General features: G+C 66.1%; 103 protein-coding genes, 1 tRNA gene and 1 pseudogene. 35 read left to right on the top strand and 70 right to left on the bottom strand.

The annotated features are described in order from the left end of the window. Positions 1-18 precede the first annotated feature (18 nt). The 6 genes from HF885_RS00510 to HF885_RS00485 all read right to left on the bottom strand — a co-directional run bounded on the left by HF885_RS00510 (position 19) and on the right by HF885_RS00485 (position 6,520). Complete coding sequence (locus tag HF885_RS00510; RefSeq protein WP_170103030.1) at positions 19-1,032, bottom strand: carbohydrate kinase family protein; 1,014 nt, start codon at positions 1,030-1,032, stop codon at positions 19-21. A gap of 6 nt (positions 1,033-1,038) precedes the next feature. After that, complete coding sequence (locus HF885_RS00505) at positions 1,039-1,881, bottom strand: class II fructose-bisphosphate aldolase (RefSeq protein ID WP_170103029.1); 843 nt, start codon at positions 1,879-1,881, stop codon at positions 1,039-1,041. 69 nt (positions 1,882-1,950) lie between these two features. After that, positions 1,951-3,021 (bottom strand): NAD(P)-dependent alcohol dehydrogenase, encoded by a 1,071-nt coding sequence (locus HF885_RS00500; protein ID WP_170103028.1) that lies wholly within the window; start codon positions 3,019-3,021, stop codon positions 1,951-1,953. 146 nt (positions 3,022-3,167) lie between these two features. Then, positions 3,168-4,550, bottom strand: a complete 1,383-nt coding sequence (locus tag HF885_RS00495; RefSeq protein WP_170103027.1) for an MFS transporter — start codon at positions 4,548-4,550, stop codon at positions 3,168-3,170. Between the two features lie 42 nt (positions 4,551-4,592). Next, positions 4,593-5,288 carry a ribulose phosphate epimerase gene (locus HF885_RS00490; protein WP_170103026.1) on the bottom strand — a complete coding sequence of 232 codons (696 nt, stop codon included), beginning with the start codon at positions 5,286-5,288 and terminating at the stop codon, positions 4,593-4,595. A gap of 71 nt (positions 5,289-5,359) precedes the next feature. After that, on the bottom strand, positions 5,360-6,520 hold the full coding sequence (locus tag HF885_RS00485) for a zinc-binding dehydrogenase (RefSeq protein ID WP_170103025.1): 1,161 nt from the start codon (positions 6,518-6,520) through the stop codon (positions 5,360-5,362). A gap of 673 nt (positions 6,521-7,193) precedes the next feature. Between HF885_RS00485 and HF885_RS00480 the strand changes: the two genes are divergently transcribed. Both HF885_RS00480 and HF885_RS10680 read left to right on the top strand, forming a co-directional pair. After that, the gene (locus HF885_RS00480; protein WP_170103024.1) at positions 7,194-7,556 is read left to right on the top strand and encodes an ATP-binding protein; all 363 of its coding nucleotides are present in this window, start codon (positions 7,194-7,196) and stop codon (positions 7,554-7,556) included. A 54-nt stretch (positions 7,557-7,610) separates the two neighbouring features. Next, positions 7,611-7,754 (top strand): Fic family protein, encoded by a 144-nt coding sequence (locus HF885_RS10680; RefSeq protein WP_419197815.1) that lies wholly within the window; start codon positions 7,611-7,613, stop codon positions 7,752-7,754. A gap of 153 nt (positions 7,755-7,907) precedes the next feature. On the opposite strand, the gene HF885_RS00475 is transcribed toward HF885_RS10680, so the two are convergent. The 20 genes from HF885_RS00475 to HF885_RS00380 all read right to left on the bottom strand — a co-directional run bounded on the left by HF885_RS00475 (position 7,908) and on the right by HF885_RS00380 (position 25,899). Then, complete coding sequence (locus tag HF885_RS00475; protein WP_170103270.1) at positions 7,908-9,029, bottom strand: molybdopterin-binding protein; 1,122 nt, start codon at positions 9,027-9,029, stop codon at positions 7,908-7,910. 11 nt (positions 9,030-9,040) lie between these two features. Continuing rightward, a complete protein-coding gene (locus HF885_RS00470) occupies positions 9,041-9,535 on the bottom strand; it encodes an MOSC domain-containing protein (RefSeq protein WP_170103023.1) in 495 nt (164 codons plus the stop codon). Next, entirely contained in the window at positions 9,535-10,008 is a 474-nt protein-coding gene (gene moaC / locus HF885_RS00465; RefSeq protein WP_170103022.1) for a cyclic pyranopterin monophosphate synthase MoaC, read from the bottom strand. Before moaC ends, HF885_RS00470 begins: the two co-directional genes overlap by 1 nt. Positions 10,009-10,010: 2 nt before the next feature. Further along, positions 10,011-10,964 (bottom strand): GTP 3',8-cyclase MoaA, encoded by a 954-nt coding sequence (gene moaA, locus HF885_RS00460; RefSeq protein WP_170103021.1) that lies wholly within the window; start codon positions 10,962-10,964, stop codon positions 10,011-10,013. Next, entirely contained in the window at positions 10,957-12,096 is a 1,140-nt protein-coding gene (locus HF885_RS00455; protein ID WP_170103020.1) for a sulfate/molybdate ABC transporter ATP-binding protein, read from the bottom strand. Before HF885_RS00455 ends, moaA begins: the two co-directional genes overlap by 8 nt. Then, complete coding sequence (gene modB / locus HF885_RS00450) at positions 12,093-12,839, bottom strand: molybdate ABC transporter permease subunit (RefSeq protein ID WP_170103019.1); 747 nt, start codon at positions 12,837-12,839, stop codon at positions 12,093-12,095. The genes HF885_RS00455 and modB overlap by 4 nt, the downstream gene beginning before the upstream one ends. Positions 12,840-12,850: 11 nt before the next feature. Next, positions 12,851-13,759 carry a molybdate ABC transporter substrate-binding protein gene (gene modA, locus HF885_RS00445; RefSeq protein WP_235927221.1) on the bottom strand — a complete coding sequence of 303 codons (909 nt, stop codon included), beginning with the start codon at positions 13,757-13,759 and terminating at the stop codon, positions 12,851-12,853. A 123-nt stretch (positions 13,760-13,882) separates the two neighbouring features. Further along, the gene (locus HF885_RS00440; protein WP_170103018.1) at positions 13,883-14,944 is read right to left on the bottom strand and encodes an XdhC family protein; all 1,062 of its coding nucleotides are present in this window, start codon (positions 14,942-14,944) and stop codon (positions 13,883-13,885) included. A 75-nt stretch (positions 14,945-15,019) separates the two neighbouring features. Further along, positions 15,020-16,126 carry a selenide, water dikinase SelD gene (gene selD, locus HF885_RS00435; RefSeq protein ID WP_170103017.1) on the bottom strand — a complete coding sequence of 369 codons (1,107 nt, stop codon included), beginning with the start codon at positions 16,124-16,126 and terminating at the stop codon, positions 15,020-15,022. Between the two features lie 2 nt (positions 16,127-16,128). Further along, positions 16,129-16,935: a selenium-dependent molybdenum cofactor biosynthesis protein YqeB gene (gene yqeB, locus HF885_RS00430; RefSeq protein WP_170103016.1), complete on the bottom strand. Its 807-nt coding sequence runs from the start codon at positions 16,933-16,935 to the stop codon at positions 16,129-16,131. 86 nt (positions 16,936-17,021) lie between these two features. After that, a complete protein-coding gene (locus HF885_RS00425) occupies positions 17,022-17,279 on the bottom strand; it encodes a DUF3343 domain-containing protein (protein ID WP_170103015.1) in 258 nt (85 codons plus the stop codon). Continuing rightward, entirely contained in the window at positions 17,276-18,454 is a 1,179-nt protein-coding gene (locus tag HF885_RS00420; RefSeq protein WP_170103014.1) for an aminotransferase class V-fold PLP-dependent enzyme, read from the bottom strand. The genes HF885_RS00425 and HF885_RS00420 overlap by 4 nt, the downstream gene beginning before the upstream one ends. Positions 18,455-18,460: 6 nt before the next feature. Then, positions 18,461-19,072 carry a sulfurtransferase-like selenium metabolism protein YedF gene (yedF, locus tag HF885_RS00415; protein WP_170103013.1) on the bottom strand — a complete coding sequence of 204 codons (612 nt, stop codon included), beginning with the start codon at positions 19,070-19,072 and terminating at the stop codon, positions 18,461-18,463. Positions 19,073-19,303: 231 nt separating this feature from the next. Continuing rightward, a complete protein-coding gene (locus tag HF885_RS00410) occupies positions 19,304-20,023 on the bottom strand; it encodes a GntR family transcriptional regulator (protein ID WP_170103012.1) in 720 nt (239 codons plus the stop codon). 84 nt (positions 20,024-20,107) lie between these two features. After that, positions 20,108-20,761 (bottom strand): HAD family hydrolase, encoded by a 654-nt coding sequence (locus HF885_RS00405; RefSeq protein WP_170103011.1) that lies wholly within the window; start codon positions 20,759-20,761, stop codon positions 20,108-20,110. Positions 20,762-20,875: 114 nt separating this feature from the next. After that, the gene (locus HF885_RS00400) at positions 20,876-21,859 is read right to left on the bottom strand and encodes an SIS domain-containing protein (protein ID WP_170103010.1); all 984 of its coding nucleotides are present in this window, start codon (positions 21,857-21,859) and stop codon (positions 20,876-20,878) included. 112 nt (positions 21,860-21,971) lie between these two features. After that, positions 21,972-22,802 (bottom strand): PTS system mannose/fructose/sorbose family transporter subunit IID, encoded by an 831-nt coding sequence (locus HF885_RS00395; RefSeq protein WP_154541373.1) that lies wholly within the window; start codon positions 22,800-22,802, stop codon positions 21,972-21,974. Between the two features lie 10 nt (positions 22,803-22,812). Beyond that, positions 22,813-23,628, bottom strand: coding sequence for a PTS mannose/fructose/sorbose/N-acetylgalactosamine transporter subunit IIC (locus HF885_RS00390; RefSeq protein ID WP_170103009.1), 816 nt, complete (start codon positions 23,626-23,628; stop codon positions 22,813-22,815). A gap of 30 nt (positions 23,629-23,658) precedes the next feature. Then, positions 23,659-24,585, bottom strand: coding sequence for a PTS mannose/fructose/sorbose transporter subunit IIAB (locus HF885_RS00385; protein ID WP_170103008.1), 927 nt, complete (start codon positions 24,583-24,585; stop codon positions 23,659-23,661). A gap of 270 nt (positions 24,586-24,855) precedes the next feature. Continuing rightward, positions 24,856-25,899: an SIS domain-containing protein gene (locus HF885_RS00380; protein ID WP_206109705.1), complete on the bottom strand. Its 1,044-nt coding sequence runs from the start codon at positions 25,897-25,899 to the stop codon at positions 24,856-24,858. A gap of 231 nt (positions 25,900-26,130) precedes the next feature. Here HF885_RS00380 and yqeC point away from each other — a divergent pair, with 231 nt between their 5' ends. Then, positions 26,131-26,802 (top strand): selenium cofactor biosynthesis protein YqeC, encoded by a 672-nt coding sequence (gene yqeC / locus HF885_RS00375; protein WP_170103007.1) that lies wholly within the window; start codon positions 26,131-26,133, stop codon positions 26,800-26,802. A 46-nt stretch (positions 26,803-26,848) separates the two neighbouring features. Here the strand turns inward: yqeC and HF885_RS00370 are convergent, their stop codons facing one another. From HF885_RS00370 to HF885_RS10270, 4 genes are all read right to left on the bottom strand, one after another. Further along, positions 26,849-27,694 (bottom strand): HAD family hydrolase, encoded by an 846-nt coding sequence (locus tag HF885_RS00370; RefSeq protein ID WP_170103006.1) that lies wholly within the window; start codon positions 27,692-27,694, stop codon positions 26,849-26,851. Positions 27,695-27,775: 81 nt separating this feature from the next. Next, positions 27,776-28,393 carry a GNAT family N-acetyltransferase gene (locus HF885_RS00365; RefSeq protein WP_170103005.1) on the bottom strand — a complete coding sequence of 206 codons (618 nt, stop codon included), beginning with the start codon at positions 28,391-28,393 and terminating at the stop codon, positions 27,776-27,778. Between the two features lie 132 nt (positions 28,394-28,525). After that, positions 28,526-28,933, bottom strand: a complete 408-nt coding sequence (locus HF885_RS10275; protein ID WP_235927232.1) for a DUF4268 domain-containing protein — start codon at positions 28,931-28,933, stop codon at positions 28,526-28,528. Between the two features lie 213 nt (positions 28,934-29,146). Continuing rightward, positions 29,147-29,455, bottom strand: a complete 309-nt coding sequence (locus HF885_RS10270) for a hypothetical protein (protein ID WP_206109704.1) — start codon at positions 29,453-29,455, stop codon at positions 29,147-29,149. Positions 29,456-29,710: 255 nt separating this feature from the next. On the opposite strand from HF885_RS10270, the gene HF885_RS00355 reads away from it, so the two are divergent. Then, positions 29,711-30,457 carry an ATP-grasp domain-containing protein gene (locus tag HF885_RS00355; protein ID WP_170103004.1) on the top strand — a complete coding sequence of 249 codons (747 nt, stop codon included), beginning with the start codon at positions 29,711-29,713 and terminating at the stop codon, positions 30,455-30,457. Positions 30,458-30,966: 509 nt separating this feature from the next. On the opposite strand, the gene HF885_RS00350 is transcribed toward HF885_RS00355, so the two are convergent. From HF885_RS00350 to HF885_RS00340, 3 genes are all read right to left on the bottom strand, one after another. Further along, positions 30,967-32,415, bottom strand: coding sequence for an ATP-binding protein (locus HF885_RS00350; RefSeq protein ID WP_170103003.1), 1,449 nt, complete (start codon positions 32,413-32,415; stop codon positions 30,967-30,969). Between the two features lie 96 nt (positions 32,416-32,511). Next, the gene (locus HF885_RS00345) at positions 32,512-33,309 is read right to left on the bottom strand and encodes an ADP-ribosylglycohydrolase family protein (protein WP_170103002.1); all 798 of its coding nucleotides are present in this window, start codon (positions 33,307-33,309) and stop codon (positions 32,512-32,514) included. Positions 33,310-33,350: 41 nt separating this feature from the next. Further along, on the bottom strand, positions 33,351-35,087 hold the full coding sequence (locus HF885_RS00340; RefSeq protein ID WP_170103001.1) for a DUF262 domain-containing protein: 1,737 nt from the start codon (positions 35,085-35,087) through the stop codon (positions 33,351-33,353). A gap of 594 nt (positions 35,088-35,681) precedes the next feature. Here HF885_RS00340 and HF885_RS10675 point away from each other — a divergent pair. Next, a complete protein-coding gene (locus HF885_RS10675; protein WP_419197816.1) occupies positions 35,682-35,810 on the top strand; it encodes a Fic family protein in 129 nt (42 codons plus the stop codon). Between the two features lie 287 nt (positions 35,811-36,097). On the opposite strand, the gene HF885_RS00335 is transcribed toward HF885_RS10675, so the two are convergent. The 6 genes from HF885_RS00335 to HF885_RS00310 form a co-directional block, all read right to left on the bottom strand. Beyond that, the gene (locus tag HF885_RS00335) at positions 36,098-36,268 is read right to left on the bottom strand and encodes a hypothetical protein (RefSeq protein WP_170102940.1); all 171 of its coding nucleotides are present in this window, start codon (positions 36,266-36,268) and stop codon (positions 36,098-36,100) included. Between the two features lie 67 nt (positions 36,269-36,335). Continuing rightward, positions 36,336-36,836: a hypothetical protein gene (locus HF885_RS00330; RefSeq protein WP_170103000.1), complete on the bottom strand. Its 501-nt coding sequence runs from the start codon at positions 36,834-36,836 to the stop codon at positions 36,336-36,338. A 118-nt stretch (positions 36,837-36,954) separates the two neighbouring features. Then, entirely contained in the window at positions 36,955-37,521 is a 567-nt protein-coding gene (locus tag HF885_RS00325) for an SLATT domain-containing protein (protein ID WP_170102999.1), read from the bottom strand. Between the two features lie 10 nt (positions 37,522-37,531). After that, positions 37,532-38,347 (bottom strand): SMODS domain-containing nucleotidyltransferase, encoded by an 816-nt coding sequence (locus tag HF885_RS00320; protein WP_170102998.1) that lies wholly within the window; start codon positions 38,345-38,347, stop codon positions 37,532-37,534. Between the two features lie 20 nt (positions 38,348-38,367). After that, on the bottom strand, positions 38,368-38,592 hold the full coding sequence (locus HF885_RS00315; protein ID WP_170102997.1) for a hypothetical protein: 225 nt from the start codon (positions 38,590-38,592) through the stop codon (positions 38,368-38,370). A 114-nt stretch (positions 38,593-38,706) separates the two neighbouring features. Then, positions 38,707-40,143 (bottom strand): hypothetical protein, encoded by a 1,437-nt coding sequence (locus tag HF885_RS00310; protein WP_206109703.1) that lies wholly within the window; start codon positions 40,141-40,143, stop codon positions 38,707-38,709. A gap of 932 nt (positions 40,144-41,075) precedes the next feature. On the opposite strand from HF885_RS00310, the gene HF885_RS00305 reads away from it, so the two are divergent. Further along, on the top strand, positions 41,076-41,651 hold the full coding sequence (locus HF885_RS00305; RefSeq protein WP_170102995.1) for a hypothetical protein: 576 nt from the start codon (positions 41,076-41,078) through the stop codon (positions 41,649-41,651). Positions 41,652-41,722: 71 nt separating this feature from the next. On the opposite strand, the gene HF885_RS00300 is transcribed toward HF885_RS00305, so the two are convergent. From HF885_RS00300 to HF885_RS00275, 6 genes are all read right to left on the bottom strand, one after another. Then, positions 41,723-42,295, bottom strand: a complete 573-nt coding sequence (locus tag HF885_RS00300) for a hypothetical protein (protein ID WP_170102994.1) — start codon at positions 42,293-42,295, stop codon at positions 41,723-41,725. A gap of 240 nt (positions 42,296-42,535) precedes the next feature. Beyond that, positions 42,536-42,913 carry a Rid family detoxifying hydrolase gene (locus HF885_RS00295; protein ID WP_170102993.1) on the bottom strand — a complete coding sequence of 126 codons (378 nt, stop codon included), beginning with the start codon at positions 42,911-42,913 and terminating at the stop codon, positions 42,536-42,538. Between the two features lie 153 nt (positions 42,914-43,066). Further along, complete coding sequence (gene hydA / locus HF885_RS00290) at positions 43,067-44,452, bottom strand: dihydropyrimidinase (protein WP_328804294.1); 1,386 nt, start codon at positions 44,450-44,452, stop codon at positions 43,067-43,069. Between the two features lie 14 nt (positions 44,453-44,466). Beyond that, the gene (locus tag HF885_RS00285; protein WP_170102992.1) at positions 44,467-45,114 is read right to left on the bottom strand and encodes a nucleotidyltransferase family protein; all 648 of its coding nucleotides are present in this window, start codon (positions 45,112-45,114) and stop codon (positions 44,467-44,469) included. Between the two features lie 152 nt (positions 45,115-45,266). Continuing rightward, positions 45,267-46,472, bottom strand: coding sequence for a knotted carbamoyltransferase YgeW (gene ygeW, locus HF885_RS00280; protein WP_170102991.1), 1,206 nt, complete (start codon positions 46,470-46,472; stop codon positions 45,267-45,269). Positions 46,473-46,502: 30 nt separating this feature from the next. Next, positions 46,503-47,885 (bottom strand): YgeY family selenium metabolism-linked hydrolase, encoded by a 1,383-nt coding sequence (locus tag HF885_RS00275; protein WP_206109702.1) that lies wholly within the window; start codon positions 47,883-47,885, stop codon positions 46,503-46,505. A 472-nt stretch (positions 47,886-48,357) separates the two neighbouring features. Here HF885_RS00275 and HF885_RS00270 point away from each other — a divergent pair, with 472 nt between their 5' ends. The 3 genes from HF885_RS00270 (at position 48,358) to HF885_RS00260 (ending at position 52,329) form a co-directional block, all read left to right on the top strand. Further along, the gene (locus HF885_RS00270) at positions 48,358-49,833 is read left to right on the top strand and encodes an APC family permease (protein WP_170102990.1); all 1,476 of its coding nucleotides are present in this window, start codon (positions 48,358-48,360) and stop codon (positions 49,831-49,833) included. A gap of 86 nt (positions 49,834-49,919) precedes the next feature. After that, positions 49,920-51,167, top strand: coding sequence for a metal-dependent hydrolase family protein (locus HF885_RS00265; RefSeq protein ID WP_170102989.1), 1,248 nt, complete (start codon positions 49,920-49,922; stop codon positions 51,165-51,167). A gap of 319 nt (positions 51,168-51,486) precedes the next feature. Beyond that, positions 51,487-52,329: a LysR family transcriptional regulator gene (locus HF885_RS00260; protein ID WP_170102988.1), complete on the top strand. Its 843-nt coding sequence runs from the start codon at positions 51,487-51,489 to the stop codon at positions 52,327-52,329. 95 nt (positions 52,330-52,424) lie between these two features. Here the strand turns inward: HF885_RS00260 and xdhC are convergent, their stop codons facing one another. From xdhC to xdhA, 3 genes are read right to left on the bottom strand one after another with little or no spacing between them, the layout of a single operon-like run. Continuing rightward, the gene (gene xdhC, locus HF885_RS00255) at positions 52,425-52,985 is read right to left on the bottom strand and encodes a xanthine dehydrogenase subunit XdhC (RefSeq protein ID WP_170102987.1); all 561 of its coding nucleotides are present in this window, start codon (positions 52,983-52,985) and stop codon (positions 52,425-52,427) included. Then, complete coding sequence (gene xdhB, locus HF885_RS00250) at positions 52,985-53,866, bottom strand: xanthine dehydrogenase subunit XdhB (RefSeq protein WP_170102986.1); 882 nt, start codon at positions 53,864-53,866, stop codon at positions 52,985-52,987. The genes xdhC and xdhB overlap by 1 nt, the downstream gene beginning before the upstream one ends. Next, complete coding sequence (xdhA, locus tag HF885_RS00245) at positions 53,866-56,208, bottom strand: xanthine dehydrogenase subunit XdhA (protein ID WP_170102985.1); 2,343 nt, start codon at positions 56,206-56,208, stop codon at positions 53,866-53,868. The genes xdhB and xdhA overlap by 1 nt, the downstream gene beginning before the upstream one ends. A gap of 233 nt (positions 56,209-56,441) precedes the next feature. Here xdhA and HF885_RS00240 point away from each other — a divergent pair, with 233 nt between their 5' ends. Beyond that, positions 56,442-56,696, top strand: coding sequence for a hypothetical protein (locus tag HF885_RS00240; RefSeq protein ID WP_170102984.1), 255 nt, complete (start codon positions 56,442-56,444; stop codon positions 56,694-56,696). A 16-nt stretch (positions 56,697-56,712) separates the two neighbouring features. Continuing rightward, positions 56,713-56,991: a hypothetical protein gene (locus HF885_RS00235; RefSeq protein ID WP_170102983.1), complete on the top strand. Its 279-nt coding sequence runs from the start codon at positions 56,713-56,715 to the stop codon at positions 56,989-56,991. Positions 56,992-57,171: 180 nt separating this feature from the next. Here the strand turns inward: HF885_RS00235 and dpaL are convergent, their stop codons facing one another. The 3 genes from dpaL to HF885_RS00220 form a co-directional block, all read right to left on the bottom strand. Continuing rightward, positions 57,172-58,395 carry a diaminopropionate ammonia-lyase gene (gene dpaL / locus HF885_RS00230; RefSeq protein ID WP_170103265.1) on the bottom strand — a complete coding sequence of 408 codons (1,224 nt, stop codon included), beginning with the start codon at positions 58,393-58,395 and terminating at the stop codon, positions 57,172-57,174. Positions 58,396-58,615: 220 nt separating this feature from the next. Continuing rightward, positions 58,616-59,899 (bottom strand): double-cubane-cluster-containing anaerobic reductase, encoded by a 1,284-nt coding sequence (locus HF885_RS00225; protein WP_170102982.1) that lies wholly within the window; start codon positions 59,897-59,899, stop codon positions 58,616-58,618. A gap of 160 nt (positions 59,900-60,059) precedes the next feature. Beyond that, positions 60,060-60,662, bottom strand: coding sequence for a TetR/AcrR family transcriptional regulator (locus tag HF885_RS00220; protein WP_170102981.1), 603 nt, complete (start codon positions 60,660-60,662; stop codon positions 60,060-60,062). 194 nt (positions 60,663-60,856) lie between these two features. Between HF885_RS00220 and HF885_RS00215 the strand changes: the two genes are divergently transcribed. Both HF885_RS00215 and HF885_RS00210 read left to right on the top strand, forming a co-directional pair. After that, positions 60,857-61,321: an HD domain-containing protein gene (locus HF885_RS00215; protein WP_328804293.1), complete on the top strand. Its 465-nt coding sequence runs from the start codon at positions 60,857-60,859 to the stop codon at positions 61,319-61,321. 19 nt (positions 61,322-61,340) lie between these two features. Continuing rightward, on the top strand, positions 61,341-61,919 hold the full coding sequence (locus HF885_RS00210; RefSeq protein WP_170102979.1) for a putative ABC transporter permease: 579 nt from the start codon (positions 61,341-61,343) through the stop codon (positions 61,917-61,919). 809 nt (positions 61,920-62,728) lie between these two features. Here the strand turns inward: HF885_RS00210 and xdh are convergent. The 4 genes from xdh to ssnA form a co-directional block, all read right to left on the bottom strand. Beyond that, positions 62,729-65,566: a selenium-dependent xanthine dehydrogenase gene (gene xdh, locus HF885_RS00205; protein WP_170102978.1), complete on the bottom strand. Its 2,838-nt coding sequence runs from the start codon at positions 65,564-65,566 to the stop codon at positions 62,729-62,731. 7 nt (positions 65,567-65,573) lie between these two features. Next, the gene (locus HF885_RS00200) at positions 65,574-66,116 is read right to left on the bottom strand and encodes a 4Fe-4S binding protein (RefSeq protein ID WP_170102977.1); all 543 of its coding nucleotides are present in this window, start codon (positions 66,114-66,116) and stop codon (positions 65,574-65,576) included. Positions 66,117-66,128: 12 nt separating this feature from the next. After that, positions 66,129-69,128, bottom strand: a complete 3,000-nt coding sequence (gene ygfK / locus HF885_RS00195) for a putative selenate reductase subunit YgfK (protein WP_170102976.1) — start codon at positions 69,126-69,128, stop codon at positions 66,129-66,131. A gap of 136 nt (positions 69,129-69,264) precedes the next feature. After that, the gene (gene ssnA / locus HF885_RS00190; protein ID WP_170102975.1) at positions 69,265-70,617 is read right to left on the bottom strand and encodes a putative aminohydrolase SsnA; all 1,353 of its coding nucleotides are present in this window, start codon (positions 70,615-70,617) and stop codon (positions 69,265-69,267) included. 385 nt (positions 70,618-71,002) lie between these two features. On the opposite strand from ssnA, the gene HF885_RS00185 reads away from it, so the two are divergent. Further along, a complete protein-coding gene (locus tag HF885_RS00185) occupies positions 71,003-71,668 on the top strand; it encodes a helix-turn-helix transcriptional regulator (RefSeq protein ID WP_235927218.1) in 666 nt (221 codons plus the stop codon). A 211-nt stretch (positions 71,669-71,879) separates the two neighbouring features. Here the strand turns inward: HF885_RS00185 and HF885_RS00180 are convergent, their stop codons facing one another. After that, positions 71,880-73,379 (bottom strand): uracil-xanthine permease family protein, encoded by a 1,500-nt coding sequence (locus tag HF885_RS00180; protein ID WP_170102973.1) that lies wholly within the window; start codon positions 73,377-73,379, stop codon positions 71,880-71,882. Between the two features lie 152 nt (positions 73,380-73,531). Between HF885_RS00180 and HF885_RS00175 the strand changes: the two genes are divergently transcribed. Then, on the top strand, positions 73,532-74,785 hold the full coding sequence (locus tag HF885_RS00175) for a M20 family metallopeptidase (RefSeq protein WP_170102972.1): 1,254 nt from the start codon (positions 73,532-73,534) through the stop codon (positions 74,783-74,785). Between the two features lie 310 nt (positions 74,786-75,095). On the opposite strand, the gene HF885_RS00170 is transcribed toward HF885_RS00175, so the two are convergent. Genes HF885_RS00170 through HF885_RS00160 form a run of 3 tightly spaced genes read right to left on the bottom strand, consistent with a single transcriptional unit; the run spans position 75,096 to position 79,445 of the window. Continuing rightward, positions 75,096-76,994: an ABC transporter ATP-binding protein gene (locus HF885_RS00170; RefSeq protein ID WP_170102971.1), complete on the bottom strand. Its 1,899-nt coding sequence runs from the start codon at positions 76,992-76,994 to the stop codon at positions 75,096-75,098. A gap of 2 nt (positions 76,995-76,996) precedes the next feature. Then, positions 76,997-78,793: an ABC transporter ATP-binding protein gene (locus HF885_RS00165; RefSeq protein WP_170102970.1), complete on the bottom strand. Its 1,797-nt coding sequence runs from the start codon at positions 78,791-78,793 to the stop codon at positions 76,997-76,999. Then, positions 78,780-79,445, bottom strand: a complete 666-nt coding sequence (locus tag HF885_RS00160; RefSeq protein ID WP_170102969.1) for a MarR family winged helix-turn-helix transcriptional regulator — start codon at positions 79,443-79,445, stop codon at positions 78,780-78,782. The genes HF885_RS00165 and HF885_RS00160 overlap by 14 nt, the downstream gene beginning before the upstream one ends. Before the next feature lie 279 nt (positions 79,446-79,724). Between HF885_RS00160 and HF885_RS00155 the strand changes: the two genes are divergently transcribed. From HF885_RS00155 to HF885_RS00140, 4 genes are all read left to right on the top strand, one after another. Then, positions 79,725-79,892 (top strand): hypothetical protein, encoded by a 168-nt coding sequence (locus HF885_RS00155; RefSeq protein ID WP_170102968.1) that lies wholly within the window; start codon positions 79,725-79,727, stop codon positions 79,890-79,892. A 222-nt stretch (positions 79,893-80,114) separates the two neighbouring features. Continuing rightward, on the top strand, positions 80,115-81,077 hold the full coding sequence (locus tag HF885_RS00150; protein WP_170102967.1) for an ABC transporter substrate-binding protein: 963 nt from the start codon (positions 80,115-80,117) through the stop codon (positions 81,075-81,077). Between the two features lie 117 nt (positions 81,078-81,194). Beyond that, a complete protein-coding gene (locus tag HF885_RS00145; protein ID WP_170102966.1) occupies positions 81,195-82,112 on the top strand; it encodes an ABC transporter permease in 918 nt (305 codons plus the stop codon). Further along, on the top strand, positions 82,112-82,906 hold the full coding sequence (locus HF885_RS00140) for an ABC transporter ATP-binding protein (RefSeq protein ID WP_170102965.1): 795 nt from the start codon (positions 82,112-82,114) through the stop codon (positions 82,904-82,906). The genes HF885_RS00145 and HF885_RS00140 overlap by 1 nt, the downstream gene beginning before the upstream one ends. 568 nt (positions 82,907-83,474) lie before the next feature. Here the strand turns inward: HF885_RS00140 and HF885_RS00135 are convergent. From HF885_RS00135 to HF885_RS00110, 6 genes are all read right to left on the bottom strand, one after another. Beyond that, positions 83,475-84,335, bottom strand: coding sequence for an HAD family hydrolase (locus HF885_RS00135; RefSeq protein ID WP_170102964.1), 861 nt, complete (start codon positions 84,333-84,335; stop codon positions 83,475-83,477). 213 nt (positions 84,336-84,548) lie between these two features. Next, positions 84,549-85,208, bottom strand: a complete 660-nt coding sequence (locus tag HF885_RS00130) for a potassium channel family protein (RefSeq protein WP_170102963.1) — start codon at positions 85,206-85,208, stop codon at positions 84,549-84,551. Between the two features lie 9 nt (positions 85,209-85,217). Beyond that, positions 85,218-85,871 carry a potassium channel family protein gene (locus HF885_RS00125; protein ID WP_170102962.1) on the bottom strand — a complete coding sequence of 218 codons (654 nt, stop codon included), beginning with the start codon at positions 85,869-85,871 and terminating at the stop codon, positions 85,218-85,220. A 6-nt stretch (positions 85,872-85,877) separates the two neighbouring features. Next, complete coding sequence (locus tag HF885_RS00120; protein WP_206109701.1) at positions 85,878-88,745, bottom strand: cation-translocating P-type ATPase; 2,868 nt, start codon at positions 88,743-88,745, stop codon at positions 85,878-85,880. 437 nt (positions 88,746-89,182) lie between these two features. Continuing rightward, positions 89,183-90,085: a response regulator gene (locus HF885_RS00115; protein WP_170102961.1), complete on the bottom strand. Its 903-nt coding sequence runs from the start codon at positions 90,083-90,085 to the stop codon at positions 89,183-89,185. Further along, positions 90,075-91,874 (bottom strand): sensor histidine kinase, encoded by a 1,800-nt coding sequence (locus HF885_RS00110; protein WP_170102960.1) that lies wholly within the window; start codon positions 91,872-91,874, stop codon positions 90,075-90,077. The genes HF885_RS00115 and HF885_RS00110 overlap by 11 nt, the downstream gene beginning before the upstream one ends. 797 nt (positions 91,875-92,671) lie before the next feature. Here HF885_RS00110 and galE point away from each other — a divergent pair. From galE to HF885_RS00090, 4 genes are all read left to right on the top strand, one after another. After that, positions 92,672-93,727 carry a UDP-glucose 4-epimerase GalE gene (gene galE, locus HF885_RS00105; RefSeq protein ID WP_170102959.1) on the top strand — a complete coding sequence of 352 codons (1,056 nt, stop codon included), beginning with the start codon at positions 92,672-92,674 and terminating at the stop codon, positions 93,725-93,727. An 8-nt stretch (positions 93,728-93,735) separates the two neighbouring features. Next, positions 93,736-94,800, top strand: coding sequence for a polyprenyl synthetase family protein (locus HF885_RS00100; protein WP_170102958.1), 1,065 nt, complete (start codon positions 93,736-93,738; stop codon positions 94,798-94,800). Between the two features lie 33 nt (positions 94,801-94,833). Beyond that, positions 94,834-95,751, top strand: a complete 918-nt coding sequence (locus tag HF885_RS00095; protein WP_170102957.1) for a peptidoglycan-binding domain-containing protein — start codon at positions 94,834-94,836, stop codon at positions 95,749-95,751. Positions 95,752-95,836: 85 nt separating this feature from the next. Beyond that, positions 95,837-95,911 (top strand) — tRNA-Gln (locus HF885_RS00090). A 64-nt stretch (positions 95,912-95,975) separates the two neighbouring features. Here HF885_RS00090 and HF885_RS00085 read toward each other — a convergent pair. The 5 genes from HF885_RS00085 to HF885_RS00065 are packed head-to-tail and all read right to left on the bottom strand — an operon-like array spanning position 95,976 to position 99,859. Further along, positions 95,976-96,785, bottom strand: coding sequence for an ABC transporter ATP-binding protein (locus tag HF885_RS00085; protein ID WP_170102956.1), 810 nt, complete (start codon positions 96,783-96,785; stop codon positions 95,976-95,978). Further along, the gene (locus HF885_RS00080; RefSeq protein ID WP_170102955.1) at positions 96,778-97,821 is read right to left on the bottom strand and encodes a FecCD family ABC transporter permease; all 1,044 of its coding nucleotides are present in this window, start codon (positions 97,819-97,821) and stop codon (positions 96,778-96,780) included. Before HF885_RS00080 ends, HF885_RS00085 begins: the two co-directional genes overlap by 8 nt. Before the next feature lie 26 nt (positions 97,822-97,847). Beyond that, entirely contained in the window at positions 97,848-98,879 is a 1,032-nt protein-coding gene (locus HF885_RS00075; protein WP_170102954.1) for an ABC transporter substrate-binding protein, read from the bottom strand. 58 nt (positions 98,880-98,937) lie between these two features. After that, positions 98,938-99,720: a sirohydrochlorin cobaltochelatase gene (locus HF885_RS00070; protein WP_170102953.1), complete on the bottom strand. Its 783-nt coding sequence runs from the start codon at positions 99,718-99,720 to the stop codon at positions 98,938-98,940. Continuing rightward, positions 99,710-99,859: a Mov34/MPN/PAD-1 family protein gene (locus tag HF885_RS00065; RefSeq protein ID WP_170102952.1), complete on the bottom strand. Its 150-nt coding sequence runs from the start codon at positions 99,857-99,859 to the stop codon at positions 99,710-99,712. Before HF885_RS00065 ends, HF885_RS00070 begins: the two co-directional genes overlap by 11 nt. A gap of 79 nt (positions 99,860-99,938) precedes the next feature. Between HF885_RS00065 and HF885_RS00060 the strand changes: the two genes are divergently transcribed. The 12 genes and pseudogenes from HF885_RS00060 (at position 99,939) to HF885_RS00005 (ending at position 114,108) form a co-directional block, all read left to right on the top strand. Further along, positions 99,939-100,454 (top strand): hypothetical protein, encoded by a 516-nt coding sequence (locus HF885_RS00060; protein ID WP_170102951.1) that lies wholly within the window; start codon positions 99,939-99,941, stop codon positions 100,452-100,454. Positions 100,455-101,420: 966 nt separating this feature from the next. Beyond that, on the top strand, positions 101,421-102,812 hold the full coding sequence (gene glmU / locus HF885_RS00055) for a bifunctional UDP-N-acetylglucosamine diphosphorylase/glucosamine-1-phosphate N-acetyltransferase GlmU (RefSeq protein ID WP_170102950.1): 1,392 nt from the start codon (positions 101,421-101,423) through the stop codon (positions 102,810-102,812). Between the two features lie 6 nt (positions 102,813-102,818). Beyond that, positions 102,819-103,814, top strand: coding sequence for a ribose-phosphate diphosphokinase (locus HF885_RS00050; protein ID WP_170102949.1), 996 nt, complete (start codon positions 102,819-102,821; stop codon positions 103,812-103,814). A gap of 145 nt (positions 103,815-103,959) precedes the next feature. Further along, the gene (locus HF885_RS00045) at positions 103,960-104,475 is read left to right on the top strand and encodes a DUF5684 domain-containing protein (RefSeq protein WP_170102948.1); all 516 of its coding nucleotides are present in this window, start codon (positions 103,960-103,962) and stop codon (positions 104,473-104,475) included. Between the two features lie 169 nt (positions 104,476-104,644). Beyond that, complete coding sequence (gene pth / locus HF885_RS00040) at positions 104,645-105,235, top strand: aminoacyl-tRNA hydrolase (RefSeq protein WP_170102947.1); 591 nt, start codon at positions 104,645-104,647, stop codon at positions 105,233-105,235. Positions 105,236-105,436: 201 nt separating this feature from the next. Beyond that, positions 105,437-106,282, top strand: coding sequence for a sulfide/dihydroorotate dehydrogenase-like FAD/NAD-binding protein (locus HF885_RS00035; RefSeq protein WP_170102946.1), 846 nt, complete (start codon positions 105,437-105,439; stop codon positions 106,280-106,282). Then, positions 106,270-107,688 carry an NADPH-dependent glutamate synthase gene (gene gltA, locus HF885_RS00030; protein WP_170102945.1) on the top strand — a complete coding sequence of 473 codons (1,419 nt, stop codon included), beginning with the start codon at positions 106,270-106,272 and terminating at the stop codon, positions 107,686-107,688. The genes HF885_RS00035 and gltA overlap by 13 nt, the downstream gene beginning before the upstream one ends. Positions 107,689-107,913: 225 nt before the next feature. Next, the gene (locus tag HF885_RS00025; RefSeq protein WP_170102944.1) at positions 107,914-108,195 is read left to right on the top strand and encodes a nucleotidyltransferase family protein; all 282 of its coding nucleotides are present in this window, start codon (positions 107,914-107,916) and stop codon (positions 108,193-108,195) included. A gap of 31 nt (positions 108,196-108,226) precedes the next feature. Continuing rightward, a pseudogene (locus HF885_RS00020) lies at positions 108,227-108,589 on the top strand (HI0074 family nucleotidyltransferase substrate-binding subunit); the annotation flags it as partial. Between the two features lie 274 nt (positions 108,590-108,863). After that, positions 108,864-111,968, top strand: a complete 3,105-nt coding sequence (locus HF885_RS00015; protein WP_206109700.1) for a type I restriction endonuclease subunit R — start codon at positions 108,864-108,866, stop codon at positions 111,966-111,968. A gap of 15 nt (positions 111,969-111,983) precedes the next feature. Next, on the top strand, positions 111,984-113,531 hold the full coding sequence (locus HF885_RS00010) for a type I restriction-modification system subunit M (RefSeq protein ID WP_170102942.1): 1,548 nt from the start codon (positions 111,984-111,986) through the stop codon (positions 113,529-113,531). After that, entirely contained in the window at positions 113,521-114,108 is a 588-nt protein-coding gene (locus HF885_RS00005; protein WP_170102941.1) for a restriction endonuclease subunit S, read from the top strand. The genes HF885_RS00010 and HF885_RS00005 overlap by 11 nt, the downstream gene beginning before the upstream one ends. Positions 114,109-114,163: the final 55 nt, after the last annotated feature.

Genomic DNA, 114,163 nt, shown 5'->3' with positions numbered 1-114,163 from the left:
CCCAGGGGGCTAGAGAAGTTAGGCGTACTGCTGCTTGTAGTGTGCAAGCTGGCGGTCAAACAAATCCCTGCTCTTCACGCCCGTAGTCGCGCCGATACTTGTGATGGCCAGCGAGGCGGCGACGTTTCCGTACTCGCCGCACTCGACCAAAGACTTGCCTTCCAGAAGTCCCGTGATGAAGCCGGAGGCGAAGTTGTCGCCCGCGCCGATGGTGTCCACGGCGATGATGCCCTTCATGGCGGGGACGATGACCTTCTGGCCGTCCTGCCCCTTGATGAACACTCCCTGCTTGCCGATCTTTATCACGACATGCTTCACGCCGTACGACAGGATTTTGTCGGCAACGCACTCGATATCGTCCTCCCCCGTCATAAGGCGAGCCTCATCGCAGTTGGGGAAGAAGTAGTCCACGTACGATAGGGCCTCGGCAATGTCGTCGAAGGTCTCGCCAAGGCGGGGCTTGATCATGTCGGCCGTTATTACCATGCCGGCCGACTTTGCCACCTTGAAGATCCTCACGAGGGCATCGTTGTTCAGGCGAGGGTTGTTGAAGAAGCTCGCCAGCGAAAGAAGTCTTCCACGGGCAATGAGCCCCAGATCAACGTCCTCAATACCCATCTTCCAAAGACTGCCGTTGCGGTTCGTGACGAAGGTCCTCTCGCCATCGGCCGTAACGAGGCCCACGTTGATGGAGGTATTGACTCCCTCGCGCAGTTTCATGCCCTGGGTGTCGATTCCTTCCTTGCGGCAGTGATCAAGAATGAAATCTCCTACGACGTCCTTGCCGACCATGCTCATGAGACCGACCTTGTGCCCAAGCCGGCTGATGATGGTCGACTCGTTGATGGCATCGCCGCCTATGGTCATGCTTATTTGCTCAAGGGGGTAGGACTCGTTGTCGAAGATGTCCTTGCTCACGGGCTGCAGGGGAACGTCCACGATTGCTGCGCCTACGCACACCACGTCCAAGGGTTTATTGGCGCTTTGCGCAGCGGACGCGTCGGGACAACCCTGGGTTGCGTTGGTAGACATGGCGACCTACCTAAGGTCTGCCTTGTCGGCGTCGCCGAACAGCTCGATCTTGTACAGGGCGCGCTCCTTGACCGCCTGGCGAACCGCACGCTCGAGCTCCAGGAACGACTTGTCGGTGTTCTTCTGGATTGCGCCCATGGCGGCGTCGCACAGCTCGGTGTGGATGTTGATCTTCGCGATGCCCAGGGAAATGGCGGTCTTGATGTCCTCGTCGCCAATGCCGGAGGCACCGTGCAGAACCAGGGGAACGCTTACGGCGTCACGGCACTTCTCAACAACCTCGAAGTTGAGCTTGGGGGTGGCGGAGTAGTGGCCGTGGACGTTACCAATTGCGACGGCAAGCGAGTCGCAGCCGGTGCGCTCAACGAACTCTGCAGCCTTGGAGGGGTCGGTGTAGGCATAGGCGGCAAGGGCCTCCTCGTACACCGTCTCGTTACCCACGTGACCAAGCTCGGCCTCCACGGGCACTCCCAGAGGATGGAAGTAATCGACGGCGGTCTTGATTTCCTTCACGTTGTCCTCGAAGGGCAGGGCCGAGGCGTCGCGCATGACGGAGTTCATGCCGTGGGTGTAGGCGTTCTTGATGATGTCCATGCTGCGGCCGTGGTCCCAGTGGGTAATAACGGGCACCTTGGCGTTCTTTGCCATGGAGACCATCATCCAGCAGAAGTCCTCGAACGAAGTGTTGCCCACGAAGCCCGTACCGAACGAGATGATAACGGGGGCGTTGTCCTCCTCCGCCGCGTCGATAACGCCCATGAGCATCTCGGCGTTCCAAACGTTGAAGTGCGGAATTGCAAACTGACCGTCCTTGGCCTTGTTCTCCCAGTACTTGATGTTGGCAAGCATGACTACTCCCTTCACTTCGAGGCGCCAGTAGGGCTCCTCAACGATTAATAGATAAGAGTTTTATGCGAACTACTCGCAGCCCGGAGTTCCGGCGACCTTCACGACGCCCTTTACCATGTCGACCTTCTTCTGTGGATCGATGGCATCGGTGAACGCCTGCTGCACGTCCTTATAGTCGTAAACGTTGGTGACCATGTCCTTCACGTTGAACTTGCCCGTGGCGATTGCCTCGATGGTGCGGGGGTAGTCGTTGCAGTAACGGAAGGAGGTTTGAATGGTGACCTCGCGATTGATCTTGAGGAAGTCGATGGGCACGGGCTTGCTCTGCGTTCCGACCATCATGATCTTTCCGCCGCGGGCAACTATTTGCACCGCCTGCTGTGCGAGGAAGCCGGAACCACCGCACTCGAATACGAGGTCAACGCCGTGGTCGCCGAACTTCTCGTCGGAACGCAGGTACTTTACGGTATCCACTTCCTTGCCGTTGATGGCCTCCTTGGCTCCGAGCTTCTTTGCCAGCTCGAGCTTCGAGGGAATGACGTCCACGACGGTAATGTCAGTGGCGCCAAGGCTGCGGCAGGCCTGGAGGGTCATGAGGCCGATGGTGCCACAGCCAAGAATTACGATGTGGCTTCCCAAGGAAGCGCCGCCCAGGATGGCCGCGTGCATGCCGACGGCAGCGGGCTCAACGAGTGCGGCCTCCACCATGCTCATACCCTCGGGCACGGGGTACACCCAGTCCTCGGGGTGCGTCATGTACTGGCACAGGGCGCCGCGGTAGTTGGGCTGGGTAGCCATGAAGTCCACGTCGGGGCAAATGTTGTACCTGCCGGTGCGGCAGTACTCGCATGAGCTGTCGGGCACGCCGGGCTCTACCAGCACCTTGTCGCCGGGCTTGAACTTGGTTACATCCTTGCCCACCTTAACGACCTCGCCGGAAACCTCGTGGCCGAGGCCAATCTCCTGGTTGGGGTCTTTGGGAGGGATGAAGGGGCCGAACTCGAACCCGTGGATGTCGGAGCCGCACATTCCAACATAGCTGACCTTGATCAGCACCTCTTTGGGACCGGGCTCGGGAACGGGCGCTTCTTTTATCTCAAAGTGCTTGGGGGTAACCAGAATGGCTTTGGAGTTCTTCATTTCTCTACTCCTTTGTGAACGTGTGAGTTGTGATGCAGAGCAGGTGTTTCATAAGTGACGGGGAGCCGCCGACGCCGGTTCCAAGACGCCGGCGACCCAGGGAGGAGGAACGCAAAGTTGCGTGGTGGTGTGGTGCGAAGGGACTGTTACACGTTGCCGATTGCCTCGACGGACTCGCCGCGAGTCTCCACGCCGAAGGCACCAACGCAAACCGCGATGATAATTGCCACGGCGGCCAGAAGCATGAACACGTAGCTCGAGCTTTGGGCGGCAAGTGCGGTAACAAGGAACGGGAAGAACACGTTGCTCACACGGCCCATTGCGTTGCAGAAGCCAGAGCCAGAGAGCTTTGCGGAAGTGGGCCACATCTCGGGCACATACACCGCCGACGCGTAGCAAACGTACATGTAAATGATCGTGTTCATGATGAACGTGAGGACGATGAGGCCGACCATATTCACAAGGCCCATCGAGGTGAGGAAGCCAATAAGGACTCCGAACACCGCCATGCCAACGAGGAGGAACATGCCCATCTTCTTGCGCGGCACCTTGTCCATGATGAGAGAAGCGATGAAGATGCCGAAGGGTGCGCCAAACAGGCCAAACACGGTCATGAACTGGGACTGCGAGGTGTCGTAGCCAAGGCCGTTCATAAGGGTGGGCATCCATGTCATGAGCGTGTACTGAATCGTGTTCATGCCAATGAGGACGAGCGAACCGACGATGGTACGACGCAGCAGCTTGCCGTGGAACAGAGCCGAATAAGGAAGACGCTTAACCTCCGCAGGGGGCTCGGTAACGGGAGGCAGGGGCTTGCCGGTGGACGCCTCGATCTCCTTCTCAATCTTCGTAACGATGGCGTCGGCCTCTTCCACGCGACCCTGCGACTCAAGCCAACGCGGGGACTCGGGGAACTTCTTCCAAACCATGATGGTGGCAACGATGGAAAGGACCGAAGGAATCATGAACTCAACGCGCCAGTTCATGCTCATGGCCATGCCCGAGCCCATCAGCAGAAGGGCGATGAGGTTGCAAATGGGGTGAGCCCAGTTGCCGATGAACGACGTGCGGCTGGACCAGGTTCCGCGGTTGCGGCTTGGCACGTACTCGGTGAAGCCGGCAAACAGAACCACCAGCAGAGCACCGAGGCCAAATCCCTGGGCAAGCCTAAAGAAGTACAGCACGTACACGTTGGGAGCAAGTGCGGCGCCAATCATTACCGCGATGTGGATGCACTCGTACAGGATGATCGACTTCTTACGGCCAATCTTGTCGCCGATGGGGCCGCCGACCAAAGCGCCGAACAGCTGGCCAATGGTGTAGGTGGTTCCCCACAACGCCAGGAGGGTGCTACCCTTCTCGAGCCAGTGGACCTCGTTCAGCAGGATGTTTTGGACGGCGCCGCTAATGCCGTTCGACCAGCACACCAGCAACGCGAAAGCGGTGATGAGCCACATCTTCACGTGCCACTTCGAATCGGGCAGCCGGTCAAGCCTGGCACCAATGTTGGCGCCCTTGGTATTGTCCATGTTCGCTTCCTCTCGGTGTTTCTTCTCGCACTCGTTATTTCGTTAGGACCGCGTTGCGTCGGCCAGCTCAGAATCGACCTCCGACTGCATTACGTCCCAAGCCTTTTCGATGTTTGGATTCTTGTTCCAAAGGGCAGGCGGGCCCAGGACCACCACGTCAGCACCCGCCTCGTACAGCGGACGATAAACGTCCTTGTTCATAGAGCCGTCTGCCTCGATGAGAAAGTCCAGATGCATGCTCTTGCGCCACTCCACGAGGGTGCGAATCTTGTCGTATACCTGCGGAATTACCTTTTGGCCGGCATACCCGGCGTCCACGATCATCAAGGTGACCTTCGATAAGAGCGGCAGGTAGTAACGAATCGTCTCCAGCGAGGTGGCCGGGTTAAGCGCGACGCCCGCCTTGCATCCCAGGGAAAGGATCTTGTTGAAGGTAACGAACGCATCGCTCTCGATGCAGTCGGCGTGAGGGGTTATGTATGTCGCACCAGCCTTGGCGCAGTCCTCGATAATCCACTGCGGATGCTTAACCATGAGGTGCGCGTCCATAGGAGTCTTCACGTGCGGCTTGAGCGCAGCCATGAAGTCGGGACCGATGCTGTAGGTCTTTACGTAGTTGCCATCTTTGATATCGATGTGCAAAAAGTCGGCTCGTTCGTCGATGTAGGACACCTGATGGGCGAAATCGAACAGGTCGCAGCAGCCCATCGACGGTGCAAGCAGGAGCTTGTGATCCATAGGGGCCATCTTCCCTTCTTCCAAAGAGGCTGGCTCCTCGCGCGGGAGCCAGCCGGTACCGATGCTCCTGCTTACTCGAAGTCGTAGTCGTCGGGGTAGTCCGCCTCGCCGTAGGCCTTCTCGTCCTTGTCGGGCTCGTCGTAGTGGAAGATGCACTTAACCGCGGACTTGTTGGCCATCGCGGTGAAGCCCTCCTTCCACTGGGAGAGACCGAGACGGTGGGTAATCATGGGCTGGACGTTTATCGCACCGGAGGCGAGCAAACGGATGCACTCGCGCCAAGAGGTGGAGTCGTAGGCCTGGTGGCCAATGATGCTCTTGTTCCACTCGGTGATGTTGTTGATCGAGAACTCAAGCGGCTTGAAGCCCATGCCCACGCGCACGACCTCGCCGTTCGGGCGCAGCATCTCGAGGGACTGCTTAAGGGCGATGTTGGCGCCGGAGCACTCCACTACCAGTCCAAGGTTGTCACGGCCGCAAATCTCGGTGCAACGCTTAACGACGTCCTCGGTGGAGCCGTTGACGCAGTGAGTTGCACCGACCTCGCGGGCAATCGGGAACCTGGTTTCAACGTCGTCCTGAAGACCAACCATCACGATGTTGACGGCGCCCATGATGCGAGCTACCTGCACGGCAAACAGACCCAGTGGGCCAGTGCCAAACACGACGACGTCCTGGCCAGGCAGGAAGCTGGACTGCTGCGCGATTGCCTTGTAGGAGTTGGCAATCGGGTCAAGCACGGCGGCCTCTTCGTACTTCACGCCATCGGGAATCTCCCAAATGGCATGGGGGTGCAGCTTGAGGATGCCGCCGGGGATCTTCGCATACTTGGTGAAGCCACCGGTACCACCGAAGGCCTGGTAGTTGTTGTCCAGGCCAAGGCCGGTCTTGTGCTCGCACAGCATGAAGTCGCCGCGCTCGCAAGCGGGGCACTTTCCGCAGGCCTTGCCGGCGTTGTCGGACACCACGCGCTGGCCGACCTTCCAATCGGTCACGTTCTCGCCAACCTTAACGATTACGCCGGCGAACTCGTGCCCACGAATGGAGTTGAGCGTCTTCGAGGTGTTCTTTCCCTCCAAATCCGCATACCAGTGCTTCATGTCGGCTCCGCAAATAGCAGCAGCCTTCAGGCGAATGATCACGTCGTCGGGGCCACACTCGGGAACCGGCATGTCTATGTAGTGATAACCGCCGAACTCGCCATTGTCGCAGTACCTAGTAAGTGCCTTCATGACTTCCCCTCCAATAACACCGTTGACCTTTCCCCGGACACCCAATCATCACTGCGAATCGACGCAGTATCTTGGAGAGCGGCCGAATTTGTGCGTTTATCTAAACTGCCATTCGGCCTCTCTTGCCCGAGCCTTCCTTGCACACCCTTTTTATACAAGAGTATTTCTGTGTTTCAAAGATTTCTTCTGTGTTTACGTCATTTATATCTGCGAACGGCAGATTTTCCTACCGAAACGGTCAAAGTTGGCATTCGGAACCCACTGTTGTAACCGACACGCTGCCGCCAGAAAAATCAACGTCCTCCAACAAACCCCATAACCTGTTGTTGAATTTCGGTGCCGCCATCAATTGAACTGAAAAAGTCGGACAGCAGCGAGCGCGACAACACCGGTCGTTCCGGCCGGTCGTTCCGGCAGTCGGGTATCGAATCTTCCGATGGTCACTCGAATATTGCTACTTATCCTGGAAACGGTGCGCGCCTGTCAGACTATTTGAACTAGAGAGGAACGCCGCAAGTGCGGGATACAAACGTTCAGTGGAAAAGGCGAGGGGTCGCCAAGATAGTTGCAAATTCCGAAAAGATATGGTCTCTAGACCACCTTTTACCAGCTCGCGTTACTCTGCCGGCCCGCACAGACGTAAGTTCACGCCGACTACTTTGGGCGAACCGGCGTGGTGCTCGTGCGGAAGCCGGACCGCATCATCGCATCCAATCCAGGCACGCTCAGAATCGCGGTGGACGAGGTTGAGGCGGGCGGAGCTTCTGACCCCCGCAACGAGACGCTGCTCTCGATGTTCAGTCTGCCCAACATTGGCGAGCGGGCTGGCAGCGGGTACGACACGCTGCGCGAGGGCACGTACAGCGCCGGTAAGCCCGACCCTCTGCTCGAGGAGCTCTGGGAGCCGGACCGGGAGCGCCTGACTCTTGAGCTCGAGACGAGCGGTCTTGCCGACTTCCGCCTACCGGGCATAGGCGGTGAGTCCTCCCCGCTCGTGACGAAGGTCGAGCCGCCAAGGAGTGACCGAGTCCAGTGATCAAGTCGACAAGCTCCTAGCCGTCATGGATGGGAAAGAGATGTCTGTGTCGAGATGATGCAGAGGCTTGGACTAGAGCACCGCACATACTTCAGGCGAAATTACCTCGACCCCGCCCTCGAAAAGGGGCTCATCGAGAGGACCATACCCAACAAGCCAACCAGCAGCAAGCAGAAGTACCGAAAGGTGAAGCAATAGCGGGAATGGATGGTATGGGCAGGAAGCCCACCGACCCCCTCCATAACCCAATGCTGTACGGACGCGCTTTGAAGCAGCTGAAGAAGCCCTTCTCGCCCGTCGATGCGCTGGGCGAGAAGGGCCATGGCCTACGGTCGCCACGCAGGCGGGACGCTACGCAAACGGGCAGTGCGGGAACGTGCACGGGTCGCAGCCCAGGCAGAGCCCGCCCTCGCCCATGGCCACGAAGTCGCGCTTCGCGAGCGGCACGCCCGCCACCAGGCGCGGCAGCGCGAGGTCGAACACTGTCGCCTTGTTGTACATGACGCACCCCGGCAGCCCCACCACGGGCACGGGGCGCGCGTCCCTCTTGCCCGCGGCGTCCTGCGGCGCGGCTGCGGCTTTTCCCGCGGCGCCGTCCGGGTCGAAGTAGCCCACCAGCAGCATGGCCCCCGGCAGCACCGGAGCGCCGTACGTGACGATGCGCGCGCCGGCGCGCCTGATGGCGCCGGGAGTGTTGTCGTCCGGGTCCACGCTCATGCCGCCCGTGCACAACACCATGTCCACCCCGGCGGCGCGGGCCTCGCCAATGGCGGCCACCACGTCTTCCATCGCGTCGCCCGGCGTGGCGCGCCACGTGACGGCGACGCCGTAGCGCGCGAGCTTGCGCTCCACCACGGGGGTGAAGCGGTCCTGGATCAGCCCGCTCTTGACCTCCGAGCCCGTGGCGATCACGGCAGCGGTGCGCATGACGTACGGCGCCACGCGCATGAGCGGCCCGTGCGCGGCGACGTCCGCCGCGGCCTCGGCCCGGGCCACGACCCGCCCGTCTATCACGAGCGGGATCACGCGGGTTCCGGCGAGGGCGACGCCGGCGCGCACGCCAAAGTTGCCGCGGCGCGTGGCCACCATCACCTGGTCCACGGAGTTCACGGCCGCAAGGCGCTCGGAATCCACCAGGAACACGCCGTCGTGGGCGGCGCTTATGCCGATCTTCCCCTCGCGCGGCTCGCCCGAGGCAACGCAGCCCTCGCCCAGGCACAGCGCGGCCATGCGGCGCGCGGCCTCGTCCTCGTGCAGCCAGCCCGGACGCCTCTGCCACACGTACAGGTGCGCCTTGCCCATGCTCAAAAGCACCGGCACGTCCTCGGCCGTCACCACGTGGCCCTTGCGAAAGCGCGCGCCCTTGTAGCGCGGCAGCTCGTTGCCGTTGGCGTCCGTGCCGCCGGGCAGGATCTGCGTCATGTCGTGGCACAGCACGTGCCCCACGGCATCCTGGGTCGCAACCAGTTTCATTCCGGACTCGCTCACGCAAGCTCACCCTCTTCCATCACGCGCACCGCGTCGCCGGCGCGCACGCTGCCGCCGCGCGCCACCACGCAGAATATGCCGTCCGTGGGCATGACGCACATGCCCGTGAGGCGGCGTATCTCGCAGTCGTTGTGGCACGTCTTGCCAATCTGCGTCACCACCAGGCGGCACTCCCCCACCGCAAGCACGCTCCCCACGGGAAGCTCGCGCAGGACGAGGCCCTCCGTCAGGATGTTCTCCGCAAAGTCGCCGGCCGCAAGGTCGAGCCCGCGCTCGCGCATGCGGTCCACGCTCTCGTTGGGAAGCAGGCTCACCTGCCGGTGCCACGCGCCGGCGTGGGCGTCGCCCACGATCCCCACGCCCACGCGCAGCTCAAGCGCGTCCACCGGGTGCTTGCGCGTGCCCTTGCGCTCGCTCACGCTCGTGGCGAGCACGCGTCCGGCGCCTCCCCGCGGCCCCACGCCGCCCTGCAGCTCCTCGCTACCCCGCATCAGCCTTCCTCCCGAACGAAGTGCCCCGACTTGCCGCCGTCCTTCTCCATTAGGCGCACGCGGTCTATCACCATGTCGCGCTGGTGCGCCTTGCACATGTCGTAGATGGTGAGGCCCGCGACGCTGGCCGCCGTGAGCGCCTCCATCTCTACCCCAGTCTCGCCGCAGCAGCGGCACGTGGCCGTGATCGCTATGCCGTCCTCCTCTAGCGAGAAGGACACGTCCACGCCCGTGAGCTGCACGGGGTGGCACATGGGCACCAGCTCCCACGTGCGCTTTGCCGCCATGATGCCGGCGACCTGCGCCACGGCGAGCACGCCGCCCTTGCGCACGCCGCCCGTGCGCACGAGCTCCAGGGTGTCCGGCCTCATGAGGACCTTGCCGGCCGCCGTCGCGGTGCGCTGGGTGCGGGGCTTCTGGGAAACATCCACCATGCGGGCGCGGCCCTGCTCGTTGAAGTGCGTGAGCGCCATGCTCAGCCTCCTATCTGACTCATGGCACGCGGCGTCTGGCTCGCGTGCCCCATGTCCATGTGGTGCCTGCCGGGCTTTTCCGCGATGCCGCGCGCCACGGCCCGCACCAGCTCCTCCCCGGAAAGCCCGCGGAGGTCCACCTCCTGCGCGGAGTGCAGGCACGGCTTGAGCCTGCCGTCCGCCGTGACGCGTATGCGGTTGCACTGCCCGCAGAACCTGTGCGTCATGGGCCGGATCAGCCCCACCGTGCCGCGCCAGCCCGGCGCGCGGTAGAGCTGCGCCACGCCGGGGGCGGTCGCGTCCGCGGGCACGAGCTCCGGCACGGCCGCGAGCACGGCGTCCGCCGGAAGGAAGCGCTCGCGCGGCCACGCGGCGCACGCACCCATGGGCATGAGCTCTATGAAGCGGACGCAGAGGTCGCTTCCGCGCGCGAGCTCCGCAAGCGGGCGCAGCTCGTCCTGGTTGATGCCGCCCAGCAGCACGCAGTTGACCTTCGTGCCGGAAAAGCCCGCCTCGCGCGCGGCCGCAAGCCCGGCAAGCGCGTCCTCCAGCGTGCCCGTGCGCGTGATCTTGCGGTAGCGCGCGCCGTCCAGCGTGTCCAGGCTCACGTTCAGCCGCGTGAGGCCCGCCGCCCGCAGGTCTGCCGCCACGGGCGCCAGCAGCGTGGCATTGGTGGTCATGTCCACCTCCTCCACGCCGGGGACGTCCGCCACCATGCGCACCAGGTCCACGATTCCGCGGCGCACCAGGGGCTCGCCGCCCGTCAGGCGCACCTTGCGCACGCCCAGGCTCGCCGCGGCGGCCACGATCTCTTGCATCTGCTCGAACGTGAGCACGTCCTCGTGGCGCAGGCGCGGCACGCCGCACGCCGGCATGCAGTACACGCAGCGGCAGTTGCAGAGGTCCGTCACGCTCAGCCGCAGGTAGGTGACGTCTCGTCCAAACGCGTCATGCATGGCCTCCCCCTCCTTTCGCACATCCTTCGCACAGCGGCATCACGCACTCCGGCGCGATGCCAAACGTCACGCGCGTGGCGCCCCCAAGCGCGGCCCACGCGTCCTTCTCGCACTCGTAGCGCAGCAGCGCGCCGCCGGGCGTCCGCGCCATCACGATGGTGCTGAACGTGCCGTCGATCACGCGCTCCACCACGCACGGGATGCGGTTGGCGCCGGGAGCGGGGCGCGGGGCCGCGTCCCCCTTGCCCGCGAGTGCCGGGCGCCCGTCAGCCGCATCCGTGGGCGCGGCCGTCAGGTAGTGCGCGCGGATGCCGACGTGCGTCATGCGCGCATCCGGCGCGTCCGCGCACGCAAGCGTCACGCCCCAGTCGTCGCAGGCCAGCAGGCGATCGCCCACCACGCGTGCGCGGCTCACGTTCTTGCAGCCGCTTATGAGCGCCGCCGCCACGGTGCGCGGGCGGGCAAACAGCTCGTGCACGCTCACGAGCGGCTCGGTCTGGCCACGGTCGATCACGCACACGTCCTGCGCCAGGCGGTGCACCTCGTCACGGTCGTGCGTCACCAGCACGGCTCCGCCCGAAAACGCGCGGAGCTCGTCCACAAGCTCAAGCTCCAGCTGCCAGCGCAGGTAGCCGTCGAGCGCGCTGAACGGCTCGTCCAGAAGGATGAGCTCCGGATCGCTCGCCAGGATGCGCGCCATCGCGACGCGCTGCCGCTGCCCGCCGGAAAGCTGCGCCGGCCGCAGGCGCTCCACGCCGTCCAGGCGCATGGCGCAAAGCTCGCGGCGCGCACGCTCGCGGCGCTCGGCGCGGCCGCCCTCGCGCACGCCGGCCATCACGTTGTGCAGCACGTCCATGGTGGGAAACAGCGCGCTGTCCTGAAACAGGTAGCCCACGTGCCGACGCTGCGGCGGCAGGTCTACGCCGGCGTCGCTGTCAAACAGCGTGCGGCCGTTAAGCACGATGCGCCCCTCGTCCGGGCGCATGACGCCGGCGATGCACTTGAGCGTGACGGACTTGCCGCAGCCGGACGGCCCCAGAAGCGCCATCACGCGGTCCGCGCGCTCCACGTCGAAGCTCGCGTCCAGCGTGAACGCGGCCAGGCGCTTGCGTATGCGCACGCAGAGGCTCATAGCGCGCCGCCTTCCGCAACGACGGCCTCTGCGGCAACGGCCTCCGCCGCGCTGCCCGCGGGCGAGAAGGATGCGGCCCCGCGCCCGCCGGCCGCACGCCCCTGCACCACGTTGAGCGCCACGAGCACGACGCAGCTGATCGCGAGGTTCACGAGCACCCACGCGAGTGCTCCCGCGTTGTCGCCCGTGCGCCACAGCTGGTACACCGTGGTCGACACCGTCGCCGTGGAGCCGGGCATGTAGCCGCACACCATGGACGTGGCGCCGTACTCGCCCAGCGCCCGAGCGAACGCGAGCACCGCGCCCGCCACGATGCCCTGCCGGCAGCACGGCATCTTCACGTGCCAGAGCACCCACGCGTTGGAGCGGCCCAGCGTGCGGGCCGCGTCTGCCAGCGTCTGGTCGAACGACTCGAACGCGCCGCGCGCGGTGCGGTACATCAGCGGGAAGCTCACCACCACCGTCGCGAACACTGCCGCGTACCACACCATGGTCAGGCGCGCGCCCAGCGCGGAAAGCGCCCACGCGCCCAGGGGCCGCCGCGGGCCCAGAAGCATCAGCAGCAGGAAGCCCACCACGGTGGGTGGCAGCACCAGGGGAAGCGTCAGCACCACGTCCGCAAGGCCGCGCACCACGCGCGGCGCGCGCGACACCACATTCGCGAGGGCGATGCCCAGGAGGAACACCACCACGGTCGAGATGGCGGCCACCCTGAGCGAGTTTGCCAGGGGAAAGAGGTCCATGTCCTTCTCCCCTAGGCCTTGGCGAGCGCGGTGAAGCCCGCGTCCGTAAAGCATTTTACGGCGGCCTTTGTGCGCAGGAAGTCCACGAACTCGACGGCGAGGGCGTGCTCCGGCGCCGCCTTGACCGCGGCCACGGGGTAGGCCACGCGGCCGCACATCGCGTCCGTCGCGGCGTCCACCTGTGCAAGCGACTCCGCCTTCGCGTCCGTCGCGTACACCACGCCGCAGTCCACGCTCGCCTCGCGCACCTGCGCCGCGACCTCCTTCACGTTGCTGCCGTAGCTTATGCAGCCCGCCTGCGCGAGGGCAGCCTCGTCCAGGCCGTAGTGGGCCAGGATCCTCTGCGTGTACTGGCCCACCGGCACGTCCGCGTTGCCCATGGCCAGAAGCACCTGGTGCGCGGCAAGCGCCTTTGCCAGGCCGTCGAAGCTCTTGACGTCCTTGGGGTTGCCCTTGGGCACGCAGAGCACCACCTTGTTCTGCAGCAGGTCCACGCGGGTGGCGTGGTCCACCATGCCGGCGCCCTCCTGGCCGTCGAGCCCGCCGTCCAGCTGGTCCATCTGCTTTTCTGCGGCGGAGAAGAACACGTCCGCCCTTGCCCCCTCCGCGATCTGGGTGCAGAGGGTGCCGGAGGAGTCGAAGTTGAACTTTACCGTGACGCCCTTGTGCTTGCGCTCGAAGAGGCGCCCGATCTGCTGCAGCGACTCCGTGAGCGACGCCGCGGCAAACACGGTGAGCGTGCGCGCCTTGCCGCTGGCCGCCGCCTTGCTGGGTCCGCTTGCGGACGAGTCCGCGCCGTCGCGGCCGGCGCTGCCCGCGCTCCCGCACGCGGCGAGCGCCGCCGTTGCCGCCAGGGCGGCCGCGCCGCCCAAGAGCTGGCGCCGCGTAAGGGCGCCGCCCTTCTCGACCATGTGGTGCATGTTCCCTCCTTGGTGTGGTGCCTGCCAATGCGCGCCGTGGCGCAAAAAGGTGCCCATGTGGTGCCTGTGGGCGTTCGCCCCGACCGCGGCCGGGGACGTTCTCAAACAAATTATACGTTTGCCTTACAAACTTTTATCTGACGCGCGTGACGAATCGGCGTGCGGCCTCTGCTCCGGCGGGCGCAGCTCCGCGCGGCAGCGGATCATCTGCGCCGCGATGGATATCGCGATCTCCGCCGGCGTCACGGCCAGGATGTCCTCGCCTATGGGCAGGTGAACGGACTCAAGCCACGCCTCGTCCACGCCGCGCTCGCGCAGGGTCTTGCGCGCAAACGCCGCCTTGCCGCGACTACCGATGCAGCCCACGTACGCGGGGCGCGCGGCCGCCACCTGCTGCAGCACGTCTATGTCCCACGCGTGGCCGTGCGTCGTCACCACTACGTAGTCCGCGCCGCCCACGCGTATGCCCATGCCCGCGATGTCGCGCAGGTCGCCGCAGAGCACGCGCTCCGCCGCGGGAAAGTCCGCCGGCACGGCCACGCCGGGGCGGTCGTCCGCCACCACCACGCGAAACCCCACGTTCGCAAGGACGCCCGTGAGCGCGCGGCCCACGTGGCCGCCGCCAAACACGTAGCACACCGGGTCCGGTCCGGCCGGCTCAACGTACGTGTGGGAGCCCTCCTCCCACACGGCCGCCTGGCCGGCAAGCGCCCGCGCCTCCGCGGAGCCCGCCGCAAGCTCGTCCGCGCCCAGAAGCTCCACAGTCACGTCCGAAGGGTCGCACCACGCCTCGCGCAGCACGAAGCGCTCGCCCGCGCGAAGCCTACGCAGCAGCTCTGTCAGAAGTGCCGCCCTCCCGGGCTGCCACGCCGTCACGCCCACCAGGGCGTCGCCGCCGCACGCCATGCCGGTCTTCGCGTGCGTCATCCACTCCAGGCTCGCCGGCGCCGCGCCGGAAAGCACGTCGCGGCAGCGCCGCTGCATCTGCTGCTCAAGGCGGCCGCCGCCCACGGTGCCCAGCCACGTGCCGTCCTGCAGAAGCGCCATGCGCGCCGTGGCGTGGCGCGGCATGGAGCCGCGGGTGGCAAGCACCGTGGCCAGGGCAAACGGACGCCCGGCAGAGAGCTCCGCCAGAAGCCGGTCCACAAGCGCCTGGTCGCGCAGGGTGTCATGAGAGTCTTGCATGTCCTTCTCCTTGTTCATGCCGTCGCGTCGTCTTGCCGCGCGGGCGCCAACCGGGCGCCATGGCCGCGCGGGCCCCTAGCGCAGCGCGATGCGGGCGCCGCCCGCCGCGCCGGCCTCGCCCACGCACCCCACCACGCGGGCGTCGGGCACGCGGCCGTCTGCCAGAAGGTCCGCCAGAAGCGCGTCCGCGTCCGCCGCGGCGACGCTTATGAGCAGCCCGCCAGAGGTCTCGGGGCAGAACAGCAGGTCCTGCACGTCGCGCGGGACATCGCCCACGTCCACCGAAGACTCAGCAAAGTGGCGGTTGCGGTACATCCCCGCAGGCAGGATGCCCAGGCGCGCAAGCTCGCGCACGCGGGGCGAAAGCAGCGCCGGCGCGGCGGCGTCAAGCTCCAGCGAAACGTTCGCGCCCTGCGCCATCTCGAGCGCGTGGCCCAAGAGGCCAAAGCCTGTCACGTCCGTGGCAGCGTGCACGTCGTGCGCCACCATCACGTCGCGCGCGTAGCGGTTAAGGCGCATCATCTGGGCCTCCGCCGCGGCGACGTCTGCCGGCGCGGCGAGCCCGGCCTTCGCGGCCGTCGTGATCACGCCCACGCCCAGCGCCTTCGTCAGCACCAGCGCGTCGCCGGGGCGCGCGCCGCTGTTGGTGAGCATGCGCGCCGGGTTCACGAAGCCCGTCACGGCAAGGCCGTACTTGGGCTCGCGGTCGTATATGCTGTGGCCGCCCACGATGGAGGCACCGGCCTCGTACACCTTCTCGTAGCCGCCGCGCAGGATCTGGTGCACCACGTCCGCCGGCATGTCCTCTGGCACGGCCATCACGTTCAGGGCGACCTTGGGCTCGCCGCCCATGGCGTACACGTCCGAAAGCGCGTTCGCCGCGGCGATGGCCCCGTACGTGTACGGGTCGTCCGCGATAGGCGGGAAGAAGTCCACGGTCTGCACCAGGGCGATATCGTCCGTCACGCGGTACACGGCCGCGTCGTCCGACTTGTCAAACCCCACCAGCAGGTTGGGGTCGCGCCGCACCCGGATGTCGCTCAGCAGGCGCGCCAGCTCGCCGGCGCCCACCTTCGCCCCGCAGCCCGCGCACTCCGCAAGCTTCGTGAGCTTCACGTCCTCGCCCGCGGGCGCGGGGGCCGCGCCCTTCTCGCCCTGCCGGGCCTTTGCGTCGTCTGCCATCGCTATCCCTCCAGCCTGTGCGAGAGGTGCAGAAGCGCCTCCAGCACGCCGCCGCCTATCGCGCGCGCCTTGTCGGAGCACGTGTTGCAGTGGCCCGGCACGCAGCGCGGGTCGATGTCGCCGGACTTCATGCCGCGCGTGACGGGGCAGCCCTCCTGCAGCAGGCCGCGCAGCACCCCCGGGATCGTGGCCACAAGCGGCTTTCCGGCAACCGTCGCCACCAGGTCGCCCTTGCGCACCACGTCGCCGATCTTCAGCACGGGCTCGAACGCGCCGTCCGCCGGCGCGCGCAGCACGCGCTCGCGCGAATAGCCGCCTATGTTTCCCGGCACGCCCGTGTTGGGTATGGGCGAGCCGTCGTATATGACGCGGCCCAGGTAGTGGCCGCGCTTTGTCTCTATGGCGGCGTGGCAGTCGCAGCCGGCCGCCGTGCCGGCCCTAAAGCCCGGGCCCACGCCTATCACCACGGGCGCCATGTCGCGCGTGGTGCCCAGGTTGCGCTTCGCGATGATCGCGTCCACCACGCACTCCGGGCGCAGCCGCGCGATGGAGGCGCCGTCAGGGTCCACGAGCACGGCGACTGTGCCCGCGCGCGCCACGCGGGCCGCCTCTTCCGCGTCCGCGCACAGCACGCCGCGCACGTCCTCCACCGTGGCCTCGCCCAGGCGGATGGCCTCGCTAAAGCACACGGTGCGCCGCACCGCGGTGGGCACGGCCACGTCCAGCATCACCACGTCCGCGCCGCTGCGGCGCAACCTCACGGCGATCCCGGAGGCAAGGTCCCCCGCGCCGCGTATCACTACCAGCATCTTTCCTCCTCCGTTCGCCCCCGCTCGCAGCGCGCGGCCATGCGGCGCGCAGGCCGGGCGGCACGTTCCCGCTCGCGGCGCGCCCGCTACAGCTCCAGCTCGTACGTGCCCGCGCACGTTACGCCCGGCGCCACCAGCCGCTCGAACTCGCCGCGCGACGCGGGCGGCATCGCCCACGCCAGGCCGCAGTCCGCGCGTATGCTCACCGGCGTGGGTATCAGGCGCCCGGCCACGCCGGCATCGCGGCACAGCCGCTCGCACTCCAGCGCCTCGTGCGTGGAGTCAAACGCCACCACCACGCGCGGACGGCGCCTGCGCCCGCCGCCCGCGGCCGCGGCGCTCACGGCCGCGCCTCCGCAGAAAGCCGGCCCAGCGCCTCGAGCGCAAGGTCCACGTCCTTCTCGCCCGTAAAGTAGCCAAACGAGAAGCGCACGGCCCCGGCGTCCTGCGTGCCCAGGGCCCGGTGCATCCTGGGCGCGCAGTGGCCCCCGGCGCGCGTGGCTATGCCAAAGTCCTCGTCCAGCGCGTCCGCAAGCTCGGAGGACTCCCAGCCGTCCATGTTTAGCGTCACGACGGGCGCGTGGTCGCGCGCGGGCGTGCTGCCGTCGAGCAGTGCAAGGTCTTCCGGCCAGTCGCCGTACACGTGGGCGCCGGGCACCTTTCGCGCACCCGCCACGAAGCGCCGCGTGAGCGCAAGGTCGTGCGCGTGGATGGCGTCCACGCCCGCGCGCGCCACGAAGTCCGCCGCGGCGGAAAGCCCCGCGATGCCGTGGCCGTTGAGCGTGCCGGCCTCCAGGTGCTCCGGGTACGCGTCCGGCATGCCCTCCGCAAACGAGAGCACTCCCGTGCCGCCCGAAATCACGGGCCGCACGTCCACGCCCGGCGCAACCAGCAGGCCGCCCGTGCCCTGCGGCCCCATGAGGGCCTTGTGCCCCGTGAACGCCAGCAGGTCCGCGCCCATGGCCTCCATGTCCACGGGGGCGGCACCCGCCGTCTGCGACGCGTCCACCAGAAGCAGCGCGCCGGCCGCGTGCGCCACGCGGGCAAAGCGGCGCACGTCCGCCACGTTGCCCGTAAGGTTGGACGCGTGCGTGCATACCACCAGCCGCGTGCCCGGCGCCACAAGGCGCCCAAGCGCGTCGTAGTCCAGCCTGCCCAGCGCGTCCGCCGGCACGAAGTCCACGTGCGCGCCGCGGCCGGCAAGCAGGTGCAGCGGCCGCAACACGGAGTTGTGGTCCCAGTCCGTGGCGACCACGCGGTCGCCCGGGCGCACCGTGCCCAGGATCGCCATGTTCAGCGCCTGCGTGGCGTTGGCGGCAAACACCACGCGCTCCGAGTGGCCAAAGCCCAGAAGCGACGCCACCCGCTCGCGCGCCACCATCACCGTGCGCGCCGCGCCAAGCTCGCCCTCCGCGGCGCCGCGGCCAGAGCTTCCCAGCTCGCGCATGGCGCGCACCACGGCGTCTATCACGCAGTCCGGGCGCTCGTGCGCCGTGGCGGCGCAGTTGAGGTACACCATGGCCGGCTACAGCACCGTGACGCCGGGACGCGCCGCCACGATCTGCGCTATGGCGTACAGGTTGGTGACGCCGCCCACGGCAAGCTTGTCGCGGATGCCATAGAAGTCCAGGCAGGTGCCGCAGGTAAGGACCTTCGTCCCGCGGGACTCCAGCTCGCGGATGTCCTCCAGCGACTCCGAGCCCTCGCACGTAAGGCGCGCGCCGCCGTTGTAGAACAGCATGGTGTCCGGAACCTGGTCCTGGTGGGCCAGCGCGTAGATGAGGCCCTTCATCAGGATGTGACCCAGCTCCTCGCTGCCGCGGCCCATGGAGTCCGTGTCCACGGCCACCACGGCCGACGTGCGGTCGGGCACGTTGCAGAACGCGGCGGCCTCCGTCGCGGCGGCCTCGCTCGCGGCCACCTCGCCGCGCGGGCTGAAGGTAAGGGTAACGTCCTTCCCAGAGCGCTCCACGCCAAGCTCGCAGTCCTTCTCGTCCGCAAGGCGCGTGAGGTTGCCCTCTGCCACGGAATCGTTCACCAGCACCTGCAGCGACTCGCCGGGCGCAAGCTTTGGCAGCGCCTCCAGCGTCAGTACCACGGGCTTTGGGCAGGTGAGGTTGCGCGCATCGATCTTCATGCTTCGCTCCAAACGCTACGAGCGGGCGCGTGGCCCGCGGGTTTCCACAGGGCCGTGACTTTTTGGGCGGTCGAGCCGCCGGGGTGCCGTGCCAGTCACCCTTGCCTGCCCAGTATAGCGAAGCGCCACGGGCAGATAAATGTTTGTTTGGATTGCAGAACTTCTTTTTTGCCAGCGGTTCCCTGGCGCCGCGGACGGCGCCGCGCAGGGCGAGAGGGACGTACCACCGCGCTAGAGGTCTATCTCGTAGCGTCCGCCCACGAAGTAGTCGCGACCTATGCATACGGGCTTGCCGTCCGCGTCGACGTAGTCGGCAACGCTATAGATCAGAGGGTCCCCCGCGGAGACCTCAAGCAGCTGCCCCTGCTCCGTCGTTGACTTCACGGCATTGATGGTCCATGCGGTGTGGTGGTCCGGCCGACGCCCGATCGCGCGCTCGATGGCGCCGAACATCGACGTGTCCTCCAACGGCTCCGTCAGGAGGTCTGGCGCCCAGTCGTACGGAAGGATTACGCGCTCGTCGCACACGGGCAGGCCATCGGCAGACCTCACGCGTCGCACAAGCAGCATGAGCGTGCCGTCACCCATCCCAAAGAATTCGAGCTCGTCGGGTCTGCCAGGCGTTATCTGACGGTCTATCACGCGCGCACCCGGACGCGCCCCTATTTCCTGGCACATGCGCGTGAACGTGCTGATGTCGCGCGTGCGCGAGAGCTGGCGGCTTATGTGACGCGTTCCCACGAACGTCCCGCGGCCCTGCATCTTCACCAGAAAGCCGTCCGAGCACAGGTCCTCGATTGCACGACGCACGGTGATGCGGCTCACCCCGTAGCTCTGGCTCAACTCCGCCTCAGAGGGGATCCTGTCGCCGTTCTTGTATGTGCCGCCCTTGATCTCGCCTTTCAGATCATCGTATATCTGCTGATAGAGCGGCGTCGTCGTGGTGCCCATGTCTTGCCTTTCGCACGGCGCCACGTCGGTGCGCCGCCTCATACCTCACGTGTCATATGTATGATACCGTTTCGTCACGCGACGTCATTCCTGCGCCGCGCCCGACGGCCCCAGCGCCAGGGGCACGACCTCCCAAAGCGAGTCCACCACCACGTCCGCCTCTCCCTGGTCGAGGCTCACGCCAGGCTTGGGCCTCAGCGCAGCCACAAAGGAGCCGGACGCCTTGCCCGCACGGATGCCAATCGGCGAGTCCTCCACAACCACGCAATCCCCCGCAGGCACGCCCAGGCGACTCATCGCCGTCAGGTAGATCTCTGGGTCTGGCTTGAACGCGCTGCACTCCTGTCCGCTGATTGCAAGGCTCACGTAGGGCTCCGCGCCCGTCGCCCGCATGAACTCGCGTATGAGCTCCGGGTATGAAGAAGAGCAGATCGCGCACCTCACGCCCCGCTCTCGCAGGGTACGCATCACGGGCACCGCATCCGGGTTCGCAACCCTGCGCCATGGGGTTGGATGGTCGTCAGAGTACGCGCGGTAGCCCTCATGCAGCGCGCGACGCAGCTCGGCATTGCCCGGTACCAACTCCTCCCAGATCGCCCGGTCGTTACTCCCACTGAAGTCCGGGACCGCATCGAAGCAAAAGCCCTTTCCCATCAGGTAGTCCACGCGACGCTGGTTGTAGAACTGCTCCGTGAACGCCAGCACCCCGTCCATGTCAAACAGCACGGCCCTCGCCATGCCACCACCCCCAAAGGCCCGCAATGCGGGCGAGAAAAACATGCGCACGCGCCCGTGCGCGCTACAAAAAAGCGGACCGCCCGCAACGGACGGTCCGCAACACGCACCAGAAGCCTAGTACTGCAGCTTCCACATGTAGCGGCGCATGGTGAGCGGGTGCTGCCTCGCCTCGGAGATCTTCTCCGCGTACACGCGCATGACGGCGGTGTGCACGAAGGGGTTGAAGTACGTGGCAACCTTCGAGCCCACCACGCCGGACAGGCCGTAGTCCTTCGCGTCGATGACGGCGACCTTGGCGTCGAAGCGCTGCAGGAACGTGAGGGCGCGGGCGTCCATCGCACGGGTCGCGCCGTCGTTCATGAACAGCAGGTACGGCTTGTCCTTCTCGGTAAGCTCGAACGGGCCGTGGAAGTACTCGCCGGTGTGGTAGGCAGCGGAGTCGATCCACTGCATCTCGGAGAACAGGAACATGGAGGTGGAGTACGCAACCTTCGCGCTCGCGCCGGAGCCCATGAGGTAGATGAGCTGGTCGTCCTTGAAGTCTGCCGCAAACTGCGCCGCAAGCTTGCCGGCGTGCTCGGCCGCGTCCTCGGCGAGGTCGTACACCTTTGTGAGGCCGGCGATCATGTCGTCGTATAGGTCCGTGCCCTCGACCTGCTGCAGCAGCTCGACCGCAAGCGCCAGGGCATAGCCCATCTTCTCCACCTTGGCAGCGTAGTTCTTCTCGAACCCGTGAACGATCACGTGGTCGACGCCCTCGGTCAGCGGGGAGGTGCCGTTGTGCGTGATGGCGGTCACGGGCGCGCCGAGCGCCTTCGCGGTGCCGTTGGCCTTCACGGTCTCGGGCGTGGTGCCGCCCAGGGAGCACGTCACGACGAAGGTGTTGGGGCCAACCCATGCCGGCGTGTCATAGTTGAACTCGTTGGCGGTGAAGATCTGCACGTTCAGCGTGCGGGTGTTGTTGGCCAGGAAGTACTTCGCGGGGTAGAGCTCGCTCATCGAGGCGCCGCATCCCACGAACGCGACGGAGTCGATCTGGTGGTCCTTCAGGACGTCCGCCACGATCTGCTTGGGCTTGCTGAGGTCGATCTCGTACATGTTCTGTCTCCTTCTTCTGTCGAGAAGCGCCACACTGGCGCGTTGTCTGCTTTTCTCTTCCGTACGCCTTGCGCAGTCCCGGGCCTTGCGCGGCCCTGTGCTTTGCGCGGTCCTAGGCCAGGATGCCGAGCACTGAGAGCAGGATGCCGCCGAAGATGCAGATGGCGAGGATCCAGCCCGACTTGACGTTCTTCTTGATGAGCCAGTACATCGCACCCGTGAGGGCGAGCGGGATCATTTGCGGCATGATGGAGTCCAGGAGCTTCTGGATCTTGACCGATCCGCTTGCGAACGTCGCCGGGGCCGTCGCGCCGATGAGCGTTGCGACCATGCCGCCGATTGCCATGAGGCCCACGATGCCGCACACGTACATGACGCGGTCCATGAGGTCGCCGCTCTGCATCTTCTGCAGGAATCCGCGGCCGCCCTCGTAGCCGAGCTTCGCCGCGAACCACGTGACGAGGACCGACGGGATGATCGAGATGACCATCGCGAGGATGGGGCCGAGGAACGAGCCCTGCTTCGCGAGGCTCACGCCCAGGCCAAAGGCAATGACGCGGATGGTGCCCTGGAAGAACGAGTCACCGATGCCGGAGAGCGGGCCCATGAGCGACGTCTTCACGGCGTTGACGGTGTCGGGGTCGAAAGCGTTCGGGTCCTCGGCCAGCTCCTCCTCCATCGAGGCGGAAAGGCCCAGCACGAAGGCGCTCGTCTGTGGCGTGCAGTTGTAGAACGCCATGTGGCGACGGTATGCTTCCTTCTTTCGCTCCATCTGCTTGGGGTCGGTGTCCGCATTCGGGTAGCAGCGGTCAAGGGTCGGCGCGATGCCGTACATGAAGCCCATGTTCATCTGGCGCTCGTAGTTCCAGGAGTCCTGGATGGCCCAGCTGCGCCAGAAGAACTGGCTGATCTTCTTGCGAGTAGAGACTTCCTTGGTAGCCATGTCCTTCTCCTTACTCGTCGTCGTCTTCAAGGGGGTCGTAGTCATCGGATGCGGCAAGTGCTGCGGTGCCGCCGCCATTACCGTTGGCGCGACGGCCGAACTTGAGGTCTGTCAGCACGACCGCCGCGGCGACGCCGAGGGCGGACACGGCGATGACGGAGAGCTTGAGGTAGGCAGCGAGCAGGAAGCCGATGAAGAGGAAGGCGCCCATGCCCTTCTTGAGCGAGAGCGAGAGGAGCAGCGCGAGGCCGTAGGCGGTGAGAAGCTTGGTGGAGACGTTCAGTCCGGTGGTGAGCCAGCCGGGGATGAGACTGACGACGCCCTTGACAAGGTCGGTGCCCAGCAGGATCGCGAAGAACGTGGGGATGAAGTACATGAGAGAGTACAGGATGGTGCCCACGACGATGTGCAGGTGCTGGGCCTTGACGAACTTGCCCTCCTCGATCGCGGCGTCCGCGACGTGCGTGAGCACGGCGATGACGGAGCGGAACACGATGCCGAGGAGCTGGCCCAGGACCGCGACGGGGACAGCGATGGTCATGGCGGTCTCGGCGCTGGCGCCGGTGAGGCACGCGAACGCGGACGCGATGATGCTGCCGAGCACCATGTCGGCCGGCACCGCGGCGCCGACGCTCACGAGGCCCATGCTCACGAGCTCCGCGGCCGCACCGACGGCGAGGCCCGTCATCGGGTCGCCGAGGACGACGCCTACGAGCGTGGCGCCCACGAGCGGCTGCTCGAAGTTCAGGCGGCCGAGCAGGCGCGAGTCGAGCATGCAGAACACGCTGACGAGACCCACGAGCAGGGCGCTAACGAATGTGTTCATGTCTTTCTCCTTTCGGGGACTGCACCGGGGCTACAGCCTCTTCGTGACGTCTGTGCGCGGAAGCGTGGGAGTCTGCTGAACGTAGACCTTCACGCCCATGTCGAGGAGGGCGTTGACGTCTGCCTTCTGGGCCGCGTCCAGGAAGACGGACGACCCCTTGCCGCCGATCATCTCGGCGCCGTCGTGGTTGGCGGTCGCGCCGAGGTCCACGTCGCCCAGCTTGTAGGACTCGTAGAAGCGACGCAGCTCCGAGGTGGTGCCGAACACGAACATGACCTTCTCGCCCAGCGTGTTGAGCTTTGCCATCTTCTTGAGTGCACGGTCGACGGTGAAGACGTTCAGTCGGACGCCCGCGGGCTTCGCCAGGCGCAGGGCGCCCTTCTTGACATCGTCAGTCGCGGCGTCGTCGTCCACGACGATGATGCGCTCGGCACCGACGCTCGAGACCCACGAGAAGACGACCTGGCCATGGAGCAGACGGTAGTCGAGCCTGGTGAGGACGATCTTCGCGGGGCCGTGATTTGCCTGCGGACGCTTTGCCGCGGCGGCCGGAGCCGCGCTTTCGGGAGCGTCGGGGTGCGCGCAGTCAACGATGCCGCGGCGGCCCTCCGACACGAGGTCGCGCACGGCCGCGGCGTCCAGCGGGCCGTCCGAAAGCGCCAGCGTGAGGACCATGGGCATGTTCATGCCTGCGATTACGGTGACGTCCGGGTGCGCCGCTTGGTACTCGACCATGGAGTTGTTGACGCTGGAGCCCAGCATGTCCGTGAGGACGTACACGGCATCGTCCGGCGAGAAACCCTTGACGAGCGCCTCGACCTTGGCGGTGATGGGCTCCTTGTCGTCGCGCTCGAGCGTGACCGCGTGCACGTTTGGCGCCTCGCCCACGATCATGCGGACGGTGTCAAGCGCGCCGGTCGCGAGTCCGCCGTGAGACGCAAGGATGACTTGGTTCATGTGGTCCCGACCTCCCCTTGTTGGCTTGATGTTGCAGACATCATATACGTCTTATTATCGTGGTGATAGTGGTCTATAACGTCTAGAAACAAACGGTTCACTTTTGCCGGCGAACGGTACATGCGGTGGCAACCGTATGGCAACAAAACGGCCAGCCGCTGGAGGAAGCGACTGGCCTTTCCTCGGAGGCCAAGGGGAGTGCCTCCGCAGGAACCGAATGTTGAGCGCAAGCGCAGACGCAGCCCAAATGGCGCCCGCGCGTCAGGGCCCCTAGTACTCCACCTTCCACATGTAGCGCCGCGTCATGTAGTCCTTGCCGGTCGCGGCGGACAGCGCGCGCATGTACACGTTATTGAGGATGGGCGAGAAAAGGATGTGGTTGAAGTACTCGCGCACGTCCTGGGGCAGCTCGCCCAGGCCGAGGTCCATACCGTCCAGCACGTAGACGTTCGGGCCGCCGTAGCGCCTGAGGAAGCGTAGGGCGCGCTCGTCCGCCGGGCGACAGCGTCCCACGGAGAGCAGCAGGAACACGGGCTTTGTGGCGTCCAGCACCTCGAACGGGCCGTGGAAGAACTCGCAGCTGTTGATGGTGGGCGAGTCTATCTGCAGCATCTCCTCGATGTTGCAAATCGAGAATATGTACGCAGACCCATACGCGGGGCCGGAGCCCATCACGTAGATGGTGCGCTCGCCGGCCATGCGGGCCGCCCATTCGCGCGCAGGCTCCTGCATGCGCGCAAACGCCTTGCGGTAGATGCCGTCCACCACGTCGAACGCATACATGGCCTCGTCGTAATGGTCATAGCTGTCCACCTGGCTCGCAAGGCTCATCGCAATCATGAGGGCGACGCTGGAGTTCACGCGCTCCGTGCGGCTCTGATCCAGCGCGATGGACTCGTACGCAATCTTCTGGTCGCAGATCCGCGTGAGGTCGGACTCGTTCACATACAGCGCCACCGTCGCGGCACCCAGCTCCTTCGCAACCCGCGCCGCCTCGCAGGTCTCCTTCGTACCGCGCATGGAGCAGATAACGCAAAGCGTGTGCTCGTCCACGTACGCCGGCGGCGCCAGCACAAACTCGTTGCTGGTATACATGTGCGAGGAAACGGTCGCGCACTCGCGCTCCATGAAGTAGTGTGCCGCGTAGAACCCGCCGTTCGACCCGCCGGCGGCCACCCACGCCACATGCGTCACGTCGCGCCCGCGAAGCGCGTTGGCCACGACCTCCGCAACCTCGTCCTGAATCCGGACCTCCGCGCCTGCCCCGACGGCCTGGCCCTTCTCGACCCGACCCTTCTCGTCCTTCTCGCCCATGCGCTCCCCTTCCTCCGCGCGCCCTCACCGCTCACTCGTGGCACCGTCGCATCCCCGCGGCGCCTCCTTTTGGGCACACTATATCATATACGTTATATACGTTTGCAATCTTTTGAGAAGAACCGCGCGCCATGGTTGACGCCGCAGACGGCACGCCGCACCCGCCGCGGAGCGCTAGAATTCTGCCACGGGCGGCCGCGGGGGCCGCCACGCCTGGGAGGGAGCGTGCACATGGGCCTTGCGGACAAGCTGGCAATCGGGCGCGGCATCACGGCGGTCATCGGCAGCGGCGGCAAGACGAGCCTGCTCGACGCGCTGGCGCGCGAGCTTTCAGGCACCGTCGTGCTCACAACCACCACGCACGTGATGCCGTTTGCGTGCCCGGTGCTTGAGGACGCGGACGAGCGCGCCGTGGAGCAGGCGCTGTGGTACAGCCGCGTGGTGTGCGTGGGCACGCCCGTCGGCGACGGCACCGGCAAGCTCGCGGCGCCGCGCCTGAAGATGCGCACGCTCTCCGTGCTGGCAGACTACGTGCTGGTAGAGGCGGACGGCGCCGCGCGGCACCCGCTGAAGGCGCACGCGGACTACGAGCCCGTGATCCCCGCCGAGGCGGACCGCGTGGTGCAGGTGGTGGGCGCCTCCGGCTTTGGGCTGCCCGTGGCGCAGGCCGTGCACCGGCCGGAAGTCTTCTGCAAGCTCGCGGGCTGCGACGCCGCGGACGTCGCCACGCCCGCCCTCGTGGCGCGGGCCATCGCCCACGAGCACGCCGGCGGCCTTAAGGCGGACGTCCTTCTTGTGAGCCAGGTGACGCCCCAGGGCGAGAAGGACGTGCAGTCCTTTGAGCAGGCGCTTCGGGAAGAGGGAGACCAGACGCCCGTGGTCACGTGGCCCGCGCTGGCGTGACGCCACCGAGCCACGGGCGCGACGAGGCCGTGCCGCGGTTTGACGCCTAGCGCATGAACGCCGGCATGGCGCCGTTGGGCGCTGCTGCGGCGATCTGCTCCAGCGCGACGGCAACGCTGTCCTCGCGCACAGACCCAATGTGCCAGCGCGCGGCCTTGGCCACGTCCTCGCTCGCGTTCGCGACGGCAACGGAGTTTGGCACCGCGGATATCATGGGCAGGTCGTTTTCCGAGTCGCCGAACGTCGCGACCTCGTCGAGCGTCACGCCGAGCTCGCGGGCGAGCTCGCGCACGCCGGCCGCCTTGTCCCAGCCGTGCGGCGTGATGTCGATGAGCGGGGCCGTGGGGCTGGGGAACACGAAGTCGAGGCCCGGGCACTCCGCGCGCAGCAGGTCGCGCACGCGCACCAGGCGCTCGCGCGGGCCAGACACGTGCACGTTCGCCTTAATCCACGGCGTGGGGCCAAGCTCGGCGCGCGTGGGGTGGCCCACCTCGCTCATGACCTCCGGGTGGCCCTCCAGGCTCTTGACGTTGCGCTTTACCAGGATGGCCTGGCCGTCGCCAAACACGTCGTACACGGCGAGCGCCGCACCCTCCACATCTTCCAGCACTTCCTGCGCGCGGGCGAGCGACGCGGGGTCTAACGCCTCCTGGTGGGCGAGCTCACCGTCGATGTAGACCATCTGGCCGTTGCAGAACGCGCCCGTGGCAAAGCAGGTGGCGTCGCCCGCGAACATCCAGCCCATGGCCGAGGGAACGCGGCCCGTGACGGGGCCAACGTGCAGGCCCGCGTCGACCATGGCGTGGATGGCCGCGATGGCGCGGTCCGTGGCACGCGGTGCGCCAACGGGGATGAGCGTATCGTCCAGATCGGTCAGGGCAAGTTTGATCATGTTCTTCTCCAAAGTCTTGCGGATGTCTGCGCGCTGCGGCGGCGCGGCGGGCCGACTCAGCGGTCCGCTCGGGCCGGGGGCCTACTCCCCCAGCAGGGCCGCCACCTGCGACACGGGCCTCAGCGGGAGGGCGTCTGCGGGGTGGTCGCCCACGATCTTCTCCATCCACACCATGTCGTACCAGCGGCCAAACTTGTAGCCGCAGCCGTGGAAGCGGCCGACCCACTCGAAGCCCAGGTGGGTGTGGAACTCCACACTCGCGCGCGTGAGGTAGGGGTCGTCCGGCGCGGCGGGGTAGCCTATGCACGCGTTGAGGTTAGTGACGCCCATGGCCGAAAGCAGGCGCTCGAGCGTGGCGTACAGCGCGCCGCCGACGCCGCGGCCGTGCGCGTCCTGCGCCACGTAGATGGAGAGCTCGCAGGCCCAGTCGTACGCCTTGCGCTCCTTGAGGGGGCCGGCGTACGCGTAGCCCAGCGCTCGGCCGTCCGCGGACTCAGCCACAAGGTAGGGATAGCGCTCCAGCGTACGCGCGATACGCTGGCGGAAGTCTTCCACGCTGGGGACGTCCCACTCGAAGGTTATGGCCGTGTCGCGCACGTAGGGCGCATATATCTGCAGCAGGCGCTCCGCATCGTCCGGCGTCGCCATCCTGATGCGCGTGCCCTCCCCCGTCACCGCGCCGGCATTTTCCTGCACCATTGCCCTCCCGTCGCTCGTGCTCACGAGCACAAGACTACTACGGGCGGGCGCACGGCGGGCATGCGTGCGGCACCTTTCACAAACGGAACGGCAGCGCCTTGGAGAAGCGCGGGGTCGAATTCGAACGCCAGCTTAGAGCTGAAGCTCTTCGATCAGCTTCCTCATCTTGAGCGCCCAGTCCAGCTGTTCTGCAATAAACCCAGGCCGTTCGCCCTCGTTGTTCTTAATCTTGCAGCCGTCCTTGTAGAAGCGCAGACCCGACGCCTTTTTCGCGTCGAAAGGCTTCGCCTTCAGTCCCAGCGCCTTCTCGAAAAGCTGCGCGTTCTCGATTGACTTGTGACCAATGTCTTTATCGTCTGGCACATAAAACTCGATACCGGTTCGGCCGTGCTGCGTGTCAATCAGGAGCGCTATGTGATAGGCACTTGTGCCGCATCGGAGAGTAGACCAGTGGTCCTTCGTCGGCTTCTGCGGACTAAACACCTTAAGAAAATTGGGAGTCGAACGTACAATCTCGCGATACTTCGTCCAATACGACAGCTTGACACGCTCGGTCTCTGACAGGTTCTCACTCAGCCTCAGGGCCTTTGTCCACTCGTTCGGCTGCTCTACAACGTTGAAGCGGGGAGCCGGCTTAAAGTCTCCAATAGTCCAAAGCTCAATCTCAACAAGGAAGAAGCCAAAGTCGTTATCGGTGTGCTCGTTAAGCCATTCAATCGCCTGACGGTGCTCGTCAAGTGCATGGGAGACAACCTAGATAATGACTTGGGCGCCTTTACCGGCAGCATAGGTAATCACCTTGCCCAGGTGGTCGTGATTTGTTTCCTCGAGCTGGTTCTCGATGATGACCTTGCGTCCGGTGCCGGCTTCCTGCGCGTAGATGTCCACGTTAAATGATCCCACAGAGGATTCAGTCTCAATGAGCTCGAGCTCAACGCCAACCGCTTCGCCCAGCATATTCAAGTTGGCTGGGCTCGAAAGCCACTTGGTGAAATCAAGCGCCTCATGCGGCCAGACCTTACGCAGCTCAACCTTCTTCAGATGAACAAGGCCATAGCCCATCTCTCGCGCCTCCATTGCCCTACGTCCACGTCACCGACAAGCGAATCATGCTCTTGGAAACCTTTGTCCCAGGAGTCTGGATCATCCACTTTCCCGAAGGAAAATCGAGCTCTCGCTCACAAGGGACGCGCTGTTGCGAGGTGGACATGCAGACTTCTTGTCAAAGGCAGCGCCGCAGTGGCGAAGAGTGCAGGACTATTTCGGCCGACAGGCTGATACCCTGTTGTCATCCATCAAACCAAGAGGAGCCAGGCGATGAGGGCGTTCATCCAGAGCAGAAACGGGATGCCGCGAGGCATGAGCCAGTACACCGCGTGGCTCGGGTTCAAGAACATGGGGTTCGAGACAGTTCCATTCGAAACCGTTGACGGCCTAGATGCCTGCGACCGCGAGGACGTGGTCGTGGGTGGCCTCGGCGTCGTCCGTGCCAGGCTCCGCGCTCTTGGCGCAGACACGAGCGAGATCAACTATCCCGAGGAGCTGCGTTCGTTTCTGGGTAGGAGGCTCTGGAAGACGACGATTGACCACGTGAGCACCGAGGTGAGCTCCTGGCCACTGTTCGTGAAGCCCGTCGAGGGCAAGCGTTTCACCGGGTGCGTGGTTGCCAGCACGAAGGACCTCGTCGGCAAGGGCTGCTGCGGGGAGGACTTCCCCGTCATCTGCAGCGAGGTGGTCGACTTCGTCTCGGAGTATCGGTGCTTCGTAAGGTACGGGGAGATCCTCGACGTTCGCCGCTACCGCGGAGACTGGTCGAAAGCGCCGAGCAGGGAGGTCGTCGAGCAGGCGATTGCCGCGTATGCCAGCGCGCCGGCCGGGTACGCCGCCGACTTCGGCGTCACCTCGGACGGCAGGACGCTGCTCGTAGAGGTGAATGACGGCTACTCGCTCGGTCCGTACGGCCTGTGGCCCGAGCTGTATGCGCAGCTGCTTTCCGCCCGCTGGGCCCAGATGGTCGGGATAGATGACCCCTGTGACTATGGCGTGCCCGTGCCGAGGATGTAGAGAAGCGCATAAAGCAGCAGGTCAAGGAGTCAGCGTACAGACATCACGCATCTCTCGCGGCTTGAGAAGTTTGCGGCTGTAGCGACTCATATATATCGCATTTCAGTAAGCGAGGAGTTCATTTTCGCCAGGTGCTTTCTCGGACAGCCCTTCTCACGTTACGCGTTTAGTCGCCGAGGCCAGATGCTGCGATCGATGCCCGCGGAGCCACCCCGCCGGCGCCCGCCTGCACGAAGCAGTCCAGGACGCCCACGGGCCTGCGCGCCCAAGGAAGCGTCACGAACCTGCGGGGAGTGGCCCGGGGCGTGGGGCTTCGCATGCGAGCGTGCCAGAGCCCTCGTCCGGCGGCGGGCGGTGGGATGGCAAACGGCGTCGCAGCCATCGCTGTCCCGACGCCCCTATACTCGAACCTTACTCGCACTTACTCTTACCTGCTATGCCCTCATGGGAAGGGCTCGACGGCCCCTGCTGCCCGTAAAGCCCCTTCCAAGCTATGCCCGAGCCCTTACCTACTCTGCCCTGTGAAGGTCATAGTACTGGGAGGGGTCGGTCGCGCTGGTGCCGTGCCAGTCGAGGATGCGCTTGTCAGCGAGCGATCTGAGCGTCGCACGGGCCACCTTGCTGCTGCGCCCCAGATGTTCTGCGAGCCCCCTCACCGTCACCCGCCCCTTCCCATACGTGTATTGCACGGCGGCGAGCTCGTACTCGCTGAGGTCCCCGTACACGCCCTCGCCCAAGCTTTCCGCCACGGCGTCGGCCTGCCTCAGCACGCGCGAGGTGATGCTGTTCTGCAGCACCAAGCGCACCGACATGCCGTTGGGCTCCGAATACGTTGGCTCGTTCAGGAAGAAGGACGCCATCTCGTCGTAGATGCGCTGTACGCCCTCGTTGAGCTCGCGCACCCAGCCGAACTCGACGAGCGTCCGCGCTATGATCGGGTTGCGCGACCACCTGGTGTACCTCATGTTCTCCAAGGTCACCATGTTGGGCAGGCCGCCCGGGCTAGTGATCTCCAGGCGGTCGCCGTACATCATCACGCGTATGTGGTCGCCGCTCATGGCGTAGTCGCGGTGCGTAACGGCGTTCACCAAGCCCTCGAACCAAGCGAACTCGGGGTACTCGGGGATAATCTTGAACCTGCCGTCGTCCCCCAGGTACTGGAACTCCCTCAGCTGGCTCGATATGAACCCCTTCGCGCCCTCAATCTGCTTGGGCAGCGGCCCATCGAAGGTCCTGTCCTTCACGATGTTGAGCCGCCTGCCCGTCTCCATCTTGTTCCCGTCGAAGCGGATTACGCGCACCCGTGCCCAAGGTATGAACCGCGTCGGGTTCTCGGAGAAGAGCAGGACGCCCGCGTTGGTGAGGTGGCCGTCCTGGAGGAACCCGCGGCTGCGCAGCACCTGCTCGTCGCTCGCCTCGGTGCCAAGCTCCGCCTTGTAGCGCGCCACCACCTCGGGGTCCACGTCCGCGACGGAGGAGCGCTCCTGCACCTCGTCCTCGTAGCGCCGCTGGTTCTTGTCGTACTCGAGCGCCAGCACCTGCTCGCGGTCCAGCTCCACGCTGCTGTCGCGCTGGCGGAGGAACACGGCCTTGTCGCTTCTCCTGGCGATGACGCGCCCGGTCGAGCTGGCGACCTCCAGCACGAGAATCTGGTCGTCCTGACCCTTGGCATTCTTCACGGGCACCCTCATCGCGTGCACCACGGGCGAGGGGTCGCAGCCTACGATCGGCGCCTGCTCGAACTCCTCGATGTCCCGCGCGCCGTCGCGCTTGAAGCCTGTTATCTCGCCGTTGTCCTCGATGCCGATGACCAGCTTGCCGCCCGAGGCGTTGGCGAAGGCGCAGATGTGCCGTGCCGTCTCCTTGGCGTTGAGGCGCGCGCTCTTGCGGTCGAAGTAGAGATTCTCTTTCTCTTTGGAGAAGAGATCGGGGTCGTTCCGGGTGATGGGCTGCTGCATGGGCGTCTCCTAAATATGTTTAATGGGAGACATTTTACCGCATGGCCTAAGGGCGGCCGATCCCCGGACGTCTTGCCAACTAAAGACCCCCGCACCCTAGAACAGGCACGCGTCGATGGTCGCCTTGCCGAGAAGTGCGTCGAGCCACTCGGCCGGAATGCAGTCCATACCGTACGCGATGCCGGCGAGCCCTCCCGCCACCGCGGCGGTGGTGTCCGCGTCGTCCCCCAGGTTCACCGCCGCGAGCACGCACTCGGCGTAGCTCGAGGTGTTGGCAAGGCACCACAGGGCGGCGCGTTCGGTGTCCAGTACAAAGCCGCCGGAGCGGATCTGGCTCGCGGGCACACCCACAAAGTCGCCCGCGACGTCGCGCAGTCCCTCGCCGGCGGTGAGCCTACGGGCCACGTGCACCATGCGAACGCACGCCTCGCAGGAGATTGCGTGCGCGTGCGTGATGGCGGAGACGGCGCGAACCTCGTCGTCCGTCGCGTCCGCGAACGCGAGTGGGAGGATGCGCATGAGAGACCCGTTGCCGTTGTCGCGCTCGCCCGCGCGACCGCGCCCGGAGGAGAGCGCGTCGGCGGTGGTGCCGCCGATGTCGAAGAGGCCGCTCACGGTGTACGCGCCCTCGCGATACCAGCGGACGAAGCGCTCCCGCATGTCGCGCACGTCGATGCGGCCCGTAGCGCGGATGCTGTCGCAGGTCGCGAGTGCCATGGAGGTGTCGTCGCTCCAGGTGCCGGCGGGCTGGTCGTGGCTGCCGTGCCCTACCATGTCTGTGCATTCGAACGTCCCGCGCGACAGGAACTCGTACGGCACGCCGAGCGCGTCGCCCACGGCCTGCCCGTACATGCAGTCGCGCAGGGTGGGGGAGGGATGCTGCGAGGTGGGCATGGGGGACTCCTTGGGGGGAACTGGATTGGGCTGTGACGTGGTTATCCGATAAGTCCGTTCGAGTCCATGAAGTCGACGAACGAATCGATGATGTCGTTGGTGCGGTCTACTATGTCGGCCTCGGTGAAGTCCGTTTTCGACCTCACGATTCCAAGAAGCTCCACGTTCTTGGTGCCCTCTCGCGTCCTCCCGTTTCCGTCAACGAAGCCCTCGTAGTACTTCTTCTTGTCGGAGAGACGATAGTCAGCGGCGCGGATGTTCACACGCTTCTCCAGAAGCGCCTTGTTGCCGAGAGCCTCAAGGTCAGAACGGTCTTGCAGGGGCTCGACCTCTGCGCGTTTGCGGGCGTAGATGTGCTCCACCTCGAGGACCGTGTCGTTGTCCCACAGCCCCTGCGCCGGATCGTGGTACGCCCACCAGGCGAGCATGGAGCGAGTGATCGCACGCTGGTTGGTGAACTGGAAGGCGCGGATGCGGGCTATTACGTCCTCCCTGCCAAACCGGTAGTTCGAGAAGCTCACGTCCGTGCCGTTCACGATGTTGACCATCTCGGGGAACATGGGGGTGCGAAGGGAGTTCACACCCGGACGCTCGATGGCGTAGTACCAGACGAAGGCGATGGTGAGGTCGAGCAGCCGCACGAGGCCCTCGTCGTCCAGGTTGTCGCTGCCGTCGCGGCGCGCGAGGAACCAGACGCTCAGCAGGTAGTACCACATGCCGTTGGGCGCAAAACGCAAAATCGCAAAGCGCCTGTTGGCCGCGTCGGAGAAGCCATCCCCGGTCTCGACGCGCTGCCAGAAGCCAAGGAGCGACTCGAGGTCGTCCAGGGTTCTGTCCTCGTGCAGGATGGAGTACTTGTTCCTAGCGTAGAACCCGCGCAGGGACTCGGTGGTCGTGCCCGTCGTGCCCCTGAGCGCTCTGCGGTAGTACATGTAGCGTGTAAAGAGCTCATCCATGGGTGTGCCACGAAGCGGGTGGAGAAGATCATTGGCGCTTTCCTCCATCGCCTTCCAGCGCGTGACGAAGTCATCCTTCCTGCCCTCGCTGGAGAAGTGCTTGTAGAGCTGGCTCTTGAAGATGTCGGCGTCGGAGAGCGGGAGTCCGCGGTCGTTCAGCGTCGAGAAGATGCGCAGCGCTGTGTCCTGCGACCCAGCCTCGATGGGGAGCAGTATCACGTGGCGCATGATGCGGGAGGCGAAGAGGGTCGAGTAGCCGTCATAGTTCTCGGCGAGCTCCGCAATCTTGCCCTGGAAGTACCGGAAGTTCTTCGCGTAGCTGCTCTTCCATGCGGGGTTGGCCTTGCCGTCCCGCAGAATATGCAGGAATTCGCCCTTATCGTTGTCGGAGGCGACCTCGGACTTGATTTTGAGGCCGTCCTCAGTCATGTCGAGGTTGCTGTAGTCGTCGGACTTCCAGATGCATGCGGCGATGTCGTCGTGGAGGCTGACGGAGTTCCTGTCCTTCATCTTCGCGAAGCGGTCGTAGAGTGCCCTGAGCAGAAGCATGATGGTGGTGAGCCTCTGCTGGCCGTCGATAATCTCCTGCTGCCCCTCGTCGTTCTTGAACGTGACTATGGGCCCAAGGAAGTAGTCGTTACGCTTGTCGAACCGGTCGCTTGCGTTGTTGGGGAACGCGAAGGCGAAGAGGTCATCCCACAGGGTGGAGCACTCGTCCTCTCCCCAGGCGTATGGCCGCTGGTAGTCCGGGATGAGAAAGTCGGCGTCCTCGTCCTGGAGAAGCGTCCTGATGTTTTTCTGATCGACCGTCAGCTGAGACATGGGCCCTCTCAATCTGCAGGAAGTGACAGTTCGTTGCTATTCAACTATCCAACTATCAGGCTTCGTGCCGAGTGCGTCTAGTCCTGGTCTGCAAATGTGGGGCGCGAAAGCCGGAACGCGTCATCGCGTCCAACCCAGGCACGCTCAGGATCTCGATAGGCGAGGTGGAGGCGGGAGGCGTGTCCGACCCGCGCAACGGGACGTTCCTCTCCATGTTCAAGCCTGATCAACATTGGGGAGCGGGCAGGCAGCGGCTATGACACGCTGCGCGAGGGCACGTACGGTGCCGGCAAGCCAGATCCCCTGCTCGAGGAGCTTTGGGAGCCGGACCGGGTGCGTCTGACGCTGGAACTTGAGACGAGCGGCCTGGCCGGCTTCCGCCTGCCGGGCTTGGGAGGGGAGTCCCACTCTCGTGACGGAGATTGAGCCACCGATGAGTATCAAAATGACTCATGCTGGCGACCAAGTTATCAACAACGCCGACCAAGTCACCGACCAAGTGCCGACAGGCGCCCGCTGCGCTGACGATCCGGTAAAGGAGCTTATCGCTGTCCTAGGAGATAGAGAGATGTCAGCTTCGGAGCTGATGAGGGGCTGGGGCTGAAGCACCGTCCTAGCTTCAGGGAGCGATACCTTGAGCCTCCCCTCGCGTGTGGGCTCATCGAGCGAACCATTCCCGACAGACCAACCAGCAGCAAACAGAAGTACCGGAAGGCGAAGTGATGGCGTGGACAACTTGGATAGGAAGCTCAACGATGCCTTTCCAGGCTTTGTGGTGCGAAAGAATCTTGTTAAGCTCGTGCGCGGCAATGCCGCCGTGCCGAGTCGCGCATTTAAGGATATAGAGAAGCGCATACAGTAGCAGACAGGAGATGATGGCCTCCGTACATATCGTGCCGCCCGCAGTTCGATAAGCTCTGAGCTTGTAACTCATTCACATCATGCCACAGTGAGCGAGAAGTTCATCTTCGTTGAGCGCTCACTCGGACAACTACTCTCACGTTGTGCTTCTAGTCGCCCAGGCCAGAGACGGAGATCTTCGGGATCATGATCTCCTTCGCGTTGCGGCCTGCCCTCGCCATTCGCGCCGGCGAGTTCAGGCACGAGCTCGTGGCCTCCCCCTGGCACACGCGGTCGAGGATGGTCGTGTAGCTCTTGATAGCTGCGATGTTGTTCGGCATACCCTAGCCCTCCTTGCTCTCGTCGGCGAGGTCGGCGATCATCTCCCAACGCTTCATGTACTGGTCGTCAGAGCTGCCCGCGACACCCGCGGGCTCCAGGCCCGTCGCGCCACCTACGGAATCTTGTGAAGTCCTTTGTGAAGTGCCAACTTCGGCCCCCTCGAAGAGCCCAGGGCTCGGCAGCCACGAGCGCTGCCACGTCGCCGTCGTGCTCCTCCAGCAGCGCCTTCGCGGCCTTGACCGAGCGTGCGCCGGCCGAGCGTAGCGTGAACTCCACGCGCTCGTCGGCCATCTGCTTCTTGAGTGCCGCGATCTCCTTGTTCAGAGTCTCGGTCGCCTCGGAGGTCTTCGCGGCCTCCACGACACGCGCCTGAAGCGTCTCGATCTCAGCGTCCTTGGCCCTCAGTGCCGCCTGGTAGTCGGCCACACCGTCATCGGCACCGTCGCCCGCTACCTCTTTCGCGCCGTCCGCCTGGGCGTCTTGGTCCCCCTGCGCGAGCGCCTGCTCGCTCGAGTCCCCTTCGCCTGCCGCACCCGGCGATGCCTTGCCATCCAGATCACCGTCCATCGTTGGACCCCTTTCGTCTCGCGGGCCCGACACATTAGAAATGCCCGCACCTTCTAGGTACGGGCATTGTCCGGTGGTGCCACAAGCGGGACTCCTCTGATGCGAGAAAGCATTTAGCTCAGGACTTGTATTTCCATCGAAGGTTTTCAGGGAGGAGAGAGTCTATCTCGCCATCGGTAAATGATTGAGCCTGATTCTCCTTCAGCATCTTCTTGGCCTTTTCGTATTGGCGCTCGTTGGTTCTTGGGGCGCTTCGGTAAACCGCATCGAGCTCGTCGAATAGCTGGTCACGTTTAGCGCATATAGCGCCCGGATCGAGTTCCTCGAAATCGGTGAGAAGGGAGACTAGCCTTTGCTCGAAGGCCCACAGGTCATTTGAAGCCTTGACATGGGCGGCGGATTCTTCTGACAGCTTTGCCCCACGCGAATAGAGGTTTAAGGCAAGGGCAACCGCTGAACATGCCGTTGCAACGATCGCGGCTACGTAGCCTGAAGGCAGTAAGGTGGAGATAAACCCGACGGTGGCGACGGACGTCAGGACTATCTGCGCGATGGAGATGCGGTCGCCCAGTTTCTTGGTGCTGTTGGCGGCCACGTTTTGCGTCTCACGGGAATAGACTTCCTTGGCATAGGCTTCGGTAAGTTGCGACCAGAGCCGCTTCTTGTACTCATGATTTTCGTCCATGCAGGCCTCGTTACTCGGCGATATATCGAATGACCTTGCCGAGCGCCCCGTAATCGTACCTTGCATCCACCTGTTGCCCGCTGCCGGGCGCTCGCAGAGAAGGAGGAACCAAGCCTCTGGCTGTCATGCTGTTGTAACGCTCAAGAAGGTGCTTCTCAAACGCCCCGGGTTCGGACCCGCGCTCTCCGTCCAGAGCCCATCGCCATTCATCTATTGCCTCGTAAACGAAGCTATCAATAAGAATACCCGAAAGATGGTAGCTCGAATAATGCTGCGTATGAACATAGCGGACATGCTTGCAAGTATCGAAGAGGAGTCCACGAGTGCGGTCATTCTTTGCTCGTATTTCTCGCTGCTCTGCAATGGGATTGGTCGTGAGCCAGTTGCCTCCCATGTTTGTGTCCGGATACACATAATGTGGATCGTCGTCCCAAGATACGATTTGCTCGAATGCGGGAAGGACCTCGAACCTCATACCGTCGCTGAAATTGACCACGACTACTTGCCCATCAGCCCGAATGTTGGAGCCGGACCAGGTCGACTGAATGGCCCCCTTCAGAGCCTGGAGGAGTCGTGACTGGCCGTTTCCCTTGTATCCGTCATAGCGCTCGTATTCCTCTCGTGGCAACTCCATGAGGATGTCGAGGTCGCTCGTGTCGATGGCCGTCCCACGGCCATAAGACCCGACGTAACGCGAGTGTGCTGTCTCGCTTGATGAGTCCCAGAATTCGCCGTTGACAGCCTTTGTCATCCTCTTGTAGCGCTTGGAAATCAAGCTCCTGGTCTCAAGGGGAATGGAATGGTTGTTCTCATGGACCTTATCCATCTAGCCTCACTTTCTCGGTTCTACACCGTTGCGTAGTGGTACTCCGTCTCCACCTCGTAGTGGAAGTCGCTGCCCAGCTCCAGCGCCTTGAAGTGCGCCTCCGCACAGCTTATCTTCGCCTCCCCGGTGGGGCGGTTCTCGCCGCGCTGCTTGCCCTTGGTCTCCACCACGAAGTACACCCGCTGCCGCCCGTCTTCTGCCTCCTCCACGTAGGCCCCGTCGGGGAAGAAGCTGCCCTGCTGCATTCGCTAACGTAGGGGTCGACGGAACGCTCAGCAGGTTTTCGACACTTCGTTATGTTTACAGTTCGCGGCAAGGAAACTACACCATTGTGGGGGCCGCATCGGGGCGAAGGCTACCTACTCGTGGTAGCGAACCATGGCCAGCTCAACGAAAGTCTCCGCGGAGGAATAGCTGAATTTACCCTTGCCGACCTTCTGGGGGTCGTACTCGGACTGTCGGATGACTCCGCAATAGTCTTCGGCTGCCTTGGCAAAGTCCTTGCTCTGAATGAACTTGTACGGATCCACGCGCCACCTTACCTCATTCCTGCCAGGATCGTATTCCATGCAAGCCCTAAGGCCGTAGACGAGCGGGTAGATAAAGCCATCGGGGACCGGCTGCTCGGCATCAAGGCCGTAGAATGGGGTCGTGTATTCACCGGACTTATGCTGCATGCTCTTCACTGCGCTGATCTTCCCATATGAGCCACCTGGCTTGTTGTAGTACTTCGGGAAGTTCTGATAGATCAGGTCAAAGGCGCGCGGTATGTCTACGGCAACCTTCAAGGCGCTAAGCACCTGCTGGTCGTGCAGCTCCTTCTCGGTTCCGTTCGTGTTTGCGGTGGAGATCCTTGGATTCCGCATGAGGGTGAGGTATTTGTCCAGACACTGCCCCTTGCCACTGTAGATTGCCGTTGTCTTGGGCGGGTCCATCACGGCATCCTCCCCGTTCACCCAAGTCGTCAGCGAGAGGGGGATCCATGCGAGGGCGATCAGGTTACGGCTTTCGATTGTTCCGCCGTCGTTGGTCTTCCAGCTGATGTTCTTTGCGAACTCCGGCTCCTTCTCCTCAAAGAGGGAGCGGAAGGCGTCGAACAGACCCTCTTTATTACCCTTGGTACCCACAGTGAGCTGGGCGTTATTGTTACGAGCGTCGCAGATTTCAAGCAGGGAAGAGCGGAAGGTCTCGAGGCATTCCGCGTCGTTTTGGTCGGCGGGGATTAGCATCTCCGTAGGAATGAGAAAGTTGAGGGTTCCGATTCCATCTTGCTCGAGCTTGGCGCGATCCTCTACGCTAGCGATGCGCTGGAGGTAGCTATCGATGTCTTGGTGAGCTTCCTTCCAGACCCCCTTGAAGTCGGCCCAGAGATTGACATCCTTCTTCCTTGGCGTGGTCTTTCCGGCAGTTATCTCTGCCTGATTGAGGATGTAGAGGCCTATTGCCAGCATGTTGTGACCTCCGTCCAGCACTCCTTCGATGCTGCGGTCATCAAAGATCAGGTTATAGCGTCCCCGATCAAGCTGCTCGTATTGTGACGTGGCGAGAAGAATGCCCTTGGTCTTGAATGGGAAGAGCTGCTGGCCCTGGTCCAGGTCGTCATTAGCAATAGAGGCCTCGATTGCGTCTGTGACGCTTCCGAGGCGGGAGTTCCTCGGGTTTGCCTCAAGGTCCAATGCATCGATAACATTGACGATGAAGCGTGCCGGCATCAGCCCAAACACGCGCTTGATGACCCCGACTGTTTGCTCCGAGGACTGCTTAAGCCGAATTGTTACTGGTGACTCGTGTGTCATGATGATCCCTTCTCTAGCCGTCGGCGAGAAGCGGATCGGAGACCCTCTCGAGAGAAAAGAAGGGCCGGTCTCCCGGCTCCAGTCAATGCATACGCATCTCTCTATTGCGCACATTGTCCTGGAATCGTCCGATTCCACATCTCCAGCACCCATCCGGGTTGCTATGGAGATGATCTCTCGATAGAGAAGAAAGATCAAGATCCAATGTCAGATATTTTGGTGAGCGGGGTGCCGGCGGATTCTTGAGAGGCGGCAGACGCTTTTGAGTGGATTTGGCTACCTCCATGCGGGTATGTTGCCTTGTTCCTCCGTATGGTCATGCCGTTCACGTCCCGTAAAGAGGACGAAAGTCCAAATCCTGGGCTTGGCCGTGAACCGAAGCCCTTGGACTGCGGCGTGCGCATAGCACGCCAGCTCCTTACGCGCAAGTCGAACGACCCGGTATACGGCTCGTCGAATACGTCGCCCCGCTCCTCGAAATGGAGATAGTCACCGTATTTGTGGCCCCGGGCCTCCTCAAAGTGCCCCGTTACGTTCTCAAAACGTTTCAGTATGTCCTCGTAGGGATAGCCGTCGAACTTCGTGAACAGCCTGTGCGAGCGCTCGTCGTCGAAGGAGCCTTCAGTCCAGTAGTCACCAACGTAGATGACCGCGTCTCCACGCCAGGGGGCCTGCGATCATCGTGCACGCCGCGTCTGTCATCTGCTGCCCAACTGCCGCAGAGCATCCCAGCGTGAAGCCGATGCCCTCGAACGGATCGTCGTCTATGTGCTCGCGCTGGTTCGGGTTTTCCCAGATGCATTACTGACCCGTCCTTCTCGCCCCGCGTGTCATCGGCTCATCGTCCGCTGACATTTTCTTACGGGCGCCAAGGTGGGGAAAGAGGCTGGTAGAATGCACTGCTGACATCCGCGACGACGATAGGGGGCGCAGTGTCGCACATAGCATGTCTCTGCGGCAACGACGTTCGCGAAAACAACTACGAGAACGTGTGGAACTTCGTAGCAGACTCGCTCATGGACGAGCTGGCCGACAGCCAGGCATTCTTCGGCCTCGAGTACCGTCCCGGGGAGAAATCAGAAGTTTGGCACTGCCAAGAGTGCGACCGGCTCATCCTTTTCGATGATGGTGGCATCTACGTTACGCGCTACATGAGAAGGGCCTCCGGGGGCAAGCCGCCCGTTGGGCCTGACGCCCGTCGAGGCGTGCTCTACAACGATGAGCTCTTCTTCGACGAGATCGATAGATATCTCTCGGAGAAGACCAAGCGTGGTGAAGCACCCGACTATGAGTTCTTCGATGCCAAGTACGCGGAAGGCAACCCGCTCCTCACGTCCCGCATCATGCGCAGGGAGGTATTCGACAACCCCTCGAGTTCCTTCGGAAACTGGTATCGGGCAGAGCTTTCCAAGACGTCGCTCGCAATCTTCGACCAGAATGACGTTGCGTACGCCTGCCCTTTGAAGCAATGGCTCGTGAGCCCCGAGGACATGGCCAAGCTCGCGTAGCGCACGACGCCGACCTGGCCCATCCGGCCAGCGGCCATGGCGGGCGCGACGGGCTGGACCTACCCCACCACCTATCCCACCACGGCGATGCAACCTGCGACGACGGCGCTCACCACGCCGATGAGCGCCAGCGGCACGCACCCGTCCACGAACGAGGCCAGCGCGCCCAACCGGTAGTACAGCACGTAGCACACAAGGCTCACGGCAAAGCCCGCCACGGCGAGAAGTGCCACCAGCGTGGCCGCGCCCGCCTCTCCGGCGCGGCCCAGAGCCAGCGCGCAGAACGCCTCCATGCCGAGCCACGCCACGAAGAGCACGAGCTCCGTGGTTGGCTGCCGCTGGAACGCGCGCTGCGTCACCGCAAGCAGCGCGAAGTACAGCGCCGCCGACCCCAGCGCAAAGCCCCAGGGCGCCCAGGCGGGCACGAGCCTTGCCGCTCCCCCGCACACGCGGGACGCACCCAACAGGCCGCAAACGACGGCCCCCAGGATCGCCGCAATGCCCACGACCCTAAGCGGCCCGTGGGCAGACCCGCCGCCCACCTTGGGCCAGAAGAATATCGCCCACCACAAAAGGTACAGCACGCAGCACGCGGCCATCAGCCAATGGCCCTGCCTCATCTGCTCAAACGCAATGCCACCCATGGACTGCCTCCCTTGGGTCCGGTCGCGGGGACGCCACGGTCCCCGCCCACCCATGATAGCAGCATCATCCACAAGCGATTTACCTGCTCATTTGTCAGAATCCGCGACTTTAAGTGTCGATTTCCGCGCTCGCACTCCACTCCAACGACGGCGCGACCGCACGCAAAAGGCGAAAGGCGGCGCCAGCCACAGCCGACGCCGCCCCAAGCTCGCGTGCCAGATTCGTGCTAGACCCTCGCGCTAGACCCTCGCGACGGCCTTGATCTCGACCTTGCCGCCGCCGGGAAGCGCCGCCACCTGGAACGCAGCACGCGCGGGATACGGTGCCTCGAAGAACTCGGCGTACACCTCGTTCATGGCGCCAAACTCGCTGATGTCTGCCAGCAGCACGGTGGTCTCCACAACGTCCGCCATGGTGGCGCCGGCCGCCTCCAGAATGTTCCTCAGGTTCGTGAGGCTCTGGCGCGTCTGGCTCTGGATGTCGTCGCCCGCAAGCTTGCCGGTAGCGGGGTCGATGCCCAGCTGGCCGCTCACGTTGATGGAGCCGTTCGAGGTGACGCCCGCGCTGTAGGGACCAAGCGCCGCAGGTGCCTTATCGGTAACGATTGCCTTCTTCATGTTCTTCTCCTTAAGTGATAGCGGTGCGCCACGCGCGGCGACGCACCTTCCATATGTCTGCCCTCCGACGACCTTGCGGCCGAGAAGGGCCTTAGTGCCTGGTTGCAGCCCACGCAGCCTTCGCGGCCCGCTCCGGCGCGCGGCGCGCGCCTGCTACGAGCGCGCCACGTACGCGCCGGGCATGGCGCCCGTGGGCTCGCCGTCGCGCGCCACGAGCTCGCCGTTCACGAACACCAGCCGCGCGCGGCCGCGCGCTTTGAAGCCCTCGTACGGCGTGTAGTCCACGGCCTGGTGCTGGTTGGCGGCGCCTATGGTCCAGCGCGCCGCCGGGTCCCACACGCACACGTCCGCGTCGGAGCCCGCCGCAAGCGCGCCCTTGCGCGGGTACATGCCAAACTCCCGCGCCGCCCCGGTCGAAAGCAGCCGACAGAAGTCCATGGGGCCCAGCTCGCCCTCGAACGTGGTCATCACCAGCGCAGGGCGGTGCTCCACGCCGGGGCCGCCGTTAGGGATCTTGCGGAAGTCCGCGCGGCCGCGGTCCTTCTGCCCGTGCAGGTTGAAGCTGCAGTGGTCCGTGGAGATCTGGTCCACCTCGCCGGCAAGCACGGCCTGGCGCAGCGCCGCCACGTCCGTGGGCCTGCGCAGGGGCGGGCTCATCACGTACTTGGCGCCCGCGAAGCCGTCCTCGCCGCGCTCCAGGTAGCGGGTGTCGTCCAGCAGCAGGTACTGGGGGCACGTCTCCAGCATCGCTCGCACGCCGCGAGCGCGGGCGGCCCTTACCTCCTCCAGCCCGAGCCTCGTGGAGCAGTGCACCACGTTCACGCGCACGCCCGTGAGCTGCGACAGGTACATCAGGCGCCCTATGGCCTCCGCCTCGCACTCCGCCGGACGGCTGAGCGGGTGCCCCTCAGGCCCCGTGATCCCGCGCGCGAACACGCGGCGCTGCAGCTCGTTCACCAGGGTGCCGTTCTCGCAGTGCACGCACAGGATGCCGTCGAACGGCTTGATCGCCTCGAGCACCTCCATGGTCTGGGCGTCGTCCAGGCGCAGGTGGTCGTAGGCAAAGTACGTCTTGAACGAGGTGATGCCCGCGTCGCGCATCGCGTCCACCTCGCCGCGCGTGCGCTCGTTCCAGTCTGATATCGCCATGTGGAACGCGTAGTTTGCGGTGCACGTGCCGTCCGCGCGCTCGTGCCACGCGTCCAGCGCCTGCGTCAGGGTCATGCCGCGGTCCTGCGTGGCGTAGTCCACGATCGTGGTGGTGCCGCCGCACGCCGCCGCACGCGTGCCCGTCTTGAAGCTGTCCGCCGTCCAGTCCATGCCGGTCCAGCACTGCATGTGCGTGTGCGCGTCTATAAAGCCCGGAAACACCCAGCACCCGGCCACGTCGAATACCTCGCAGCCGTCCAACTGCGCCGCGTCCAGGCCGCCCGGCACCACGGCCGCTATGTGCGCGCCCTCAAGCACCACGTCGCCCGCAAGCACGCCGTCTGGCGTCACCAGGCTTCCGCCCCTCAGCACCTTCGTAACAGCAGCCACAAGACCATCCTCCCTCACATGCACTCCGCAGAACGCCCCAGCTCCCCCGCCACGCGCGCAAGGTCCTTTGGGGTGTCCACGTCCATAAGCTCCGCGGCACGCCGCGCCTCTACCAGCCGCACGCCGCGCGCGAGCGTGGCGTCTTGGCGCAGCAGCGCGCCCCCGCCCACGTCGCCGGAAAGCGCACACAGCGCCGGCGCCAGCGCGCCGGGAAACACCACGGGGCTTCCCGCCTCGCCGTGCCACGCCAGCCGAGCCACGCACCCCGGGTGCGCCCCAAACTCCCGCACGAGCGCGTCCACGCTCGCGGCAGAAAGCAGCGGCTGGTCGCCCTGGGCAAACAGGTAGCCCACGCGCGGACCCAGCGCGCGCACGCCCGCGCGCACCGTGTCGCTCTGCTGTGGTCCCGCGGGCTCTGCCACGGCCGCGCCGTGCTCCGCGCACACGCGCCGCACCTCGGGCCAGCGGCTTACCACCACCACGTCAAGCGCGGGCGAGAAGAGCGCGTCCAGCGCGTGCAGCACCACGGCCTTGCCGCCCAGCGGCTCCAGCAGCTTCTGCCTACCAAAGCGCCGGGCCTCGCCGTTGGCCATGACCACGCAGCCAAGGCGGCCGCACTTCTCGCCCGCGCAGCACTTGTTGTCCCCGCGCGCACGGTCCATGTCGGTCGCCTCCCCTCGCGCCACGTTGGTGCGCGCCGCCACGCCGTCGCGGCGGGCGCACCCGTGCCACCAGTGTGACACGTTGGCGGCGGAACGCTGGCGTCATACGGCCACGCGTCCCGCCGCCACGCCGGCTTGCGCCGGCTGCGTTCCTATGCCTGGTTCCAGCGCGGGGTCGCCGCGTCCTCAAGCGCCTTCAGCGTGGCGATGGGGTCCTTCGCCTTCTGCAGGAAGACCATCGCGGCCACGGCGTAGGGCTTGTAGCTGGCCTCCATGTACAGGCCGTCGCGGTGGTAGTCGAAGACCTCGTTCTCGACCTCGCCGTGCTCGCAGCTCACGCCGTTGATGTCGGCGGGCAGCGGGTGCATGTAGATGGTGTCCTGGCCCTTGGCGGTGGTCTCCATCAGCTTCTGGGTGCAGCACCAGTCCTTGTGCGTGGCGTTCTGGGCAAGGAGCTCCTTCTCCAGCTTGTCGATGCCCTCCTGGTCGCCGGCGGCGTACAGCTTGGTGCGCTGCTCCATGGCAGCGTACGGCGCCCAGCTCTTGGGGATCACGATGTCGGCGCCCTCGAAGGCCTCCTCCATGGTGTGGGCCTGGGTGAAGGTCGCGCCGGACTCCTTTGCGTACACGCCGGCCTGCTTCACGAGCTCGGGCATGAGGTCGTAGCCCTCGGGGTGCGCAAGCGTCACGTTCATGCCAAAGCGGGTAAGCAGCATGATGAGCGACTGCGGGCAAGAGAGCGGCTTGCCGTAGGAGGGGCTATACGCCCAGGTCACGGCGACCTTCTTGCCCTTGAGGTTATCGAGCCCGCCAAACTCGTTGATCAGGTACAGCATGTCCGCGGAGGACTGGGTGGGGTGGTCGGAGTCGGACTGCAGGCTCACCAGGGTCGGGCGGTGGTCCAGGATGCCGTCGCGCCAGGACTGCTCCACGGACTCCGCGACCTCCTTCATGTACGCGTCGCCCTCGCCGATGAACTTGTCGTCGCGGATGCCGATGACGTCTGCCATGAAGCTGATCATCGTGGCGGTCTCGCGCACGGTCTCGCCGTGGGCGATCTGCGACTTGGACTCGTCCAGGTCCTGCAGCTGCAGGCCCAGCAGGTTGGTGCCGGAGGCAAACGAGAAGCGCGTGCGCGTGGAGTTGTCGCGGAAGTTGGAGACCGCAAGGCCGGACTGGAAGATGCGCGTGCTGATGTTGCGCTCGCGCAGGTTCCTGAGGGCGTCGGCCACCAGGTACATGGCCTTCAGCTCGTCGGTCGTCTTGTCCCACGTGTGCAGGAAGTCGTTGTTGTACATGTTCTTGAAGTCGAGCTTGGCAAGCTGCTCAAGGTACGGCTTGATGGTCTTCTCGCTCATGGCGTTACTCCTTGCTGTTGTGTCGTGATGCTACTTGATGTCGTTGTCCGTGAGGGAGGCGCGGAACTCCGTCGCGCTGCCGTCGGCGGCACTGGGGTCGTACATGTTCAGGGCCGCGACGTACAGGGCCGCGCACGTGGGCAGGTCCTGCTTATAGGTGACCTCGTTGGGCGCGTGGGCCTGGGACTCGGCGCCGGGGCCAAAGCCCACGCACGGGATGCCGTAGCGGCCCTGGATGGACACGCAGTTGGTCGAGAAGGTCCACTTGTCGCACAGGGGACGACCCTCGCGCTTGTCCATGGACTTCGGGCAGCCGATGCGCTTGTCGCCAAACAGCGCCTTGTGCGCGTCGACCAGAGCCTTCACGTGCGGCGCGGTCTCCTTGTTGATCCACGTCGGGAAGTAGGCCTCGGTCTCGTACACCTCGCCGGTCCAGCTGGGACGGTCGTACATGTACATGGAGACCTTCACGTCCTCGCCGTACTTCTTGACGGAGGGCAGGTCCTCGATCTCCTTCAGGCAGGACTTGTACGTCTCGCCCGCGGTCATGCGGCGGTCGATGCTGATGGCGCAGGAGTCGGCTACGGCGCAGCGGGAGGGGCTGGTGTAGAAGATCTGGCTGACGGTGCAGGTGCCGCGACCCAGGAAGCGGGCGTCCTCGTAGTGCTCGGGGTTGTACTTGGGGTCGAGCATCTTGACGAGGCCCTTGATGGAGGTGGACTCGTCGGCGCCGTTGTTGTTGAGCGCGCGCACGTCGCTTATGATGTCGGCCATCTTGTAGATCGCGTTGTCGCCGCGCTCCGGGGCAGAGCCGTGGCAGCTGACGCCCTTCACGTCCACGCGGATCTCCATGCGGCCGCGGTGCCCGCGGTAGATGCCGCCGTCCGTGGGCTCGGTGGAGATGACGAACTCCGGCTTGATGCCATCGACGTTGTAGATGTACTGCCAGCACATGCCGTCGCAGTCCTCTTCCTGCACGGTGCCGACGACCATGACCTTGTAGCCCTCGGGGATGAGGTCCATGTCCTTCATCATCTTCGCGGCGTACGTGGCGCTCGCCATGCCGCCCTCCTGGTCAGAACCGCCGCGGCCGCCGATGAGCTGGTCGTCCTCGAAGCCCTCGTACGGGTCGAAGTCCCAGTTGTCGCGGTTGCCGATGCCCACGGTGTCGATGTGCGAGTCGATGGCGATGATCTTCTCGCCCTCGCCCATGAAGCCCATGACGTTGCCGAGGCCGTCCACCTTGACCTCGTCGAAGCCCAGCTTCTCCATCTCGGCCTTGATGCAGGCGACGACCTCGCCCTCCTCGCAGGACTCGCTGGGGTGAGAGATCATGGCGCGCAGGAACGCCGTCATGTCCTTGCCGTAGGCGTTAGCCGCGGCCTTGATCTTGTCGAAGTCCAGGTCCTTCATGTGATCCTCCTTGCACGGGCCTTTGGACACGCAGGCGAGCGTCCCCCGGTGGAGATATGACGCTTTGTCTGCGTGCCATACTTTTTGTTTGGCAAGACCATTAAACCACGGCACGCGGCCGATTCAAGCCAGAACGCCTAACTTTTTGTTTTTGCTACAAACGGTTGGTTTGAAGAGGCCAGCGGTATGCGTCAGCGGGACCTGCCGGGGGCGCCTCGGGACCGCGTCGAATGTTATCTGCAGGAAACCAATTCGAAATATGCATGGAATCGATTCAGTTGTCGCGTGCCATGCACCCGCACGGGGCTGGACGCGACCCCGCTTGCGGCCGGTGGGCGCCCGCTCGCGGCGACCCGCGCGCGAAGTCCCCCTCCCCTCGGGCGCATCAGAACGAACATCTTCCCTGCGCGCACGAACCGCGCGCATCTGGACACGGACATAGGTCGCAAGGCGGCCACGGGAAGGAGATGGAATGGCAGACAACGACACCCCCACCTCCGGCGGGATGAAGAAGGAGCTCACGCTCTTCAACTTCTTCACCATCGGATTCGGCGCCATCATCGGCACCGGGTGGGTACTGCTGGTTGGCGACTGGATGGTGCTGGGCGGAGGTCCCATCCCGGCCATGATCGCCTTCGCCATAGGCGCGATATTCCTCGTGCCCATCGGCATGTGCTTTGGCGAGCTCACCGCGGCGATCCCCATCTCGGGCGGCATCATCGAGTACGTGGACCGCACCTTTGGCCGCAAGATGGGCTTCCTCACGGGCTGGATGCTGCTTCTGGGCAACGCCCCTCTGTGCCCCTGGGAGGCCATCGCCATATCCACGCTGCTCACGGACCGCTTCGCGGAGTTCCCGGCGCTCGCGTGGCTGCGCTCCGTGAGGCTGTACACCATCATGGGCGCCGACGTGTACCTGTGGCCCACCGTCATCGCGCTCGGCTTCGCCGTGCTGGTGATCTTCCTCAACTTCCGCGGCGCCGGCGCGGCGGCGAAGCTGTCAAGCTTCCTCGCGAAGGCGCTTCTCGCCGGCATGGTCCTCGCGATGGTCATCTCCATCGCCACGGGCTCGCCCTCCAACGCGCTTCCCGTGTTCTCGCGGGCCACGCACGCGGCGGGCGGCTCGGCAACGGAGGCGACGTCGCTTCTGGGCGGCATCGTGGCGGTACTCGTTATGACCCCGTTCTTCTACGCGGGCTTCGACACCATCCCGCAGCAGGCAGAGGAGGCGTCCGACAACCTCGACTGGAAGAAGTTCGGCCTCGTCCCGGCCATAGCGCTTCTCGCCTCCGGCGTGTTCTACCTCATCTGCATCTACTCGTTCGGCACCATCATCGACTGGCACGAGTTCGTCCAGTCCTCCGTCCCGGCCCTCGCGGTGCTGGAGCGCATCAACGTCTTCTTCTACGTCGCGATGCTCATCATCGCAACGCTTGGGCCCATGGGTCCCATGAACTCGTTCTTTGGCGCCTCGACCCGCCTGATGCTCGCCATGGGCCGCAAGGAGATGCTCCCGGCGTCCTTCGCCAAGATCGACCCCAAGTCCGGCGCCCCAAGAAACGGCAACATCGTGATGGCCGTCCTGACGCTCGTCGGCCCCTTCCTCGGCCGCAACATGCTCGTGCCGCTCACCAACGTGGCGTCGCTCGGCTTCATCTTCGCGTGCACCATGGCGGCCTGCGCCTGCATGCGCCTGCGCAAGACCGAGCCCGACCTGCCGCGCCCGTACAAGGTCAACGGCGGCAAGGCCGGAATCGCCTGCGCCATCGCCGCCGGTGCCATCGTGATCGGCCTGATGGTGCTTCCGTTCAGCCCCGCCGCCCTTAACGGCGTGGAGTGGGCCATCACCGCCGGGTGGGTCCTCATTGGCATCCTGATCATGGTGCTGTACGGAAACAAGCACGCCGCCGCGGACACGCATGCGTCCCCAAGCACGGCAAAGGCCTGACGGCCGAGAAGAACGGCTATACCGCGCGCAAGGCGCGACTAGCGATACGCAACAGACAAAGGCTTGTGCGAATTGGAGGTATTGTTATGGGCAAGATCGCGTTCAAGGGTGGCAAGCTCGTAGACGGTACGGGCGCGTCTCCGGTCGAGGACAGCCTGGTGCTAGTGGACGACAAGAAGATCGCCTACGCCGGCCCCGCCACCGAGATTCCCGAGGGCTATGAGGTGCGCGACATCTCTGGCCGCACCATCATGCCGGGCATCGTCGACACGCACATCCACTTCTCGGGCAACCTCACCGACAACGACAACGACTGGGTCATCGAGACCGTCGCCCAGAAGCAGGCCTGCGCCGTGAAGCAGGCGTACGACGCCGTGACCCACGGCCTCACCACCGTGTGCGAGATCGGCCGCAACGGCATCGCCATCCGCGACCTGGTGAACATGGGCGTCATGAAGGGGCCGCGCATCTTCGCGACCGGCCTGGGCTTCTGCCGCACCGCCGGCCACGGCGACTGCCACAAGCTGCCGTTCGAGATGTCCAAGAACGGCCACCCCTGGGGCGACCAGGTGGACGGCCCGTGGGAGCTCCGCCACGCCATCCGCATGCGCCTGCGCGAGAACCCGGACGCCATCAAGATCTGGGTGACCGGCGGCGGCATCTGGCGCTGGGACTCCGGCCGCGCCCAGCTCATGAGCACCGAGGAGATCAAGGCCGTCTGCGACGAGTGCGCGATGGTGGGCATCCCCGTGTGGTCGCACTCCTACAACTCCATCTCGGGCGCGTACGACTCGGTGCGCTTTGGCTGCGAGCAGCTGATCCACGGCTTCGAGCTGGACGACAAGACCATGGACCTCATGGCCGAGAAGGGCACGTTCTTCACGCCAACCGTCGGCTTCCTGCCCAGCTGGTACGCGACGTATCCCCCCGAGTGGACGCCGGAGCTCGACAAGTGGCCCGGCAAGGACAACGCCGAGAAGGGCATCGCGCGCTCGTACGCCAACCTCAACCGCGCGTACAAGCTCGGCGTCACGCTCACCGTGGGCTCGGACTCCTTCAGCTTCTCCACGCCGTACGGCTACACCACGCTGGACGAGGTGTACGCGTGGGTCGAGCACTGCGACATCCCCGCGATGGACGCGATCGTGGCCGCGACGCTTAACGGCGCCAAGATGGTCCACCACGAGGACGAGTTTGGCTCCCTCGAGAAGGGCAAGTACGCAGACCTGCTGGTTGTTAACGGCGACCCGCTGGCCAACATCCGCGACCTCACGCCCGACAAGATGGAGGTCATCATGAAGGAGGGCGACCAGATGATCAAGGGCGCCCTGTAGGCGCACCCGCGCAAGGGGCCGCGGCCACCATCGCCCGCGACCCCCGCGCACAACAAGGCAACGCCTTCGGGAGCCGGCCTCGCAGTTGCGGCCGGCTCCCGCCTTTTGTGCCGCGCCCGACCCTGTGCCCGCGCCCGCCCCTGTGCCCGCGCCCTTCTCGCCCGGGCGGGCCCGATGCGCCGCTGGCCTAATTGCCCCATGGCGAGGTGGACATAAAACCTAGAATCGGTCAGGCGTCGCGCGGCGCGCAGGCCGCGGCGCGGCCGGCTTTGGGAAGAGGGCGCGGTCGCGCGTTGCGAGCGCGGGATTGGGGGCAGGCGTGGAGGCAAACATCCGCAAGTTCCGGGCGTTCGTGACGAGCGCCCGCCTTGGCAGCTTCACGCGCGCCGCCGAGGAGCTGGGTTGCACGCAGTCCACCGTGAGCCGCATGGTCGCGAGCCTCGAGGCGGACTGGCAGCTGAGGCTGTTCCACCGCCGCGGCACCGCGCTGGCGCTCACGAGCGACGGCCAGGCCGTGCTGGAAGACGCGGACCGGCTGTGCCGCAGCTACGACGAGCTGCACCGCCACGTGGAGTCTCTGCGCGGACTGGACTCCGGCACCGTCGCCATCGCCGCCCCGTCGAGCATCGTCGCGCTGCGGTTGGCGGGCCCCCTGGGCGCGTTCGTGCGCAGCCACCCCGGCGTCCAGGTCAACATCATCGAGAGCACGTACGGCGAGGCGCAGAGCCTCATGGAGAAGGACGGGGTGGACGTTGCGTTCGTTCCCCACCCCATGCGGGCGGAGGGCCTCGAGTGCACCCCGTTCGAGCGCGACGAGCTGGTGATCGTGGCGCCGCGGGGGCACTTTGCGCAACAGGGCGTCATACCCGTGGAGTCCCTGCTGGACGAGATGTTCGTGGCGGACACGGAGACGGCCCCTCTCTTGCAGCGCGAGCTTCGCCACTCCAACGTGCGCTGCGTCACCTCGAACACGACGGCGATCCTGGCCATGGTGGAGGCGGGGCTGGGGATATCGCTGCTGCCGAGCCTCGCCCTCGAGGGATGCGAGGGCCGCCTGGACGTGCGCCACCTTAAGACGCCCGCGTGGCGCAGCATGTACCTGGTGCACCGCCGTACTTCCGACCTAAGCGCGGCGGCTCGCGCGTTTCTGGAGGCGCTGTAGCGAGCGGGCGGCCGGCGCGAATGCGCACCGACCGCCCTGGCCCGTCCTTCTCGCCCCGGCGCCATGGCCCGCCGCCAAGGCGCGGCGCGTCGCGCCTACCGAGCGCAGTCTGCCTCCAGCCCATCCTTCACGCGCTGCGACCAGTCCACGTCAGAGGCGTCCTGCTCACCTGCGCCCACGTGGCCGTTCACGATGTCCACGGCCTTCTCGACGCCGTTGATCACGTTCATGTAGCCGGTGCAGCGGCACAGGTAGCCGGAAAGGTTCTTGCGGATCTCTTCCCGCGTGTACGTCCTGCCGGAGTTCACCATCTCCATCGCGCTCATGATGATGCCGGGGATGCAGAACCCGCACTGCACGGCGAACTCGTCCACGAACGCCTGCTGCACGGGGTTCAGCGTGCCGTCCGGCGCCTGCAGCCCCTCCACGGTCACGATGTCCTTGCCCTGCGCCCAGTCCGTCAGGTACAGGCAGGTGTCCGTGGCCACGCCGTCTATCAGCACGGTGCACGCGCCGCACTCGCCCACCTCGCAGCCGCGCTTCACGCTCGTCATGTGCAGGCGGTCGCGCAGCGTGTCCAACAGAGACTCGCGCGGGTCGTAGCCCACCTGCACGGGCCTGCCGTTGAGCGTGCACTTGAGGATCCTCATGTCCATCAGATATCTGCCCCTCCCCTGCGGGCCGCCTCCAACAGCGAGCGCCGCGACATCTCCTTTATCAGCTGCAGGCGAAACTCCCGCGACGCGCGCCACGAGTCGCGGGGGTTGGTGTCCCGCTGGGCGAGAAGGCCGATCTTCTCGGCCGCGTCCGCGACCGTAAGCCCGCGCACGCCGTCCTCCGCGCCCCGCGCGCGGATGGGCGTGGGCGCCGCCACGCCGAACGCGAGGCGGATGTCGTCCACGCGGGCCTTGTCCGCAGAGAGCCTCACCAGGCAGCAGCAGCCCATGGTCGCGATCTCGAGCGCGCGGCGCTTGCCGTACTTGAAGTAGTGGCCGGTCCAGCCCTCGTAGCTGGCGCGCGGGATGCGTATGCCCACCAGCACCTCGTCGCGCTCGCGCACGCAGCTGCCGGGCCCCGTGTACCACTCCCCAATGGGGATGGTGCGCGTGCCGCGGACGGACCTCACGTCCAGAAGCGCGCCGTACGCAAGCAGCGTGGACGCCGTGTCCGCCGATGTCGCGGCGTTGCACACGTTGCCGCCGATCGTGCCGCTCACGCGCAGCTGCGGGCCGCCCGGCGTGTCGCACGCGTCGCAGAGCGTCTGCACGGCGCGCTGGGCCACCGGGCTCGTGGTCACGCCGTGAAACCACGTGATCGGCCCTATCCACACCGTGCCGTCCTGCTCAAGGCGCACGCCGCAGAGCTCTTCCGTCAGGTTGTGGACCGACACCAGGTGCGCGCCGGCAAGCTTGCCCTCGCGGCACTTCACCAGCACGTCCGTGCCGCCCGCGACGACGATGGCCTGCGGGTCGTCCGCAAGCGCGCGGCACGCGTCGTCCACGCTTCTGGCCTCGTACAGCGATTCGATGTCGTACATCAGATGAGTCCCTCCCTCTTGAAGCCCTCGAACAGGCGCTGCGGCGTCATGGGCATCTCGTAGAACTTGACGCCCGTCGCGTTCAGGATGGCGTCGCGGATGGCCGGCGCCGGGCTGATGATCGGGGTCTCGCCCACCGCCTTGTTGCCGTACGGGCCCATCGGGTCCTGCGTCTCCACGTTCTCCGCGATGAGCTCCGGCACGTCCATCGCCGTGGGGACCTTGTAGTCAAGAAGCGTCGCGTTGCGCACGCGGCCGGTCTTGGGGTCCACCAGCAGCTCCTCGGAAAGCGCGAAGCCAATGGACTGCGCCATGCCGCCGTGCATCTGCTGCTCCACGAGCTTCGGGTTCATGAGGCGGCCGTTGTCCTGCACGCTCACGATCTTGTTGACCGTGACCTGCGCCAGCGGCACGTCCACGGTGACGTCGCAGAACGTGCACCCCGTGACCAGCGCGTTCTGGTGCACCGTCGCCTGGCCGCGCGTGGATATCTGGTCCGTCCTGTGCAGGTTGTAGTACGCCTCGAGCGCAAGCTCCGGCAGGTCGACGAGCCTGTTGCCCGCCGCGTCCCACACGGCGTGGTCGCGCAGGTCGAGCCCGCCCTGGGCGTCCGGGTACAGTCGCGCCGCCAGCTCCAGGATCCGCTCGCGCATCTTCTGCCCGGCGTCCTTGCACGCCGCGCCCGACACGAACGTCTGCCTGGACGCGTACGCGCCCGGGTCGTACGGCGCCACGTCCGTGTCCTGCGTGCTCACGATGTGGATGTCCTCCGTGCGCACGCCGATGGCCTCCGCGGCCATCTGGCAGAACACGGTGTCCGCGCCCTGGCCTATCTCGGTCGCGCCCATCTGCAGCTGGAACGTGCCGTCCTGGTTGAGCGTTATCTGGCAGTTGGACGTCTCGAGCGCGAACGGCGCGACCGCCGTCTTGTAGACGAGAAGGGCCACGCCGACGCCGCGGCGTATGGGGCCCTCCTGGTGTGCGTACTCCCGGCGCTTCTCGTCCCACCCGATGAGCCGCTTTCCGCGCTCGACGCACGCGCGCAGGCCGTCCGTGCGGTACGAGATGGTGTTTGAGGGGCTGAACTCGTCCACGTAGCCCGGAACGATGGCATTCCTCATGCGAAACTCCACGCCGTCCCAGCCCATGTCGTGCGCGATGTCGCCCATGAGGCACTCCGCGCACCAGATGCCCTCTGGCACGCCGTACGCGCGCATGGCGCCGGTGTGCGGGCCGTTGGTGTGCACGGTCCACGCCTCGCAGCGGATCGCGTCCTCCTGCGTGTGGTACAGCCAGCGGAACGTGTTCACGGAGTTCAGCACGAGCGCGTGCCCATGGTGGATGTAGCCGCCCGTGTTGGACCATGCCTTGATGGAGCGCGCGTGCAGGCGCATGTCGTCGCCCACGGACGCCTCGGCCTCGAAGTCCTTGGGCTGGCGGCCGGACGTGTCCCAGAAGCACTCCTCGCGGGAGAGCTCCAGCTTGACGCAGCGCCCGCCCACCTGGTGGCACAGCCACGCGTTCAGGGGCTCGAAGTGGATGTCCTGCTTCGTGCCGAAGCCGCCGCCTATGTAGGGCTTGATCACGCGGACGCTGCCCCAGGGGATGCCGAGCGCCTGGCCGATGATGCGCCTGCAGATGTGGGGAATCTGCGTGGAGGACACGCACGTGAGCTTGCCGTTCTCCTCGTAGCAGTACGAGACGCACACCTCGATGTGGGCCTGGCTCTGCTCGCCCGTGAACGCGTGGAACGCGAAGTGGTGGTACCTGGGGTCGCGGACGGCGTCCTCGACGCTGGAGTAGCCCATGGCCCTGAGCCTGTCTTCCGGCGTCACGGCGAGGGTGTGGCCGACGACGTTGTCCGGCTTTCCCTCCTGCACGGGAGGGTTCGTGCCCCGCATGGCCTCGCGTGGGTCGTACGTGACGGGATACTCCTCGTACTCCACCTTTATCTTGCGGAGCGCGCGGTTCGCCGCGACCTCGTCCTCGGCGACGACGGCCGCGATGTTGTCGCCGTAGATGCGCACGCGGTCGTCGAGCAGCCTGCGGTCGGCCACGTCGCGCTTTGCGGCGGCAGAGGCGGCGTACCACGGGTGCCCCGCGACGGGGAAGGTGGTCTTGGGCACGTCGAAGCAGGTGAACACGCCCACGACGCCCGGCACCACCTTCGCCTGCGTCACGTCCATCGAGATGACGCGGCCGTTGCCGATGGTCGAGTGGAGGATCTTGGCCACGAGGCACGGCTTGGGGCAGAGGTCGTCCGTGAACATGGCGCGACCGGTGACCTTGTCACGGGCGTCGACGCGCTTGACCTGCCTGCCGACCTCCCTGTACTTCTCCAATCCTTGCTCCTCTCGTATAAAAATTCTTATGGCCTAAAAAATATTAATTGTTTATTACAGGAGAAGCACGAATGGCGCGCCAGACGGTATGTGCGCAAGCGCGGCCGCAAGACGCGTTCCGCATGCCTTATTAAAAGGCGGCGGCCGCTACGCATTGTTACGCCCATAGACCTGGAACAAGAATTGTATTCAAATGGGTATACTTTTTCGTAAGACGTAAAGCGGAGGGCCCGATGGGCGAAGTAGTTGTAGATCCACACGCGCTGAAGCACGGCTTGAGCGAAGCAGAGGTCCGCTATGCCTGGGATACACCGATAGTATGCAGACAGCGCAACGGAGCGTTTGATCCGCCAATATGGATTGCGATTGGAGTGCTGCCCGACGGACGTATGGCGGAGCTCGTTGCACTTGAAGACGACCTTGGTCGATGGCACGTATTCCACGCCATGGTGCCACCCACCAATAAGTTTAAAGGGAACTTGGAATGACGAGGAGATGAGCTGGATGACAGAATTCAAAGCTGCAAATGGCTCTTCTGTGACAGACAAGATGATCGACGAATGGTGCGACGCACTCGATAATGACAAATGGCCCGAAGGATGGAAGAACCGTAGCAAGGTTGTCTATGGGAGACCGCCCCTCAGTGCCGGCGGGACAGCCACGCTCTCTATAAAGGTACCGGTTGCCATGAAGCAGGCCATCGCAAAAGAGGCGAAGAGGCACGGCACCTCAACCAGCAACTACGCCCGCGCCCTACTCGCCAAGGCAATGCTTGCCGAATGAACTAACGATCGGGAGAAACGTTATTCATGTAGGCAGGCGTCAAAGACACAGCAGTGCCCGGCACCGCGTTATGCGATGCCGGGCACGTTGTCTATGGCGCGACGTGCGCGCCGCTCAGGGGGCTGGCCACGCGGCGGCTCAGGGGTGTCGCGGGGGCCAGTGGGAGTCTTTCGGGGAAGGCTACTCGTCCTTCTCGCTCTGCCAAGCGCCGTCCCAGACGATCTGGCGGTAGCGCACGGGGTCGGTGTCGCCCTCGGTCGAGAAGAGCAGCACCTGGGAGTCCGGACCAAGCTCCAGCTCCTTGCGCAGCTCTACGTAGGCGGGGTCGCTCATGAGGGTGGAGATGACGCCCATGCCCACGGCGCCGGACTCGCCGGACGTGACCGCGGGGTCGCCCTTAACGGGGGCGGCCAGCATGCGCATGCCCTTGGCGCTGACCCAGTCGGGGCAGCTCACGAACGCGTCCGCGTGGTTGCGCAGGATGTCCCAGCCGATGGTGTTGGGCTCGCCGCACGCGAGGCCGGCCATGATGGTCTTAAGGTCTCCGCCCACGATGCGCGGGTCGCCGTCAGCCGCGAGCGCGCCCTGGTACAGGCAGTCCGCGGCGCCGGCCTCCATGATCACGAACTTGGGCGGGTTGCTGGGGAAGAGGTTGGTGAAGAAGCCGACCATGGCGCTGGCGAGCGAGCCGACGCCGGCCTGGACGAACACGTGGGTGGGGCGGTTGACCTCGAGCTGGCGCAGCTGGTCGGCGGCCTCGTTGGCCATGGTGCCGTAGCCCTGCATGATCCAGGACGGGATCTTGGTGTAGCCGTCCCACGCGGTGTCCTGCACGATCACGCCGTGCTCGGTCTCCTCGGCCTCCTTGGCCGCGAGGCGCACGCAGTCGTCGTAGTTGAGCTCCTCGATCGTGACCCTGGCGCCCTCCTTGGCGATGTTGTCGAAGCGGGTCTTGGTGGAGCCCTTCGGCATGTGGACGACCGCGTTCTGGTGCAGGCGGTGGGCCGCCCACGCGACGCCGCGGCCGTGGTTGCCGTCGGTCGCGGTGAAGAACGTGGCATGGCCGAAGTCCTTCTCGAGCTGCTCGGACGTGAGGTAGTCGAAGTCGCAGTCCGCGACGTCGCGGCCGGTCTCCTGCGCGATGTAGCGCGCCATCGCGAACGAGCCGCCCAGGACCTTGAACGCGTTGAGGCCGAAGCGGTAGCTCTCGTCCTTCACGTAGAGGCCGCCCAGGCCAAGGCGGTTGGCCATACCGGAGAGGTTGGCAAGCGGGGTCACGGAGTACTGCGGGAAGCTCTTGTGGAACGCGCGGGCCTTGGCGACGTTCTCCAGGCTCATGACCTGGAGGTTCTTGTCCTCACTCTTGGGCATGTGGTTGGCGACCCACTTGATCTTAGGCTGCATGGAGCTCATGGCCTGTCCTTTCCCCGCGGGCGGTCCCGCGCGTGACGCTTTGCAAACTTGTTGTCTGCTTACATTACTTTTTGTTAGTACCTACTGTAGCGCGCAAGTGACAAATAACAAGTATGGTATCCAAACTTTTTGTTTTGCTCCGCGGGCGGTAGGCACGGCGCGGCGGGCGTAAGAAGATCGGGCGACGCCTGCGAGGCGCCGCCCGAGGTGGCTAGATCATCTCGAGGAAGGCCTCGATGCGCGTCCTGAGCTGGCCGTCGTCCTCGTTGGAGTAGCCGGTGGTCAGGTGCATGTACGGGATGTTGGCCTCGCGTGCGGCAAGCTCCATGCCCGTTGCCTCCATGTCGTAGATCGTGCAGAACTGCAGGGAGCAGTCGATGATGCCGTCCGCCTTGAACCTGCGCGCCATGTCGATCACGTCGCGCTTGCGGCCCTCGTTGGGGGTGAAGATCGCGCACTGGATGTTGAGGTAGCGGTCCGCGATGTCGTTCAGCATCTGGTCGACGGTCTCGCCGTCCTCCGGGACGAGGTCCTTGTAGTAGCGGCTGCCGGTGCAGCACTCCTCCCCGACGACGACGCCCCCGGCCTTCTCGATGATGTTGAAGAGCTTCCAGTTAGGCACCGCCATGGGGGTCCCGGTGTACAGGATGCGCTTCGCGCCCCTGGGGGCGACGCCGACGCCGTCCTCCACGCGCTTCTCGCACTCCGCGGCCATGTCGTTGATGGCGCCCGTCAGGCGGGCGGAGTCGTCCATGAACGCCGCCTGGGCCGTGAGCAGGCAGTCGAGGCCGCTGATGGGGACGGGGTCCGCCGTACGCGTCGCGTCGAGGCGCTGGAGGGCGCGGCGCTTGTCGTTCGCGAGCCTGATGGCGGCGCGCAGGCCGTCGGCCGTGATCTTCTGGCCGGTGAGCCCCTCGAGCCTCGCCGCGAGGCGCTTGACCTCGTTGCGCCACTGCGCGCGCGTGTCGTCGTTGCGGACGTGGGGCACGTCCATCACGTACGTGTCCTTGAGTCGGCCGAACTGCTCGTACGCCTTCTTCTTGCCGTCGCAGGTGTTCTCGCCCACCACGAGGTCCGCGCTCTCGATGTACGGGCAGACGCGTGCGAGCTTGAACCCCACGAAGCCCTTGATGAGGGGGCAGGTGTTGCGCGGGACGTACTTCTCGGCCTCCTCCGGCGCCCACTCCGCGCCGGCGCACAGGCCGACCTCGACGGCGCCGGCCGCGGTCACGACCTCCTCTGGGACGTAGAGGCAGAACGTGCCGACGACCTTCTTGGGGTTGCCGGCCGCGCGCCCCTCCACGAGCTCGCGGATGCGGCCGGAGTGCAGCGCGCCCGCGACGCCGTCCAGATAGGACGTTGACTTTGGACGGTTCTTCTGGGTGAGAAACGCATCCCCGTACATCTGGCCCACCGCGGCGAGCAGCCCGTCGTGCGCCTCGACGTCCATGCCGAGGTCGGCCCACATCTTGTGGTAGTCGTACTCTTCTGCCATGCGCTCTCCTCTCGTCTGGCCGGACGGTGCCGCGGCCCCTGTGATTGGGAGCGATGCTAGTCTCTTTGTTTTGCAGACTTACTTATTGTTAGGCTAACGGAATGTTTGGTCGGTAGGCGGTTGGGGCGCCGGACCGGGGCGCGTTGCGGCGCTCGGGGGGTCAGGATTGGGGCGCGTCGCGGCGCTCGGGGGCGACGCTGCGCACGAGCCGGCGCACCCTGCGGCTGAGCTCCTGCGCGCTGGGGCGGTCCTTCTCGCCCACCCAGCGGCGGAACGCGCTGGTGATGCCGCCGGCCAGGAAGTCGCAGGCGAGGTCGTCCTCCGCGGCGCCGACGACGCGGCGGAGGCGGTCGCGCACGGCGAGCTGGATGCGGGCGGCGACGTCCTCGCGCGCGCCGGTGCGCAGCAGGCGGCCGAGGCTGGAGGCGCCGTCCGTGACCATGGAGCCCAGGCGCTCGATCGCGCGGGCGAGACCCTCTTCGTCCGTGGCGGCCGCAGCCTCGTCGAGGACCTCGCTCACGGAGCTTACGGCCTCGTCCTCCATCTCTTGGATGACGGCGCCGACGCTGGCATAGTGCGCCATGAACGTCTTCTTGTTGATGAGGGCCGCGTCCGCGACGTCCTTGGGCGTGATGTCCGCGCCGCCGCGCTGGGCCATGAGGTTGAGGAGCGCCTCGCGGATGGCACGGCGGGTGCGCGCCACGCGCTTGTCCTGCGACCTGGCATTTGCTCCCGTTGTGGGGCCATCTTGCGACCGGCTCATCCTGTTCCTCTCCCCCGCCCTTTGGTGACAGGTTACCACGGCACGCTATTTCCCGATTTGCACTTATTTCTAATTTTGGAAATAATGGGTGCGAACGGGCGCCCGAGGGCGTCGACGACGACTGTCGCCGCGGGATGCGGCGCCGAGGGGGCGGGCATACGCGCGGGATGGCGGGCGAAGGGGCGGCGAGCGGCGTGGCCGAGACGTACGCGCGGATCGCGGGACCCGTCGTGCGGACGGCGGAGTTCAGGCAGATGGCGGCGTTCACGCAGCACGGCGACACGTCCACGATGGAGCACTGCGAGGCGGTGGCGTACTTCTCGCTCGCGTTTGCGCGGGCGATGCGCCTGAGGTTGGACGAGCGGTCGCTTGTGCGCGGCGCGCTCTTGCATGACTACTTTCTGTACGACTGGCACGACCACGCACCTGACCGCTGGCACGGCTTCACGCACCCTCGGCGCGCGCTGGAGAATGCGAGCCGCGACTTTGCACTGAACGGCGTCGAACGCGACGTGATTGCGCATCACATGTTTCCGTTTGTGCCCGCGCCGCCTCGCCATCGCGAGGGATGGGTGGTCACGCTGGCGGACAAGTACTGCACGCTGCGCGAGGTGCTGATGCGCAGGCCGTACGCACCGCTTGAGGGGACGGTGATGTAGCGTGCTGCACGGAGCGGCGATGAGCCTTGCGTACCTTGCGCTGAGCTGCACCATCATCAGCGTGGGCGGATGGGTCTGGGAGACGTGCTACTGCAGCGTGGTGGAGCGTCGCCTTGCGAGGCGCGGCATGCTGTTTGGGCCGAGCTGCCCGATCTACGGCGTGTGTGCCATCGTGGTTTGGTTTGTCCTGGGTGGGGTGCAGGATACGGCGATGCTGTTTGTGCTGGGCTTTGCGCTCTCGACGGTGCTGGAATATGCCGCCGGCGCACTGCTTGAGCGGCGCTTTGGGCGCCGGTGGTGGGACTACTCCATGTTCCCGCTGAACTTTCGCGGGCTGGTGTGCCCGCAGGCAAGCTGCGTATTTGGCGTATTTGCGGTGATAAACGTCAAGCTTTTGCAGCCGACGATTCTGGGCGGGCTCGCGACGCTGGACCACGGCGCCGTTCTGGCTGCGGCCGGGCTGGTGTGCGCCGCATATGCGCTGGACCTTTTTGCGACGGTGCTGGTGCTGGACGGTTGGCGTCCGCGGAGGCCGCGGGCAGCGCAGGCGCCCAGGCTGTCGCGCCTTTGGAGGGCGCTGCGGCTGCCCCTGGCGTAGAGTCGGAAGCGGCGGGTCCGACGGACGTGGGGCGCGCCGGCACACGTCGGTACACTTCTGCCGCGAGTTTGCACGGCGGGCGTAAACTCGGCCCTCACGAGTACGGGCGAGACCCAGCGCCGGTACACGTGTGGCAGAAACGTACGGGATCCCGCAAACTCGCGGCCGACGTGTGCCATAAGAATTCTTACCATGGCAGGAACTCGCTGACGTGTACCGGAAAATGCAAACTCGGGTCAGACGTGTACCATGTGGAATTAGTCTAATTCCACATATCATGAGGTAGATGACCTGCGCGATCAAAGTCTTAACGAACGGCCCGGTACACGTCTCGAAGTTCCTTACATGGTTCAACTTTCGATGGTACTCGTCTGGCCCGAGTTTGCGGATTCCTGTCAAAAGTGCGCCCATGTGTACCGGTCCGGTACACCTCTGCCGCGAGCTTGCAGGGCCCCTGCAAACTGGGCCGCGAAGTGTACCCGGCCCGGTACACGTCTGCCGCGAGCTTGCACGCTCCTGGGAAACTCGGCCACGACGTGTACGGGCGTGTCAACTCGGGGCTCACGTGTACCGGCGCCGCACGACCAACCGCCCCCAGAGGGCTGCTCAACAGGGAGCCATCCGCCCCACTCCGGGCTCATTTCGTCAGATGTCGTCAGGTTCGGAGCAAAGCCAAAAAAAGACAGGGCGCCCGCGAGTCGCACGGACCCACGGGCACCCAATTCATCGCCTTGCCACGGCGTCGCACGGCGGTGCCCGCTACGGCGCCGACCGCGGCCCCTCGCCGGGCCGCGCGCACGCGCCGCGGGCTACTCCTCCGCGCCCTTCAGGACGGAGAGCCGCTCGTCTCCCCACGCGCGCTTGCGCGAGTACGGCGTGTCGTCCAGCGGCAGCCTCCAGCGCAGCTCGCCGTCCAGCTGGTGGTACGCGTTCTGCACGGCGGGTGCGGTGCCGATGGTGGCGATCTCGCCAATGCCCTTGCCGCCGTAGCTCACCGGCAGCAGGTGCTCCTTCTCCACGTAGATCGCGTGGATGTTCGGGATCTGCGTGGAGTGCAGCAGTCCGAGCGTGCCGTACTTCGCCTGCGGCACGGCGTCCTTCATCGGGAAGTCCTCCGTCAGCGCGTAGCCCATGCCCATGAGCACGCCGCCCTCGATCTGGCCCTGGATCGCGATGGGGTTCACGACCTTGCCGGAGTCGTGCGCCGCATAGATCTCCTTTATCTTGCCGCGGTTGGGGCCCTTCTCCTCCAGGACGACGACCGTGGAGCTGAATCCGTAGCAGATGTGGCTCTTCGGGTTGGGCTTGTCGGCGCCCAGCTTGTCCGTGGGCTCGAAGTACACGTAGCCAAACTCGTGGCCCTCCAGGGCGAGAAGCGCCGCCCTCGGGTCTGCGGGGTGGATGCCGTGCCCCGCGACGAGCGCGCTGCCGTCGGCGTAGCCAACGCCCTGGTACGGCGTGCCGTCCTCGTAGGTGATGGTCTTACCGTCGCCCTTGGCGCGCACCGGGCCCTGCGGCACGGGGCGGCCCGCCTCCACGTCGAGCATTGCGTCGCGCAGCAGGAACGCGGCGCCGCGCACGGCCTCGCCGGTCACGACGGTCTGGCGTGAGCCGGACGTGGTGCCGGAGTCCGGCGCCGCCTCGGTGGAGCACTCGCCGTTCGCGAGCGCCTCGAGCGGCAGCCCCGTGGCCTCGGCCACGTCCTGCAAAAAGACGGTGTTGCAGCCCTGGCCGATGTCGGACGTGGCGGAGTACACCACCGCGCGCCCGCCCTCGACGCGGATGTTCGCGCGGCCGGCGTCGGGAAGTCCCACGCCCACGCCGGAGTTCTTCATGGCGCACGCGATGCCGGCATGGGACGCGTTCTTCTCGTACACGTCCTTGACGGCGAGCAGCGTCTCCTTCAGCGCGGTGGAGCAGTCCGCGATCTGGCCGTTAGGCAGGACCTCGCCCGGCTCCACGGCGTTGCGCCAGCGCATCTCCCACGGGCTGATGCCCACCTCGTTTGCGAGCAGGTCCATGCACGCCTCGAGCGCGAACTCCGTCTGGCACACGCCAAAGCCGCGAAACGCCCCCGCCGGCGGGTTGTTGGTGTAGTAGCCAAAGCCGCGGATGTCCGTGTTCTGGTACGTGTACGGGCCGACGGCGTGCGTGCACGCGCGCTCCAGCACGGGGCCGCACAGGCTCGCATACGCGCCGGTGTCGAAGTTGACCTCGCAGTCCAGGCCCGTGAGGTGCCCGTCCTCGTCGCAGCCCAGCGTGAACGTCGCGTACATGTAGTGGCGCTTCGGGTGGAACGCCAAAGACTCCTGGCGCGTGAGCTTGCACTTGACGGTGCGCCCAAAGCGCACGGCCGCCAGCGCGGCCAGGTGCTGCACGGACACGTCCTCCTTGCCGCCAAAGCCGCCGCCCACCAGCATGGTCTGCACCACCACGCGCTCTGGCTCCGCGTCCCAGCCAAACATGTGCGCGACTTCCTTGCGGGTGTCGTACGCGCCCTGGTCCGTGCTGCACACCTTCACGCCGTTCTTGTACGGAAACGCAACGGCGCACTCCGGCTCCAAAAACGCGTGCTCCGTGAACGGCGTCTCGAAGTCGTGTGTCACCACGTGCGCGGACGCTGCCAGCGCGGCCTTCGCGTCTCCGCGCGTGATGTGGCGGCTCTGGCACACGTTGTCGTGAAGCACCACGTGGTTGCCAAACGCGTTGAAGCTGTCGTGCACCAAAGGCGCGCCGGCGGCCTTCGCCTCCGCGATGTTGCGCACGGGCTCCAGCACCTCGTACTCCACCTTCACCAGGCGCTTCGCCTTCGCGAGCGTCGCCTCGTCCTCGGCAACCACCAGGCAGATGGCGTCGCCCACGCAGCGCGTGACGTCGCCCTCCGCAATCATCACGTCCCAGTCCTGGATCAGGTGGCCCACCTGGTTCACGGGCACGTCGCGGGCGAGAAGGACTCCCACCACGCCCGGCAGCGCCTCGGCCTTCGACGTGTCGATGCTCACCACGCGTGCGCGCGGGTACTTCGAGCGCACCGCGCTCGCGTAGCACATGTCCGGGTAGTCCTCGCGCGCGAGGTCGTCCGGGTACTTGCCGTAGCCCAGCACCTTGCGGCGCACGTCCACGCGGAAGGCGCGCTCGCCAACCCCGTAGTCATCGCCCTTCTCCAGCGCGTCGTCCATGCGCTCGTCTCCGCGCAGGATGGCCGCGGCCTTCAGGATGCCCTCGATGATCTTCTTGTAGCCGGTGCAGCGGCAGATGTTGCCGCGGATGGCCCACTTGACCTCCTCCTCGGAGGGGTCGGGGTTGCGGCGCACCAGCATGGCGCCGCTCATGACCATGCCGGGGATGCAGAAGCCGCACTGCACGGCGCCCACGGCGCCGAACGCGTACACGAACGCCTCCTGCTCCTCGTGCGTGAGGCCCTCCACGGTCTCGATGGTGCGGCCCTGGGCCAGGCGCGTGGTGATGACGCACCCCTTGGTGGCGATGCCGTCGACGCCCACGGTGCACGTGCCGCACGCGCCCTCGCTGCAGCCGTCCTTCACGGACGTGAGGCCCAGGTCGTCGCGCAAGAAGCGCAGCAGCGGCTTGTCCTGGTCGGTGGTGACCGTCTTTCCGTTGACGGTGAACGTGAACTGCTCTGCCATGTCTTCCCTACCTCACGGCCATGATGCCGTTCGCATCGTGTATGGCGCCGCGCGGGCACTTCGTCGCGCACATGCCGCATGCCACGCACTTCTCGTCGTCTATAACCGCGCGGCCGTCGACCACGCGCACCGCGCCCATGGGGCACACGCGCTCGCACATGCCGCAGCCGATGCAGCTGTTGGGGCAGGCCTTGCGCGCCGTGGGCCCGCGGTCCTGGTTCGAGCACCGCACCTGGATCACGTTCGCGGCGGGCGCCACGGTGATGAGGTGCTGCGGGCACGCCTTCGCGCACTTTCCGCAGCCACGGCACGCGTCGCGGTCCACCACGGCCACGTGGCGCTCCGGGTCCACGTGGATGGCGCCAAACGGGCAGGCGGCCTCGCAGCTGCCTCCGCCGAGGCACCCCCACGAGCACACGCCGATCCCGTTGGGATGCGCCGCCTTGATCTGGGCGCAGTCGTGCGGCAGCTCCTCCCGCACTATGCCGTCAAGTGGCGCCGTGCCGCCCGCGCAGTGGACGACCGCGACCCTTGGCATACGCTTGGCCATAGAGAGGCCCTCCTATCCCTGCAGGTACGCGTACTTGTCGCGCACCGTCACGATGATCTTGCGAACGTCTTCCGGAAGCCCGCACGCCGCGTCCTCCACGTCGTAGGTGGCGACGGTGCCGCCAAGGCGCACCAGCGCGCCGTCCTCCGTGGGCAGCCAGCCCTCGTTTGTGGAGTCGTCGAAGTCCTCGCGACTCCAGAACAGCGTGAGCTTGTCCTTGTACGGGCGGCCTTGGGAGTACGGGCAGAACACGGCGCAGTTGCCGCACTCGTTGCACATGCCGTCCACGTGGACGATCTGCGCCTGGCGCATGCCGGACACGCGCACGGCCACGTTCGCGCGGTTCGGGCAGACCTCGACGCAGGTCTCGCACACGGCGGCGCAGCTCAGGCAGCGCGTCTTGTCCGTGCTGGCGCAGTCCGCGCACAGGTTTCCGCGCTGCGAGAAGACCTTGGCCACCTCGGCCGCGATGTTCGTGGCCTCCTGCGCGTCGAAGCTGGCGTTCGCGATCGCGCGGGCGACGACCTGCGCGTCGGCGATGGCCTTCACCACGGTCGCGGGGCCGCGGCGGCAGTCGCCCACCGCGAACACGTGGGGGACGCTCGTCTGCAGCGTGGCGTCGACCACGGGCAGGCCCCTCTCGTCCAGCTCGCAGCCGGAGGCCGCGTACACGCCACCGTCCACACGCTCGCCCACCGCCGCGATGACGGCGGTCGCGGGGACCTCGCGGGTCTGGCCCGTTGCGACGGGGCGACGGCGGCCGGATGCGTCAGGCTCGCCCAGCTCCATGACGTCGCAGGTCAGGATGCCGTCTTCCGGCGTGTCCGGCGCAAGGAGCTCCAGGAGCTCCACGCCGTCCTCGAGCGCCATCTCGAGCTCCTCCTCGTCGGCGGGCATGTAGCGGACGGTGCGGCGGTACGCCAGGCGCACGTTCCTCACGCCCGGCACGCGCTTCGCGGCGCGCGCGACGTCCATGGCGGTGTTGCCGCCGCCCACCACGACGACGTCCGTGCCCAGGTCGAGGGACGCGGGGTCGCGCTTGAACGCCTCGAGGAACTCGAGCGCGTCCAGCGCCTTGCCGCTCTTGAGGGCGGGGCGTCCCGGCGCCCACGCGCCGACGGCGACGACGACGTCCGTGTAGCCCTGCGCCAGCAGCTCGCCCGCGCTCGCGACCTCGCGGCCGAGCTCGAACGTGGCGCCGTACGCCTTGCAGAGCGCGACGTCGTGGTCGATGGCGTCGTCCGAGATGCGGAAGCCGGGGATCACGTGGCGCACGATGCCGCCGAGGCTCTTCGTGCGCTCGAAGACGGTGACGTCCACACCGGCGCGGCTCAGGAAGGACGCGGTGGAGAGGCCGGCCGGGCCGCCGCCGATGACGGCCACCTTGCGGTCCGCGACGTGGCCGCGCGCCGAGAGGGCGGGGAGCACGTCGTCGAAGGCCTTCTCGGCAGCCTCGAGCTTGAGGTCGCGGATGTGCACGTGCTCCTCGTAGTAGTTGCGCATGCAGGAGTTTCCGCAGGTGTGCGGGCAGATGGTGCCCGTGGTGAACGGAAGGGCGTTGCGCTCGAGGATAATGTTCAGCGCGTCGGCGTAGCGGCCCTCGCCCACGGCCTGCACGTAGCCGGGGATGTCCTGGCGGATGGGGCAGTCCTCGCGGCACGGCGCGACGAAGCAGTCCGTGAGCGGCAGCTCGCCCAGGACGTGGCGGTCGGGCTCCGGCTTGATGGGCTTGCGGTAGTCGCCCCCGGCGAGCGCCGCGTCCACGAGGGCGGACACCTTTGCCGCGTCGACGCCCGCGAACGGCTTGCCGGCGTCTGCCTGGTGCGAGAGCACCTCCGCGACCTGCACGAAGCGCGCGTATCCGCCGGGCTTCAGCTCGTTGGTGGCCATGGTGACGGGCCAGATGCCCGCGTCCACGAGGCCGAAGACGTTGTTTGCGGTGGCGCCGCCGGAGTACGAGATGCGGATGTTGCCGTCGAACTGCCTGGCGATGCGGCTCGCGAGCGTGAGCGACAGCGGGTACAGCGCGCGGCCGGACATGTACATCTCCTCGCTGGGGAGCTCGCCGCGGGTGACGTCCACCGGGAAGGTGTTCGTGAGCTTGACGCCGAACTCGACGCCGCGCTCGGCGGCAAGCGCCTGCAGGCGCTCCATCATGGGGACGGCGTCCTCCCACTGCAGGTCCTCGTCGAAGTGGTGCGAGTCGAACGCGATGTAGCCAAAGCCGAGGGAGTCGAGCGTCTTGCGCGCGTACTCGTAGCCCAGAAGCGTCGGGTTGCACTTGATGTAGGTGTTCAGGCCCTTCTCGCAGATGAGGTGGGTCGCGATGCGCTCGATCTCTGCGGGCGGGCAGCCGTGGAGCGTGGACTCGGTGATGGAGTCGCTGATGTGCGGCGTGATGGAGTCCACGAACGCCGCATCCACGTGGCGGAAGCGGTCGACGTTTGCGTGCGCCCAGGCGATGGCCTCCCTGAACTCCGGCGTTGCGGACGCGTCCTTCATGCCGTCAATGAACGAGTCGACCTTGGGGGTCTTGATGCCCTCGAGGTCGTAGCCGACGGACATGTTGAACACGAAGCCGTCGGGGTCGCCAAAGCCAAACTCGCGCGCGAGCAGCTTGCACGCGACCCATGCCTTCACGTACTCGCCAAACGCCTGCGGCACGGTGAGCTCCGTGGACCACTCGCAGTTGTAGCCCTCGTCGGACGCGAGGATGCACGGCTTGTTAACGCAGGCGGAAAGCTCGGCGCCGTCCATCTTCTGGACGGTCTTCAGCTCGAAGAAGCGCGCGCCCGTCACGTAGCTCGCGACGATGTTCTGGGCGAGCTGGGTGTTGGGACCGGCCGCCGGGCCAAACGGGGTCTCGATCTTCTCGCCAAAGATGGGACGGGCCGCCGCCGGCTCCGTGCGGGCAAGGCGGCGCTGGCCGAAGATGGTCTGCTGGGACTCGTACTCGTCCAGGATCCACGTCATGAGGTGGTCGAAGGACATGGGGCGCATGATGTCGCTCATAGTGCTGTTTCCTCTCCGAAGGTGCCCGCGTCGGGCACGCGCGTATGGTCCCCGCACTTAGCGTCCGCGGGACGACGAAGAGCACCGGACGGCGGGACGCATGCCCCCGCCGCCCGGGATTTTGTGGTGGTGGCGCCTAGTACGCGCGGCCGTTGAGCTCCCCCCAGAGCTCCTTGGCCTGCTGCATCACAAACGCGTCGATCTTCTCCTTGTCGCAGTCCACGAACTCGCGGTCGCGGTAGACGACGCGGCCGTTCACGATGGTGGTGCGGCAGTCGTGGCCCTCGACGCCAAACAGGATGTGGCCGTCGACGTTGTCCGCCCCAAGCGGCGTGGGCGCCGGGTAGTCGAAGATCGCCACGTCCGCGGCGGCCCCGGGCTCGAGCACGCCGAGCGGCTTGCCCTGCGGCTTGGCCGAGAAGTACATGTTCGCGACCTCGGCGTTGTTCTTGAACAGCATGGTCATGGCCTCGCCCCAGGCGACGTTGGGCAGCGCGGAGTTCAGGCGCTGCAGCGGCACGAACGCCTTGAGGGACTGGAGCATGTCGTGCGTGTAGGCGTCCGTTCCCATAGCGACGGTGATGCCGTGCTTGAAGAACTCGAGCACGGGCGCCGTGCCGACGGCGTTGTTGGCGTTGGACTGCGGGTTGTTCACGACCTTGGTGTGCGTGCCGGCGATGATGTCCATGTCGGCCGGGGACACGTGGATGCAGTGGCCGAGCATGGTCTTCGGGCCGAGGATGCCGTGGTCGAGCAGGCGGTGCACCGAGCTCGTGCCATGCCTCTGGGCGGAGTCGTACACGTCATCCATGCCCTCGCACACGTGCACGTGGAAGCCGGTCAGGCCGTCGTTCGCCCGCACCATGGCGTCGAGCGCCTCGTCGGGCAGCGTGAAGAGCGCGTGCCCGCCGAACATGGCGGCGATCATGTCGGAGTCCTGCGCGGCGGCCCAGCGGGCGAAGTCGGCGTTCTCCTGGATGGACTCCTGCAGCTTCTGCTTGCCGTCGCGGTCCGAGACCTCGTAGCACAGGCACGCGCGCATGCCCATCTCCTGCGCGACGTCCTTGATGGCGAAGAGCGAGCCCGGGATCTGGCGGAAGCTCGCGTGGTGGTCGAAGATGGTGGTGACGCCGTTGCGGAACGACTCCATCATGGTGATGTACGCGCAGGCGCGCGTGCCGTCGAGCGTGAGGTGACGGTCGATGTTCCACCACTGCTGCTCGAGATTCTGAAGGAAGTTGGTGGGGTTGCAGCCCTTGATGGCAAGGCCGCGCGCCAGGCCGGAGTAGATGTGCGTGTGGCAGTTTATGAGGCCCGGCATGACGAGCCCGCCGTGGGCGTCGAGGCCGGTGGCGTTGGGGTATGCGCGGCGAAGCTCTTCTCGCCCGCCGACCGCGACGATCTTGGTGCCGTCGATCGCGACCGCGCCGTCGGCGATGTAGGGGTTTTTGTTGCGCGTGACGACGCGCCCGTTCTCGACAAGTAGCATGGCTGCTCCCTGGAACGTGTCGAAGATCAGCTACGACGTCGTATGAGTACGGACGCGGCCTCTATTACCGCGCCGGCCGGGCGTTGCCAACGCGGGCCCCGGCCGCCCCGCCGCGTGTTCCGCGGCTCCGTAACGATTCTAACAAATCGTTAGCTGGCTACCAAACAAATCGTTAGTCTCCATAGTGTCACAGCGCGCGTGCGGCGCGGTCGGCAGTCGGCGTACGGTCGATTTGCCGTGTGAGCGGCATGCGCGCGCGGTGCCGACGACCGTTCCTCCAAACAAAATGCTATGATAGCATTAATTTTTGTTAGCAACGAAGGCCGCCGCCCTTCTCGCCCAGCGAGGCGCGTTGCGGACGGCGAGAAGAGCGTGAGACGTTTATATGCAACAGACCATGCATCAGCAGCAGATTGACTTTCTGAAGCGCCTGGCGCGCGGCGTGGCCGCGCAGTTTGGCGACAACTGCGAGGTAGTTGTGCACGACCTGAGGTCGAGCGACCCGGACAGCACCATCGTGGCGATAGAGAACGGCCACATAACCGGCCGCAAGGTGGGCGACGGTCCCTCGAACGTGGTGCTGAAGGCGCTGCGCACGGACCCGAGCAAGCTTCACGACAAGCTTGCGTACCTGACGAAGACCGAGGACGGCAAGGTCCTGAAGTCGAGCACAATCTTCTTTCGCGACGAGGACGGCGAGCCGTCCGCGATCTTCGCGATCAACTACGACACGACGCTTTTCATGGCGATGCAGGAGGTTCTGAAGGGGTTCACGGCGCTGACGGACGCGCCCGACCCGAACCCCGAGACCATCCCGCACAACGTGACGGACCTCCTGGACGAGCTCATCGAGCAGAGCGTGCGCATCGTGGGCAAGCCCGTGGCGCTGATGAGCAAGGAGGACAAGGTGAAGGCCATAGGGTTCCTGAACGACTCCGGCGCGTTCCTGGTTACGAAGAGCGGACAGAAGGTCTGCAACTACTTTGGGATATCGAAGTACACGCTGTACAGCTACATGGACGAGGCGAAGCGCGCTGCGGGCCAGGAGTAGCACACGGATCGAGCCTTGCGAAGGGGGCCTCGCGCGTGGTGCGCGGGGCCCCTCTTGCATGGGTGCGGGCGGACGCGCGGGCGCGGGACTGCGGGCGCGGGTGCGGCCACGATGTGGAAAGGCGGTGCGACCACGCTCTCGCGTGACCGCACCGCCTGCGTTTGGACTGTGGCTGGACTGTGCCCGGCTTGCGTTTGGCTTGCGACGGCGACTAGGCGTTGCCGTTCTTCTCGCCATCCTGAGCGGCGGGCGCGGAGCCGGTGGCGACGTGGATGTCCGCGTCGGCGACGTGCTCGACCGCGGGGACGCCGGTCGCGGCGCTCTGGTACAGCGCGCTCACGCCCTCGTTTGCTATCTCGGACGCGCCCTCGACGGCCTCGACGACGTCCTGGTCGGGACCGCCCTTGGGCAGCACGAGGTTGAGGATGATGGCCGTGATGGCCGCAATCACGATGGCGGACCCGCCGAAGACCTGGTTGACCCAGCCGGGCATGCCGGGGCCGGTGAGGGCGCCGCTCGTGAGGGACACGCCCATGCCGAGCGCGACGGAGAGGCCGGCGATGGACGCGCGGCGCGGCGTGAGGCCGTCCTTCGTGAGCATGCGGATGCCGGTCATGCTGATGGTGCCGAACACGTTGATGGTGGCGCCGCCGATGACGGCCTGCGGGATGCCGGAGAGCACCGCGGCAAGCTTGGGCATGAGGCCGGCGGCGACGAGGATGATGGCGGCGGTGGAGAACACGCGGCGGTTGATGACGCGGGTCTGGGTGACGATGCCGACGTTCTGGCCGAAGGACGACGTGGGCATGGCGCCGAAGAGCGCGCCGACCATGGTCATGATGCCCTGGGACACCAGGCCGCCCGTGAGCTCCTGCACGTTGGGCTCGCGGTCCATGCCGCCGACGGTGGCGCCGGTGAAGTTGCCGATGGTCTCGAGCGAGGCGACGATGAACACGATGGTGATGCTGGCGATGGACACGGGGACGAACTTGATGGCGAACGGCATGAAGTGCGGGAGCTCGAACCAGTTGGACGCGACGACGGCGTCGTAGCTGACCATGCCGAGCGCGAGGGCGAGCACGTAGCCCACGAGCATGCCGAACAGCAGCGAGCCGAGCTTGAACACGCCCTTGCCGAAGTTGGAGAAGTACACGCACGCCACGAGCGTCACGAGCGCGACGAGCCAGTTCTGCGCGCTGCCGAACGTGGACGAGCCGGAGCCGCCGGCCATGTAGCCCACGGCGACGGTGTAGAGCGAGATGCCGATGCACAGGACGACGGTGCCGGTGACGACGCTGGGGAACAGCGACTTGATCTTGCGGAAGAACAGCGCGAACACGACCGCGACGGCGCCGCCGATGATCTCTGCCCCGAGGATGGCGCCGATGCCGAACTGGACGCCGACGGCGGAGAGCGTGGGTACGTACGCGAACGACGTGCCCATGATCACGGGCAGGCCCGAGCCGAAGCGGCCGCCGAACAGCGGGTGCGCCTGCACGAGCGTGACCAGGCCGCTCATCACGAGCGACACCTGGATGAGCAGGGTCTTCTGGTCTGCCGGCAGGTGGCATAGGTTTGCCACGATGATCGCGGGCGTGATGATGCCCACGACCGCCGCAACCACGTGCTGCAACGCCATGGGGATGAGTTCCTGCGCCGAGAGCTTGCCGTCTTGGCTAAACAGTGCGGATGAACCTTGGGCCTCTGCCATGTTCTTCTCCTCTGTTCTGGGTCGGGCTTTGCCAAACTTCTTTTTTGTTTGGCTTCCACCTTTTTTGTTTGCTTATGAGAGTAGAGTAGGGACGGCGAATATGCAACAGGCTGAGAAATTCGGTCATCGGCAGATTTTGGGGGCGAGCGGCAATGGAATGCGACGCGAGCGAAGAGGATGAGGTAACGCGGCTGGCCGCGGAGCTGGTGCGGATAGACAGCTCTGACCCGGGCGCGTACGAGGGCGAGCTGGAGCGCTTTGTGCGGGCGTGGCTTGCACCCCGGGTGGACGCGGCGCGCGCCGCCGACGGCACGCCGCTCGCGACGCTTGAGGAGCTGGAGGCGCTTCCCGGTCGCACGTGCCTGCGCGCGACGATTCCGGCGGCGGGCGGCGGCGCGGGGATGGCGGCGGGGGACGACTCCCCCGCCGGGCCCGGCCCGGCCGACCTGACGCTGTGCTGCCACATGGACACCGTGCAGCTGGGCGACGGATGGTCTGACGAGACGCCGGCGCTTGGCGGCGTCGTGCGCGACGGGGAGCTCTGGGGACGCGGCTCCTGCGACATGAAAGGCGGGCTCGCCTGCGCGATGCTCGCCTTCGGCGACGCGCTCGACCTGGTGCGTAGGCGCGGATGCGCGCCGGAGCGCAGCGTTTCTCTGCTATGCACCGTCGACGAGGAGGACGTGATGCGCGGCTGCGAGGCCGCCATCCGCGCGGGCTGGCTGGACGGTCGCGGGTGGGTGCTGGACACGGAACCCACGGACTCGCTCGCGCGCGGCGCGCACAAGGGGCGAACGTGGTTTGAGCTGGACATGGCCGGCGTGACGGCGCACGCGAGCACCCCTTGGAGGGGCGCGGACGCGGTGGCCGCGCTGAGCGAAGCCATCTGCCATGTTCGCCGCGCGTTCCAGACGCTTGCGCCGCACGCGTCGCTTGGCAGGCCGACGGTCACGTTTGGGCAGGTAGAGGGCGGCTACAGCCCGTACGTGGTGCCGGACTTCGCGCGCGTGTGGATCGACATGCGGCTTGTGCCGCCCTACGACACGGCCTGGGCGCGAGGCCTTGTGGAGCAGGCGATCGCGCGCGCGGAGGAGGCCGTGCCCGGCGTGCGCGGCAGCTATCGCGTGACTGGCGACCGGCCCGCCATCGAGCCGAACCCGGACTCCGCGCTGCTGGCCGCCCTGCGCGACGCCGCGCGCGGCGAGGGGTACGACGTGGGGACCGGCACGTTCACGGGATACACGGACACCGCGGTCGTGGCGGGGATCTGCCACAACCGCGAGTGCCTTTCGTACGGGCCGGGCAGCCTGGAGGTTGCGCACAAGCCGAACGAGCACGTGCCCGTGGCCGACCTCGCGCGGGTGCGCGCCGTGCTTTCGCGCCTGGCTCTCGGCGTGGTTGGGTAGCGCGGGCCGGGCGCGCCGGGGCGGGCTGGGGTGCCGGGCGGGCGCTAACGTAGAACTATATTTTTTAGTTATACGTTAGCGTCGCGTTTGCCCAGTTGGCACATGTGCGCGAGATTTTAGTTATACGTTAGCGCCCGCGTGGGGCCAGGGCTGGCCTCGCACGGGCGCCTGGGGCACATGAAACCGCCCGAGCGTCAAACACTCAATCTTTTGTTGGCGTTCGGGCCGCGTTTCCGCAGGTCGCGGAAATGTGTCGAAAATATGTTCTACGCTCGCACGCCCGCAAACGGGCCCGTCGCGGCCGGGCGCCCTACGCGACCCTCTCGAACTGCGACTGGTACAGCTGGGCGTAGAACCCGCCCTTGGCCAGCAGCTCGTCGTGCGTGCCCTTCTCGACCACGTCGCCGTCGCGCAGCACCAGGATGGCCTCCGCGTGCTTGATGGTCGACAGCCGGTGGGCGATCACGAAGCTGGTGCGGCCGGCCATGAGCTTGTCCATGGCGCGCTGGATGCGCCACTCCGTGCGCGTGTCGACGTTGGACGTGGCCTCGTCCAGGATGAGGATCGGGCGGTCGGCGAGCACGGCGCGCGCGATGGTCAGCAGCTGGCGCTGGCCCTGGCTCACGTTCGTGGCGCCTTCGTCCAGCTGGAAGTCATAGCCACCGGGCAGCGTCTTGATGAAGTGCTCGCAGTGCGCGTAGCGCGCGGCGGCCTCCACCTCGTCGTCCGTTGCGTCGAGCCGGCCAAAGCGGATGTTCTCGCGGATCGTGCCCTTGAACAGCCACGCGTCCTGCAGGACCATGGCGAAGTTCTGGCGCAGGTCCTCGCGCGCAACGTCGCGCACGTCGTGGCCGTCCACGCGCAGCGTGCCGGCGTCCACGTCGTAGAAGCGCAGCAGGAGCTTCATGAGCGTGGTCTTCCCCGCGCCCGTGGGGCCGACGATCGCCACCGTGCGGCCGGGGCGCACGTCCGCCGTGAAGTCGTGGATGATCGTCTTGCCCGGCAGGTAGCCAAACGAGACATGGTCGAAGTCGACGGCGCCCCGCGCGCGGCCGATTGCCTCGGCGGGCTCGCCCGTCGCGGGGTCGACGCGCGCGGTCGCCTCCTCCTCCGGCGCGTCCAGGAACTCGAACACGCGCTCGGCGCACGCCGCCATCTGCTGCAGCACGTTGGACACGGTCGCAAGCTGCGTGATGGGCTGGGTAAAGCTCTTGACATATTGGATGAACGCCTGGATGTCGCCCGGCATGATCGTACCGGTCACGGCAAGGCCCGCACCCACCACCACGACGCCGACGTAGCCCATGTTGCCCACGAGGTTCATGAGCGGCTGCATGAGGCCGGAAAGGAACTGGCTCTTCCACGCGCTCTCGTACAGCTGGTCGTTCTCGCGCTCGAAGCGCTCGACGGCGCGGTCGCCGCGGTTGAACGCCTGGATGACCACCTGGCCGCTAAAGTCCTCCTCGACGCGGCCGTTCACGGCGCCAAGCTGCTGTTGCTGCAGGCGGAAGTAGCGCTGCGACCTCTTGATCAGCACGCCCAGGACGAGCGCGGACACCGGCAGTGTCGCGAACGTCACGCCCGCAAGCGGAAGCGAGATTGACACCATCATGACCGCGACTCCCACGATCTGCGTGACGGAGGTCACCAGCTGGATGAGGCCCTGGTTAAGCGACTGGCTCAGCGTGTCCACGTCGTTGGTCATGCGCGAGAGCACGTCGCCCTTCGACATGGCCCCGCCGTCGAAGTACGAGAGCGGCACGCGCGAGATCTTCTGCGCGATCTGCCCGCGCATGCGGTACACGACCTTCTGCGTCACGCCCGTCATGATCCAGCTCTGCACGCCCGACGCCGCGGCGCTCGCCAGGTATATGCATAGCAGGCCAATTAGTATGCGACCGATCTTGCCAAAGTCGATGCCGCCCGTCCCGGCCGCGGCCGCCTGCGCCCCGCGGATGGCCTCCGTCGTTGCGCCGCCAAGGACCTTCGGTCCCACGACCGAGAAGAGCACGCTCGCCATCGCAAGCGCCACCGCGGCGATGAGCCCCACGCGATAGGCGCCCATGTAGTGCAGGAGCTTTCTCATGGTGCCGCCAAAGTCCTTGGGCTTCTCGCCCGGCGCCATGCGGCCTCCCGGACCATGCCCGCGCGAGCCCGCGGGACGGCCCGCCTGCCTCGCACCCTGCTCGCGCAGCGTCCCTTCCGCCATGGCTACTCACCCTCCTTCAGGCCAAGCTCGCTTGCGCTGAGCTGGCTCTTCGCGATCTCAAGGTACTCGGGGCAGCTGCGCAGCAGCTCCTCGTGCGTGCCCTGCCCCACGACGCGCCCCTCGTCCAGCACGACAATATGGTCCGCGCCCATGACGGTCGCGACGCGCTGCGCCACCACCAGCACGGCGGTGTCCGCGCACTCGCGCGCCAAGGCCTGGCGCAACCGCGCGTCCGTTGCGTAGTCCAGCGCGGAAAACGAGTCGTCAAGCACGAGCACCTCCGGGTGCATCGCGAGCGCGCGGGCGATGGCCAGGCGCTGGCGCTGCCCGCCGGACACGTTCGTGCCGCCCTGCGCGATCGGCGCGTCCAGCCCGCCGTCCTTCTGCGAGACGAGCTCGGACGCCTGGGCCACCTCCACCGCGCGGAGCAGGTCCTTCTCGCCCGCGGCGCCCTTCTGGCCCGCGGCCCCGGGCGCGTCCGTGCCCGCGGCGTCCGTGCCGAACGCGACGTTGCTGCGGATGCTGCCCGAGAACAGGAAGCCCTGCTGCGGCACGTAGCCCACGCGGGAGCGCAGGTCGGCCAGCGACATCCGGCGCGTGTCGACGCCGTCGAGCGTGACGGTGCCGGACGTGGGGTCGTACAGGCGCGGCGCAAGCTGCACCAGCGTGGACTTGCCGGAGCCCGTGGAGCCCACGATCGCAGTTATCTTGCCGGGCGCGGTCGAGAAGCTCACGTCGCTCACGACGTCGCCCTCCGCGTCCGGGTAGCGAAAGCCCACGTGGTCGAAGACCAGGCGCCCGCGCGGCGCGTCCGTGGCCGGTGCCACGGGATGCTCGGGGTCACGCGCGGCGGGCTCGACGGCGAGCACCTCCTGCACGCGACCGACGGAGACCTCCGCGCGCGGCAGGATCACGGCGACCATCGACACGACGAGGAAGCTCATCACGATCATCATGGCGTAGCTGATGAACGCCATCATGTCGCCCGCGCGCATCGCGCCGGCGGCCACCCCGTGCGAGCCAAACCACACGATGGCGACGGTTGCCATATTCATGACCAGCATCATGATCGGCATCATGAGCGTCATCGCGCGGTTCACAAACAGCTGCGCGTCGCGAAGCTCGCCAGACGCGTCGTCGAAGCGCCCGAGCTCGTGGTCCTGGCGCCCGAACGCGCGAATGGTCAGGAGGCCGTCCAGCATCTCGCGCGTCACCAGGTTCACGCGGTCCACCAGCGACTGCATCGCCTTGAAGCGCGGCATCGTGAGCGAGAAGAGCACGCTCACCACGCCGAGCACCGCCAGCAGCGCGGCGCCCACGATCCAGGCGAGCCCGCCGCCCATCGTCATGACCTGCACCACGGCGACCACGCCCATGACCGGCGCAAACATGACCATGCGCAGCATGATCACGATCATGTTCTGGATCTGCTGCACGTCGTTGGTGCAGCGCGTGATGAGCGATGACTGCGAGAACCGGTTGACCTCCGCGGGCGAGAAGGACATCACCTTTGCAAACACCTCGCGGCGAAGGTCGCGCGCCACCGCCGCCGCGACGCGCGACGCGATGAGGCCCGAGAGCGTTGCCGCCGCGAGCGACCCCACGCAGAAGCCAAGCATCACGAGCGCCATATGCCCCAGGTAGGCGACGTTGCCGGCCTGCGAGCCCACGACGCCCACGTTCACGATGTCGGACATGTAGCGCGGCAGCGAGAGCTCGCACAGCGCCTGCACCAGCAGCAGCGCGAACACGGCCACGACCTCGCCCGCGTGGTCGCGAAGCAGCCTAGCGAGCCTCATGGGCGTCACCTCCCTCCGCGCCGCAGGCGTCTGCGCAACGGGCGTCCGTCGGGGCGTCTGGACCGACGTTGCCCTCGGCCTCGCGCAAGACGTCTGCGAGCTTCCCGAGGATGCGCACGAGCTCGCGCGAGTCCTTCTCGCCCAACTCGCGCAACAGTCCCGCGGTGAAGTGCGTCACGCCGTCGAAGTACGAGCGAAGCTCCGCCTCGCCCGCGTCCGTCATACGCACGTTCGTGCGCCGGCGGTCCGCCTCGCTCGGCGCGCGCGTTACCAAGCCGTCCGCCTCCAGCTGATTCAGCGTCTGCGCCATGCGCGCCGACGTCACGTGGCACGCACGCGCAAGCTCGCCGGCCGTCAGCGTCCCGTCCGAATGGTGCAGCACATGCAGCACGCCCACGCGGCCGCGTCCGTCCCAGCGGCGCATCGCGCCCTTGCCGTACATCCGCAACCTGCGGGTCTGCGTCATCAGGTCACGCGCGAGCGCGGACCACTCCCCGCCCTGCGCCTCGCGCGAGACGGCGTCGCACTTCGCGGCCGGCTCCGCGGCGCACTCGGCGTCGCACTTCCCGGCCGACTCCGCGGCGCATTCGGCGTCGCACTTCCCGGCTCGCTCCGCGGCGCGCGCTGCGGGACGCACGTTCTTCTCATCCAAGGGCTCCTCCTTCGCTAATACCCTTAGCTAACGGAGAAGAGCCTACCCCACCGCCTGCCACATTTACCTAAGACGCTTAGCTTTTAGCGATATCCACGTCGCGCACACATCGCGCGCCCGCACGCGGCCCTCCGCCTCCACGCACGACGGACGCGAACGTAGAACATTCAAGCTAGAGTTGACGTCTGGGCCGCGTTTGCCCAGTTGGCTAAAATGTGTAGGAAATATGTTCTACGTTCGCGGCGACAGCTTGGCGTCGCACGACGACGGGAGGCACGCATGACGCGCACGGCACACGACGAGGCCAGGCGCGAGTTCGTTACGCTCAAGTACGGCCGGACCCGCTGCCACCTGCTTCGAGGCAGCTCCGGCAACGTGATGGTCGACACAGACCTCGCCGGCACAATGCCCGCGCTCATGGCGGCGCTTCCGGCCGGCGAGGTCTAGGGCGGCTCGGTGCTGATAGAGAACTGCGACGAGCACCGCATCCAGGACGGGACGCTCGTGCTGGGACCGGTGCGCCACGCGGTTGGCCCACGGTTCGGCGCAGTTACAAACTTGTAAGCGTTTTTCAGGCAACGCCCTCATGGCGTGCGCATACCAATACGATACTTTGTCACACGTCCCGCCGCGCACGCGCGGCCCAACCAAAGAAGGAGGCTGTCAGATATGACCAGGTGCGTAACCCGCCGCGATGCCATCGCGCTGTTTGGGGGCCTGACCGCCTTTACCCTTGCCGGATGCAACAGCGCTAGCGGAGGGGACAAGGTCTACAAGATCGGCGTCCTGCAGCTTACGGAGCACGACGCCCTCGACGCCGCGAACAGGGGCTTCGTGAAGGCCCTCAAGAAGTCCGGCCTCAAGTACAAGGTCGACCAGCAGAACGCCCAGAACGACCAGTCCGCCTGCCAGACCATCGCGACGAAGCTCGTGAACGACGGCGACGACCTGATCCTGGCCATCGCGACGCCGGCCGCGCAGGCCGTCGCGGGCGCGACGTCCGACATCCCCATCGTCGGCACGGCCATCACGGACTTTGCCGCGTCCGGCCTGGTGAAGAGCAACAAGAAGCCCGGCAACAACGTCACGGGCACCTCTGACCTCACGCCGGTGGACGAGCAGTTCGACCTCCTGGTGAAGCTGCTGCCCAACGCGAAGACGGTCGGCGTGCTGTACTGCACCGCCGAGTCCAACTCCGACGTGCAGGTCAAGATGGCCCAGAAGGCCGCCAAGAAGCGCGGGCTGAAGGCCGTGCGCTACTCCGTGTCGAGCTCGAACGAGATCCAGCAGGTGGTGGAGTCCATGGTCGGCAAGGTCGACGCCTGCTACGCCCCGACGGACAACACCATCGCCGCGGGCATGTCCACCGTCTCGATGGTCGCGAACGAGAACAAGCTCCCCGTCATCTGCGGCGAGAAGGGCATGGTCGACAACGGCGGCCTCGCCACGTACGGCATCGACTACGAGGCCCTGGGCTACAAGGCCGGCAAGATGGCCGTCAAGATCCTGAAGGGCACATCCAAGCCCGCCGACATGCCGATCGAGCACCTCAGCATCGAGGAGTGCACGCTCGCCACGAACGAGAAGACCGCGGCCGCCGTGGGCGTGGACCTCTCCGTCCTCAAGTCCTAGCCGCCGCCCCGGCCCCGCCGGCCGGAGCCCGCGCAACATGCAACGCCGCCGCTGGGCGGAAAACGGGCGCACCCGCCGACCTCGGTCGCGGGCGCGCCATCGAGTTTGGGGGAGTACATGCTTCTATCACTAACCGGCGCCGTCTCGCAGGGCATCCTGTGGGGCATCATGGTGCTGGGCGTCTTCATCACGTTCCGCATGCTCGACATCGCGGACCTCACCGTGGACGGCAGCTTCGCCCTCGGCGGCTGCGTCGCGGCGGTCGCCTCGGTCAACATGGGCCTCGACCCGCTCGTCTCGGTCCTTCTCGGCATGCTCGCCGGCCTCGTGGCCGGGGCGGTCACCGGGCTTCTGCACACGCTGTTCGACATCCCCGCGATCCTGGCGGGAATCCTCACGCAGATATCGCTGTGGTCCGTCAACCTGCGCGTCATGGGCAAGTCAAACACGCCGCTTCTGGGGGTCGACACCGTGTTCTCGCGCGTCGCGAGCCTCCTCGGCGTCTCCAACAACGTCGCCACCCTCATCATCGGCGTCTTCGTCGCGGCTCTGTGCGTGGCCCTTCTCTACTGGTTCTTTGGCACGGAGATCGGCTCCGCCATACGCGCGACCGGTCAGAACGAGGACATGTGCCGTGCGCTGGGCATCGACGTGCGCGTGACGAAGCTGCTCGCGCTCAGCCTGTCCAACGGCCTCGTCGGGCTGTCCGGCGCCCTCGTGTGCCAGAGCCAGAAGTACGCCGACATCAACATGGGCACGGGCGCCATCGTGATCGGCCTGGCCGCCATCGTGATCGGCGAGGTGCTCGGCCGCCTGACGCCCGGCAAGCTGCAGGCGTTCGGCAGCCGCCTGACCTCGGCCGTCGTCGGCTCCGTCATCTACTTCATCATCCGCGCCATCGTGCTGCAGATGGGTATGGACGCAAACGACATGAAACTCTTCTCCGCCGTCATCGTCGCGCTCGCGCTCGTGGTGCCCGTGGTGCTGGAGCGCAGCCAGGCGCGCCGCGCGTGGCGGAAGGGAGGCGAGCGCTGATGCTGACGCTCACCCACGTCACCAAGACGTTCAACAAGGGCACCGTGAACGAGAAGCCCGCGCTCACCGGCGTTGACCTCCACCTCGAGCCCGGCGACTTCGTAACCGTGATCGGCGGCAACGGCGCCGGAAAGTCCACGCTCCTGAACTGCATCGCGGGCGTCTTCCCGCCCGACGGCGGCACCATCGAGCTCGACGGCCGCGACGTAACGCGCCTGCCGGAGCACAGGCGCGCCGCTGACCTGGGCCGCGTGTTCCAGGACCCCATGCGCGGCACGGCGGCCGACATGCAGATAGACGAGAACCTTGCCCTCGCGGCGCGCCGCGGCGGTCGTCGCGGCTTGGCGTGGGGCATCACGCGCGAGGAGCGCGAGGACTACCACGAGCGCCTGAAGATGCTCGACCTGGGCCTAGAGGACCGCATGACCTCGAAGGTCGGCCTGCTGTCCGGCGGCCAGCGTCAGGCGCTCACGCTGCTGATGGCCGTGCTCAAGCGCCCGAAGCTGCTGCTCCTGGACGAGCACACCGCCGCGCTCGACCCCAAGACCGCCGCGAAGGTGCTCTCGCTCACGCAGCGCCTGGTGCAGCAGGACTCGCTCACCACGCTCATGGTCACGCACAACATGCACGACGCCATCCGCCTAGGCAACCGCCTCATCATGATGCACGAGGGCCACGTGATCTACGACGTCCGCGGGGACGAGAAGAGCAGGCTCACGGTCGCGGACCTGCTGCGGAAGTTCGAGGAGGTCTCCGGCGGCGAGCTCGACAACGACCGCATGCTGCTCTCGTAGCGCCACCCGCCCGCGCCCGCAGCGCAGGCCCGCAGCGCGCCCGCAGCGCAAGCCAGCGCCCCGAACGTACAACATTCACGGAAATGTTGACGTTCGGGGCGCGTTTTCCCAGTTGACACAAATGTGCAGGAAAAATGTTCTACGTTCGCGTACGCCCACCCGCCGGCAGGTACCAAAAATCGCAGCCTACTCCAGCACCGTGAGCGCGCCCTCGTGCAGAAGCTGCGCGCTTGCCGCGGGCGCCCTCGTCCGGCCAGGTCATGAACGCGTAGACCTAGCCGTTCCTGAAGTCGGCCACCTGCGACACCACCAGGCCGGACTCCTCGGGCCAACCTCACTCTATGGCGCGTATTTGGCGGCGCAATTAGGATTTTGGGGTGACCATGTCACTCCTTGGCGACCCTTGCCACGCGCCCCACACACGACAATGCCCCTAACGTAGAACTATATTTTTTAGTTCTACGTTAGGGGCGCGTTTTCCCAGTTGGCGAATCGCGCGCAAATTATAGTTCTACGTTCGCGCGCCACCCGCGCCGCACACCAGGCACCGCGCGCCGCGCGCTACGCGCTACGCGCGCATGAACGCCGGAGCCACCTCGCGCCCAAGCTCGCGAGACTCCCGCGCCGCGGCCGCGATCTGCTCCATCGCGCGCGCCACACCGTCGTCCGCGCTCGCGCCCACATGCCAGCGGGCCGCGCGCGTCGCGGCCTCGTTCGCGTTCGCGACGGCGCACGAGTTGGGGTAGCGCCCCAGCATGCCCAGGTCGTTGTCCGCATCGCCAAACACGCAGACCTCCTCGTCGGCAAGGCCCAGGATGCGCTGCAGGATCGCGATGCCGTCCGCCTTGCCCCAGCCCCTCGGGCTCACGTCCAGCCAGTTCACCACCGTGTTGGGAAACGCCAGGCTCGGGCACGCGTCCGAAAGCACGCCAGAGAGCTCCACGGCGCGCGCGTTGTCGCCCATCACCACGATGCCTGCCTTCACCACGGGATAGTCCGGCATCTCCCCCGGCTCGTGGCGCTCGCCGCCGCACAGGAAGACGCGCCCGTACATGGGCCCAAGCTCCTCGCGGGTCGCGCCCACCCAGTCGCCCAGGTTGTCGTCGCGGTACGTGATGAACGCGCAGCCCTCGACCTTCGCCGCAATCGACTCCGCGCGCCGCAGCTCGTCCGCGGGCAGGGTCTTCTCGTACACCACCTCGCCCAGGTAGTACACCTTCTGGCCGTTCACCAACACGCCCGTGTTGTAGCAGCTCGCGTCCTGGTTGAAGAAGCTCGACAGCTCCCCGCGGTCGCGACCGCTCGCCGGCCCAAAGTCGATGCCCTGCTCCTGGCACGCGTGAATCGCGTCCACGGTCCGCCGCGACGCCTTCCCGGCGCCAAACGGCACCAGCGTGTTGTCCATGTCAGAAAGAACGAGCTTGATCAAGGCGCCTCCCCTGCCGCGTCCGCCCGCCTCCGCGGGCGCTCCGGCCAATACGATAGCGCCGCGCCACGCCTTCCCGGGCGCGACGCGGCGCATCAACACGTTATCTATCGGCTTCAGACGCCTACGGCGCCAAGCCATCGTATCCTGCCAGCACCGCCCGGCCACGACGCGCTTGCTCGCGCGCCGGGCGAGAAGGGCCTGCCTTCCTGCCCGCTACGCAAACGCCCGCTTCAGCTCGCGCTTCGCCGCGGCGCTCGTGAACGCCAGCACGTTGTCGCCGGCGATGAGGCCCGTGTCGCCACGCGGGATGATGATGTCCCCCTCGCGGTCGATCGCAATCACGACGGCCTCGTCCGGCAGCGCCAGGTCAGAGATTTTCCGTCCCACGGCCGAGGAGCCCGGGCGCACCTCAAGCTGCACAAGGGCATGCTCGTCCTTGCCCAGGCGCATGATGGTGAACACGTCCTCCATGTCCAGGCCCTCCTGCACGGAGCGCGCCAGCAGGTCCGCCTGGTTGATGCCCACGTCCACGCCCATCGACTCGTTGAACATCCACGAGTTCTTCGGGTTGTTCACGCGGGCGACCACGCGCGGCACCTGGTACTCCATCTTCGCCAGGGTCGACGCCACCAGGTTCACCTCGTCGGAGCCCGTCGCCGCGATGAGCACGTCCGCACCCATCACGCCGCACTTCTCCAGCACCTCGGGGCTCGTGCCGCTTCCCAGCACGACCTTCTGCCCCGGCAGCTCCTCCTGCAGCTTGCGCACCACGTCGCGCCTGCTCTCCACCACCACGACGGACGATCCGCCGTCCGTGAGTATGGGCGCCAGGTAGCGACCGGTCTTGCCGCCGCCTACGATGATGATGTTCATGGCAACCTCCTACTCGCTCTTGCCAAGCATGTGGGCGAACTTCTCCTGCGCGCTCGACGCCACGGCCGCGTACACCACGTCGCCGTGCCCAAGCACCGTGCCGTCCGTCGGTATGGACGTCTGGCTGTTGTGCGAAACGGCGACGATCTTCACCTCGCCGATCGCGCTTATCTCGCGCACGGTGTGCCCCTCAAGCAGCGTGGGGACGTCGGCGCGCACTATCTGCACCTCGCCGGTGCCCACGGATAGCACGCTGTCCTGCTGGTGGTACGTCAGGAGCTCGCACGCGCGGCGCACGCCCCAGTCCGTCGTGGATATCGTCTGGATGCCCAGGCGGCGGTACGTCTCGGCCTTGCTCACGTCGTACATGCGCGCAATGACGCGCGGCACGCGATACGAGTCGCGCGCGATCCGCGCCACCACGATGTTCGTCTCGTCCGAGGTGGTGCACGACACCACGGCGGACGCGCGGTCTATGCCGGCCTTCTCCAGCACGTCGCGGTCGATGCCCACGCCGCACACCTTGCGCCCGGCGAACCCGTCGCCCAGAAGCTCCAGGCGCTCCGGGTCCTGGTCGACGGCGCACACGTTGTGGCCCTGGCGGTCCAGCTTGCGCGCGAGCCCGGTGCCCATGCGCCCAAGTCCAACGACAATCACGTTCATGATGCCCTACCTTTCGACATTTTCCTGCTCGATGCGTACGCCGTCGCGGTCGATCCCCAGGTGCCTGCGCACGATGGCCTTCCTGCCCTCTTCCAGCGCAAGGACGATGGGGGGGAGAAGAACGAGGAATCCGTAGTCCGCAAGGCCAAGCGGGCAGGTGTGGAACACGCCCTGGAACGGCGGGAACACCGTCAGGAACACGATGAGCGCCACCTCGAACAGTATGCCCTTGTTCACCTGCTTGTTAGAGAACAGACCGACCGAGAAGACCGAGGCAAGCTCCGTGCGGCAGTTCATGACCTCGCCTATCTGCGTGAACACGATGGCCGCAAGCGCCATGGTCGTGGCGCGGACGTACGTGGGGTCCAGGTCCTTGCCGACGCCAAACATGACGGCGCCCATGTGCCAGCCGGCCTGCACCTGCGCAAACACGAACGCCGCGAGCGAGGCGGCCGCGCCCAGAATGCCGTACCACATAAACGCCTTGCGCATGACCTCCTTGTTCAGAAGGTGCTCGTGGGGGTCGCGCGGCGGGCGGCTCATCACGTCCTTCTCGGGTGGCTCGGATCCCAGGCCCAGGGCGGGCAGCATGTCCGTGCCCAGGTCGATGGTAAGAATCTGCATCGTGGTCAGCGGCAGCGGCACGGCGCCGCCGGAAAGCAGGTACACGGCGGAGGGGACGGCCTCGGGGACGTTGGAGTTCAGGATGTACAGCATGAACTTGCGGATGTTCGCGTAGACCGCGCGGCCCTCCTCGACGGCGTGCACGATGGAGGCGAAGTTGTCGTCCGTCAGGATCATGTCCGCCGCCTCCTTGGCGACGTCCGTGCCCGTGATGCCCATGGCCACGCCGATGTCGGCCTTCTTCAGCGCCGGCGAGTCGTTCACGCCGTCGCCCGTCACGGCGACGACCTCGCCCATGGCCTGCAGGTTCTCGACGACGCGGAGCTTCTGCTCCGGCGCCATGCGCGCGAACACGACCTCGCCCTTCAGGGCGCGACGCAGCTCCTCGTCGGAGGTCTTCTCGAGCTCCAGGCCCGAGAACACCTTGGGATGTGCACCCTTCACGATGCCGATCTTGCGCGCGATGGAGACCGCGGTCAGGCCGTAGTCGCCGGTGATCATGATGACGCGGATGCCGGCCCTGCGGCACTCGGCCACCGCGGCCGCGACCTCGGGGCGGGGCGGGTCCTGCATGACCTCGAGGCCCACGAACGTCAGGTCCTTCTCGATGTCATCGGGGGTGTACTGGCTCATGGACGCGGGCACGCCCGGCTCGTCGCGATGGATGGGGCGGTACGCGACGGCAAGCACACGCAGGCCGTCGGCCGCGTAGGAGTCGTTCGCGTTCATGATCTTGGAGCGCAGGGAGTCCGTCATGGGGACGACCTCGCCGTTCACGCGGACCTTGGTAGAGAGACGCACGACCTCGTTTGGCGCGCCCTTCGTGAACGCGACGCGCGTGGCACCGTCGATGGGCTCCTCGAGCTGGTGGATGGTGGACATGCGCTTGCGGCGGCTCTCGAACGGCAGCTCGCGCACGCGCGGCATGCGGCGCTCGACCTCCTTGGGGTCGAGGCCGGCCTTCTGTGCGGAGACGAGCAGGCACGCCTCGGTCGGGTCGCCGAGCACCGTGTAGCGGCCGCCGTCCTCCTCCGGCGGGAGCAGGCGCGCGTTGGAGCACAGCGCGCCTCCCTCGAGCAGCAGCCGCAGGTCCTCGTCGTCTGCGGCGGCGTACGCCTTGCCGTCGGACTTGACCTCGCCCTTGGGGGCGTAGCCGACGCCGGTGACCTCGTACTCGCGCGCCGGGGTCCACAGGTGGTTGACCGTCATCTCGTTCTGCGTGAGCGTGCCGGTCTTGTCCGTGCAGATGACGCTGGTGGAGCCGAGCGCCTCCACGGACGAGAGCGACTTCACGAGGGCGTTGCGCTTGCTCATGCGCTGCACGGCCATGGCCAGGGACAGCGTGACGGTGGGCAGCAGCCCCTCCGGGATGAACGCGACGACCATGCCGAGCGCGAAGATGAACGACGCCGCAAGGCCGTTATGGACAAACAGCACGTCAAGCAGGAAGAACGCCACGCCCATGCACAGTGCGAACACCGTGATCTGCTTCGTCAGATGGTCGAGCTGCCTCTGCAGCGGGCTCTCCTTCTGCTCCATGTTCTGGGTGAGGCTCGCGATCTTGCCAAACTCCGTCGCCATGCCCGTCTGGGTCACGACGACGCGGCCGTTGCCCTCGGACACCGACGTGCCCTCGAACACCAGGTTCGGCATCTCGGCGTTCGTGAGGTTCTCCTCCAGCACCGCGTCGGACGTCTTGCGCACGGGGTTCGACTCGCCCGTGAGCGTGGACTGGTCGACCTGCAGGTCGCTGGAGCGCACCACGCGCCCGTCGGCCGGGACCTTGTCGCCCTCCTCCAGCATGAGCACGTCGCCGGGCACGAGGTCCTCTGCCAGGACCTTCTGCTCCTGCCCGTCGCGAATGACGCTCACGTAGGACGGCAGCATCTTCTTGAGTGCCTCGGTCGCCTTGTCGGCCTTGCTCTCCTGCCAGTAGCTGAAACAGCCGTTGATCACGTTGACCAGCCACACGGCGACGCCGAGCTCCGGCATGCCCGCCACGAAGGCGATCACGCCGGCCACCCACAGCAGAATGGCCATCATGTGCGTGAAGTTCGACAGGAACACCAGCACCTTGGACTTCTTCTTGCCAGACTGGATGACGTTCTTGCCATAGCGCTGTTGCCTGGCCTCCGCCTCCTGCGCGCTGAGGCCCGCGGCGGACGTGCCCAAGGCCGAGAAGACCTTGTCGCTCGTGAGCCGGGGAATCTGCGCCACCTGAACGGCGGCGCCCTCCTTGGAATCCTCCACGAAGGCCCTCCTTTCCTAACGGAGAGGCCTCGGCACCCGCCGGGGCCAACCACGGCCGGCACGCGCCGGCCAGAGCCGGGTTCGCCCGGTCCGGAGGGAAGAATATCCGTTGCTGCAACCATGCATGCGCACGTTTGCGCGCGAGCACAAATCGCCACGTCAGCGGCATAAGGCAACGTTAAGACTGGTATAAATGCGGCATAAAAATCGCAGGTCGGGGCACGTGCGCGCGGCGGGCGTCGCGGCAGGCGCGGGGCGCCCCACGGCACACACAGCCGCCTCACTTTCTGACAGATGCGGGATTTGTCAGAAAGTGAGGCGGCAAAAGGGCGCAGGACCGCGTTTTCCCAGGATTTCCCGCTCACTTTCTGACACAAGCGCGATCTGTCAGAAAGTGAGGATCGCAGACGGGCGCAAAGCGCGCGAAAGGCCACCCCCTACACGCTCATCATGCGGTACCCCACGCCCACGTGGGTCTGGATGTAGCGCGGGTGCGCCGTGTCGCGCTCGATCTTCTTGCGAAGCGACCCCATGTACACGCGAAGCGTCGCAAGGTCGCCAGCCTGTCCGGCCGGCCGCCCCGAGGCACCCCGGCTTGCGGCGGGATCGTCGTGCGGGCCCCAGACCTGGTCCAGGATGTAGCGGTGCGTGAGGACCTTGCCCACGTTGCGAGACAGCAGGCACAGCAGGCGGTACTCGATGGGCGTGAGGTGGACCTCGGTGCCGTCGAGCGTGACGACGCCCGCGGCGTAGTCGATGGCAAGGCCGCCGTCGCGGAACACGGCCGGTGCCGGAGCCGACGCGGGCGCCGCGGCGGGGACGGGGGCGGCACCCGGCACGGACGCGCCGGACGTGACCGCACCAGCGACGCCGGTCGCACCGGCGCGCGCGGCCGTCGCCATCGCCAGGTGGCGCTCCGCGGCGCGGATGCGCGCGAGGAGCTCGCCGACCGAGAAGGGCTTGCACACGTAGTCGTCGGCGCCGGCGTCCAGCGCGCCAATCTTGTCCGCATCCTCGCTGCGCGCGCTGACCACGATGATGGGCACGACGGACCACGCGCGGATGGCCCGGACGACCTCGATGCCGTCGATGTCGGGAAGCCCCAGGTCAAGCAGGATGATGTCCGGCGCGGACGTCGCGGCGAGCGCGATTGCCTCGCGGCCCGTGGACGCGCTCTGGTGCGCGTAGCCGTGTGCGTCGAGCGTAGCCGCGACGAAGGTGCGGACCTCCGGGTCGTCCTCGACCACGAGGATGGTGGGCGCGGGCGCGCCAGACGCGGCGGTCACCGCAGGCTCGGGCGCGGGCGCGGCCGGGCCGATCGACGTGGCGTCACTGCTCATCTGAAACGCCGCCTCCCTCAAGGTCGCTTCCAAGGTCGCAGGCCGGAAGGTCGAAGCTGAACACGCAGCCGTGGCCGTCCGCCCGGTTTGGCTCGAGGCGGATGGCGCCGCCGTGAGCCTCGATTATGGACTTGCAGAGCGCCAACCCCAGCCCAAAGCTGCGGCGACCGTCCGCGAGCCCGCGACCCACAGTATAGAACGTGTCGAACACGCGGTCGCGGTCCGCGGGGGCGATGCCGGGACCGTCATCGGTCACGCTCGTGGTGACCACGTCCCTCTCGCCCGCCGCGGGCGCGTGCCCCGGCTCGGCGGCGGGCGTGTGGCGCTCCACGCGGACGGTGATCCGGCTGCCGGCCGGCGTGTACTTGACGGCGTTGTTGACCAGGTTGACCAGCACCTGCACCATAAGGCGCGCGTCGACGCTCACCAGGCAGAGGCCGCGCGAGGGCTCGGCGGAGAGCACGTGGTCCGCGACCTTTGGGTCCACGTGGCGCAGGGCCTCCTCCACGACGTCGTCCATGAGCTCGAGCGTGCGCGTCAGGCGCACGCCCTCCCCCGTGAGGCGGGTCATCGCAAGCAGGTTCTCGACCGTCGCGGCAAGCCAGCGCGCGTCGTCGCGGATGGAGCGCTCCAGCTGCACGCGGCGCCCCGGCGCGAGCGCGGGCGGCGGGGCGGGAGCCGCGGGCGTGGCCGCGTCCGTCGGGGCCACTGGCGCGGGGTCGTCCGCCTCGAGCAGCACGTCGGCCGCGCCGCCGATGGAGGTGAGCGGCGTGCGCAGGTCGTGCGATATCGAGCGCAGGAGGTTGGCCCTGAGCTGCTCGTTCTTGGCCAGGACCATGGCCTGCTCGCGCTTTTGCGCCGCAAGCTCGCGGCCCAGGGCCAGGCTCGTCTCGCCCGCGACGGCGCGCGCCATGTCGCGCTCGCCCTGCGAGAGCGGCACGCCCGGCCCCAGCACCGCGAACACGCCAAGGGGGCCGTCCTTCTCGCCTACGGGCAGATAAAAGCCAGATGCGGACGAGAAGAGCGAGGTGCCGTTGCCGGCGGGCTCTCCGTTTTCGAAGGCGCGCATGGCGACCGAGACCTCGATGGGCACGTTGGGCTGGCGCGGCGCGCGGGGGCCGGCGATGACGCCGGTGCCGTCGAGGGCGCCCGCGTCCGGCAGCGGCGCGTCCGTGCCGTCCGGCAGGAAGAGCGCGCCGGGCTCGAGCAGGCCGGAGTCGTTGGGCAGGTAGAGCACGACGGTGCCGCTGACCAGCCGCGCGAGCTGGCGGCCGGCCTCGCCCATGACGGACTGGACGGAGTCGCAGCGCTGCAGCGCGTGGTTGGTCTGCAGCAGCACGCGCATCATGTGGCTTGCCGCCTGGCTTTCCCGCGCGTTGCGGCGCAGGCGCATTGATATAAGGCTTGAAACCAACGCGACGATGCACATGACTGCGAACGTGCCGGGATACTGGCTGCCCCATGCCACAAGGTGATAGCGCGGCTCCGTGAAGAAAAAGCAGAAGAGCGCAACCGAAAGCGCGGTGGCCACGCCGCAGACCACGTGGCTTGCCGTGGCGAGCGACACCATCTGCACCGCGAGCACGTAGACGATCACGATGGCGTCCGCACCGAGGCCAAGGCGGTCGAGCGCCGCGCCGGCGAGCGTCGCGAGAGCGAGGTCGACGGCGACGATGGCGAGCTCCGCGAGGATTCGGCGCGGCTTGGGTCCTTCCGTCCAGGCGGACGTCAGCGCGAGCCACCTCTTGGTGACCGACGTTCCGTCCGCATCGACCGCTGGCGTCTGCATCGGCCGCCTCCCGCGTGATCGTGGCGCCGGGTTGGGGCGCCGGGCCTTGTCGCAACAGCGCATATGATATCGCAGGCGGCGCGGCGGGCTGGCGGCGCAGGCGCGGCGTCACAGGCACGACGTCGCTGGTACACACCCGGGGCGACCTTGCACGTTCCCGCAAGCTCGGGCTGGGCGCGTATCCGCGAGCCTTGCGCCGCCGCACACACCTGCGGTGAGTTTGCACGTTCCCGCAAACTGGGACCGGGTGTGTAGCGCCACACCGTCGGCCGGGTCACACACCCGGGGCGACTTTGCACGATTCCTCAAACTCGGGTCGGGTGTGTTGCGCCCAGAGGTGCCCCGCGGCAGAAAGTTGCGGGTGTGTGCACCCGCCACGGTTCGGCTTCCCGCGCAATAGGACGTCTACCTGCATTCATACTGATTCGAATCAGTTTCTGAGGGTACACACCCAGGGGTTTCTCTCATTTTGTGCAACACACCCCGCGTTTCTTGCCACGAGGTACCGTTTTCGGTCGCACACCCGGGGTGACTTTGCACGTTCCCGCAAACTGGGGCCGGGTGTGTTGCGCCACACCGTCGGCCGGGTACACACACCCGGGGCGACTTTGCACGTTCCCGCAAACTCGGGCCGGGTGCGTGACGCGACCGCCAACGCTTTCCCCATGCAGACGCGCCGCGCGCCCGCCCCAGGCACCAGACATACACACCCCGGCGCTATAATTCCAAGGATGTGCGCCACCGCCAGGCCCGCGGGCCGCCCGGCGACGCCCACAACCTCGGACAAGGAGACTCACATGAGCCAGAAGAAGGATCCCAAGGACACCTGCGTGCTCGTCACCGGCGGCGCGGGCTTCATCGGCAGCCACACCGTGGTCGAGCTTCTGCAGGACGGCTACCAGGTCGTCGTGGTGGACGACCTCTCCAACGCGAGCGAGAAGGTCATCGACCGGATCGACACCATCGTCGGCGAGCAGGCCGCCCAGAACCTCACGTTCTACAAGGCGGACGTGAACGACCGCGAGGCCATGGAGGCGGTGTTCGAGCAGAACGAAATCGACCGCGTCATCCACTTCGCCGGCTTCAAGGCCGTGGGCGAATCCGTGAGCAAGCCCATCGAGTACTACACCAACAACCTGGGCAACACCCTGGTGCTCGTGGACGTGATGCGCAACCACGGCTGCAAGGACATCATCTTCAGCAGCTCCGCCACCGTGTACGGCGCGCCCGACAGCCTACCCCTCACGGAGGAGTCGCCCAAGAAGCCCGCGACCAACCCGTACGGCTGGACCAAGTGGATGATCGAGCAGATCCTGACCGACCTCCACACCGCGGACCCAGAGTGGAACGTCGTGCTGCTTCGCTACTTCAACCCCATCGGCGCGCACCCCTCCGGACTCATGGGCGAGGACCCCAAGGGCATCCCCAACAACCTGCTGCCTTACGTGGCGCAGGTCGCCATCGGCAAGCGCGAGTGCGTGCACGTCTTCGGCAACGACTACAACACGCCCGACGGCACCGGCGTGCGCGACTACATCCACGTGTGCGACCTCGCGACCGGCCACGCCGCGGCGCTCAGGTGGATGAACGGCCGCACCGGCGTCGAGATCTTCAACCTGGGCACCGGCCGCGGCACCAGCGTTCTCGAGATCGTGAAGGCCTTCAGCAAGGCCTGCGGCAAGGACCTCCCCTACCAGATCGACCCGCGCCGCCCGGGCGACGTCGACGCAAACTACGCCGACTGCTCCAAGGCGAAGCGCGAGATGGGCTGGGAGGCCAAGTACACCATCGACGACATGTGCCGCGACTCCTGGAACTGGCAGTCCAAGAACCCCAACGGCTACGAGGACTAGGGGTCAGCATGTCCCAGGACCAGACCGCTCCGGCCGCAGCCAACCCGTTCGCGGCCTACCTCGCCAGGCAGCGCCCCCTCATCGAGGGCGCCCTGGCCGAGAAGTGCCCGCGCCCGCTGCAGGATCACGCCCGTGCGGAGCAGGCCGACCTCGACCGCTACCTCTACGCCCCTCTCGCCCGCTTCACGGAGTCGGGCGGCAAGCGCACGAGGCCGGCGCTCTGCCTGCTGGGGGCCGAGGCCGTGGGCGGCCGCGCGCAGGACGCGCTTTCCGTCGCGTGCGCCATCGAGTACTTCCAGTCCGCGGCGCTCATCCACGACGACATCGCGGACAAGAGCGAGCTGCGCCGCGGCGAGCCGTGCGTGTACGTGACGGAGGGCACGGGCGTCGCCATCAACGTGGGCGACCTCGCGCTCACCACCGTGGCGCGGCTCGTCCTGGACGATCGCGGCCTTGCGCCGGACGTGCGCCTGCGCGTGCTAGACGAGGTCGTCGCCATGGAGGAGCGCACGCTGGAGGGCCAGGCGCTCGACCTTGGCTGGGCGCGCGACGGCCGCTGGGACATATCGGTGGACGACTACCTGTGCATGGCGAGCCACAAGACGGCCTACTACAGCGCCGCCGTGCCGCTTGCCACGGGCGCCATCTGCGCCGGCGCCACGGACGCGCAGGTAGACGCCCTGCGCGCGTTTGGCATGAAGGCGGGGCTCGCCTTCCAGCTGCAGGACGACCTGCTGAACCTGGTGGGCGACGCCGCCGCCCAGGGCAAGGACTTCCGCAGCGACGTGACGGAGGGCAAGCGCACGCTCGTCGCGGTCTGGGCGCTGTCGCACCTGCCGCAGGGGCCCGCGGCCGAGCTGTCCCAGATCCTCTCGTCCCACGCGACGGACGAGGCACGGCTGGCACGCGCCGTCGAGCTCATGGCACGGTCCGGGGCGATAGACCACACCCGCGCCTTCGCGCGCGACCTCGTGGACGAGGCGAAGTCGCACCTCTCGTCTGCGGACTTTTTGCCTGAGGCCCACAAAGTGCTCCTCGCTATGGCAGACTTCTTTGTTGAGCGCCTGGGATAGGCGCCGCGCATACCCGCGTAAACAGGAGACCACATGGAACCAATCCGAGAGGGCGCCGTCGGCGCCGCTGTCGAAGACATACAAGAGCGCCTCACGTCGCTGGGCTACAAGATCGACGCCAGCGAGCTGGGCGAGAAGAGCTTTGGCCCCTCGACCGCAACCGCGGTGGGGCGCTTCAGGATAGACCAGGACATCCCGCTGGGCGGCGAGGTGGACAGCGCCACGTGGTCCGCGCTCGTGGACGCGTGCTACAAGATGGGCGACCGCACGCTGTACCTGCGCCTGCCCAACCTGCACGGCAACGACGTGCTCGAGCTGCAGAAGTGCCTGAACATCCTGGGGTTCTCGTGCGGCAAGCCCGACGGCTGCTACGGCGTGTATACCGAGGCCGCCGTGAAGCAGTTCCAAGAGAGCCAGGGCATGCTGGCCGACGGCATGGCGTTCCCGGACACGTTCGACGCCATCGAGCGCCTGCACCACGTGTGGGCCGGCAAGCCCGCGGCGGGCCCCCACCCCATGGGCGGCATGGGCTTCGCGCGCGCGGCCGGCGTGCTGGAGAGCGTGCAGATCTCGCTCACCGCGGAGGACCCCATCAGCCGCAACGTCGCGGGCCGCATCTGGAACCTCGCCTCGGCCACGAGCGAGAAGAGCGGGCTGGACATCGTGGAGAGCGTCGCCGCGTCCCGCCCGGACGACGACGTGGTGATAGTCCTGGGCACGACGGACCTGCCGGAGGGCAGCAAGGTCGCGAACCTCACCACCGACGACATAGACTCCCTGCCGCAGCGCCTGCGCACCACCGTCGAGAGCGCCCACGCCAACGACGCGCGCCCGGTGGTCCGCCTCGAGCTGCCGCACGGCCTGTCCTACGACGGCACGTTCACCGTGAGCGACGCGCAGACGTTCGCCGTCATGCTGCTTGACGCCATCTGCTCCGCGTTCAACCTGTAGCGCGGCGGCGGGCGCACATCTGATACACTTATCCAACGGCGCGCATGCGCGCCCGGTTGGCGGCGGCCCAACGTAGCGACTACATTGGGGTATCGTCCAAGGGTTAGGACACGGGTTTTTGGTGCCTGGAATGTGGGTTCGAATCCTACTACCCCAGCCAACGCACACACGCCGGAGGGTCCACGCGGGCCCTCCGGCTTTTTCGTGCCGCCGGCACGCCCCGCTTACGCCCCCGCCGGAGGCTCGGCCTCAAACAGGCCGTACGCGCGCACGCCGTCCCTCTCGCACGGCACGGCAGCGACGCCAAACGCGGCGGGCAGCGCGGGGCCGCCCGCGACCTCCGCGGGAGTGCCCTGGGCCAGAAGCCGCGTGGGCCGCTCCCTCCCCAGCACCGCCACCTCGTCGCAAAAGCGCAGGGCCAGGTCGATGTCGTGAAGCACGGCCACCACCGTCATCCCCCGCTGGGCCGCAAGGCGCCGCACGAGCGCCATCAGCTCGTGCGCGGCCCTCACGTCGAGGTACGTGGTGGGCTCGTCCAGAAGAAGGACGCCCGCCTCCTGCGCAAGCGCCATCGCGATGAAGGCTCGCTGCCGCTCGCCGCCAGAGAGCCTGCGCGCGTTGCGGTGCGCGAGCGCTCGGAGCCCCATGAGCGAGATGGCCTCGTCCACGGCGCGCTCGTCCTTCTCGCCCAGCTGCCCAAACGGGCCCATGTGCGCGTAGCGACCACAGGCGACGAGGTCCCTCACCTGCATGGACGGGGTCCTGTGCACCTGCGGCAGAAGCGCGATGCGACCGGCGCGCTCCCGGGCGGGAAGCGCCGCCACCGGCTCGCCGCCCACGAGCACCGTTCCGCGCGCCGGCGTGCCAAGGCCGTCCGCGAAGCCCAGGAGCGTCGACTTGCCGCAGCCGTTGGGGCCAAGGACGCCAAGCACCTCTCCCTTGGGAACGGCGAGGTCGAGGCCGTCGAAGAGCGGGCGCGCGCCGCAGCGGCACGCGATGTCGCGGAACTCGAGTGCCGGGGCCGCGTCACTCATCGCGGTACCCCCTTCCCCGCATGAGGAGCCAGACGAAGAACGGGCCTCCCATGAGCGCCATGAGGATGCCGACCGGCAGCTCGTACGGCGCGAACGCCGTGCGCGCCACCACGTCAGCCAGGACGGTGAACGTGGCGCCCCACAGCGCTGAAACCGGGATGACGCGGCGCAGGTCGTGCCCGACGAAGCGCTTCGCCACGTGCGGGACCATGAGGCCGACGAAGCCGATGAGACCGCAGAAGCTGACGGCGGCGCCCGCGAGCAGCGACGCGCACGCCAGGCCGGCGGCCCGGAGCGCCCGCACGTGCACGCCGAGCGCGTGGGCGGTCTCGTGTCCCAGGGCGAGCACGTTGATGCGGGCCGCGAGGGCAAGGGCGAGCGCCATGCCCGCCGCGATGAGCGCCGCGGGGGCCGCGAGGCTTCCCAGCACGACGCCCGAGAGGCCGCCCACCAGGTAGGACGAGGAGCCGACGTACGCGTTGGGCGCGACCGTGAGCACGAGGTTCATGCCCGCGCCGAACACGGCGTTCACCGCGACGCCCGCGAGCACGACCGTGAGGCGCGACACGCCGGCGCGCGAGGACACCGCGAGGATCAGGCCCGACGCGAGGAGCGCCCCCAAGAACGCCGCCACCGGCAGCGGGACGGGCACGGCCACGCCCGCCGTCGCGAGCGCCGCGACGAGAAGGACCGCCATCCCGGCCCCGGAGTTGACGCCGATGACGTTGGGGCTGGCGAGCGGGTTGTCGAGCACGGCCTGGATGAGCGCGCCCGACGACGCGAACGCGGCGCCCGCGAGCAGGCCGCCCAGCACGCGCGGGATGCGGATCGAGACGAGGATGCTCCGGGCGGTGCCCGTCAGGCGGCCGCCCGTGAGCAGGGCGAGCACGTCCGCGACGCCGACGCCGGACGCCCCGAGCACAAGGCCGGCAAGGGCCGCGGCGGCGAGCGCCGCGAGCGAGAGGAGCGCGAGCGCGGGCAGGCGCCCGCCCCGGGGGCGCGCCGCCTGCGTCGTGTTGGACCCGGACCTACCCATTGCCTCGCTTCCCATCGCGCCGCCCGCTACTTGTTGAGCGCCTTGCCCGCGAGCACGTAGGACTCGGCCCAGTTCGCGTTTGGCTTGTACAGGAAGTGGGCCGCGTCGAGCATCGTGACGCGCCCCTCGCGCACGGCGTCCATCCCCTGCCAGGCGGAGTTGGAGCCCACGACCTGGTCGTAGTACTTCTGGGCGGTCGCCGTGTCGTCCGATGCCGCGAGGACGAGGACGTAGTCGGGGTTGGCCTCGACGGCCGCCTCGAGGCTGAAGTCCGAAAGGAGGCTCGGGTGCTCGTCGGCGACGTTGACCGCGCCGAGGTCCTTCACGATGGCGCCGGCCATGCCGGAGGAGTCCTGGACCACGAGGCCCTTCGAGAACGCGCTCACCACGAGGACGGAGGGGGACTCGCTCGCCACGGAGTACTTGCGAACGGCGGACTTGATCTTCTCGCCCACCTTGGTCACGTTCTTCTTGTATAGGTCGCCGCGGCCGGTGATGGCGCAGAACACACCCATCATCCGCTTGTAGTCGTCAAACGTCGTCACCTTGAAGAACGCGACGGGCACGCCCGCCTCCTTCAGCGCGGACTCCATGTCCGCCTGGGAGACGCCGGTCGAGTGCTTGCCGTCCGCGATGCCGGTCATGATGACGAAGTCGGGCTTGAGGGCGATGATGCTCTCGAGGTTGAGCGAGGTGGACCTGCCGACGCCCGACACCTTGGAGGAGTCGACGGCGTAGTGGCCGAACGCGTCGTCCGAGGCACCGACGAGGGTGCCGCCGGCCAGCAGCCACGCGTCGGCGAAGCTGCCCATGCACGCCACGACGCGCTTGTGGCTCTTCACGGTCACCTTGCGTCCAAGGTCGTCCGTGAAGGTGTACGCCTTGCCCTTCTCGACCTTGCCGGAGGCCGCCTTGCCGGACGTGGCGACGGAGGCCGACGCGTCGCCGCCCGCGCCGCCGGAGGCCGAACCGCAGGCGGGCAGGGCAAGAAGCGACGCCGCGAGAAGGACGGCGAGGGGCAGGGCCGCAAGGCGGCGCCAGGAAGAGGGCTGCTTCATGATCGAGAATCCTCGTTTCTGTTGGTGGGCGGGGCGAGCCGGCGGCCGTCCCGTTGCGTCACGACCGAAGGGCCGTGCGCGCGTGGTCTAAGAATACCTTTCGAATGGCGGGAAGGGAGCCGAGGCCGCGCATGTCGAGGTCTGCGTCGATTCCCGCCGCGCGGAGGCGTGCCTGCCAGCCGCCGGGCGCGCTTGCCGCAAGCTGGCGCGCCACGTGGCCTCCCGCCGTGAGCATGAGGGGCACGAGCGTGGCCGCGCCGAGGCCGGCCGCCCTGACGCCCGCGACGACCTCGTCGATGCCGGGCGCGCCGTCAAGCAGCCCCAGGAAGGCGTCTGGCCTGCCCTGCGCGCGCAGCTCGTTGCGCAGCACGAGGTACGGCCCGTTCGCGCCGCCGGTCGCGCCGTGGCCAACGAGCACCAGGGCCCGCCCCGGCCGCATGGGGTGCGCCGCGGCGACCGCGTGCGCGACGTCGCGCACGTCACGCGGCGAGGACAGCAGCGGCTCGCCAACGGCGACGCCGCCCGGAAGGCGCCCCTCCCACGCCGAGGCCTCGGCGAGAAGGGCGCGGTACGTCGACCCGAAGACGATGAGCGCCGGCTGCACGCAGACGCGCTCCGCGCCGGCGTCCGCGAGGGCGGCGAGCGCATCGCCGAGCGTGCCCGGCACGGCCTCCCCCGTGCGCCGCAGCATGCGCCGCACGGGATCGCTGAGGTACGCCTCGCAAAACGGCGCGCCGGGCACCGCCTCGCGCAGCTCGCGGACGAGCGGCTCGATGTCACGCCCGCGGGCCTCCTGGCGGACGGTCCCGTAGCTCGCGAGCACCAGGCCGCTACGCGTCATGGCTGATCATGAGCCGGCTCACCTTGCGCTTCTCGTCCCCCTCTTGCCTTCCGGCGAGAAGCCCGCACGCCTCCTCCGGATGGTGCTCCCTGGCCCAGTCGGCCATCTGGTCGAAGGCGCCTGTCGTAAGGTGCAGCATCGCACATCCTTTCCGTGCTAGAGCCCGCTCCCCTATCCCGCAGACATACTTTATCGCCTCGAGCGCCTCGAGGCACCCGATGACGCCGGCGATTGCGCCCACCGGCGTGAACACCGTGCACCGCGACTACTCCAGGGTGCTGCAGTTTGACCCCGCGGCGTTCGAGATCACCTGGGAGTACACCCCGGTCGAGACCGGCTTCACGCCCTTGGCGGACGGCTCCAAGTTCTACTCGCCGTACATCTCGAGCGCGCAGCGGCTGCCCAACGGCAACACCCTCATCACCGAGGGCTGCGACGGCCGCGTGTTCGAGGTGACGCCGTCGCACCAGGTGGTGTGGGAGTACATCAACCCGTACTTCCGCGACATGGCGCCAGGCTTCCCCACGAACATGGTCTACCGCGCCTACTGCATCCCCTACGACTGGGTGCCGCAGGCGGAGCGAAGGCCCGAGATCGGCATCGAGCCCGTGGACGTCACCACGTGGCGCGTGCCGGGCGCGGGGCGACGGCCGGGCCTGCTGGCCGGAGTCGGGAGCCACGAGCACGGCCGGCCCGGCGGCGCGCAAAAAGCCTGCCGGCGTCGGTACACGTGAGCCCCGAGTCGACACGCCCGTACACGTCGCGGCCGAGCTTCCCAGGAGCGTGCAAGCTCGCGGCAGACGTGTACCGGGCCGGGTACACTTCGCGGCCCAGTTTGCAGGGGCCCTGCAAGCTCGCGGCAGAGGTGTACCGGACCGGTACACATGGGCGCACTTTTGACAGGAATCCGCAAACTCGGGCCAGACGAGTACCATCACTAGTTTAACCATGTCGGGAACTTCGAGACGTGTACCGAGTCGTTCGTTAAGGATTTGATCGCACAGCTAATCTACCTCATGTTATGTGGGATTAGACTAATTCCTCATGGTACACGTCTGACCCGAGTTTGCATTTTCCGGTACACGTCAGCGGGTTCCTGCCATGGTTGGAATTCTTATGGCACACGTCGGCCGCGAGTTTGCGGGATCCCGTGCGTTACGGCCCCATGTGTACCGGCGGGGCGTGCCTCCCGTACACATGAGGGCCGAGTTTGCAGGCCGCCCGCGAACTGGGGGCAGGTGTGTACCGCCAGGGCGCCCCCCGGTACCCGCCTGTCCCGAGTTTCGTGCAGCCGTGCAAGCTCGCGGCCGACGTGTACCGGCTCCGGGCGCCGCCCGTACTCGTGAGGCTCGAGTTTACGGACTCCCTGCAAACTCGCGGCAGGAGTGTACCGACAGCCCGCCCGACGTCCAGCCCGCCCGACGTCCAGCCCGCCCGACGTCGAGCCCGCTCCGCGGCCCCGCACCCCGCGCCCCACGCCCCGCCTCCTGGACCGGCCCGCCCGATGCCGCTCGTTCCATGTCTTGTATTTCTCGTCCGCGCGCACGGGCGGGTGGCACACGCGCGCATGCCCGCGCTATCATGGGAGCGTCGTGCAACAGTCCAGCTACGACGCCTGCCCGGACGCCAGCCCGGCCGCCACGCGGCCGCGTCACGCAAACGCCCGCCGGCGCGCTGGACCCAAACGCTGGAGGCATCACATGCCAGTAACCGCGATTGTCCTCGCTGCCGGCGAGGGAACGCGCATGAAGTCGCACCACCCCAAGGTGATGCACAAGGTGCTGGACCGGCCGCTCGCCTGGTGGGTGGTCAACGCGGCACGCCAGGCCGGGATCGAGCGCATCGTGCTCGTCATCGGTAACGGCGCGCAGGAGGTCCGCTCCTATTTCGCGGACGAGAAGGACGTGGAGTTCGTCGAGCAGACGGAGCGCCTTGGCACCGGGCACGCGGTCCGCGTCGTGAGGGACGCGCTCGGCAGCTTCGACGGGCCCGTCGTCGTACTCAACGGCGACCTGCCGCTCCTGCGCCCGCAGACCGTCCGCGCACTCGTGGACCGCACGCGCGAAGACCACGACGCCTGCACGGTCCTCACCATGACCCCGCCGGACGTCACGGGCTACGGCCGCGTCCTTATGGACGATACCGGCCAGGTCCAGGCCATCATCGAGCACAAGGACTGCACGCCGGAGCAGCGCGCCACGCTCCTGGAGTGCAACGCCGGCGCGTACTGCTTCTGCGGCAAGCGCCTTGCCACCAACATCGACAAGCTCACGAACGACAACGTCCAGGGCGAGTACTACCTCACGGACATGGTGGGCATCTACGTGGGCATGGGCGAGCCCGTCACGGCCGTCCACTGCGACGACTACCAGGAGCTTCTGGGCGTGAACGACCGCGTGCAGCTCGCGCAGGTCACCAAGATCATGCAGCGCCGCATCAACGAGGGCCTCATGCGCTCCGGCATCTCGATGCTCGACCCGGAGCAGGTCTGGGTCGGGCCGGAGGCCACCATCGGCATGGACACCGTCCTTCTCCCCCAGACCATCGTCTGGGGCAAGACCGTCGTGGGCGAGGCCTGCACCATCGGCCCCAACAGCCGCCTGGCCAACGCGACCGTGGGCGACAACTGTACCGTGGACGAGACCGTGATCGTGGACTCCGCCATCGACGACGACGTCAACTGCGGCCCGCGCGCGTACCTGCGCGGCGGCGCCCACTTCCACAAGGGCGCGAAGGCGGGCACGCACGTCGAGATCAAGGGGTCCGAGGTCGGCGAGGGCTCGAAGGTCCCGCACCTCAGCTACATCGGCGACGCGCGCCTGGGCAAGGGCGTCAACATCGGCGGCGGATCCATCACCTGCAACTACGACGGCAAGCACAAGAGCCACACGGAGATCGGCGACCACGTGTTCGTGGGGTCCGACACCATGATGGTCGCACCCGTCACCATTGGCGACAACGCGCTCGTGGGCGCGAGCTCGTGCATAACGAAGGACGTTCCGGCTGGTGCCCTCGCGCTGGAGCGCTCGAAGCAGACCGTGATCGAGGGTTGGGCAGACCGCTATTGGGACCGTCTGGAAAGAGAGGACTAGCACACAATGTACGAGGACCTTTGCAAGCCCCTTAACGTCGAGAAGAACATCCGCCTCTACACGGGGACCGGCAATCCGGAGCTGGCGCAGCGCATCGCGAACGTGCTTCACCTCGAGCTTTCCGGCCTCATGATCACGAAGTTCGCCAACGGCGAGATCTACGCCCGCTTCGAGGAGACCGTGCGCGGCTGCGAGGTGTTCTTCGTGCAGTCCATCGCCGGCAAGAACGTGAACGACCTGCTGATGGAGACCCTCATCGTGGCCGACGCCGCCACGCGCGCCTCCGCGGCCAGCTTCACGGCGGTCATTCCCCACTACGGCTACGCCCGCCAGGACCGCAAGGCGGCGTCGCGCGAGCCCATCACCGCGCGCCTGGTGGCGAACCTGCTCGAGGCCGCCGGCGTGGACCGCGTCATCACGCTCGACCTGCACTCCAACCAGATCCAGGGCTTCTTCGACATCCCGGTCACGCACCTCACCGCGCTGTACCAGTTTGGCGACTACTTCAAGGCCAAGAACTTCGACCTCAACAACACCGTGGTCGTAAGCCCGGACATGGGCCGCGCCAAGGTCGCGAAGAAGCTGTCCGACTACCTGGGCTGCGAGGTCGCCATCGCCCACAAGAGCCGCCCGAAGCACAACGCGGCCGAGGTCATGGGCATCATCGGCAACATCAAGGGCAAGACCTGCATCGTGAACGACGACATGATCGACACGGGTGGCACCCTGGTGGGCTCCATCCGCAAGCTGAAGGAGATGGGCGCCGGTGACATCTACATCAGCGCCACGCACGGCATCTTCAGCAAGCAGGCCATCCAGCTGCTCGAGGATGCGCCCATCGAGGAGTGCGTCGTGACGGACTCCATCCCCTGCGCCGTCGCCAACACCGAGGGCTCGAAGATCAAGCAGATCTCCGTCGCCAAGGAGCTGGCAGACGCCATCTTCGCGGTATACGCGAACTTCTCGGTCAGCGGCCTCGCCGGCGGCAACTCCGAGATGTAGCGTCCCTCTCCCGCAGCACCCCCTCGCCCCCGCGCGCGCCCGCATAACCTCCCCGGGCGCGCGCGGGCTTGTCTCGAAGCCCCGTCCGCGGGGCGAGAAGAACCCCCGGCCCGCACGGCAGCCCCCTCGGCACCGCGTGGGCCTTATGCTAGAGAGCGTGCGCCTGCCCGCGGGCGCACGCTCTTCTCGCCACGCCCCGAAGGGAGGGGTCGCCTTGGCCGGCCTCGTCGCACTGTTCACGCTCTACGCAACCACGATCGGCCTCCTTGGCCTCGTCGTGTGGGTGCTGCTGGTAATCGCGCGGTGGAAGATGTTCCAGAAGGCCGGGGAGGCCGGGTGGAAGTCGATCATCCCCGTGTACTCCACCTACGTCTCGTTCAAGATCTGCTGGGGCACGGCGCCGTTCTGGGCGCTCGTTGCGATGGCGGCGTTCGCGGGGGCGTTCACCGGCACCATCGCCCCGGTCGACTACCCCATGCTCGGCGTGCTGGTGGCGCTTCTGTACTGCGCCATCGCGGTGGTGGGGCTCGTGATGCTGTACAAGACGTCGCTCGCGTTTGGGCATGGCATCGGCATGGCGCTCGCGCTGCTGTTCTTTCCCAACGTGGCCACGCTCGTGCTGGGCTTTGGCTCGTCCAGGTACGTGGGTCCGCAGGCGTAGGGGCGACCGCGGGCAGGATCCGCGGAGACAGGCCCGCGCCACCCGCACCCGAGCCGTTTAGGAAAAAAGGAAAAATTAGGAAAAAAAGGAAAGGGCCACCCCGCGTGCGCTTTGCGGTACCGTATCTGGCTGACCACCTGAGGAAGACCCAAGGCTAGACGGAGGAACCATGGCCCAGCAGGCACGACCAAAGGACATCCGCATCATCTGCGGGCTGGGAAACCCCGGGCCCGAGTACGCATGCACGCGCCACAACGCGGGCTTCGCTACGGTCGACGCGCTCGCGGAGCGCCTAGGCGCCCGCTATTGGAAGAGCGAGGCGGGCTGCATGGTAGCTCGCTGCAGCATGCGGGCGCCGGAGGGCACGCGTGAGGTGCTGCTTGCCAAGCCGCAGGACTACATGAACACGAGCGGCGGCCCGCTCTCCAAGCTGCTGCGCCAGGAGAAGGCGTCCGCGCAGGAGGTTCTCGTGGTGCACGACGAGGTGGACCTCGCCGCCGGCACCGTCAACGTGAAGTTTGGCGGCGGCCTGAACGCGCACAACGGGCTGCGCTCCATCGCAAACAAGCTCGGCACGCGCGACTTTGCGCGCCTGCGCTTTGGCGTGGGGCGCCCGCCCGGAAAGATGCAGGTGGCAGACTACGTGCTGCGCACGCTCAAGGGCAGCTACCTGCAAGATTTCGAGCTCGAGGCGCAGGACGCGGCCTCGCTTGCGGAGCTTGCCGTCGAGCGTGGCGTGCAGGCCGCGATCGACAGGTAGCCGCGGCCCCGCAGGCGCCGCCGGATGACGCCGGCCCCAAGGCCGACGACCCTAACCGACTTATGACAACTTAATTGGCCCCGACATAGGCACATTGCCCTTCTCGTCCATGGCGGCGCGCTATACTGAGCACGTTGTACCGACGCAGCGGGCACCGTCCGCCGCGGTCGAGGACAGGAGCTTCAGGAGAGGAGTTCGTTAATGTACAAGATCCTCGAAAAGACGCAGTTCTCCGAGAAGGTGTTCAAGTTCCGCATCGAGGCGCCCGAGCTGGCCAAGCACGCGCACGCCGGCCAGTTCCTCATGGTCCGCGCCAACGAATGCGGCGAGCGCGTGCCGTTCACCTTCGCGGACTGGAACCCCGAGGAGGGCTGGATCGAGTTCATCTTCATGGTCATCGGCAAGACGACCGAGATGCTCTCCACCTACGAGGCCGGCGACGCGCTTGAGGACGTCACGGGCCCGCTGGGCCGCCCGACCGACATGAGCGGCGATGGCACGTGGTGCGTCATCGGCGGCGGCGTTGGCCTGGCCATCGCCTACCCCGTCGCGCGCCAGCTCGTGGCGACCGGCCACGAGGTCCACGCGATCATGGGCGCCCGCACCAAGGACCTGCTGCTGCTCGAGGAGCAGTTCCGCGAGCTGCTGCCCGAGGACCACATCCACATCACCACGGACGACGGCTCCTACGGCGAGAAGGGCGTGGTCACGGCCCCGCTGGAGCGCCTGCTCGAGGCAAAGGCCGTCGACCAGGTGTTCTGCGTCGGCCCCGTCCCGATGATGAAGTTCTCCACCCTGACCGCCCAGAAGTTCGGCACGCCCATCACCGCGTCGCTCAACCCCATCATGGTCGACGGCACGGGCATGTGCGGCTGCTGCCGCGTCGAGGTTGGCGGCGAGACGAAGTTCGCCTGCGTCGACGGCCCGGACTTCGACGCCACGAAGGTCGACTGGAACGACCTGCGCGCGCGTCAGGCTGCATACCGTACCGAGGAGGGCCAGGCCCTCAAGGCCTATGAGGAGGCGAACTGCGCATGCCAGAGGTAAACGGTCGCTGGGTCGCGGACATGAAGGCTCCGCGCACACCCGATAACGAGGAGCCCGCCGCCGAGCGCGCCCATGACTTCCGCCCCGTCGACAAGGGATTCACCGAGGAGATGGCCGTGGCCGAGGCCGCGCGCTGCATGAGGTGCAAGAAGCCCCTCTGCGTGCAGGGCTGCCCCGTCAACATCAACATCCCCGCGTTCATCGAGAAGATCTACGAGCACAAGTTCGGCGAGGGCCTCGACATCATCCACGAGCAGTCCATGCTGCCCGCCATCTGCGGCCGCGTCTGCCCGCAGGAGACCCAGTGCGAGGGCAAGTGCATCCGCGGCGTCAAGAGCGAGCCCGTGGCCATCGGCCAGCTGGAGCGCTTCCTGGGCGACCAGCCGGAGCTTGCCAGCAAGCCCAAGATGAAGCCCGCCAACGGCAAGAAGGTTGCCGTCATCGGCTCCGGCCCCTCCGGCATCACCTGCGCCGGCGAGCTGGCCCGCAACGGCTTCGACGTCACCGTGTTCGAGGCGTTCTTCACCGGCGGCGGCGTGCTGGTGTACGGCATCCCCGAGTTCCGTCTGCCGAAGACCGTCGTCAAGCGCGAGATCGACGGCCTCAAGGAGCTGGGCGTCAAGTTCGAGTACAACTCCGTCATGGGCAACCTCGCCGATTCCGCGGAGCTTCTGGGCGAGAAGGGCTTCGATGCCATCTACGTGGCAACCGGCGCCGGACTCCCCAAGCTCCTGAACATCCCCGGCGAGAACCTGCCGAACGTGTTCTTCGCGAACGAGTACCTTACCCGCGTGAACCTGATGAAGGCGAACAAGTTCCCCGAGTACGACACCCCCACCAAGCACGGCAAGCACGTCGTGGTCTTTGGCGGCGGCAACGTGGCCATGGACTCCGTCCGCACCGCGCTGCGCCTGGGCGCCGAGGAGGTCACCCTGTGCTACCGCCGCACCGAGGCCGAGATGCCCGCGCGTCGCGCCGAGGTCCTGCACGCCAAGGCAGAGGGCGTGAAGATCCACGAGCTGGTCTCGCCGCTTGAGTTCATCGCAGGCGAGGACGGCGCCGTGCGCGCCGTCAAGGTGCAGGACATGGAGCTGGGCGAGCCGGACGCCTCCGGACGCCGTCGCCCCGTGCCCATCGAGGGCGCCATCGAGGAGATTCCCTGCGACGTCGCGATTTCCGCCATCGGAACCAACGCGAACCCGTTTGCCGCAAAGATCGGCGGCATGGAGCTTAACAAGTGGGGCTACATCGTTGCGGACGAGGAGACCGGCCGCACCTCCAACCCCAAGATCTGGGCTGGCGGCGACATCGTGACCGGTGCCGCGACCGTCATCCTGGCCATGGGCGCCGGCAAGAAGGCCGCTGCGGACATGACCAAGGTGCTTTTGGGCGAGGACGGCGAGTAGCCACACGCCCGCGATTGCATCCACTTGAAGCCGAGCCCCGACCGCAACACGCGGCCGGGGCTCTTCTCGTCTGCAGTGCGGGCACAAACTGCGAACGCCGCACGTGGCCGCAACTCAACGCGCACGGGAACAGGACGGCGAAAGAGATGACCGTGAAACGTATGGCCTATACTTAAGATAGTGCGCGGCGCACTGCGCCGCCCCCATAGCGACAAGGCGGAAACGATGGACCTGAGGCAGAACGTCATCGAGAGCATCCGAACCCTCGCCAGGCGAAACGGGGTGTGCAAGGTCATACTCTTTGGATCTCGCGCGCGTGGCGATAATTCTGCGAGAAGCGACATCGACCTTGCAGCATCCGGCGGAGATGTCGCGAAGTTCGCCCTAGACGTCGACGAGGAGACGCCCACCCTGCTTTCGTACGACGTCGTCGATCTTGATCGACCCGTAAGGCAAGGACTAATCGAAGACATTCGTCACGATGGGGTGATCCTCTTTGAGCAATAGGAAACTTGAGAATTTCTAAAAATCGTTAAGGAACCTCGAAAACTCTATCTCCTACCAACCCCCATTCGATGTCGTTACCGAAGCGGGACTGGTATCGCTTTTCCAAATCTGTATGGAGCAATCTTGGAAGGCCATGAAGTACACGCTCAGCCAGCATGGCTTTTCGGAGGCGCAGACCGGGTCGCCCCGAAAGGTTGTCAAGTGCGCCTATGCCGCCGGGATGATCAACGACGAGGAAGGCTGGCTCGACGCTCTGGAGTCGCGAAGCCTAATGAGTCACGCATATGACGACTCGGTCGCACTTTCCATCATCAGCAAGACGCGCGAGAAGTACATCCTGATCTTCCAGGAGCTGGAACGCGAGCTGAGGGAGAACTGGTCGCTCGAGGAGTAGGGGCGTCGCGCGCGTGGACTTCACGAACCATGCGCGGCGTGTGCTTTCAACCAAATACTTGTAAGACCCACGGCATTCATGTCATGTAATCAGCGTCACCCAAAGAACCACCCTCAGCAACAGGGCGCCAAGTCAATATGCTCTCTGATAACATATGGAGTCATTGGCGCACGATGTGTCAGCGTCGGTTCTGGAAATACCATCTCGCAGCCTCCAGTCTCCTGACACGCGCCACCCCTGAAAGGACGGCGATATGGATTCTGGGTCAGGCGGAATGAGTGCTGGAGCCACAATTCCAATCAACGAGGAGTTCTTCGAGCAGACCATCATCGAGCACATGGCCGACACCCTCGGCTACGAGCACCTCTACGGCCCAGACGTCCCAAGGACCGACTCCCTCTACCATGACGTCTTCCTCATCGACGTCCTCCAGTCCAGCCTTTGGCGTATCAACCCCGGGCTGCCCGCCGCCGCCATCCATGAAGCGATTCTCAGGCTCAACGATGTCGACGCGGGATCGCTCGCCCAGCGCAACGAGCGTTTCTCGGACTACGTGCAATCCGGTGTGGAGGTTCGCTTCTTCGATGGGAAGGAGGAGCGAAACGACATCGTCCGACTCGTGGACTATGACAGGGCGGAGAACAATACCTTCCAGGTGGTTAACCAGTGGACGTTCGTTGAGCACGAGCAGAAGCGCCCCGATATCGTCGTGTTCGTGAACGGTATGCCTCTTGTCGTGTTCGAGCTCAAGAGCCCCTCACGCGAGGAGACGGACGCCTCGGACGCCTACCTACAGCTGCGAAACTACCTCAAGGCGATTCCCTCCTTCTTCGTCCCCAACGCCTTCCTGGTGATGTCGGACATGACCACGACCAAGGTAGGCACCATTACATCCCCTGAGGACCGCTTCAGCGAGTGGAAGAGCCTCGACGGCGACTACTCCAATAACAACACCAAATGGCAGACGACAATCGACGGGATGTTCCGCAAGGATCGCCTCTGCGACATCCTGCACAACTTCATCTGCTTCAACGACTCGGACGAGAAGGTTGTGAAGATTCTCGCCGCCTACCACCAATACTTCGGCGTGCACAAGGCCGCGGAGCGCGCCGTGGAGGCAATCGAGGGCGACGGAAGGATCGGCGTATTCTGGCACACCCAGGGCTCGGGGAAGTCGCTCTCGATGGTATTCCTGTCGCATATGCTCCAGGACCGAATCGACAGCCCGACGATCGTGGTCATCACCGACAGGAACGACCTCGACGACCAGCTGTTCGGCCAGTTCTCCCGCTGCGCGGCCTTCCTGCGCCAGACGCCAGTTCAGGCGACGTCCCGCGAGGACCTAAGGAGACTCCTCGAGGGCAGGAAGGCCAACGGCATCGTCTTCACCACAATGCAGAAGTTCACGGAGCGCGACGAGCCGCTCTGCGACCGCAGCAACGTCGTGGTGATGATCGACGAAGCCCATCGCGGCCAGTACGGTCTCACTGAGACCATCAAGGACGACGGCACGGTGTCTATAGGGGCTGCAATGCAGGTGCGCGACGCCCTGCCGAACGCCTCCTACATCGGCTTCACGGGCACTCCCATCGCGCTCGACGGCAGGAACACCCAGGAGGTGTTCGGCGGCTACATCGACGTCTACGACATGACGCAGGCCGTAGAGGACGAGGCGACCGTCCCGGTCTACTACGAGAGCCGGGTCGTGGCGCTGAACCTTGACCCCGACGCGCTCGAGGAGCTCGACAGGGCCTACAAGGAGTACGCGGACGAACACGACGAGGAGTCGACCGAGCGCAGCAAGCACGCCATGGGCGGCCTCGACGCCATCCTAGGCGCGCCGGAGACGATAGACACGCTCTGCCGCGACATAGTTGCCCACTACGAGCAGAACCGCGAGGGGCTCCTCACCGGCAAGGCAATGATTGTCGCCTACTCCCGTCCCATAGCCATGGCCATCTATTTCAAGCTCATGGAGCTCCGGCCGGAGTGGAGGGACAAGGTCGGAGTGGTGATGACGACGAGCAATAAGGACCCCGAGGAGTGGTACGACGTCACCCATGGGGTCTCCGACGGCTCCAAGTCCGGTGGCCGGACCCTCGACCACAAGAAGGACATGGAGCGCCGCTTCAAGAGCGACGACGACCCCCTCAAAATCGCCATCGTCGTGGACATGTGGCTCACCGGTTTCGACGTCCCCTCCCTCGCGACGATGTACATGTACAAGCCCATGAGGGGCCATAACCTTATGCAGGCCATTGCTCGCGTAAACCGGGTCTACCCTGGCAAGGAGGGCGGCCTCATCGTGGACTACATAGGCATCGCGAGCGCACTCAAAGCCGCCATGCACGACTACACCAAGCGCGACCAACGGAAGTACGGCGACATGGATATCGCCAAGACCGCATACCCGAAGTTCCGCGAGAAGCTCTCCGTGTGCCGAGACCTCCTGCACGGCTTCGACTACCGCACGCACATCTTCTCGGGAAGCAAGGAGGAGCTCGCCTCCTGCATCGCCGAAGGGGCGGACTGGCTTCTCGACAGAGACCGCGAGGAGACGCGGGAGGAGTTCCTCAAGCAATCCCAACTGCTCGTGAGCGCCGAGAGCCTCTGCAAGAGTATGGTCTCCGAGGAGGACCAGCACGAGGCGGCCTTCTTCCAGGTGCTGCGCGTACAGGTCATGCGTACCCTCGGCCGCTCGGGCTCGGGGGGCGGCGGCATGAGCTACGAGGAGTTCAACAAGCGCGTCGGGGCAATCCTCGAGCAGACCGTCCAGAGCGAAGGCGTCATCAACCTCTTCGATGGGGGCGTAGAGGTCTCCCTCTTTGACGAGTCGTTCCTGGACGAGATTGCCAGGATGAGGGAGAAAAACGTCGCCCTGGAGACTCTCAAGAGGCTCATCGAGGAGCAGGTGCGCTCCTACAAGAAGACGAGCATCGTGAAGTCCGAGAAGTTCTCCGAGGTGCTGCAGCGCACCCTTAACGGCTACCTCAACGGCATGTTGACCAACGCCGAGGTCATCGAGGAACTGCTCAAGATGGCCCACGAGATGATGAAGGAGCGCGAGGAGGGCGAGAAGCTTGGCCTCACGAAGGAGGAGCTCGCGTTCTACGACGCGCTCACCAAGCCCCAGGCGGTGAGGGACTTCTACACCAATGAACAACTCGTTGCCATGACCCACGAGCTTACCGATGCGCTGAGGAAGAACGCGACGATAGACTGGCAGGAGAAGAAGACCGCGCGCGCCGGCATGAGGCGCGCCATCAAGCGGCTGCTAAAGAAGTACAAGTACCCGCCCGACGAGGAGCGCGAGGCGCTTGATACCGTGATGGCGCAGTGCGAGACGTGGGCGGATAACCAGACGTTCCAGAGAGACTAGCGGGAGAGACAGAACATGGGAAGGCCAAAGGGCAGCAATAACAAGCCGACGAAAGCCACCAACACTCAGGAGATCGGCTTCGAGGAGAAGATCTGGCAAGCTGCCGATCGGATGCGCGGCCACATCGACCCGTCTGAATACAAGAACGTGGTGCTCGGGCTCATCTTCCTGAAGTATATCTCCGACCGATTCGAGCAGAAGCACGCAGAGCTCGTAGCTGAGGGCGAGGGCTTTGAGGAGGACCGCGACGAGTACGAGGCGGACGGCATCTTCTGGGTTCCCAGAGATGCCCGCTGGGAAGCCGTGGCGTCCGCGGCGCATACCCCGGAGGTCGGCAAGGTCATCGACAACGCAATGAGGCAGATAGAGGCCGAGAACGACTCCCTCAAAGGCATCCTCCCCAAGAACTTCGCGCGCCAGGAGCTCGACAAGCGCATGCTCGGCGATGTGGTGGACCTCTTCACTAACGTGAGGATGACCTCCGAGGGCAACACCCAGGACGTGCTTGGCCGTACGTACGAGTACTGCCTCGCGAAGTTCGCCGAGCAGGAGGGAAAGAACGCCGGCGAATTCTATACGCCTACCTGCATCGTGCGCACGCTCGTCGAGATCATCCAGCCCTACCACGGCCGCGTCTACGACCCGTGTTGCGGCTCGGGCGGCATGTTCGTCCAGTCAGCCCAGTTCGTCGAGCACCATTCCGGGAGCATCCGCGACATCTCGGTATTCGGCCAGGAGAGCAACCCTACCACCTGGAAAATGGCCAAGATGAACCTCGCCATCCGCGGCATCGAGGCGGACCTCGGCCCGCACAACGCGGACACCTTCTTCGAGGACCTTCACCAGGACAAGCGGTTCGACTTCGTGCTGGCCAACCCTCCTTTCAACGACAGCGATTGGGGAGGAGAGAGGCTCCGCGACGACCCGAGGTGGGACTATGGCGTTCCGCCCGCGGGCAATGCCAACTTCGCCTGGATGCAGCACATGATCCATCACCTCAACGACCACGGGCGCATGGGCATGGTGCTCGCCAACGGTTCGCTGTCCAGCCAACAGAGCGGCGAGGGGGACATCCGCGCAAACATCGTGAAGGCCGACATCGTGGAGGGAATCGTCGCCCTGCCCGACAAGCTCTTCTACAGCACGGGCATCCCCGTCTGCCTCTGGATTATCGACAAGAGCAAGAAAAGTTGTTCCAAGGAAGCCGGCAAGGTTCTCTTCGTTGACGCGCGCGAATTGGGCACGATGGTGACCCGCAAGCTGCGCGAGCTCAAGGACGGCGACATTTCTAAGATTGCCAGCGCCTTCGACGACTTCCGCAAGGGTGTCCTTGAGCCCGAGAAGGGTTTCTGCGCCGCTGCTACGCTAGGTGAGATCGAAAAGCAGGACTACATCCTAACTCCCGGACGCTATGTCGGAATCGCGGATGAGGAGGAGGACGATGAACCCTTCGACGAGAAGATGAAGAGACTTACCAGCGAGCTCTCGGAGTGCTTCGAGGAATCCGACCGTCTGCAGGAAGAGATTAAGAAGAACCTGGAGGCGATTGGGTATGGGATGTAGCACCAATCGGTATCGGCTTGGAAATCTTTGCGAGTTCTACCGAGGGGCGAGTGTTCCGCGAACTCGGATGCATGGCAGCGGCGATTACCTGTATCTCCATTATGGGGACCTGTACAAGGGCTTCTCATATCGCATCGATGTAGAACACCCGCAGAAGCCTATTCCATTTATTCTGAGCGCCGAGAAAATCAAAGATGAACAACGCCTGCTCAATCAGGACATTGTTTATGTTCTGACTTCTGAGACCGTGGATGACCTTGGTCATTCTTTTCTTTTCAACAACCCGCAACATCTCCCTGCAGTCGCCGGCACAGAGACAACAATCGTAAGGGTTAAGAACCATTGCACCCTGCTTCCAGCGTATCTGAACTACCTAATGCATTCCCCTCGGTTCTTGAAGATGCTCAGGCAATACGTACGCGGAATGAAAATATTTCGCGTGCATCCCAATGATGTCGCTCGAATCGAAATCGAGCTACCCGACATCGAGACGCAGTGCAAGGTGGTCTCCATGCTCGACGCTATACACGAGAAGCTTTTAGTCAACGTTCGCACAAATGGCTATTTGGCTGCGTGAGGTCGACCTTCGAGACGTCGATTTCGCCGGACATGAGCTTGGGAAGCAGGGCATC

The organism is Parafannyhessea umbonata (assembly GCF_012844235.1).
GTDB lineage: Bacteria > Actinomycetota > Coriobacteriia > Coriobacteriales > Atopobiaceae > Parafannyhessea.
Note: the sequence above shows the minus strand (reverse complement) of the source record. Positions and strands in the feature narration are given on the sequence as shown.

Coding starts and splice junctions, on each gene's coding strand:
- HF885_RS00075 (WP_170102954.1), bottom strand. CDS start 98,879: ATGAAGCAGCCCTCTTCCTGGCGCCGCCTTGCGGCCCTGCCCCTCGCC.
- galE (WP_170102959.1), top strand. CDS start 92,672: ATGAGCCAGAAGAAGGATCCCAAGGACACCTGCGTGCTCGTCACCGGC.
- HF885_RS00265 (WP_170102989.1), top strand. CDS start 49,920: ATGGGCAAGATCGCGTTCAAGGGTGGCAAGCTCGTAGACGGTACGGGC.
- HF885_RS00095 (WP_170102957.1), top strand. CDS start 94,834: ATGGAACCAATCCGAGAGGGCGCCGTCGGCGCCGCTGTCGAAGACATA.
- HF885_RS00475 (WP_170103270.1), bottom strand. CDS start 9,029: ATGAAACTGGTTGCGACCCAGGATGCCGTGGGGCACGTGCTGTGCCAC.
- HF885_RS00345 (WP_170103002.1), bottom strand. CDS start 33,309: ATGCCCACCTCGCAGCATCCCTCCCCCACCCTGCGCGACTGCATGTAC.
- yqeC (WP_170103007.1), top strand. CDS start 26,131: ATGGGCCTTGCGGACAAGCTGGCAATCGGGCGCGGCATCACGGCGGTC.
- HF885_RS00185 (WP_235927218.1), top strand. CDS start 71,003: ATGCAACAGACCATGCATCAGCAGCAGATTGACTTTCTGAAGCGCCTG.
- HF885_RS00325 (WP_170102999.1), bottom strand. CDS start 37,521: ATGGACGAAAATCATGAGTACAAGAAGCGGCTCTGGTCGCAACTTACC.
- HF885_RS00025 (WP_170102944.1), top strand. CDS start 107,914: ATGGACCTGAGGCAGAACGTCATCGAGAGCATCCGAACCCTCGCCAGG.
- HF885_RS00130 (WP_170102963.1), bottom strand. CDS start 85,208: ATGAACATCATCATCGTAGGCGGCGGCAAGACCGGTCGCTACCTGGCG.
- HF885_RS00410 (WP_170103012.1), bottom strand. CDS start 20,023: ATGGGCACCACGACGACGCCGCTCTATCAGCAGATATACGATGATCTG.
- HF885_RS00085 (WP_170102956.1), bottom strand. CDS start 96,785: ATGAGTGACGCGGCCCCGGCACTCGAGTTCCGCGACATCGCGTGCCGC.
- HF885_RS00145 (WP_170102966.1), top strand. CDS start 81,195: ATGCTTCTATCACTAACCGGCGCCGTCTCGCAGGGCATCCTGTGGGGC.
- HF885_RS00050 (WP_170102949.1), top strand. CDS start 102,819: ATGTACGAGGACCTTTGCAAGCCCCTTAACGTCGAGAAGAACATCCGC.
- HF885_RS00380 (WP_206109705.1), bottom strand. CDS start 25,899: ATGGGCGAGAAGGACGAGAAGGGTCGGGTCGAGAAGGGCCAGGCCGTC.
- HF885_RS00115 (WP_170102961.1), bottom strand. CDS start 90,085: ATGAGCAGTGACGCCACGTCGATCGGCCCGGCCGCGCCCGCGCCCGAG.
- HF885_RS00335 (WP_170102940.1), bottom strand. CDS start 36,268: ATGCCGAACAACATCGCAGCTATCAAGAGCTACACGACCATCCTCGAC.
- HF885_RS00200 (WP_170102977.1), bottom strand. CDS start 66,116: ATGGCCAAGCGTATGCCAAGGGTCGCGGTCGTCCACTGCGCGGGCGGC.
- HF885_RS00395 (WP_154541373.1), bottom strand. CDS start 22,802: ATGGCTACCAAGGAAGTCTCTACTCGCAAGAAGATCAGCCAGTTCTTC.
- xdhB (WP_170102986.1), bottom strand. CDS start 53,866: ATGTACGACATCGAATCGCTGTACGAGGCCAGAAGCGTGGACGACGCG.
- yedF (WP_170103013.1), bottom strand. CDS start 19,072: ATGAAGATCGATGCGCGCAACCTCACCTGCCCAAAGCCCGTGGTACTG.
- HF885_RS00500 (WP_170103028.1), bottom strand. CDS start 3,021: ATGAAGAACTCCAAAGCCATTCTGGTTACCCCCAAGCACTTTGAGATA.
- HF885_RS00155 (WP_170102968.1), top strand. CDS start 79,725: ATGACGCGCACGGCACACGACGAGGCCAGGCGCGAGTTCGTTACGCTC.
- HF885_RS00295 (WP_170102993.1), bottom strand. CDS start 42,913: ATGAAGAAGGCAATCGTTACCGATAAGGCACCTGCGGCGCTTGGTCCC.
- HF885_RS00100 (WP_170102958.1), top strand. CDS start 93,736: ATGTCCCAGGACCAGACCGCTCCGGCCGCAGCCAACCCGTTCGCGGCC.
- HF885_RS00340 (WP_170103001.1), bottom strand. CDS start 35,087: ATGTCTCAGCTGACGGTCGATCAGAAAAACATCAGGACGCTTCTCCAG.
- moaA (WP_170103021.1), bottom strand. CDS start 10,964: ATGCATGACGCGTTTGGACGAGACGTCACCTACCTGCGGCTGAGCGTG.
- HF885_RS00165 (WP_170102970.1), bottom strand. CDS start 78,793: ATGAGGCTCGCTAGGCTGCTTCGCGACCACGCGGGCGAGGTCGTGGCC.
- HF885_RS00270 (WP_170102990.1), top strand. CDS start 48,358: ATGGCAGACAACGACACCCCCACCTCCGGCGGGATGAAGAAGGAGCTC.
- HF885_RS00070 (WP_170102953.1), bottom strand. CDS start 99,720: ATGACGCGTAGCGGCCTGGTGCTCGCGAGCTACGGGACCGTCCGCCAG.
- xdhC (WP_170102987.1), bottom strand. CDS start 52,985: ATGGACATGAGGATCCTCAAGTGCACGCTCAACGGCAGGCCCGTGCAG.
- HF885_RS10270 (WP_206109704.1), bottom strand. CDS start 29,455: ATGGGCTATGGCCTTGTTCATCTGAAGAAGGTTGAGCTGCGTAAGGTC.
- HF885_RS00240 (WP_170102984.1), top strand. CDS start 56,442: ATGGGCGAAGTAGTTGTAGATCCACACGCGCTGAAGCACGGCTTGAGC.
- HF885_RS00150 (WP_170102967.1), top strand. CDS start 80,115: ATGACCAGGTGCGTAACCCGCCGCGATGCCATCGCGCTGTTTGGGGGC.
- dpaL (WP_170103265.1), bottom strand. CDS start 58,395: ATGCAGCCTAAGATCAAGTGGGTCGCCAACCACATGCCCAAGAGTGAG.
- HF885_RS00470 (WP_170103023.1), bottom strand. CDS start 9,535: ATGCGGGGTAGCGAGGAGCTGCAGGGCGGCGTGGGGCCGCGGGGAGGC.
- glmU (WP_170102950.1), top strand. CDS start 101,421: ATGCCAGTAACCGCGATTGTCCTCGCTGCCGGCGAGGGAACGCGCATG.
- HF885_RS00170 (WP_170102971.1), bottom strand. CDS start 76,994: ATGGCGGAAGGGACGCTGCGCGAGCAGGGTGCGAGGCAGGCGGGCCGT.
- HF885_RS00495 (WP_170103027.1), bottom strand. CDS start 4,550: ATGGACAATACCAAGGGCGCCAACATTGGTGCCAGGCTTGACCGGCTG.
- HF885_RS00285 (WP_170102992.1), bottom strand. CDS start 45,114: ATGGACCGTGCGCGCGGGGACAACAAGTGCTGCGCGGGCGAGAAGTGC.
- selD (WP_170103017.1), bottom strand. CDS start 16,126: ATGGCAGACGACGCAAAGGCCCGGCAGGGCGAGAAGGGCGCGGCCCCC.
- HF885_RS00505 (WP_170103029.1), bottom strand. CDS start 1,881: ATGCTTGCCAACATCAAGTACTGGGAGAACAAGGCCAAGGACGGTCAG.
- HF885_RS00005 (WP_170102941.1), top strand. CDS start 113,521: ATGGGATGTAGCACCAATCGGTATCGGCTTGGAAATCTTTGCGAGTTC.
- HF885_RS00225 (WP_170102982.1), bottom strand. CDS start 59,899: ATGGCAGAAGAGTACGACTACCACAAGATGTGGGCCGACCTCGGCATG.
- yqeB (WP_170103016.1), bottom strand. CDS start 16,935: ATGCTGGTAGTGATACGCGGCGCGGGGGACCTTGCCTCCGGGATCGCC.
- HF885_RS00320 (WP_170102998.1), bottom strand. CDS start 38,347: ATGGATAAGGTCCATGAGAACAACCATTCCATTCCCCTTGAGACCAGG.
- HF885_RS00330 (WP_170103000.1), bottom strand. CDS start 36,836: ATGGACGGTGATCTGGATGGCAAGGCATCGCCGGGTGCGGCAGGCGAA.
- HF885_RS00175 (WP_170102972.1), top strand. CDS start 73,532: ATGGAATGCGACGCGAGCGAAGAGGATGAGGTAACGCGGCTGGCCGCG.
- HF885_RS00490 (WP_170103026.1), bottom strand. CDS start 5,288: ATGGATCACAAGCTCCTGCTTGCACCGTCGATGGGCTGCTGCGACCTG.
- xdh (WP_170102978.1), bottom strand. CDS start 65,566: ATGGCAGAGCAGTTCACGTTCACCGTCAACGGAAAGACGGTCACCACC.
- HF885_RS00180 (WP_170102973.1), bottom strand. CDS start 73,379: ATGGCAGAGGCCCAAGGTTCATCCGCACTGTTTAGCCAAGACGGCAAG.
- ssnA (WP_170102975.1), bottom strand. CDS start 70,617: ATGCTACTTGTCGAGAACGGGCGCGTCGTCACGCGCAACAAAAACCCC.
- HF885_RS00365 (WP_170103005.1), bottom strand. CDS start 28,393: ATGGTGCAGGAAAATGCCGGCGCGGTGACGGGGGAGGGCACGCGCATC.
- HF885_RS00350 (WP_170103003.1), bottom strand. CDS start 32,415: ATGCAGCAGCCCATCACCCGGAACGACCCCGATCTCTTCTCCAAAGAG.
- modA (WP_235927221.1), bottom strand. CDS start 13,759: ATGCACCACATGGTCGAGAAGGGCGGCGCCCTTACGCGGCGCCAGCTC.
- HF885_RS00440 (WP_170103018.1), bottom strand. CDS start 14,944: ATGCAAGACTCTCATGACACCCTGCGCGACCAGGCGCTTGTGGACCGG.
- HF885_RS00235 (WP_170102983.1), top strand. CDS start 56,713: ATGACAGAATTCAAAGCTGCAAATGGCTCTTCTGTGACAGACAAGATG.
- HF885_RS00035 (WP_170102946.1), top strand. CDS start 105,437: ATGTACAAGATCCTCGAAAAGACGCAGTTCTCCGAGAAGGTGTTCAAG.
- HF885_RS00390 (WP_170103009.1), bottom strand. CDS start 23,628: ATGAACACATTCGTTAGCGCCCTGCTCGTGGGTCTCGTCAGCGTGTTC.
- HF885_RS00405 (WP_170103011.1), bottom strand. CDS start 20,761: ATGGCGAGGGCCGTGCTGTTTGACATGGACGGGGTGCTGGCGTTCACG.
- ygeW (WP_170102991.1), bottom strand. CDS start 46,472: ATGAGCGAGAAGACCATCAAGCCGTACCTTGAGCAGCTTGCCAAGCTC.
- HF885_RS00355 (WP_170103004.1), top strand. CDS start 29,711: ATGAGGGCGTTCATCCAGAGCAGAAACGGGATGCCGCGAGGCATGAGC.
- HF885_RS00455 (WP_170103020.1), bottom strand. CDS start 12,096: ATGAGCCTCTGCGTGCGCATACGCAAGCGCCTGGCCGCGTTCACGCTG.
- HF885_RS00060 (WP_170102951.1), top strand. CDS start 99,939: ATGACGCCGGCGATTGCGCCCACCGGCGTGAACACCGTGCACCGCGAC.
- HF885_RS00010 (WP_170102942.1), top strand. CDS start 111,984: ATGGGAAGGCCAAAGGGCAGCAATAACAAGCCGACGAAAGCCACCAAC.
- HF885_RS00110 (WP_170102960.1), bottom strand. CDS start 91,874: ATGCAGACGCCAGCGGTCGATGCGGACGGAACGTCGGTCACCAAGAGG.
- ygfK (WP_170102976.1), bottom strand. CDS start 69,128: ATGAGCGACATCATGCGCCCCATGTCCTTCGACCACCTCATGACGTGG.
- HF885_RS00125 (WP_170102962.1), bottom strand. CDS start 85,871: ATGAACGTGATTGTCGTTGGACTTGGGCGCATGGGCACCGGGCTCGCG.
- HF885_RS00045 (WP_170102948.1), top strand. CDS start 103,960: ATGCTAGAGAGCGTGCGCCTGCCCGCGGGCGCACGCTCTTCTCGCCAC.
- HF885_RS00370 (WP_170103006.1), bottom strand. CDS start 27,694: ATGATCAAACTTGCCCTGACCGATCTGGACGATACGCTCATCCCCGTT.
- HF885_RS00210 (WP_170102979.1), top strand. CDS start 61,341: ATGAGCCTTGCGTACCTTGCGCTGAGCTGCACCATCATCAGCGTGGGC.
- HF885_RS00420 (WP_170103014.1), bottom strand. CDS start 18,454: ATGGTGTACCTCAACTGCGCCGCCACGGCGCACGAGCGCCCGGACTGC.
- HF885_RS00140 (WP_170102965.1), top strand. CDS start 82,112: ATGCTGACGCTCACCCACGTCACCAAGACGTTCAACAAGGGCACCGTG.
- HF885_RS00300 (WP_170102994.1), bottom strand. CDS start 42,295: ATGGGTGGCATTGCGTTTGAGCAGATGAGGCAGGGCCATTGGCTGATG.
- HF885_RS00315 (WP_170102997.1), bottom strand. CDS start 38,592: ATGCAGCAGGGCAGCTTCTTCCCCGACGGGGCCTACGTGGAGGAGGCA.
- modB (WP_170103019.1), bottom strand. CDS start 12,839: ATGGACCTCTTTCCCCTGGCAAACTCGCTCAGGGTGGCCGCCATCTCG.
- HF885_RS00015 (WP_206109700.1), top strand. CDS start 108,864: ATGAGTGCTGGAGCCACAATTCCAATCAACGAGGAGTTCTTCGAGCAG.
- pth (WP_170102947.1), top strand. CDS start 104,645: ATGGCCCAGCAGGCACGACCAAAGGACATCCGCATCATCTGCGGGCTG.
- gltA (WP_170102945.1), top strand. CDS start 106,270: ATGCCAGAGGTAAACGGTCGCTGGGTCGCGGACATGAAGGCTCCGCGC.
- HF885_RS00385 (WP_170103008.1), bottom strand. CDS start 24,585: ATGAACCAAGTCATCCTTGCGTCTCACGGCGGACTCGCGACCGGCGCG.
- HF885_RS00065 (WP_170102952.1), bottom strand. CDS start 99,859: ATGCTGCACCTTACGACAGGCGCCTTCGACCAGATGGCCGACTGGGCC.
- moaC (WP_170103022.1), bottom strand. CDS start 10,008: ATGGCGCTCACGCACTTCAACGAGCAGGGCCGCGCCCGCATGGTGGAT.
- HF885_RS00310 (WP_206109703.1), bottom strand. CDS start 40,143: ATGACACACGAGTCACCAGTAACAATTCGGCTTAAGCAGTCCTCGGAG.
- HF885_RS00485 (WP_170103025.1), bottom strand. CDS start 6,520: ATGAAGGCACTTACTAGGTACTGCGACAATGGCGAGTTCGGCGGTTAT.
- HF885_RS00510 (WP_170103030.1), bottom strand. CDS start 1,032: ATGTCTACCAACGCAACCCAGGGTTGTCCCGACGCGTCCGCTGCGCAA.
- HF885_RS00220 (WP_170102981.1), bottom strand. CDS start 60,662: ATGAGCCGGTCGCAAGATGGCCCCACAACGGGAGCAAATGCCAGGTCG.
- HF885_RS00400 (WP_170103010.1), bottom strand. CDS start 21,859: ATGTACGAGATCGACCTCAGCAAGCCCAAGCAGATCGTGGCGGACGTC.
- HF885_RS10680 (WP_419197815.1), top strand. CDS start 7,611: ATGATGCAGAGGCTTGGACTAGAGCACCGCACATACTTCAGGCGAAAT.
- HF885_RS00275 (WP_206109702.1), bottom strand. CDS start 47,885: ATGAAGGACCTGGACTTCGACAAGATCAAGGCCGCGGCTAACGCCTAC.
- HF885_RS00080 (WP_170102955.1), bottom strand. CDS start 97,821: ATGGGTAGGTCCGGGTCCAACACGACGCAGGCGGCGCGCCCCCGGGGC.